General features: G+C 66.0%; 108 protein-coding genes, 1 tRNA gene and 1 pseudogene (1 of these 110 running past the window's edge). 36 read left to right on the top strand and 74 right to left on the bottom strand.

Going from position 1 to position 113,369, the window contains the following annotated elements; all coding sequences use genetic code 11:
* The 4 genes from VNM24_07330 to VNM24_07345 form a co-directional block, all read right to left on the bottom strand.
* On the bottom strand, window positions 1-4,223 hold a 4,223-nt coding region (locus VNM24_07330), incomplete at its 3' end, for a calcium-binding protein (protein ID HWQ38410.1).
* Window positions 4,224-5,109: 886 nt separating this feature from the next.
* Window positions 5,110-6,951: a peptidase domain-containing ABC transporter gene (locus VNM24_07335; protein ID HWQ38411.1), complete on the bottom strand. Its 1,842-nt coding sequence runs from the start codon at window positions 6,949-6,951 to the stop codon at window positions 5,110-5,112.
* A 50-nt stretch (window positions 6,952-7,001) separates the two neighbouring features.
* Window positions 7,002-7,289 (bottom strand): hypothetical protein, encoded by a 288-nt coding sequence (locus VNM24_07340; protein ID HWQ38412.1) that lies wholly within the window; start codon window positions 7,287-7,289, stop codon window positions 7,002-7,004.
* 863 nt (window positions 7,290-8,152) lie between these two features.
* Window positions 8,153-8,362 (bottom strand): hypothetical protein, encoded by a 210-nt coding sequence (locus VNM24_07345; protein ID HWQ38413.1) that lies wholly within the window; start codon window positions 8,360-8,362, stop codon window positions 8,153-8,155.
* Window positions 8,363-8,648: 286 nt separating this feature from the next.
* Between VNM24_07345 and VNM24_07350 the strand changes: the two genes are divergently transcribed.
* From VNM24_07350 to VNM24_07360, 3 genes are all read left to right on the top strand, one after another.
* Entirely contained in the window at window positions 8,649-9,002 is a 354-nt protein-coding gene (locus tag VNM24_07350; protein HWQ38414.1) for a helicase-related protein, read from the top strand.
* A 77-nt stretch (window positions 9,003-9,079) separates the two neighbouring features.
* Window positions 9,080-9,379 carry a type II toxin-antitoxin system Phd/YefM family antitoxin gene (locus tag VNM24_07355; GenBank protein ID HWQ38415.1) on the top strand — a complete coding sequence of 100 codons (300 nt, stop codon included), beginning with the start codon at window positions 9,080-9,082 and terminating at the stop codon, window positions 9,377-9,379.
* The gene (locus VNM24_07360) at window positions 9,376-9,858 is read left to right on the top strand and encodes a putative toxin-antitoxin system toxin component, PIN family (GenBank protein HWQ38416.1); all 483 of its coding nucleotides are present in this window, start codon (window positions 9,376-9,378) and stop codon (window positions 9,856-9,858) included. The genes VNM24_07355 and VNM24_07360 overlap by 4 nt, the downstream gene beginning before the upstream one ends.
* Before the next feature lie 12 nt (window positions 9,859-9,870).
* Here the strand turns inward: VNM24_07360 and VNM24_07365 are convergent, their stop codons facing one another.
* Window positions 9,871-10,188 (bottom strand): hypothetical protein, encoded by a 318-nt coding sequence (locus tag VNM24_07365; protein ID HWQ38417.1) that lies wholly within the window; start codon window positions 10,186-10,188, stop codon window positions 9,871-9,873.
* A gap of 230 nt (window positions 10,189-10,418) precedes the next feature.
* Here VNM24_07365 and mutS point away from each other — a divergent pair, with 230 nt between their 5' ends.
* Window positions 10,419-12,941, top strand: a complete 2,523-nt coding sequence (gene mutS, locus VNM24_07370; GenBank protein ID HWQ38418.1) for a DNA mismatch repair protein MutS — start codon at window positions 10,419-10,421, stop codon at window positions 12,939-12,941.
* A gap of 35 nt (window positions 12,942-12,976) precedes the next feature.
* Here the strand turns inward: mutS and mltB are convergent, their stop codons facing one another.
* From mltB to ccmA, 10 genes are all read right to left on the bottom strand, one after another.
* Entirely contained in the window at window positions 12,977-14,014 is a 1,038-nt protein-coding gene (gene mltB / locus VNM24_07375; GenBank protein ID HWQ38419.1) for a lytic murein transglycosylase B, read from the bottom strand.
* Window positions 14,011-15,198 (bottom strand): c-type cytochrome biogenesis protein CcmI, encoded by a 1,188-nt coding sequence (gene ccmI / locus VNM24_07380; protein HWQ38420.1) that lies wholly within the window; start codon window positions 15,196-15,198, stop codon window positions 14,011-14,013. The genes mltB and ccmI overlap by 4 nt, the downstream gene beginning before the upstream one ends.
* Window positions 15,195-15,656, bottom strand: coding sequence for a cytochrome c-type biogenesis protein (locus VNM24_07385; protein HWQ38421.1), 462 nt, complete (start codon window positions 15,654-15,656; stop codon window positions 15,195-15,197). Before VNM24_07385 ends, ccmI begins: the two co-directional genes overlap by 4 nt.
* Window positions 15,653-16,177: a DsbE family thiol:disulfide interchange protein gene (locus VNM24_07390; GenBank protein ID HWQ38422.1), complete on the bottom strand. Its 525-nt coding sequence runs from the start codon at window positions 16,175-16,177 to the stop codon at window positions 15,653-15,655. The genes VNM24_07385 and VNM24_07390 overlap by 4 nt, the downstream gene beginning before the upstream one ends.
* 88 nt (window positions 16,178-16,265) lie before the next feature.
* Window positions 16,266-18,254, bottom strand: coding sequence for a heme lyase CcmF/NrfE family subunit (locus VNM24_07395; protein ID HWQ38423.1), 1,989 nt, complete (start codon window positions 18,252-18,254; stop codon window positions 16,266-16,268).
* Between the two features lie 28 nt (window positions 18,255-18,282).
* Window positions 18,283-18,747: a cytochrome c maturation protein CcmE gene (gene ccmE, locus VNM24_07400; GenBank protein HWQ38424.1), complete on the bottom strand. Its 465-nt coding sequence runs from the start codon at window positions 18,745-18,747 to the stop codon at window positions 18,283-18,285.
* Window positions 18,744-18,923 (bottom strand): heme exporter protein CcmD, encoded by a 180-nt coding sequence (gene ccmD / locus VNM24_07405; protein HWQ38425.1) that lies wholly within the window; start codon window positions 18,921-18,923, stop codon window positions 18,744-18,746. Before ccmD ends, ccmE begins: the two co-directional genes overlap by 4 nt.
* A 197-nt stretch (window positions 18,924-19,120) precedes the next feature.
* Entirely contained in the window at window positions 19,121-19,840 is a 720-nt protein-coding gene (locus VNM24_07410; GenBank protein HWQ38426.1) for a heme ABC transporter permease, read from the bottom strand.
* A 153-nt stretch (window positions 19,841-19,993) separates the two neighbouring features.
* Complete coding sequence (ccmB, locus tag VNM24_07415) at window positions 19,994-20,674, bottom strand: heme exporter protein CcmB (GenBank protein HWQ38427.1); 681 nt, start codon at window positions 20,672-20,674, stop codon at window positions 19,994-19,996.
* Window positions 20,671-21,312 carry a cytochrome c biogenesis heme-transporting ATPase CcmA gene (gene ccmA, locus VNM24_07420; GenBank protein HWQ38428.1) on the bottom strand — a complete coding sequence of 214 codons (642 nt, stop codon included), beginning with the start codon at window positions 21,310-21,312 and terminating at the stop codon, window positions 20,671-20,673. Before ccmA ends, ccmB begins: the two co-directional genes overlap by 4 nt.
* 198 nt (window positions 21,313-21,510) lie before the next feature.
* Between ccmA and VNM24_07425 the strand changes: the two genes are divergently transcribed.
* Complete coding sequence (locus tag VNM24_07425; protein HWQ38429.1) at window positions 21,511-22,572, top strand: DNA topoisomerase IB; 1,062 nt, start codon at window positions 21,511-21,513, stop codon at window positions 22,570-22,572.
* Between the two features lie 526 nt (window positions 22,573-23,098).
* On the opposite strand, the gene VNM24_07430 is transcribed toward VNM24_07425, so the two are convergent.
* A tRNA-Ser gene (locus tag VNM24_07430) sits at window positions 23,099-23,191 on the bottom strand.
* A gap of 63 nt (window positions 23,192-23,254) precedes the next feature.
* On the opposite strand from VNM24_07430, the gene mltF reads away from it, so the two are divergent.
* Window positions 23,255-24,715, top strand: a complete 1,461-nt coding sequence (gene mltF / locus VNM24_07435; GenBank protein ID HWQ38430.1) for a membrane-bound lytic murein transglycosylase MltF — start codon at window positions 23,255-23,257, stop codon at window positions 24,713-24,715.
* A 3-nt stretch (window positions 24,716-24,718) separates the two neighbouring features.
* Here mltF and serS read toward each other — a convergent pair whose 3' ends face one another.
* The 5 genes from serS to VNM24_07460 form a co-directional block, all read right to left on the bottom strand.
* Window positions 24,719-26,002: a serine--tRNA ligase gene (gene serS, locus VNM24_07440; GenBank protein ID HWQ38431.1), complete on the bottom strand. Its 1,284-nt coding sequence runs from the start codon at window positions 26,000-26,002 to the stop codon at window positions 24,719-24,721.
* 25 nt (window positions 26,003-26,027) lie between these two features.
* Window positions 26,028-27,344 (bottom strand): replication-associated recombination protein A, encoded by a 1,317-nt coding sequence (locus VNM24_07445; protein HWQ38432.1) that lies wholly within the window; start codon window positions 27,342-27,344, stop codon window positions 26,028-26,030.
* A gap of 139 nt (window positions 27,345-27,483) precedes the next feature.
* Entirely contained in the window at window positions 27,484-28,095 is a 612-nt protein-coding gene (gene lolA, locus VNM24_07450) for an outer membrane lipoprotein chaperone LolA (protein ID HWQ38433.1), read from the bottom strand.
* A complete protein-coding gene (locus tag VNM24_07455) occupies window positions 28,096-28,485 on the bottom strand; it encodes a hypothetical protein (protein ID HWQ38434.1) in 390 nt (129 codons plus the stop codon).
* A gap of 43 nt (window positions 28,486-28,528) precedes the next feature.
* The gene (locus VNM24_07460) at window positions 28,529-30,793 is read right to left on the bottom strand and encodes a DNA translocase FtsK 4TM domain-containing protein (GenBank protein ID HWQ38435.1); all 2,265 of its coding nucleotides are present in this window, start codon (window positions 30,791-30,793) and stop codon (window positions 28,529-28,531) included.
* A gap of 166 nt (window positions 30,794-30,959) precedes the next feature.
* Here VNM24_07460 and trxB point away from each other — a divergent pair, with 166 nt between their 5' ends.
* Together trxB and VNM24_07470 are read left to right on the top strand one after the other, a co-directional pair.
* Complete coding sequence (gene trxB, locus VNM24_07465; protein ID HWQ38436.1) at window positions 30,960-31,919, top strand: thioredoxin-disulfide reductase; 960 nt, start codon at window positions 30,960-30,962, stop codon at window positions 31,917-31,919.
* A 139-nt stretch (window positions 31,920-32,058) separates the two neighbouring features.
* Window positions 32,059-32,625, top strand: a complete 567-nt coding sequence (locus VNM24_07470; protein ID HWQ38437.1) for a Smr/MutS family protein — start codon at window positions 32,059-32,061, stop codon at window positions 32,623-32,625.
* 143 nt (window positions 32,626-32,768) lie between these two features.
* Here the strand turns inward: VNM24_07470 and VNM24_07475 are convergent, their stop codons facing one another.
* Entirely contained in the window at window positions 32,769-33,107 is a 339-nt protein-coding gene (locus VNM24_07475; GenBank protein HWQ38438.1) for a P-II family nitrogen regulator, read from the bottom strand.
* 284 nt (window positions 33,108-33,391) lie between these two features.
* Complete coding sequence (locus tag VNM24_07480) at window positions 33,392-35,047, bottom strand: NAD+ synthase (GenBank protein ID HWQ38439.1); 1,656 nt, start codon at window positions 35,045-35,047, stop codon at window positions 33,392-33,394.
* A 31-nt stretch (window positions 35,048-35,078) separates the two neighbouring features.
* Here VNM24_07480 and VNM24_07485 point away from each other — a divergent pair, with 31 nt between their 5' ends.
* The 4 genes from VNM24_07485 to VNM24_07500 all read left to right on the top strand — a co-directional run bounded on the left by VNM24_07485 (window position 35,079) and on the right by VNM24_07500 (window position 38,310).
* Window positions 35,079-36,224 (top strand): GNAT family N-acetyltransferase, encoded by a 1,146-nt coding sequence (locus VNM24_07485; protein ID HWQ38440.1) that lies wholly within the window; start codon window positions 35,079-35,081, stop codon window positions 36,222-36,224.
* An 83-nt stretch (window positions 36,225-36,307) separates the two neighbouring features.
* Window positions 36,308-36,991, top strand: coding sequence for an RraA family protein (locus tag VNM24_07490; protein ID HWQ38441.1), 684 nt, complete (start codon window positions 36,308-36,310; stop codon window positions 36,989-36,991).
* 173 nt (window positions 36,992-37,164) lie between these two features.
* On the top strand, window positions 37,165-37,704 hold the full coding sequence (locus VNM24_07495) for a Wss1p-related putative metallopeptidase (GenBank protein HWQ38442.1): 540 nt from the start codon (window positions 37,165-37,167) through the stop codon (window positions 37,702-37,704).
* A 3-nt stretch (window positions 37,705-37,707) separates the two neighbouring features.
* Window positions 37,708-38,310, top strand: a complete 603-nt coding sequence (locus VNM24_07500; GenBank protein ID HWQ38443.1) for a hypothetical protein — start codon at window positions 37,708-37,710, stop codon at window positions 38,308-38,310.
* 16 nt (window positions 38,311-38,326) lie between these two features.
* Here the strand turns inward: VNM24_07500 and VNM24_07505 are convergent, their stop codons facing one another.
* Complete coding sequence (locus VNM24_07505; GenBank protein ID HWQ38444.1) at window positions 38,327-39,193, bottom strand: aldo/keto reductase; 867 nt, start codon at window positions 39,191-39,193, stop codon at window positions 38,327-38,329.
* 11 nt (window positions 39,194-39,204) lie between these two features.
* On the bottom strand, window positions 39,205-39,408 hold the full coding sequence (locus VNM24_07510) for a GDCCVxC domain-containing (seleno)protein (protein ID HWQ38445.1): 204 nt from the start codon (window positions 39,406-39,408) through the stop codon (window positions 39,205-39,207).
* Window positions 39,409-39,846: 438 nt separating this feature from the next.
* Here VNM24_07510 and VNM24_07515 point away from each other — a divergent pair, with 438 nt between their 5' ends.
* A complete protein-coding gene (locus VNM24_07515) occupies window positions 39,847-40,824 on the top strand; it encodes a TAXI family TRAP transporter solute-binding subunit (GenBank protein ID HWQ38446.1) in 978 nt (325 codons plus the stop codon).
* A gap of 26 nt (window positions 40,825-40,850) precedes the next feature.
* Here VNM24_07515 and VNM24_07520 read toward each other — a convergent pair whose 3' ends face one another.
* The 18 genes from VNM24_07520 to VNM24_07605 all read right to left on the bottom strand — a co-directional run bounded on the left by VNM24_07520 (window position 40,851) and on the right by VNM24_07605 (window position 56,913).
* Entirely contained in the window at window positions 40,851-41,450 is a 600-nt protein-coding gene (locus VNM24_07520) for a pyridoxamine 5'-phosphate oxidase family protein (GenBank protein HWQ38447.1), read from the bottom strand.
* Window positions 41,451-41,625: 175 nt separating this feature from the next.
* The gene (locus VNM24_07525) at window positions 41,626-42,666 is read right to left on the bottom strand and encodes an MBL fold metallo-hydrolase (protein HWQ38448.1); all 1,041 of its coding nucleotides are present in this window, start codon (window positions 42,664-42,666) and stop codon (window positions 41,626-41,628) included.
* 116 nt (window positions 42,667-42,782) lie between these two features.
* A complete protein-coding gene (locus tag VNM24_07530; protein ID HWQ38449.1) occupies window positions 42,783-43,058 on the bottom strand; it encodes a cupin domain-containing protein in 276 nt (91 codons plus the stop codon).
* A 439-nt stretch (window positions 43,059-43,497) separates the two neighbouring features.
* On the bottom strand, window positions 43,498-44,043 hold the full coding sequence (locus VNM24_07535; protein HWQ38450.1) for a hypothetical protein: 546 nt from the start codon (window positions 44,041-44,043) through the stop codon (window positions 43,498-43,500).
* A 177-nt stretch (window positions 44,044-44,220) separates the two neighbouring features.
* Window positions 44,221-45,051, bottom strand: a complete 831-nt coding sequence (locus tag VNM24_07540) for a hypothetical protein (protein ID HWQ38451.1) — start codon at window positions 45,049-45,051, stop codon at window positions 44,221-44,223.
* A complete protein-coding gene (locus VNM24_07545; GenBank protein HWQ38452.1) occupies window positions 45,048-45,395 on the bottom strand; it encodes a hypothetical protein in 348 nt (115 codons plus the stop codon). The genes VNM24_07540 and VNM24_07545 overlap by 4 nt, the downstream gene beginning before the upstream one ends.
* A gap of 89 nt (window positions 45,396-45,484) precedes the next feature.
* Entirely contained in the window at window positions 45,485-46,123 is a 639-nt protein-coding gene (gene maiA, locus VNM24_07550; GenBank protein HWQ38453.1) for a maleylacetoacetate isomerase, read from the bottom strand.
* Window positions 46,124-46,147: 24 nt separating this feature from the next.
* Complete coding sequence (locus VNM24_07555) at window positions 46,148-47,536, bottom strand: CoA-binding protein (GenBank protein HWQ38454.1); 1,389 nt, start codon at window positions 47,534-47,536, stop codon at window positions 46,148-46,150.
* Window positions 47,537-47,609: 73 nt separating this feature from the next.
* Window positions 47,610-48,479 (bottom strand): glycine betaine ABC transporter substrate-binding protein, encoded by an 870-nt coding sequence (locus VNM24_07560; GenBank protein ID HWQ38455.1) that lies wholly within the window; start codon window positions 48,477-48,479, stop codon window positions 47,610-47,612.
* Window positions 48,476-49,678, bottom strand: coding sequence for a four-carbon acid sugar kinase family protein (locus VNM24_07565; protein HWQ38456.1), 1,203 nt, complete (start codon window positions 49,676-49,678; stop codon window positions 48,476-48,478). The genes VNM24_07560 and VNM24_07565 overlap by 4 nt, the downstream gene beginning before the upstream one ends.
* A gap of 192 nt (window positions 49,679-49,870) precedes the next feature.
* Entirely contained in the window at window positions 49,871-50,851 is a 981-nt protein-coding gene (gene pdxA / locus VNM24_07570) for a 4-hydroxythreonine-4-phosphate dehydrogenase PdxA (GenBank protein ID HWQ38457.1), read from the bottom strand.
* Window positions 50,852-50,885: 34 nt separating this feature from the next.
* Window positions 50,886-51,788, bottom strand: coding sequence for a 3-keto-5-aminohexanoate cleavage protein (locus VNM24_07575; GenBank protein HWQ38458.1), 903 nt, complete (start codon window positions 51,786-51,788; stop codon window positions 50,886-50,888).
* A gap of 7 nt (window positions 51,789-51,795) precedes the next feature.
* Window positions 51,796-52,491 (bottom strand): fumarylacetoacetate hydrolase family protein, encoded by a 696-nt coding sequence (locus VNM24_07580; protein HWQ38459.1) that lies wholly within the window; start codon window positions 52,489-52,491, stop codon window positions 51,796-51,798.
* Between the two features lie 8 nt (window positions 52,492-52,499).
* Entirely contained in the window at window positions 52,500-53,006 is a 507-nt protein-coding gene (locus tag VNM24_07585) for a hypothetical protein (GenBank protein ID HWQ38460.1), read from the bottom strand.
* Window positions 53,007-53,008: 2 nt separating this feature from the next.
* Window positions 53,009-54,049, bottom strand: coding sequence for a gentisate 1,2-dioxygenase (gene gtdA, locus VNM24_07590; GenBank protein ID HWQ38461.1), 1,041 nt, complete (start codon window positions 54,047-54,049; stop codon window positions 53,009-53,011).
* A 187-nt stretch (window positions 54,050-54,236) separates the two neighbouring features.
* Complete coding sequence (locus VNM24_07595) at window positions 54,237-54,941, bottom strand: Phenylacetic acid catabolic protein (GenBank protein ID HWQ38462.1); 705 nt, start codon at window positions 54,939-54,941, stop codon at window positions 54,237-54,239.
* A gap of 8 nt (window positions 54,942-54,949) precedes the next feature.
* Window positions 54,950-55,867, bottom strand: a complete 918-nt coding sequence (locus VNM24_07600) for an SDR family NAD(P)-dependent oxidoreductase (protein HWQ38463.1) — start codon at window positions 55,865-55,867, stop codon at window positions 54,950-54,952.
* A complete protein-coding gene (locus VNM24_07605; protein HWQ38464.1) occupies window positions 55,864-56,913 on the bottom strand; it encodes a 2Fe-2S iron-sulfur cluster-binding protein in 1,050 nt (349 codons plus the stop codon). Before VNM24_07605 ends, VNM24_07600 begins: the two co-directional genes overlap by 4 nt.
* Window positions 56,914-56,979: 66 nt before the next feature.
* Between VNM24_07605 and VNM24_07610 the strand changes: the two genes are divergently transcribed.
* Both VNM24_07610 and corA read left to right on the top strand, forming a co-directional pair.
* Window positions 56,980-57,450, top strand: coding sequence for a MarR family transcriptional regulator (locus tag VNM24_07610; GenBank protein HWQ38465.1), 471 nt, complete (start codon window positions 56,980-56,982; stop codon window positions 57,448-57,450).
* A gap of 29 nt (window positions 57,451-57,479) precedes the next feature.
* Complete coding sequence (corA, locus tag VNM24_07615) at window positions 57,480-58,547, top strand: magnesium/cobalt transporter CorA (protein ID HWQ38466.1); 1,068 nt, start codon at window positions 57,480-57,482, stop codon at window positions 58,545-58,547.
* Between the two features lie 128 nt (window positions 58,548-58,675).
* On the opposite strand, the gene arfB is transcribed toward corA, so the two are convergent.
* Window positions 58,676-59,092 carry an alternative ribosome rescue aminoacyl-tRNA hydrolase ArfB gene (gene arfB, locus VNM24_07620; protein HWQ38467.1) on the bottom strand — a complete coding sequence of 139 codons (417 nt, stop codon included), beginning with the start codon at window positions 59,090-59,092 and terminating at the stop codon, window positions 58,676-58,678.
* Between the two features lie 5 nt (window positions 59,093-59,097).
* Window positions 59,098-59,280, bottom strand: coding sequence for a hypothetical protein (locus VNM24_07625; GenBank protein ID HWQ38468.1), 183 nt, complete (start codon window positions 59,278-59,280; stop codon window positions 59,098-59,100).
* Here VNM24_07625 and VNM24_07630 point away from each other — a divergent pair.
* Window positions 59,279-59,800: pseudogene (locus VNM24_07630) on the top strand (NUDIX hydrolase). The gene VNM24_07625 and the pseudogene VNM24_07630 sit on opposite strands and share 2 nt — an antisense overlap.
* Window positions 59,801-60,003: 203 nt before the next feature.
* On the opposite strand, the gene VNM24_07635 reads toward VNM24_07630, so the two are convergent.
* Window positions 60,004-61,470, bottom strand: coding sequence for an ammonium transporter (locus tag VNM24_07635; protein ID HWQ38469.1), 1,467 nt, complete (start codon window positions 61,468-61,470; stop codon window positions 60,004-60,006).
* A gap of 285 nt (window positions 61,471-61,755) precedes the next feature.
* On the opposite strand from VNM24_07635, the gene VNM24_07640 reads away from it, so the two are divergent.
* The 3 genes from VNM24_07640 (at window position 61,756) to VNM24_07650 (ending at window position 68,468) form a co-directional block, all read left to right on the top strand.
* Window positions 61,756-63,603 carry a GspE/PulE family protein gene (locus VNM24_07640; GenBank protein HWQ38470.1) on the top strand — a complete coding sequence of 616 codons (1,848 nt, stop codon included), beginning with the start codon at window positions 61,756-61,758 and terminating at the stop codon, window positions 63,601-63,603.
* A gap of 77 nt (window positions 63,604-63,680) precedes the next feature.
* Window positions 63,681-64,115: a thioesterase family protein gene (locus VNM24_07645; GenBank protein ID HWQ38471.1), complete on the top strand. Its 435-nt coding sequence runs from the start codon at window positions 63,681-63,683 to the stop codon at window positions 64,113-64,115.
* A 60-nt stretch (window positions 64,116-64,175) separates the two neighbouring features.
* Window positions 64,176-68,468, top strand: a complete 4,293-nt coding sequence (locus VNM24_07650) for an EAL domain-containing protein (protein ID HWQ38472.1) — start codon at window positions 64,176-64,178, stop codon at window positions 68,466-68,468.
* Window positions 68,469-68,643: 175 nt separating this feature from the next.
* Here the strand turns inward: VNM24_07650 and VNM24_07655 are convergent, their stop codons facing one another.
* Both VNM24_07655 and VNM24_07660 read right to left on the bottom strand, forming a co-directional pair.
* Window positions 68,644-69,822, bottom strand: a complete 1,179-nt coding sequence (locus VNM24_07655; protein HWQ38473.1) for a VWA domain-containing protein — start codon at window positions 69,820-69,822, stop codon at window positions 68,644-68,646.
* 36 nt (window positions 69,823-69,858) lie between these two features.
* Window positions 69,859-70,701 (bottom strand): MoxR family ATPase, encoded by an 843-nt coding sequence (locus VNM24_07660; protein ID HWQ38474.1) that lies wholly within the window; start codon window positions 70,699-70,701, stop codon window positions 69,859-69,861.
* Between the two features lie 374 nt (window positions 70,702-71,075).
* Here VNM24_07660 and otnI point away from each other — a divergent pair, with 374 nt between their 5' ends.
* The 9 genes from otnI to VNM24_07705 all read left to right on the top strand — a co-directional run bounded on the left by otnI (window position 71,076) and on the right by VNM24_07705 (window position 80,925).
* Window positions 71,076-71,852 (top strand): 2-oxo-tetronate isomerase, encoded by a 777-nt coding sequence (otnI, locus tag VNM24_07665; GenBank protein HWQ38475.1) that lies wholly within the window; start codon window positions 71,076-71,078, stop codon window positions 71,850-71,852.
* A 205-nt stretch (window positions 71,853-72,057) separates the two neighbouring features.
* Window positions 72,058-72,939 (top strand): 2-hydroxy-3-oxopropionate reductase, encoded by an 882-nt coding sequence (locus VNM24_07670; protein ID HWQ38476.1) that lies wholly within the window; start codon window positions 72,058-72,060, stop codon window positions 72,937-72,939.
* A gap of 185 nt (window positions 72,940-73,124) precedes the next feature.
* A complete protein-coding gene (locus tag VNM24_07675; GenBank protein ID HWQ38477.1) occupies window positions 73,125-74,396 on the top strand; it encodes a glycerate kinase in 1,272 nt (423 codons plus the stop codon).
* A gap of 8 nt (window positions 74,397-74,404) precedes the next feature.
* Complete coding sequence (locus VNM24_07680; GenBank protein ID HWQ38478.1) at window positions 74,405-75,904, top strand: FAD-linked oxidase C-terminal domain-containing protein; 1,500 nt, start codon at window positions 74,405-74,407, stop codon at window positions 75,902-75,904.
* Between the two features lie 171 nt (window positions 75,905-76,075).
* On the top strand, window positions 76,076-77,128 hold the full coding sequence (glcE, locus tag VNM24_07685; GenBank protein HWQ38479.1) for a glycolate oxidase subunit GlcE: 1,053 nt from the start codon (window positions 76,076-76,078) through the stop codon (window positions 77,126-77,128).
* Window positions 77,129-77,305: 177 nt separating this feature from the next.
* Complete coding sequence (gene glcF, locus VNM24_07690; GenBank protein HWQ38480.1) at window positions 77,306-78,547, top strand: glycolate oxidase subunit GlcF; 1,242 nt, start codon at window positions 77,306-77,308, stop codon at window positions 78,545-78,547.
* An 83-nt stretch (window positions 78,548-78,630) separates the two neighbouring features.
* Window positions 78,631-78,954: an NIPSNAP family protein gene (locus tag VNM24_07695; protein HWQ38481.1), complete on the top strand. Its 324-nt coding sequence runs from the start codon at window positions 78,631-78,633 to the stop codon at window positions 78,952-78,954.
* Window positions 78,955-78,962: 8 nt separating this feature from the next.
* Entirely contained in the window at window positions 78,963-80,126 is a 1,164-nt protein-coding gene (locus VNM24_07700; protein ID HWQ38482.1) for an alpha/beta hydrolase, read from the top strand.
* 52 nt (window positions 80,127-80,178) lie between these two features.
* On the top strand, window positions 80,179-80,925 hold the full coding sequence (locus tag VNM24_07705) for a glucose 1-dehydrogenase (protein ID HWQ38483.1): 747 nt from the start codon (window positions 80,179-80,181) through the stop codon (window positions 80,923-80,925).
* 24 nt (window positions 80,926-80,949) lie between these two features.
* Here the strand turns inward: VNM24_07705 and VNM24_07710 are convergent, their stop codons facing one another.
* The 10 genes from VNM24_07710 to VNM24_07755 all read right to left on the bottom strand — a co-directional run bounded on the left by VNM24_07710 (window position 80,950) and on the right by VNM24_07755 (window position 92,380).
* On the bottom strand, window positions 80,950-81,612 hold the full coding sequence (locus VNM24_07710) for an RraA family protein (GenBank protein ID HWQ38484.1): 663 nt from the start codon (window positions 81,610-81,612) through the stop codon (window positions 80,950-80,952).
* 72 nt (window positions 81,613-81,684) lie between these two features.
* A complete protein-coding gene (locus tag VNM24_07715) occupies window positions 81,685-82,452 on the bottom strand; it encodes an SDR family NAD(P)-dependent oxidoreductase (GenBank protein ID HWQ38485.1) in 768 nt (255 codons plus the stop codon).
* An 85-nt stretch (window positions 82,453-82,537) separates the two neighbouring features.
* The gene (locus VNM24_07720; protein HWQ38486.1) at window positions 82,538-83,578 is read right to left on the bottom strand and encodes a 3-keto-5-aminohexanoate cleavage protein; all 1,041 of its coding nucleotides are present in this window, start codon (window positions 83,576-83,578) and stop codon (window positions 82,538-82,540) included.
* 31 nt (window positions 83,579-83,609) lie between these two features.
* Window positions 83,610-84,701: a TRAP transporter substrate-binding protein gene (locus tag VNM24_07725; protein ID HWQ38487.1), complete on the bottom strand. Its 1,092-nt coding sequence runs from the start codon at window positions 84,699-84,701 to the stop codon at window positions 83,610-83,612.
* Window positions 84,698-86,584, bottom strand: coding sequence for a TRAP transporter large permease subunit (locus tag VNM24_07730; protein ID HWQ38488.1), 1,887 nt, complete (start codon window positions 86,582-86,584; stop codon window positions 84,698-84,700). Before VNM24_07730 ends, VNM24_07725 begins: the two co-directional genes overlap by 4 nt.
* Window positions 86,585-86,624: 40 nt before the next feature.
* Window positions 86,625-88,322: a dihydroxy-acid dehydratase gene (gene ilvD, locus VNM24_07735; GenBank protein HWQ38489.1), complete on the bottom strand. Its 1,698-nt coding sequence runs from the start codon at window positions 88,320-88,322 to the stop codon at window positions 86,625-86,627.
* 16 nt (window positions 88,323-88,338) lie between these two features.
* Complete coding sequence (locus VNM24_07740) at window positions 88,339-88,734, bottom strand: hypothetical protein (protein ID HWQ38490.1); 396 nt, start codon at window positions 88,732-88,734, stop codon at window positions 88,339-88,341.
* A 98-nt stretch (window positions 88,735-88,832) separates the two neighbouring features.
* Window positions 88,833-89,669, bottom strand: a complete 837-nt coding sequence (locus VNM24_07745; GenBank protein HWQ38491.1) for a phosphogluconate dehydrogenase C-terminal domain-containing protein — start codon at window positions 89,667-89,669, stop codon at window positions 88,833-88,835.
* A gap of 69 nt (window positions 89,670-89,738) precedes the next feature.
* Window positions 89,739-91,112, bottom strand: a complete 1,374-nt coding sequence (locus VNM24_07750) for a four-carbon acid sugar kinase family protein (GenBank protein ID HWQ38492.1) — start codon at window positions 91,110-91,112, stop codon at window positions 89,739-89,741.
* On the bottom strand, window positions 91,112-92,380 hold the full coding sequence (locus VNM24_07755) for a ribulose-bisphosphate carboxylase large subunit family protein (protein ID HWQ38493.1): 1,269 nt from the start codon (window positions 92,378-92,380) through the stop codon (window positions 91,112-91,114). The genes VNM24_07750 and VNM24_07755 overlap by 1 nt, the downstream gene beginning before the upstream one ends.
* Before the next feature lie 135 nt (window positions 92,381-92,515).
* On the opposite strand from VNM24_07755, the gene VNM24_07760 reads away from it, so the two are divergent.
* Complete coding sequence (locus tag VNM24_07760) at window positions 92,516-93,487, top strand: LysR family transcriptional regulator (GenBank protein HWQ38494.1); 972 nt, start codon at window positions 92,516-92,518, stop codon at window positions 93,485-93,487.
* Window positions 93,488-93,500: 13 nt separating this feature from the next.
* On the opposite strand, the gene ftsH is transcribed toward VNM24_07760, so the two are convergent.
* Window positions 93,501-95,348 (bottom strand): ATP-dependent zinc metalloprotease FtsH, encoded by a 1,848-nt coding sequence (gene ftsH, locus VNM24_07765; protein ID HWQ38495.1) that lies wholly within the window; start codon window positions 95,346-95,348, stop codon window positions 93,501-93,503.
* Between the two features lie 111 nt (window positions 95,349-95,459).
* On the opposite strand from ftsH, the gene VNM24_07770 reads away from it, so the two are divergent.
* The gene (locus VNM24_07770) at window positions 95,460-96,413 is read left to right on the top strand and encodes a DnaJ C-terminal domain-containing protein (GenBank protein HWQ38496.1); all 954 of its coding nucleotides are present in this window, start codon (window positions 95,460-95,462) and stop codon (window positions 96,411-96,413) included.
* Complete coding sequence (locus VNM24_07775) at window positions 96,406-96,714, top strand: chaperone modulator CbpM (GenBank protein ID HWQ38497.1); 309 nt, start codon at window positions 96,406-96,408, stop codon at window positions 96,712-96,714. Before VNM24_07770 ends, VNM24_07775 begins: the two co-directional genes overlap by 8 nt.
* Here VNM24_07775 and VNM24_07780 read toward each other — a convergent pair.
* A complete protein-coding gene (locus VNM24_07780; protein HWQ38498.1) occupies window positions 96,711-97,751 on the bottom strand; it encodes a nitronate monooxygenase in 1,041 nt (346 codons plus the stop codon). The genes VNM24_07775 and VNM24_07780 overlap by 4 nt on opposite strands.
* 142 nt (window positions 97,752-97,893) lie before the next feature.
* Here VNM24_07780 and VNM24_07785 point away from each other — a divergent pair, with 142 nt between their 5' ends.
* Window positions 97,894-99,102, top strand: a complete 1,209-nt coding sequence (locus VNM24_07785) for a mandelate racemase/muconate lactonizing enzyme family protein (protein ID HWQ38499.1) — start codon at window positions 97,894-97,896, stop codon at window positions 99,100-99,102.
* A gap of 20 nt (window positions 99,103-99,122) precedes the next feature.
* On the top strand, window positions 99,123-99,509 hold the full coding sequence (locus VNM24_07790; protein HWQ38500.1) for a GFA family protein: 387 nt from the start codon (window positions 99,123-99,125) through the stop codon (window positions 99,507-99,509).
* 58 nt (window positions 99,510-99,567) lie between these two features.
* Here the strand turns inward: VNM24_07790 and VNM24_07795 are convergent, their stop codons facing one another.
* Together VNM24_07795 and VNM24_07800 are read right to left on the bottom strand one after the other, a co-directional pair.
* Entirely contained in the window at window positions 99,568-99,915 is a 348-nt protein-coding gene (locus VNM24_07795; GenBank protein HWQ38501.1) for a YnfA family protein, read from the bottom strand.
* 257 nt (window positions 99,916-100,172) lie between these two features.
* The gene (locus tag VNM24_07800; protein HWQ38502.1) at window positions 100,173-100,889 is read right to left on the bottom strand and encodes a DUF72 domain-containing protein; all 717 of its coding nucleotides are present in this window, start codon (window positions 100,887-100,889) and stop codon (window positions 100,173-100,175) included.
* Between the two features lie 198 nt (window positions 100,890-101,087).
* Here VNM24_07800 and ligD point away from each other — a divergent pair, with 198 nt between their 5' ends.
* From ligD to VNM24_07815, 3 genes are read left to right on the top strand one after another with little or no spacing between them, the layout of a single operon-like run.
* Window positions 101,088-103,796: a DNA ligase D gene (gene ligD / locus VNM24_07805; protein ID HWQ38503.1), complete on the top strand. Its 2,709-nt coding sequence runs from the start codon at window positions 101,088-101,090 to the stop codon at window positions 103,794-103,796.
* 18 nt (window positions 103,797-103,814) lie between these two features.
* On the top strand, window positions 103,815-104,705 hold the full coding sequence (locus tag VNM24_07810) for a Ku protein (GenBank protein ID HWQ38504.1): 891 nt from the start codon (window positions 103,815-103,817) through the stop codon (window positions 104,703-104,705).
* A gap of 21 nt (window positions 104,706-104,726) precedes the next feature.
* Complete coding sequence (locus tag VNM24_07815) at window positions 104,727-105,548, top strand: tetratricopeptide repeat protein (protein HWQ38505.1); 822 nt, start codon at window positions 104,727-104,729, stop codon at window positions 105,546-105,548.
* 48 nt (window positions 105,549-105,596) lie between these two features.
* On the opposite strand, the gene VNM24_07820 is transcribed toward VNM24_07815, so the two are convergent.
* From VNM24_07820 to VNM24_07875, 12 genes are all read right to left on the bottom strand, one after another.
* A complete protein-coding gene (locus VNM24_07820) occupies window positions 105,597-106,088 on the bottom strand; it encodes an AraC family transcriptional regulator (GenBank protein HWQ38506.1) in 492 nt (163 codons plus the stop codon).
* Window positions 106,089-106,154: 66 nt separating this feature from the next.
* Window positions 106,155-106,754 carry a YceI family protein gene (locus VNM24_07825; GenBank protein HWQ38507.1) on the bottom strand — a complete coding sequence of 200 codons (600 nt, stop codon included), beginning with the start codon at window positions 106,752-106,754 and terminating at the stop codon, window positions 106,155-106,157.
* Window positions 106,755-106,860: 106 nt separating this feature from the next.
* Window positions 106,861-107,118, bottom strand: coding sequence for a MoaD/ThiS family protein (locus tag VNM24_07830; GenBank protein ID HWQ38508.1), 258 nt, complete (start codon window positions 107,116-107,118; stop codon window positions 106,861-106,863).
* A gap of 95 nt (window positions 107,119-107,213) precedes the next feature.
* Window positions 107,214-108,395 carry a glycosyl hydrolase gene (locus VNM24_07835; GenBank protein HWQ38509.1) on the bottom strand — a complete coding sequence of 394 codons (1,182 nt, stop codon included), beginning with the start codon at window positions 108,393-108,395 and terminating at the stop codon, window positions 107,214-107,216.
* An 11-nt stretch (window positions 108,396-108,406) separates the two neighbouring features.
* Window positions 108,407-108,772, bottom strand: coding sequence for a YciI family protein (locus VNM24_07840; GenBank protein HWQ38510.1), 366 nt, complete (start codon window positions 108,770-108,772; stop codon window positions 108,407-108,409).
* 30 nt (window positions 108,773-108,802) lie between these two features.
* Window positions 108,803-109,186, bottom strand: a complete 384-nt coding sequence (locus VNM24_07845; GenBank protein HWQ38511.1) for a YciI family protein — start codon at window positions 109,184-109,186, stop codon at window positions 108,803-108,805.
* A 43-nt stretch (window positions 109,187-109,229) separates the two neighbouring features.
* Window positions 109,230-109,721, bottom strand: a complete 492-nt coding sequence (locus tag VNM24_07850) for a VOC family protein (protein HWQ38512.1) — start codon at window positions 109,719-109,721, stop codon at window positions 109,230-109,232.
* A 180-nt stretch (window positions 109,722-109,901) separates the two neighbouring features.
* Window positions 109,902-110,315, bottom strand: a complete 414-nt coding sequence (locus VNM24_07855) for a VOC family protein (GenBank protein ID HWQ38513.1) — start codon at window positions 110,313-110,315, stop codon at window positions 109,902-109,904.
* A gap of 146 nt (window positions 110,316-110,461) precedes the next feature.
* A complete protein-coding gene (locus VNM24_07860) occupies window positions 110,462-111,712 on the bottom strand; it encodes an RNA polymerase sigma factor (protein ID HWQ38514.1) in 1,251 nt (416 codons plus the stop codon).
* Window positions 111,713-111,719: 7 nt separating this feature from the next.
* Window positions 111,720-112,091, bottom strand: coding sequence for a YciI family protein (locus VNM24_07865; GenBank protein ID HWQ38515.1), 372 nt, complete (start codon window positions 112,089-112,091; stop codon window positions 111,720-111,722).
* 442 nt (window positions 112,092-112,533) lie between these two features.
* Window positions 112,534-112,815 carry a hypothetical protein gene (locus VNM24_07870; GenBank protein ID HWQ38516.1) on the bottom strand — a complete coding sequence of 94 codons (282 nt, stop codon included), beginning with the start codon at window positions 112,813-112,815 and terminating at the stop codon, window positions 112,534-112,536.
* A gap of 94 nt (window positions 112,816-112,909) precedes the next feature.
* On the bottom strand, window positions 112,910-113,369 hold the 3' portion of the coding sequence (locus VNM24_07875; GenBank protein HWQ38517.1) for a DNA-3-methyladenine glycosylase. It continues 152 nt past the right edge of the window; the window shows 460 of its 612 coding nt (coding positions 153-612); the start codon falls outside the window, past its right edge; the stop codon is at window positions 112,910-112,912.

A 113,369-nucleotide genomic window follows, 5' to 3' on the forward strand; every position in this document is an offset into this window, starting at 1 on the left:
AACCGCAACGCGTCGATCGTGGTGGCGGCATCGGTTTCCAGCGAGGAGTTGCCGTTCAGGTTGTTGTAGACATAGTTCTCGATCCGGTCCTGCCCGCCGCCGACGCCGAAGCGATACTCGTCCTGCCCGGTGCCGCCGTCGAGCGTGTCGTTGCCCGCCTCGCCATCCAGCACATCGTTGCCGGCATGGCCGTTGAGCGAGTCGGCGCCGTTGCCGCCGTAAAGGGTGTCGTTGTCCTCTTCGCCGAGCAGGGTGTCGTTGTCGTCGCCTCCGATCAGTATGTCGTTGCCCAGCCCGCCGTAGAGGATGTCGTTGCCGGCGCCGCCGTCGATCACATCGTCATCCACCAGTCCGGTGATCGTGTCGGCTCCGGAGGTTCCGGCCAGGGCCAGTTGGCTGAGGTCGGCGCGGGTCCAGATCGTGCCGTCCTCGAAGCGCACCTCGTCGATGCCGTACTCCGAGTAGGCGCTGTCGCCGGTGAAATGGCCGCTGACGGTGAGCGTCTCGCCGGTGGCGGTGATCGTCAGCACCAGATCGTTGCTGTTGCGCCGGGCGCTCACGTCGCCCGGGAGCACGCCCGCCTTGAAGCGCACCGCATCGACGGTCGTCGCCGCATCCGACTCGAGCGACCAGTTGCCGTTCATCGGATTGCGGACGTAGTTCTCGACCCTGTCCTGGCCGTCGCCGACACCGAACAGATAGACGTCGTTGCCCGTCCCGCCCACCAGCGTGTCGCCGCCCGCTCCGCCGTCGAGGACATCGTTGCCGGCATGGCCGTGCAGACTGTCGTTGCCTTCGCCGCCCTGCAAGGTGTCGTTGCCACCCTGGCCCAACAGCAAGTCCGCCCCCGCCAGGCCGTCGATGACGTCGTCGCGGTCGGTAAAGCCGTAGACCGTGTCGGCAGCCGCGCCTGCGGCGAGCGTCGCCGCGGCAAGCGCGTCCTGGTTCCAGACGGTGCCGTCGGCGAAGCGCACTTCGTCGATCGCGTAGGGGCCGAAGGCGAGGTCGGAGCTGAACTGGTTCTTCACCGTCACCGAGTCTGTGCCTCCCGCGACCGACAAGACGAGATCATCACCGCTGCGGCTTGCAGTCACATCTGCCGGCAGAATGCCTGAACTGAAGCTCAGCACGTCGATGGCGGTGGCGGCATCGCTCTCCGCGATCGGGCCGTAGTAGCCGCTGACGTAGTTCTCGATCGCATCCTGCCCGTCGCCCGCGGCGAAGACATAGGTGTCGTTGCCGGTGCCGCCGCTCAATGTGTCGTTGCCGGCGCCGCCCGTGATGGTGTCGTTGCCGCCGCCGCCGTAGAGCGTGTCGTTGCTTCCCAGTCCGAGAACATCGTCCGCGGTGCCGTCGAAGCCGGTCAGGGTGTCGTCCGCGGGCGTGCCGGTCAGCACCGCCACGCGGATCGCCTCCTGGTTCCAGACCGTGCCGTCGGCAAAGCGCACTTCGTCGATGCCGTGCTGGGTGTAGGCCTGCCCTGACCAGAACTGCTCGTTGATGGTAAGGCTCTCGCCGGTGTCGGCGATGGTGAGCACCAGGTCCGCGCCCACGCGCCTGGCCACAATGTCGGCAGGCAGCACGCCCGCCTTGAACTCGACCGCGTCGGTGGTCGTGGCGGCATCGGTGAGCGCCGAGCCGTCCCACAGGTCGTAGTTGTCAATTTCGTCCTGGCCGTCACCGCGGCCGAAGAGAAAGGTGTCGTTGCCGGCGTCGCCGCGGGCGTAGTCGTCGCCCGCGCCGCCGTCGATCCGGTCGTCGCCTTCGTCGTCCCGCAGAGTGTCGTTGCCGGCGCCGCCGAGCAGGGTGTCGTCGCCGTCGCCGCCTTCGAGCACGTCGTTGCCGTCAAAACCCTCGATGGTGTCGTCGGTGTCGTCCAGCCCGAGCAGGGTGTCGGCGCCGGCAGTGCCGCTCATGACCATCTGGCGGACGATCTCGGGGGTCCACACCGTGCCGTCGGCAAAACGGATGTCGTCGATGCGGAACATGTTGTCCAGCGCATTGCCGCCGAAGTAGGCTAGGATCGTGACCGTGTCGGTCGTACCTGCGACGCTCAACACAAGGTCGCTCCCGACCCGGCGGGCGCTGACATCGTTAGGAGAAATATCGGACTTGAAGAGCAGATCGTCCTGGGAGGCAACCGCTTCTTCCATCGACCAGCCGCCCAGGCCGTTGTAGTTGCGGATCAGGTCCTGGCCGTAGCCCGCACCGAAGATGTAGAGGTCGTGCCCGGCCCCGCCTTCCAGGTAGTCGTTGCCCGCGCCGCCGTCCAGGATGTCGTTGCCGTGCTCGCCGTACAGGCCCCCGCCGTTGTTCTGGTAGTCGGACCAGTGGGCGGTGCCGTCGTCGCCCGCGCCGCCGTAGATGCGATCGTTGCCCATGCCGCCGTGCACGCGGTCGATTCCGGCGCCGGCGAAGATCGTGTCGTCGCCCTCGCCCCCGCCCTGGTTGTTGTTGTCGGCGGCGAGCACCAGCACGTCGTTGCCGTCGGTGCTCTGGATCGAAGGACCCGCGGCGGCCTGGAAGCTAACGTTCATCTCGTCGTAGACCGCCTGAAGTTCCGGCGTGACGGTCAGGGTACGGAGATTTGTTTCAAGCAACTCATCGCCGAACCAGCCGGCGGCAGGCAGAAACCCGGCCGTGTAGCGGTTGAACTCGATGAGATCGATCATGCCGTTGGCGGCGTTCTGGGTGATGCGATCCTGGAACGCTGTATATACAGCGGAGAAGTCGAGCGAGGTGCCATCGACCGCGAGTTCGATAGAGTCGAGCAGCGGCTTGAAGCGGGTTTGCAGAATCAGGCCCTCGTAGATCGATTCCTTGAGCGCCGGGTAGCTCTGGTCGAGCAGGTCGATCTGGCCCTGGGACAGATTGAGGATGATGCCGCCGGGTTCCAGGTAGGCGCCGGTGTTCGGATCGGTGTCGGCTTCATCGACTCGCATGCCCTCGATGGCTGCCGCACCTTCGGCGGTTTCCCACGGGAAGGTGAAGAAGTAGCGGCCGTTGAAGGCTTCGAGGATGTAGAGCTTGCGCTCGAACTCTTCGACCAGCGCGTTCCATTGCGCATCGTAGATCGGCTCGCCGCCCGAGCCGGTGCCTGTAACGTGATCGACGGCGCGCTCGCGTCCGATCGACTCCCACTTGAGCCCATAGCCGTACGGGTTCTGCCCGGTGGCAAGCGCGTTGGTGGCGCGCTCTTCCATCGTCTCCATGCCCGCGGTGGCGGACCACTGTCCGAGCAGCGAATCGAGCAGCGCCAGTTGTGCCGCCCGCGTGGTTGCGGCGCTGTAGTCCTCCAGCGCGCTCTTGAGCGAAGTCGACTGGCTTGCCGCCTCCCACAGGTCGCGCACCTTGCCCGAGGCCTGCATGTTGGGGAGCGCGGTCACGCCTTCAGCGAGAGGAATCTGGTCGGTGAACTCGCGGTGGAAGGTGTCGACCGACAAATCGATGTCGGCCATCTGTCCGACATCGCCCAGGGTTCCGGAGGAGCCGTCGGTCCTAGTGTAGGTCCCCAGATCGGCGATGCGGTTGCCGTCGGAAAGAACCTGCGAGTGCTCCGTGACCTGCACGTTGATCGAGGCGATGCCGAGCGAGTCGAGCGTGAACAGCTCGCCCGACTGAGAAACCCCGTCCTGGTTCAGATCGCGCCAGATGCGCAGATCGTTCCAGCGGGCGTCTGCACTGTCTACGACGCCGTCCGAGTTGGTGTCTTCCTGGGCGAGAGCGGCAAAGCCGTCCGCGGCGGTGCCGCCACCGGAAAGCGGCGTGGAGTCGCCGAAGAGTTCGGCGCCGGTGTCGATGGTGCCGTTGCCGTTGCGATCGAGAACGAGGAAGCCGTCATCCGACTGCACCCAGCCGGTGCCTTCCTGAATGCCGTCGCCGTTGTGGTCGAACACGATACCGGACTGTGCAGCACCGACTGTTTCGAGGCCGTCCCCATCGAGGTCAAAGGTAAGGGGATCCGCTAACGCCACAACTCGTTGAGCCTGTTGCCAGAACCACTCCACAGCCTGATCGACAGTCATTCTAAAGTAGTCGAACCCGTCAAACTTTCGCGGGTCAGAGGTTGGGTCAGTGATGAGTTTCCCTTGCATTAGCGCCTCGTGCGCAAGGCGTGCTGCTTCATCCTTGAGGTCTTGCGTAGTTGCCCATGGATGACCCTCGTAATAGTCGCGCAACCCCTGCGCAATCTGGCGCCCGACCTGATTGTTGTACTGGTCCATGTTGTACTGCTCAGGTGTGCCTGGATGACTCGCTTCTCTGTAATCCCCAGCGAGTTGGGCGAAGTTGTCGCCATACCGGAAGGCCATCCATGCACTAGCATATGCGTGACGAAACGCATCAACCGAATCATCGTTTCCGTTGCCAGGAATGTTGTACTGAGACGCGTACTGGAAGGCCTCCGCAGTTAGCTCATTGGCCTTCTGTTCAAAATAGCTCATCTGTTGCTCTCCTAGTTTCTCTAAACGTCAGTTGCTTTTCTCTCCAACAATACTCATGAGTCTCTTCTGCAGATCGATCTGGTATCGCGCGCCTTCGCGTCGTATGCATGTGGGTGGATCGCTAGAATGCCGAAAACCAATGTCAGATCTCAAAACACGGATTGGTGTGAACTCACCTTCGTCAACTAGAAGAAGAGTCCACGCGCGCTCATCGTTTATCCACGGAATAGCCTCAGGCGCGTTGAACTTCACGCTCAGAGCCTCTTGTATCCAAAGGCCGTACGGATTTACTAAGCACGCTGCTTTCCATTCAAAGGGGACAAGACTCGCTAACTCCCCCGAAGTTAGTTTGCGATCCATCGCTCCTATAAGTCGCTCTCTAAACGCGGCGCTTCTCTCGTTGATTAGTTTGCTGTTCACAACCTGAACTGAAGTACTTGGGGTACCGGACATAGCCTGTCCTTTCTCCGCAGAAAGGCAGTTTACGGTAACAAAGAAAGCGCCGACGAGAGCGAAAACACTCCTCCAAAGAGGGGCACCCTTCATCGGCTTCAGTTCGGTATTGCGTCCAACTTCATTCCAGATCCAATGAGACTCGAGCAACTTGTGAACGCTCTTAGCTTCTCTCATGATTCCTCCAGCGTGACGAACCATCTTAAAACCGCTGCTACCCAAGAAACCGATGCCCCACATTCTCTTTTTTTAAAAAAGAAAACGTCTCCACGTTCTCGATACCACCCTTTAGTTCATGCGTAATGAGCAGGATGGTCACATTTCCTCGAAGAGAATTGATCGTCCGACCGATGGCGTTCGCCGTTTCTTTGTCGAGGTTGCTGGTCGCTTCGTCGAGGATCAGGATCGGCGGGCGCTTGAGCAGCGCTCTCGCGATGGCGATGCGCTGCTTCTGCCCGCCCGAGAGTCCCGCGCCGTGCTCGCCGATCTCGCTCTGGTAGCCCTGCGGCAGAGCTTCGATGACTTCGTGGATTCCCGCCGCTTTGCAGGCGAGCACGATGTCCTCGAAGCTCGCGTGCGGGTTGCCCATGACGATGTTGTCGTAGATTGTTCCAGAGAAGAGCACGGTTTCTTGCGGCACCACGCCGAAGTGGCTCCGAAGTTCATTGGCTGAAAGGTGCTGGATGTCGCGGCCGTCGATCCTGATCGCGCCTTCCGTCGGCTGGTAGAAGCCCTGCAACAGTTTGGCAAGCGTGCTCTTGCCGCAGCCCGAGGGACCCATGATCGCGAGGCATTGGCCGGGCTCGACTGTCATATCCAGGTTCCGGTAGAGCCACGGCAGCTTGTCGGAGTAGCGGAAGCCCAGGCCCCGGATCTCGATCCTGCCCCGCCGTACATTCTCACGGCTGGGAATAACCGAATAGGGTTCTTTCGGCGCATTCATCAGGTCGCCCAGCCTTTTGACCGCGATGCCCGCCTGCTGGAATTCTTGCCACAGGCCGACGAGCCGTAGCATCGGTTGGGAGAGCCTTCCGGCGAACATCTGAAAGGCGACCAGCATGCCGATGGTAAAGCCGATTTCCTGCATGACCATCCAGGCGCCTACGCACAGGATCGAGAGGGTGAGAAGCTGTTCGAGCGCCTGCGCCGCCACTTGATACGTGTTGCCGAGCTGGCGGGCCCGGAAGGTGGCCTTGAGATACGAGCCGAGATAGTCCCCGAAGCGGCTGTCGAGCTGGGGTTCCATCTGCAGCGACTTCACCGTCTCCAGCCCGCCGATGTATTCGGTGAGAAAGGCCTGGTTGCGGGCCCCGAGCAGGAACTGCTCGTTCAGACGGCTGCGGATCATGGGTGCCACCGCCAGGCTCAGGCCCACGATGAGCGCGAGGATCGCCACGGCGAGCAGGCTCAACTGCCAACTGTAATAGAACATGATGGCAATGAAGATCGCCATGAAGGGGAGATCCAGCATCAGCGTCACCGCCGCGCTGGCGAGAAACTCCCGGATGGTCTCCACCCCCTGGATGCGGGCCACGAGGATGCCGGTGGGCCTTCGCTCGAAGAACTGCGGCGGCAGCCGGAACAGGTGTTGGAAGACCTGGGTGGCGAGCACAGCGTCGATCCGGTTGCCGGTGTGCAGGATCAGGTACTGCCTGACCCAGCTCATCACAGCGGTGAAGACCAGAAAGACTCCAAGGGCCAGTCCGATCACGGTCAGGGTGTTCAGCGTGTGATGCGTTATCACCTTGTCGATGACCACTTGGGTAAAGAGCGGGGTGGCCAAGGCCATCAGCTGGATGGCGAGCGAGGCAACCAGCACGTCGCGGAAGATCCTGCGGTGCTTGAGCAGTTCGGGGATGAACCAGCGGAAGCCGAATGCCCGGGCGGCAGCCGGCGAATCGGGGTCTTCGACCGGCTTCTCTTTGGGCGCGGCGCGAAGCACGTGCCCGGCAAAGCGCGCTGCGAACTCGCCCAGGGGCAGGATCTTATGTCCCGGCTGGCCCTGCTCCAGGAACGCAACCCGCCCTTCTTCCAGCCGGAGCACGAAGGCGAACACGAACCGCCGCGTCGGCTCGGCGTCGAGTTGCGGCTCGCGTCCCGAAGCCGTCAGCAGCGCCGCGAAAGGCGCGCCAAGCTTTGCCAGCGCAGAGGCAGCGCGGCTTCAAACCGGGCCTTGAGTCCCAGCGCACCAGCCGCGCGCAACAACGTCTTGTCAGCCAAAGGCGGCAGCAACTCCTTGGAGAGCAGCGCGGGATCGAATGGAATCCTGTGGTACTGGCAGAAGGCCGATAGCACCCAGAGAGCCGATTCTCGCGTGAATTCAGAGTTCTGGCTCTGATATGCGGTTGGCGCGAACCGCTGATTCTCGCTGCGCTGTGCTGCCTCGATGGTCACTTATTGGTCTGGGCTAGATTTTCAAAGCGGGTCCGAAATGCAACTTACATGCCGACGAGAAACATTCCCGGCCCTGCCTCCTGGCATTGTTTCAACACAGAATCGTAAGGTCCTGACGTGAATCCGTTGTTAAAGATTCGACCGCTTCATGTCGTCCGAGAACGACAAGGCCTTGCGTCGTCAGCGCAACCGAATTTCGGCAACACTAAGCGCAAGAGCGTCGCATCAACGAGCGCCGACTTTGCGCGCTCGTTGGATGAACATTCAATGGGGTTTCGCCTGAAGTGCGCTCAGGAAATTCCTGATTGACCACCTGCGACACTCTTGTCCAATCTTTTCCAGTAGGCGACCTTCCGTTACAACCGCTCTTTCAAGTCGCCTAACTGGCGGATGCGCAAGGCACCTCTGGCGCGGGCTGCGCGGGAAGACTTCTTCTCCGGCGCGAATCGGACCCGGCGCACCGTCGGTGACGACGAGCACTGGATCGGCCAGGTTGCGCCTTGGAATCTCTCGGGAAGTCGCGGCAGCTCGCCGTGTCCTCTTTGGTGCCCGGCGCCAAGCCGAGGAACACTTTGTGCCCCGTCTCGGTGAGCCCTCAGGCCGCGAGCACTGCCTCGCGGGCTGGCCCAAGTGCAGCTTCTCGGCAATGCCGTCGACGAACAGGTAGAGCACCTTAGAATTTGGCAAGATCCCGGCTCGCAAAGGCCTGGTACTCAGCCCACTACCGCTCGGTCATGTCGCTCAGCCGGCATGGCTCCGAAGCTCGCTGCCCGCGCCGACGATAAGTGCGAGACATGACGAAGCCTCCTTTTCGGAATAGCTACGTCACGCGTTCGTTCCTTTCTCGCCGAACTCGTTAAGCGTTATGCCGCCTTAAGCACGAAGTCGACGTGCACCGCATCGAACGGAAATTCGGTCTCCCCGTCCGCGGTCTTCCTCAGCACGCCGGCAGCGAGCAAGGCGTGCACGTCACCGTGGACGGCTCTTACGTCCCGCCCGACTCGACCTGCTGCCTCGCGAAGCGTCACCGAGCCGCCGCCGGCCATGGCCTTGAGCAGGTCCCAACGCTTCATCTCGCTTCGCTCTTACGCTGCATTTCGCCCGTGCAATCGATCGCTTCGGGCGCGACAGGATCCGCTATGTGTGGCTAAAGGTCGACACATGTTTGGAACTGCAGACTGTTTTCGACGTGCCAGCTACGCCCCCACGGCCGAGCGGATGCGTCTTCTGAACTCCGACGCCTTGTGCGCTGTCACGCACGCCCGGGCGCCTCTCGCGACGCATCGAGCCCGCCGAATTGCACGGGCGGACGCGCATTAACCTGGTCCGTGATGTCACCCGCAGCGGCTGGCGGGCAGGGTGCCTTCGACCTCGCTGTTGCACGGCCGGATGTCGAAGAAGCGGCGCGCTGCGGTAATCGAAGCTCTTGACGCGCTCGCCCCGGAGACACCTCGCGTGCTGCTTGCCACCGGCAAGCTCATCGGCGAAGGCTTCGATCATCCGCCGCTGGATACCTTGATCCTGGCCATACCAACCTCTTGGAAAGGAACGCTGCAGCAATATGCCGGGCGCCTCCATCGGGAACACGCGGCCAAGGATCGTGTGCGCATCTACGACTACGTCGATGCCGGGCACCCGGCCCTGCTGAGGACGTGGGGCAAACGCCAGCGCGGGTATCGCGCGATGGAATACACGATCAACGCTGAAACGTAGAACGAGCACGGTTCGGACACTCGGGCGGTCGCGCGGCCCGGTGACAAATGTCACCCCAGCGCCTACAATTCGTTCTTATGAAAACCGTCACCATCCGAGATTTCCGTACCCGCCCGAGGCAGGTTCGCGATGCGCTCAGGCGCGAGCGCGAAGCCGTGTTGACGGCGAACGGGAGTCCGGTCGCCGTTATGATCCCGGTCGACGCCGGCTCGATCGACCAGACGCTCGAAATCTTGCGCCGCGCCCGCGCCCTCGAGGCCGTTCGGGCGATCCGGCAGGAAAGCCGACGGCGAGGCCTCGCCGGAATGTCGCTGAAAAACATCGACGCCATCATTGCGAAAGCTCGTAAGGCACGATCCCGCCGCGCCGCGGGATGAGGGTCGTCATCGATACGAACGTGCTGGTCGCCGGGCTCCTGTCGGCTGTCGGACCGCCTGGCTGGATGGTCGAAGCGGTTCTCGCCGGCGAATTGGAGCCCGCGTTCGACGGCACAATCCGGCAGGAATATGAGGAAGTCCTAAGGCGACCGGAGTTTGGCTTCACCCCGGCGCGCATCGACGATGTCCTCGCGGCGCTCGATCAATTCGGTTTCGTCGTCGCCGCTGCTGCGCCGTGGCCGATCCGCCTGCCCGATGCCGACGACGAGCCGTTCTTGGCAGTCGCCGAGGCAAGCGCGAGCGTGCTCGTGACTGGAAATCTTCGTCACTTTCCCCTCAAGGCTAGACGTGACGTGGTGGTACTATCGCCCCGCGAGCTCATGGACCGCCTTGGGCGAAAGCGCGCGCCGCGCGGCGCTCCTTATGGGAGTGCCCGACTCTTGATTCCGGCGCTTGATCTTCTTCATGCTCTCCTCTGATCGACTACCCTTTTACCACCACGCCCAATTGGCGCAATGGCGGTGTCGGGCTTCGAATACCGGATCATAACCCGGGTCGTTTAGCCACCGGCGAAGCTGCCTGGCGTTAACGGTGCGAAGACGATGATCGAGGATGCTTCGGTACCAGCGCGGCGCAGTGCTCTTCAGCGTGCAGTACGCGTCCGAGTGAAAGCGCGCAATCGCGCGTCGTGCTTCCTTTGAACGCGGATCGATGAAGTAGGGAACCAGGACGCCGTCGACCCAGCGGTACTCGCGCAGCACCCAGTCATAGTCGTGCCGCTGCCCGCGCCGGCGATAAGTGCGAGACATGACGAAGCCTCCTTCTTTGGGATAGCTACGTCATCGGTCCGCCTCCTTGCTTTTCTCCGGATATTCGCGTGTGTGCAATGCCGCCATTCTCGCAGAACCTGCGCTAACATGGCGACCCCAGCGCCCAGCAAGTACTAGTGAGTCAGATGGATCGGCCGAATCTCCCAACCTCAGAGAACAGCAACGAAAACGCGCGGCCATCGGCTGATCTTCCGGGCACCTCGCGCCTGATGCAGCAGTACCTGCGCATCAAGGCGCAGCATCCGGACAAGTTGCTGTTCTACCGGATGGGCGATTTCTACGAGCTGTTCTACGAGGACGCCGAGCGCGCCGCGAAGCTCCTCGACATCACCCTCACCACGCGTGGCGTGTCGGCCGGGGCACCGGTCAAGATGGCGGGAGTGCCGTGCCACTCGGTCGATCAGTACCTGGCCAGGCTCGTCAAGCTCGGCGAAGCGGTCGCTATCTGCGAACAAATCGGCGATCCCGGCGCTTCCAGGGGTCCGGTCGAACGGCGGGTCACGCGCATCGTCACTCCGGGCACGCTGACCGACGCCGCGCTGCTGGAAGAAAAACGCGACAACTATCTCGCGTCACTCAATCCCGGCCGCGACCTGCTCGGCCTCGCCTGGCTGAGCTTGGCCAGCGGGCGCTTCGCCGTCGCGGAGGTCGCACCCGCGCAGCTCGGTGCCGAACTGCAGCGCCTGCAACCGGCGGAGCTCCTCGTTCCAGAGGATTTCGCGCACCAGGCGCTGACCGATCTGGACCGCTTCATCAGACGGCTGCCCGCCTGGCAATTCGACATCGATGCCGCCACCCGTTCGCTCACGCGCCAGTTCGACACGCGCGATCTCTCGGGTTTCGGCTGTGATGGCCTGACGGCGGCGATCGGAGCAGCCGGAGCGCTGCTCGACTACGCGCGCGCCACCCAAGGAGTAGCCATTGCCCACGTCAGGTCGCTGCGGGTAGAGCATCCTGCTCGATTCGTACGCATGGACGCCGCCACGCGGCGCAATCTCGAGATCTCCGAGACCCTGCGCGGCGAATCTGCACCGACGTTGTTCTCGCTCCTCGACACCTGCGCCACCGGCATGGGAAGCCGTTGGCTGCGCCACGCGCTGCATCATCCGCTGCGCGAGCGCCAGTGCGTCGAAGAGCGCCTGTCGACGGTCGAAGCGCTGGCGGAGGTCCGCCAGCGCCTGAGCTCGGTGCTCTCACGATTCGCGGACATCGAACGAATCACGGCGCGTATTGCGCTCAAGAATGCAAGACCCAGGGATCTGTCCGGGCTGCGCGACTCGCTGGCGCAGCTCCCGGAACTCGCCTCCATTCTGAGCGCGGTGCGCGGCGGGCGCGCGCAGTTGCTGGCCAGCGGTCTGCAGCCCCAACCGCAGCTCTTCGAGCTGCTCTCGCGGGCGCTGCTTCCGGAGCCGGGACCGGCCATTCGCGAAGGCGGCGTGATCAACGACGGCTACGACGCGGAGCTCGACGAGCTGCGCGGCATCCGCGACAACGCCGCCCGGTTTCTGCTCGACCTGGAGTCACGGGAACGCGCCAGGACCGGCATCCAGAATCTGCGGGTGGAATACAACCGCATCCACGGGTTCTACATCGAAGTCACGCGCGCGCAGTCCGACAAGGTGCCGGACGACTATCGCCGGCGGCAAACCTTGAAGAACGCGGAGCGCTACATCACGCCGGAGCTAAAGGCCTTCGAAGACAAGGCGCTGTCCGCGCAGGAGCGGGCGCTGGCACGGGAGAAGGCGCTCTATGACGCACTGCTCGACTCTTTGTTGCAATGGCTGGCGCCGCTGCAACACATGGCCGCCGCCGTGGCCGAGCTGGATGCGCTCAACACTTTGAGCGAGCGCGCCGCCACCCTTGGCTACGTGCGGCCGCAATTCACCGCCGAGGAAAGGATCGAGATCGACGCCGGCCGCCATCCGGTGGTCGAGCAGCAGATCGACGAATTCATCGCCAACGACACGCGGCTGGCCCCCAACCGCCGGCTGCTGCTGATCACCGGCCCGAACATGGGTGGCAAGTCCACCTACATGCGCCAGGTCGCGCTCATCGTCCTGCTGGCCTATGCGGGCTCGTTCGTCCCGGCCCGGCGGGCGCTGATCGGACCGGTGGACCAGATCTTCACCCGCATCGGTGCGTCGGACGATCTGGCGGGCGGCCGTTCCACCTTCATGGTGGAGATGACCGAGGCGGCCGCCATCCTGCACAACGCCACGCGCCAGTCGCTGGTTCTGATGGACGAAGTCGGACGCGGAACCTCGACGTTCGACGGCATGGCGCTCGCGATTGCCATCGCCCGCTATCTGCTGGAGCAGAGCCAGAGCTATACGCTGTTCGCCACCCATTACTTCGAGCTGACCCGGCTGGCGGAGGAGTACCGGGACGTTGCGAACATCCACGTGTCCGCAGTGGAGCACAAGGACAGGATCGTGTTTCTGCACGCGGTCGAGGAAGGCCCCGCCTCGCAAAGCTACGGCATTCAGGTGGCTCAGCTCGCCGGCATCCCGACTTCGGTCGTGCGCGCCGCGAAAAGGCATCTCGCAAAGCTCGAGGAGGATGCCGCGGCGCGCAATCCCCAGGGCGATCTTTTCTCAGCGCCCCCGCAAGCGCCCGTCCCGGAGGATCACGCCGCGCTGGCGCTGCTGCGCAAGACCGATCCCGACTCGCTCACGCCGAAGGAAGCACTGGATCTGCTGTACCGGTTGCGCAAGCTCGCCGACGGCGCATAGGCTGCGCCGGTGCCTGCCATGGCCACCCAGAAACGCTACTTGGGTGTGGCGACCGTTTCGATGGCTTGTGGCTGTCCTTGCCGCGCCTGTGCGATTGCAACGGCCAGTTGATGCACGGCCATCGCGTAGTTCTTGCTGCGGTTGTAACGGGTAATGACGTAGAAATTGTTGAGCGACAACCAGTGCTCGTTGCCCTGCGCGTTCTCCAGCGTGAACACGCCGGCCGGCAGATCGGGCGGCAGTGCTTCCAGCGCCTCGACGCCCCGCATCTTCATCTCCGACACCGTCAGATGCGGCTTGACGCCCAGATCGACCAGGTGCTGCACGTCGTTCACCAGAAGCCGCGCCGGCACCGCCACGGCCTGGTCCTGCGCCCAGCCATGGTTTTTCAGGTAGTTGGCCACGCTGCCGACCACGTCCGCCACGTCGTTCCACAGATCGATGCGTCCGTCCGCGTTGAAGTCCACCGCGTAGCGCCGATAGCTGGAAGCGATGAACTGGGGCATGCCCATCGCTCCGGCGAACGATCCTTTGACCTGTAGCGGATCGAGGCTGTTCTCGCGAGAGAGCAGGAGAAATTCCTCGAGTTCCGAAAGAAAGAATTCATTGCGCCGCGGCCCATGAAAGCCCAGCGTGTACAGCGAATCGATCACGCGGAAATTTCCCAGGTGCCGCCCGTAAATGGTCTCGACGCCGAGAATGGCAACGATCACCTCCTCGGGCACGCCGTACGCCGCCCGCGCCTGCGCGAGTACCGCGTGATGGTCGCGCCAGAAAGCGACCCCGCCCTCGATGCGCAGCGGCGTAACGAAAAGGCTGCGGAACTGGTGCCAAGGCCGGCTGGTGGCCGGTGCGGTGAACGCTCTGATGACTCCGTCCTGCGGCTTGATCTGGCGAAAGGTCTCGCGCAGGCGTTCGGCGTCGAGTCCGTGCCGTTCCCGCAGCCGTTCGATGAAGGCTTCGACCGCCGGCGTGAGCGATACCCGGTCGGGCGCCTGGGCCGGTGCCGCGGTGATCAGCCCTGCACCCATGCCGGCCAGCAGCAGGACATTCATCGCAATGCGTCGATTCATTCCACCTCGCGATCGATGACCACGCGAACGCCTCGCGCGCCAGGCCTGATCTCGGCGCTGTAGCCCTCCAGATCGCCGCTCGAAGTCTGCGCCTCGCCGCTCTTCGACACTCTGGCACCGACCACCACGCGCGAAGCCGAGGAGAGATTCGCCCCCGGCGTCATGGCCATCGTGTCATCCAGGGTGAAATCATACGGAAGGTTCTTTACCTGCAGACGAAGGACGGCAAGCGGCGCGCGTGCTCCATCGGCCGAACGCGCAAAGACGAATACCGTGTCGTCGGGTCCGGCGCGCGCGGCAAGTTCGGGGGCAAGGCTGACCGTGCCGGAGACCTTGCTTCCCGCGACCGCGCCGCCCATCCTGGATCTGGCCTGCGCAATGGCCGATCGCAGCGCCGGGCCGAGCTCCGGCTCTGCGTCGGAGATGGCGAGCAGACGCTCCCAGTAGGCGATCGCCGCCTTGTAGTCCCCGCGGGTGAACGCCGCGCCGCCGGCCAGCGCCAGCGCCTTTTGGTGGCGCGGGTCGAGCTGCAGCGCGCGTTCGAGAATCCGGGTCGGCTCACCGGAGAGCTTGCCGCCCTTGACGATGGCCAGCGCTTCCGCGTAATCGGTCAGCGTGTTCGCATCCTGCGGCCGCAGCCGCGCCGCTTCTCCCCAGGCCCGCGCCGAATCCTCATAGCGTTCCAGCGCCTTGTAGGCGCGCCCGAGCATGACCCATCCCTCCCAGTCGTCGGGTTGTTCCTTCAGCCGGGCGGCGAGCTGTTCGGTCATGCTCTGGAACTGCTCCGGCGTCACCGGGGAGACGGCCGCGCTGGATGAAGTCTCGATCGCCTCGTGAGCTCCCAGCGCCAGATAAAGCAGCGCGGCGGCCAGCGGCATTCCCAGTCCGACCGCGCCGGCCACGACGATCCTGCGATGACCGGATTCTTGGGGCGAAGTCGCTACGTCGGTCTCTTCGAGCACGCGCCGCTCCAGGTCGGTCCTGGCCCGATCGTACTGGTCACGGTCGATGAGACCCATCCTGCGGTCGGATTCGAGTTCGGCGAGCGCGTCGCGCAACACCTCCAGGTTGGATCGGCCCGGTGCGATCAACGGTCTGGCAGGACGCCTGAGAAGCGGCCACAGCACCGAGGCAAGAGCCACCAGCAGCAACGCGGCCGCCGAGACCAGAAACTGCCAGCTCACTTCGACGTTTCCCGCTCGGCGGAGAGCAGCGCTCGAGCCCGTGCGCGCTCTTGCTCGCTCAATTCGCCTTCGTCCTCCATCCGGCGGGCGCGGCGGCGCAGGTAGAGCGCAGCGGCTGCCGCGCCCAGGACGAGCAGCACGAAGGGGCCAGCCCACAGCAACAGCGTGGTGTTCTTGAGCGGAGGCTTGTAGAGAACAAAATCGCCATAGCGCTGCACCATGAACGCGCGGATCTCCTCGTCGCTGCGTCCGGCCTTGATCATTTCCCGCACCTGGTTTCTCAGGTCCACCGCGAGATCCGCGTTGGACTCGGCCAGCGACTGGTTCTGGCAGACCAGACAGCGCAACTCGGAAGCCACGCGGGCCAGGCGCCTTTCAAGCTGTGGGTCGAGCGCGGAAGGCGGCTCGCCGGCAACCGCGACACTGCACACAACCCACAAGGCGGCCAGCCACTTCATGATTGGAGCCTTTGCACCAGCGGAAGAATCGTGGCTTCCAGCACCTTGGGCGTCAACGGCCCGATGTGCTTGTAGCGGATGATGCCCTGCTTGTCGATGACGAAAGTCTCCGGCACACCGTAGACGCCGTAGTCGATCCCGACCCGGCCGTCGGGATCCACGACGATCTGCGTGTACGGATCGCCGTGCCGGGCCAGCCACTTGAGGGCGGCGTCGGTCTGGTCCTTGTAGTTGAAGCCCACGATTGGCACCGTTTTCCTGCGGGCCAGATCGACCAGATGCGGATGCTCCTCCAGACAGGGCGCACACCAGGAGGCCCATACGTTCAGCAGCCAGACCTGGCCGCGCAGATCCTCCGGCGCGAGCGTCTTTCCGGGCTCGCGCAACTTCGGCAGAGTGAACTGCGGCGCCGGCTTGTCGATCAGCGGAGAGGGTACTTCGCGCGGATTGAGCGACAGGCCGATCGCGAGAAAAACCACCAGCAGCAGAAAAACCGCGAGCGGAATGAGGAATCGGGTCATGCGATGGGAAGAAGCCGCAAAGCGCTAGACGCCGTGGGAGCACGGATCGGGGAAGCGGCCATCGTCACGCTCGCAGCCTTCACGGTAGTCACGCCGCCGCAGCGCTCGCGCCCGCCGGCGCGCTGCGCTCCGCACGTCGCGCCAGACGGTAGCGCCGGTCCGTCACCGCCAGAATCCCTCCCAGCGCCATCAGGAAGGCACCGCCCCAGATCCAGTCCACGAACGGCTTGTGATAGACGCGCACGACCCAGGCGCCGGCGCCCAGCGGCTCTCCCAGCGACACGTAGAGATCGCGCGTGAATCCGGTATCGATCGCCGCTTCTGTCATCGGCATCTGCTGCACATGGTAGATGCGCTTCTCGGGCTGCAGTGTCGTCACGCGCTTCTCGCCTCTGTGGACCGAGAAGATGCCTCTCGTGGCGTCGTAGTTCGGGCCCTTGACGCCGATCAGGCCGTCGAGGCGGAAGGAGTAGCCGCCCGCCTCGACAGCATCGCCCACCTGCATGCGCACGTCCTTTTCGGTTTCGTACCCCTTGACCAAGGTGACGCCCACGATGAACACGGCGACTCCGAAATGCGCCAGCAGCATTCCGTAGTACCCCCGGGGCAAGTGCTTCAGGTAAGCGGCCCGAGCGGCCCCGCCGGTGTAGGCGAGCTGGGAGAGTCGCTCCCACAGGTTTGCGACGCCGGTAGCCGTGATCCACACCGCAAGCAGCAGTCCGAATGCGATCATCGGCGTCCACTTGCCCAACGTGAACGGCAGAAGCGCTGCGGTAACCAGAGCCACCGCACCGGCCCACTTCAGGCGTAGCGCCAGATCCGGAAGTTCAGCGCGCTTCCACTTGGCCAGCGGGCCCACACCCATCAGGAACAAGGCCGGCGCCATCAACGGCAGGAACACGGCCTCGAAATACGGCGGACCAACGGAGATCTTGCCCAGTCCGAGCGCATCGAGGAACAGCGGATAGAGCGTGCCGAGCATCACGGAAGCCGCGGCCACCATGAGCAGAACGTTGTTCGCCAGCAGCGCCGACTCGCGCGACATCGCGCTGAACTGCCCGCCGAGACCCACGCGCGGCGCGCGCCATGCGAACAGGGCGAGCGAGGCTCCGATCACCAGCACCAGGAACGCCAGGATGAAGACGCCCCGCGCCGGATCGGTGGCGAACGCATGCACCGAGGTGAGCACGCCCGAGCGAACCAGGAACGTGCCAAGCAGAGAGAGCGAGAACGTGATGATGGCGAGCAGCACGGTCCACGCCTTGAAGCTACCGCGCTTCTCGGTCACCGCCAGCGAATGCATGAGCGCCGTACCGGTCAGCCACGGCATGAAAGAGGCGTTCTCCACCGGGTCCCAGAACCACCACCCGCCCCAACCCAGTTCGTAATACGCCCACCAGCTTCCGAGCGCGATGCCGACCGTCAGGAACACCCATGCCATGGTGGTCCACGGCCGCGACCAGCGCGCCCAGGTAGCGTCGAGCTGACCGCCGAGCAGCGCGGCTATGGAAAAGGCAAAGACCACCGAGAAGCCGACGTAACCCATGTACAGCATCGGCGGATGAATCACCATCCCCGGGTCCTGCAGCAGCGGGTTGAGGTCGCGCCCGTCCGGCGCCGGCGGCAGCAGTCGCTCGAACGGATTGGACGTCAGGAGCATGAAGAGCAGGAAGCCGATCGAGATAAGTGCCATGACGGCCAGGATCCGCGCCACCATCTGCAGCGGCAGGTGCCGGCTCGCGATGGAGACGCCGAACATCCATCCGGAGAGCATCAGGACCCACAACAGCAGCGAGCCCTCGTGGCTCCCCCATGTGGCTGCGAGGCGGTAGTACCAGGGCAGGCTGGAGTTGGAATTCGATGCGACGTTGAGCACCGAGAAATCGTTCGACAGGAAAGAATACGCCAGGCAGCCGAAGGCGAACGCGACCAGGAAGAATTGCGCGCGCGCCGCGGGACGGGCCACGCCCATCCAGGCCACCGTGCCGCGGGCCGCGCCGGCCAGTGGCAGCGTCGCCTGCACACAGGCGACGGTCAGAGCGACGATCAGCGAGAAATGGCCGAGCTCCGGAATCATCGATAGGGTACCCGTCACGCCCTGCGCCTCACTTGCTTTCCACCAGCGTCTTCTGCGATTCGCGCACGGCCTTGTGCGCGCGCTCCACGGCATCCGCGGCTTCCGGCGGCATGTAATTTTCGTCGTGCTTGGCCAACACCTGGTCGGCGTGGAACACGCCGTCGGAGCGCAGCTTGCCCTGCGCGACGACGCCCTTGCCCTCCTTGAACAGATCGGGAAGGATGCCGCTATAGACCACCGGGATTGCCTTGGCCGTATCCGTCACCACGAAGCGCACTGTCAATCCGTCCGGCTGACGCTGCAGGCTGCCGACCTCGACCAGCCCGCCGATGCGGAAACTGCGGCCCACCGGTGCTTCGTTGGCCGCGACCTGCGTGGGCGTGAAGAAGAAGACCAGGTTGCTGCGAAAGGCGTTCAGGACCAGCCCGGCGGCTACGGCCAGCGCGGCCAGACCGGCGCAGATCAGCGCAAGGCGTTTATGCCGCGGCTTCATGCTTCGCTTCCTTCGGATTCCACCTTACGACCCGTCAGGGCGCGCAGAGTTCGGCTGCGCCGCCTGAGCTGCCACACCTCGACCCCGAGCACGACCGCCGTCACCAGATAGGAGCCCCAGACATAGAGGGCGTATCCGCCCATCGCGAAGAACTCCGACACGCTATCCCACTGCATCGCTTCACCTTATCGTTTGCTTCAAGAGCAATGCTCTCTGCGCAAGACCCAGCGCACCGAGCAAACACGAGTCCGGAGGCAACCCGGCGACCTGTGCCGGCAGCCGGCGCACACAATCACGGTTCCACTCATTGGCTCACTGTCGTTGTGCTTCTCCTCGGCGTCGCCTGCATCATCCGCGGTGGGCGCTTGTTCCTTCATGGTTCGCGCAACCAGGCGGCGCCGCGTTCGCGCTCGAGGATGATGAGGCGCACGCGCATCAGCGACACCGCGATCGAATACATCCAGAAGGCGAACGCCATGACCAGCATTCCGGCCAGCATGGCCGCCGCCATGCTCGGCGCCCGTGTCAGGCTCACCGACGCGCCCTGGTGCAGCGTATTCCACCATTGGACCGAAAAATAGATGATGGGTACGTTCACCACGCCGACCAGGGCCAGCACGGCCGACGCCTTGTCGCCGCGCCGCGGATCGTCGATCGCCGCCACAAGGGACAGATAGCCGATGTACAGGAACAACAGGATCAACTCCGAGGTGAGCCGCGCGTCCCATACCCACCAGGTGCCCCAGGTCGGCCTGCCCCACAGCGACCCGGTCCACAGCGCAATGAAGGTCATGAGCGCACCGGTGGGCGCCAGCGCGTGGGCCATCATGGAGGACAGGCGCGTGTTGAAGACCAGGCCGATGCCGGCCCAGAACGCCATCACGACGTAGATGAACATCGACATCCACGCTGCCGGCACGTGAATGAAGATGATCCGGTAGGCCTCCCCTTGCTGAAAATCCGTCGGCGCCACGAAGAACCCGATGTAGAGCCCGGCCGCCGTCGATACCACCGCCAGCGTGGCGAACCACGGCACCATCTTCCCCGCGAGCGGGTAGAAGGTCTGCGGCGAGGAGTATTTCCAGATGTTCACGTCAAGACACCGAACGAAATGACCACGGTGGACCCAGAGAAAAAAACAGCCTCGGCTCGAATCCGCAAGCCAGGTTCCTGGGCTCGCCGGGCTCTTGGCGCGCGCTTTGTCCTTGGCAGTGCATCTCTCTTCGCGCGCTTGCTCCGTGCTTCGTCACTCCAGCGCGATGCGGATCGCCGTCGCGGTTGCCCAAGGCGCAACCACCAGCGCGATCAGCAACATCGCGCCCAGCAGCGAGAGCTGTCCGCCGATTGGCATTGCGGCAGCGGCCGCGACCACCGCAGACGCCCCGAAGATCAGCGTCGGAACGTACAGCGGCAGAACCAGCAGTGCAATCAGCGCTCCGCCACCGCGCACGCCGAGGGTCAGCGCCGCGCCGACCGCACCGAGCAGCGAGAGCACAGGCGTGCCGATCAGCAGCGACCAGAGCAGCGCGAGCAGCGCCTGCCTCGGCAGATCGAACTGCAGACCGATCAGCGGCGCAACCACGACTAGCGGAAAGCCCGTCGTCAGCCAATGCCCGGCCACCTTCGCCAGAACCAGCACGGACAGCGGTTGCGGCGCCAGAGCCATCTGCTCCAGTGTGCCGTCCGCGAAGTCGGACGCGAACAGTCTGCCCAGCGCCAGCATTGAAGCCAGCAGCGCGGCGACCCAGACCACTCCAGGTCCGATCTCGCGCAGTCGCTCCGGCTCCGGCCCCGCCCCGAGTGGGAACAGGCTGGCGGCAATGACAAAGAAGAACAGCGTTGTCAGCACATCGGCGCGTCGCCGCACCGCTACCCGCAGATCCCGTCCGACGATAGCAAGGCAGGCGCTGCCCAGCGAGCCACTCACCGCAGCTCCAGCGATCGGGACTGCACGCTGAGTTCGACATCCTGGTGGGTCGTGAAGACGACAACGCCTCCTTGCGCCGCGTGGGCCTCGATCCGGCGGCACACCCGTTGGACAGCCGTCTGGTCGAGCGCACTGAAGGGTTCATCGAGAATCCACAGCGGTTGCCCGCGCGACAGCGCCAGCCGGGTGAGCGCCACGCGCCGTCGCTGTCCCTGCGACAGCCACTGCACGGGCAGATCGGCCACGTCGTTCAGGCCTTCCGCAGACAGGCCAGCGCGCACGGCTTCTGCGTCGCAGGCAACGCCGGCCAGCGCCGACGCCGCGCGCAAGTTTTCCACGGCGGAGAGGTCTTCCTTCAACGCGTTGGCATGGCCGATGAATACCAGCTGCGCGGCGTACGCCTCTCTGCAACGCGCGATCGGCGCGTCCCGCCAGCGCACCTCGCCGGTCGCAGGCTGCGACAACCCGGCCAGAATGCGCAACAGGCTGGTCTTGCCTGCGCCGTTTTCGCCTCGCACGCACAGCGCCTCGCCGGCAGAAATCGAAAATCCCAAACACTGGAAAAGCCGGCGGGTGCCGCGGATGCAGCTCAGATCAACGGCCTGGAGCATGGACGGTGGGTTGAAGGCGCGCGGCATTATAGCCGACCGAAACACGCGCACCCACCGCGCCGCATCTGCGGCTTCGTGGTCACCGAGCGACGCTGTCCGGGCGCTGGGCCACCCGTGCCCCGGCCGCGGGTCTCAACGCCTGCGGGCAGGCGCCCCATGGAGGCCTTTGCCGTCCATGCTCGGAAAGTGCTAAAAACACGTCCGGCTCACCGAGGGGAGGCTTGGGTGTTATCGCCGCGGATCGAGGAGCATCGTCAGGCAGCCGCGCATGCCGGGTTGAAATACGTCACGGACGGGGTGCCCGGAATTCGCCGCCGCCGCGCGGGCAAAGGCTGGATCTATTTCGGTCCGGACGGGCAGCGCATCACCGATCCCCAGGTACGCAGGCGCATCGCGAGCCTTGCCATCCCGCCGGCATGGACCGAAGTCTGGATCTGCCCCGATCCCGAGGGCCACATCCAGGCCACAGCGCGCGATGCCCGCGGTCGCAAGCAGTACCGCTACCACCCGCTGTATCGCGAGGCGCGCGATCGATCGAAGTTCCGTCGAGTGCTGGAGTTCAGCGAGATACTTCCCGGCATCCGCGACCGGGTCGAACGCGATCTGCGCGCTGCGAACCTCAGCCGCAGACAAGTTCTTGCCACCGTCGTCAGCCTGCTCGACAAGACGCTCATCCGAGTAGGCAACGACGAATACACGCGGGAAAACAACTCGTTCGGCTTGACCACCCTGCGCCGGCGGCACGTGGAGATTCAGGGTTCGCGGTTGCGCTTCAGCTTTCGCGGCAAGAGCGGCGTGCAGCACGAGGTGGCGATCAGCGACCGGCGCCTCGCGCGGCTCGTCCAGCAGTGCCAGGACCTTCCCGGCCAGGAGTTGTTTCAATATCTGGATGCATCGGGGCGGCGCCAGTCGGTTTCGTCCGATGACGTGAACGAGTACCTGCGCCAGGTCAGCGGACGCGACATCACCGCCAAGGACTTCCGGACTTGGGCAGGTACGATGCTCGCCGCGAAGGAGCTGTGGTCTGCCGGACCCGCACCGAGCATGCGTCAAGCCAACCGCAACGTGATCCGAGCTATCGATGCGGTGGCAAAGCGGCTCGGCAACACCCGCGCGGTCTGTCGCAAGTACTACGTTCATCCGGTTCTGATCGAGGCCTATCTCGCAGGACGCACTGGTGTGCTCGCGAGCGACAGCGCAGTCAACGGCGCCCGACGCAGAGGTAAGGCGGCTTTACGTCGCGACGAAGTGGCGGTGCTGCAGTTCCTCCAGAGCCAGAGCCCGTAGCCGGCCAGCGCGGACTTCCTGGTTGCCTTCACGCACGCGCTCGCCGTCGGGTGAGAATCGCAAGCACTAGCCCTGCAAACGGTTTTTGGTGGATACTTGGAGCGAATCCATCGGCGTGCGGGAACTTCCAAGTTGTTCTCAGGTCAGGAAATGGATTCGAATAACACCATAAGCTTTTGATTAGTTAAGTAGCGAATAACAACAGCCAATCTCGGACGGACGGGGACGCCACGAGATTGCGCACGGGCAAGGAGTACATGGAGACCGAGAGGCGCCGCGGCGCGACGGGGCGCGTTTCCTTGTGCCGCAGCGCCCACATTCAATGACTCGAACTTCGCCAAGGGAGGCGTTGCTTGATGTCACGGGCAATGAAGGCAAGTGTTCGGAGTCACCGACACACAGTGCCGGCAACGACTGCGAACCTGTATCCGAATAGGCTTGCGTCGATGGCGGACAGAAACGGGCTGTTTCGTCGCGTCCTCGCTCGCCCACGAGTCGAGCGGGTCAGCGAGGGAGATGTTTTATCTGGCGGAGAGGGTGGGATTCGAACCCACGTGCCGGGTTACCCCGACCATCTGATTTCGAGTCAGCGCCGTTATGACCGCTTCGGTACCTCTCCGGCGAAGGTGTCATTCTACCAGCCCGCCTCTGGCGCGCCCATGCCTCATCGCTTGAGGGCCCCGTGAGCACCCCGGCGCGCAAACGCTTGAAGCGGGCTCTCGCCGCCGCCGGCGAGGCGCTGTCCATGTCCAAAGTGACCACGGCAGCGCTGCTTGTCGCTCTGCCGTCGGTCGATCTCGGGCCGCTGATCGAACGTCCCGTCGCCCCGGTCGAAAAGGCAGCCGAACTGGTCGTGGTAACGCGGAATTCTCCGACCACGCGCTACATCGGTCCGGATGGCGACTACATCGGGTTCGAGCAGGATCTCGTGGAACTCTTCGCCAAGGAACTCGGAACCAGCGTGCGCATGGTCGTGCGAGAACGCTTCTCCGACATCGTTTCCACGATCGCCAACGGCTATGCCCATCTGGCCGCGGCCGGACTGAGCGCTACTCAGGAGCGGGAGCCTGCGCTGACCTTCGGTCCCGCCTATCTCACCGCGCGCAAGGCGGTGGTGTACAACACCGACAAGCCCAGACCGCGCAGCCTGAAGGAACTCGTGGGGAAAAAGATCGCCGTGCTCGCCGGCTCGAGCAGCGCCGACAAACTGAAGCTCGAGGCGGGCCAGATTCCCGGTCTGCGCTGGGAGGAAACTCCGGCGGCGAGCGTCGATCCGCTGCTGGACAGGCTGGCAGCCGGAAAGCTCGATTACGTGGTCACCGATTCGCACGCCGCGGAGCTGGCGCGCAATTTCTACCCGAACATCGCCACCGCGTTCACTTTCGGCACGCCCGAGCCGCTGGCCTGGGCCATGCCGAAGAATGCCGATCCGCATCTGGTCAGAAGCGTGCACCAGTTCTTCGGCCGCATCCGGGCCAACGGTACCTTGCGCATGCTGGTCGACCGGCACTTCGGCCACATCCATCGTCTCACCCAAGGCGACATCGTGGCCTTCCTCGCCAGACGGCAGACGGTTCTGCCGCGCTACGCCGATGCTTTCAAGGAAGCGCAGGAAATCACCGGGATCGACTGGCGGCTCATCGCCGCGCTCGGATTCCAGGAGTCGCATTGGAACCCCATTGCCACGAGCCCGACCGGGGTACGCGGGCTGATGATGCTGACGGCCAGCACCGCCGATCGCCTGGGAGTGACCGACCGGCTCGACCCGTATCAGAACATCCTGGCCGGTGCACGCTATCTGCAGTTGCTGCGGCAAGCGCTGCCCGAGCGGATTCCCGAACCGGATCGCACTTGGATCGCCCTTGCCGCTTACAACGTCGGCTACGGGCACGTGGAAGATGCCCGCGTGCTCGCACAGCGTCAGGGACTCAATCCGGATTCGTGGATCGACCTGAAGAAGACGCTACCGCTGCTTGCCCGCTCGGATTACTACACCACCGTCAGATACGGCTTCGCGCGCGGCGCCGAAGCGGTGATCCTCACCGAGAACGTGCGCAACTACTACGACATCCTGCAGCGTTTCGAGGAACCGCACCGACCGCTGCTCGCGCCTTCGTTGACCGCCAGCGCGGCGCTGCGCTGAAGGCTATGCGGTGCGGATCTCCGCCGCGCCCGCCATGTACGGACGGAGCACGGCCGGGATTTCGACGCTGCCGTCCGCGCGCTGGTAGTTCTCCAGGACTGCAATCAGCGTCCGGCCGACCGCCAGACCGGAACCGTTCAGGGTGTGCACCAGCTCCGGTTTGCCTTTCTCGTTTCGGAACCGGGCCTGCATGCGCCGCGCCTGGAACGTCTCGAAGTTCGAGCACGAAGAAATCTCGCGATACGCTCGCTGGCCAGGAAGCCAGACCTCGATGTCGTAGGTCTTGGCGGCCGCGAAGCCCATGTCGCCGGTGCACAGCGTGACCACCCGGTAGGGCAGTTCCAGCTTCTTCAGGATGGCCTCCGCGTGTCCGGTCAACGCTTCCAGCGATTCGTAGGACCGTTCCGGGTGAACGATCTGGACCAGCTCGACTTTGTCGAACTGGTGCTGGCGGATCATTCCGCGCGTATCCTTGCCGTAGGAGCCAGCCTCGGAGCGAAAGCACGGGCTGTGGCAGACGAACTTCAGGGGCAGTTGCTCCAGGGGCACGATTTCATCGCGCACGATGTTGGTCACCGGCACTTCCGCGGTCGGGATCAGATAGAACTTGCCGCCGTCCGCCCGGGGAACCGAGAACAGGTCCACTTCGAACTTGGGCAGCTGACCGGTTCCGCGCATGGAATCGGCGTTGACCAGGTACGGTGCATAGACTTCGGTGTAACCGTGTTCGCGCGTGTGTACGTCGAGCATGAACTGGGCGATCGCGCGATGCAGGCGTGCGATCGCGCCAGTCATCAGTACGAAGCGCGCGCCAGCGATCTTCGCCGCGCGCTCGAAGTCGAGCATGCCGAGGGCCGCGCCGAGATCCACATGGTCCCTCGGCCGGAAATCGAACGCGCGCGGCTCGCCGGACCGCCGCACCTCGACGTTGTCTTCCGGGGATTTCCCAACCGGAACGCTGGCATGGGGGACATTCGGAACGCCCAGCAGATACTGCTCGAGCCGCGCCTGGATATCGGCCAGCTCGCTTTCCAGCTGCTTCAGCTCGTCGCCGACTCTCGCCATCTCCGCCATGAGCGCGCAGGCATCCCGGCCGGCCTTCTTCATCTCGCCGATCTTCTTCGACGCTGCGTTGCGCAGCGCTTGCAGCTCCTGCGTGCGGGTCTGTACCTTCTTGCGGGCGTCTTCCAGCTCGCGAAACGTCTGCACGTCGAGCGCGATGCCGCGCGTGGCCAGTCGCGCCGCTACGGCCTGCAAATCGCTTCTGAGCAGGTGTACGTCGAGCATCGCTCTTTTCTCGGCGTCTGTGCGGTCAATCTTCCTTTTTCGCCTTGCGGTCGAGTTCGCGCAGGTGTTCGAGCCTTTCCGCGATCCTCGCTTCCAGCCCGCGCGGCGTGGGGCGATAGAACTGCCGCGCTTGCATGTCGTCCGGAAAGTAGTTCTCACCGGCCGCGTAGGCCTCCGGTTCGTCGTGGGCATAGCGATAGCGTTTGCCGTAGCCCAGCTCTCTCATCAGCCGCGTCGGTGCATTTCGCAGACGCTGTGGTACCGGCCGCGATCGATCCGACTCCACCGTCGCGCGCGCCTCATTATAGGCGAGGTACACCGCGTTGCTCTTCGGCGCGCAGGCCAGGTAGATGACGGCCTGCGCGAGCGCCAGCTCGCCTTCCGGCGAGCCGAGCCGCTCATAGGTTTCGCAGGCATCGAGCGCAACCGACAGTGCCCGCGGGTCGGCGAGCCCCACGTCCTCCACTGCCATGCGGATCATTCTGCGGCCAACGTACAGTGGATCGGCGCCCCCATCGAGCATGCGCACCAGCCAGTAGAGCGCGGCGTCCGGAGAAGAACCCCGCACCGACTTGTGCAGGGCCGAGATCTGGTCATAGAAGGCGTCACCGCCCTTGTCGAAGCGGCGTAGATTGCGCCCCAGCGTGCGCTGCGCGAACTGCTCGTCCACCTCGCGGCTCTTCTCGCTGCGCGCGGCGTTGGCGATGGCCTCCAGCATGTTGAACAGCCTGCGCGCATCGCCGTCCGCCGCGCCGACGATCATGTCCTTCGCCCCTTCGGTGAATCCCAGCTCCGGGAAGGCGCGCGCATGCGCGCGCTCGAACAGCTCGGCCAGTTCACGGTCGCCCAGCGCGGTAAGCACATAGACCGTCGCGCGCGACAGCAGCGCCGAATTGACCTCGAACGAAGGATTCTCCGTGGTGGCGCCGATGAAAGTCAGCAGACCCTGTTCGACATAGGGGAGAAACGCGTCCTGCTGCGCCTTGTTGAAGCGGTGTACTTCGTCGACGAACAGAATGGTGCGCCGGCCGCTCGCCTGCAGAACGGCCTCGGCGCGGGCCACCGCCTCGCGGATATCCTTGACGCCCGAAAGCACCGCGGAGATCTGGATGAACTGCGCATCGAAGGCTTGCGCCATGAGGCGCGCGAGTGTCGTCTTGCCGGTGCCCGGCGGACCCCAGAGGATCATCGAGTGGGGCGCGCCCGACTCGAAGGCCACGCGCAGCGGCTTGCCCGGACCGAGCAGATGCTCCTGACCGACCACTTCCTCCAGCCGCCGCGGCCGCATCGACTCCGCAAGCGGGGCTGGGGGCTGACGCGGTTCGAAGAGGTCAGTCGGCATGAGAGTATTTCACCACGGATGCGCAGCACCCCGACAAAAGGCGCAAAGAGAGGATCACTGCGCGAAAGCCGCGAAGAAAAGCGTGAATCGTTCGGGGCCTTTGTGCTGCGCGCTAGATCCTGCGTCCCGGCGGTCGATGCTAGTCCGTGACCACGTCGGCGCCCGGCGGCGGGGTAAAGCTGAAGGTGCCGGGCGCAAAACCGGGATTGCGCTCCAGCCGGGAGAAGCGGATCACGGTCTTCTGGCCGAAGTGGTCATACAGCTCCATCGTAGCCAGGGTGTTCTTCGCGAATCCCATCCGCACGCGTTCGAACAGGCTGTCCTCCTCGTACGGCCGGGCCTGCAGCCAATCCAGTCCACCCTTTCTGCCCTGCGCCTCCAGCGAGAAGAAGCGTTCGATCTCGTCCGTGCCCGCCAGCAGCGCGGCCGGGCTCGAGCCCAGCGCCTTGTCGAGCTTGCGGATGGTGACCTGGTTGAGGTCCTTGTCGTAGATCCAGAGCCGCTCGCCGTCGGCAACGATCAGCTGCACGAAGGGTTTCTTGTACTCCCAGCGGAACCTGCCCGGACGGAAGAATTCCACGGTCCCGCTCGATTGCTGGACATCCTTGCCTTCCGGGCCCGTGACCGTCTGGGTGAAATCGGCCCGGGCGGCGCGGGTCGTCTGAATGAATGCTTCCAGCTGCTCGATCGGGCCGGCAGCCGCCGGCAGTGCGAACGCCCACAGCAAAGGGAGCAGTCTCGCCGTGTGCATTCAGAACTTCTTCTTGCGCTCGATCTGAGAGATCCTGCCGCCGGTGAGCCTTACCGTGGTGGTAAACGGATCGGCTACGGTCGGCAGGTAGTACCAAGTCTTGACGGTCTGGCTCAATTCCCCGCGCAGGACATGGCGCTGCGGGATTCTGCGGCCGCTGACCGGATCGATCAGCACCGAATCCTGGACGATGGCGTGGGAGCGCGTGTCCAGCCCGTCGGTCGATTCATAGTCCGGCGGCCCGGCGCGCTGAAGCAGCTCGGCTTCGCTCATGCCGATTTCGAGCCGGATGTAGACGTCGAAGGCCATCCCGCGCACACGTTCCTCGCCGGAGGCGGCGCTCCCGGCGAGCGCAAGCGCCGCCAGCAGGAATTTGACCGAGCCCCTCATGGTCTTGTGTACGCCCCTTAGCCAGAAACATCCGACAACCGGATCAGGCCTCGGTTCTCGACGGCGCGATGACTTCGCGATTGCCGTTCGAGGACATCGGCGAGACCAGGCCGGCACGTTCCATCTGCTCGATGAGCCGGGCGGCACGGTTGTAACCGATGCGCAGGTGGCGCTGCACCAGCGAGATCGACGCCCTGCGCGATTTCAGGACGATTTCGACCGCCTGGTCGTAAAGCGGATCGCTCTCGCCGCCGCCCATCGGTCCGCCCGTGCCATTGTCGAGCTCGGCTTCCAACGGCTCGAGCACCTCATCGATGTATTGAGGCTGGGCGCGCGCCTTGAGGTAGTCGACCACCTTGTGCACTTCCTGGTCCGCCACGAAAGCGCCATGCACGCGCTGCGGATAGCCGGTGCCGGGCGGGAGAAAGAGCATGTCGCCCTGCCCCAGCAGCTGCTCGGCGCCCATCTGGTCCAGGATCGTGCGCGAATCCACCCGGCTGGAAACCTGGAACGCGATCCGCGTCGGAATGTTCGCCTTGATGAGCCCGGTGATCACGTCCACCGAGGGACGCTGCGTGGCCAGAATCAGGTGGATGCCGGCCGCGCGCGCCTTTTGCGCCAGCCGCGCAATCAGTTCCTCCACCTTCTTTCCCACGACCATCATGAGGTCCGCCAGCTCGTCGATCACGACCACCACGAGCGGCAACTCCTGGAGCGGCTCCGGATTCTCCGGCGTGATGGTGAAGGGATTGGTCAGCGGCCTGCCGGCTTTGGCCGCTTCCCTGACCTTCTGGTTGAACCCGGACAGGTTGCGCACACCCAGAGCCGACAGCAGCCGATAGCGCCGGTCCATTTCGCCCACGCACCAGTTCAATGCCTGCGCCGCCTGCTTCATGTCGGTGACCACCGGAGCCAGCAGGTGCGGGATACCCTCGTAGGCCGACAGCTCGAGCATCTTCGGATCGACCAGGATCAGGCGCACCTCGTTCGCGGTCGCCTTGTACAGCAGCGACAGAATCATCGCGTTGATCGCGACCGATTTCCCCGAGCCCGTGGTGCCGGCCACCAAGAGGTGGGGCATTCGCGCCAGATCGGCGACCACGGGGTGGCCGGCAATGTCCTTGCCCAAGGCCAGCGTCAGCGGCGAAGGCGGATCGGCGTAGATCTGCGAGGACAGGATTTCGGAGAGCCGCACGACCTGGCGCCTCGGATTGGGAATCTCCAGCCCCATGCAGCTCTTGCCCGGAATCGTTTCCACCACGCGCACGCTGACCACCGACAGCGCGCGCGCCAGATCCTTGACGAGGTTGATGATCTGCGCGCCTTTGACGCCCACCGCTGGCTCGATCTCGTAGCGCGTGATCACCGGTCCGGGCTGGGCCGCCACAACCTTCACCTCGATGCCGAAGTCCATCAGCTTCTTCTCGATCAGCCGCGAGGTGAACTCCAGCGTCTCGGTGGAGAGAACTTCCACGTCGTGCGGCGGCTCGTCGAGCAGATGCAGCGGCGGCAGTTCGGAGTCGGGAAGATCCTCGAACAGCGGCTTCTGCTTCTCCTTGATGACACGGTCGGACTTGCGGATCTCGAGCGCCGGGGATTCGATGCGCACCGGCTCGTGTTCGATCTTTTCCTTCACTTCCTCCACGTGCGCTTCGCGCTGCTCCGCGGCGATTGCGCCGGCCTTGCGGTCGCGCCACGCTTCCCATTGGTCAGCCGCAGCGAGCCACGCGCCTTCAACCCCGGCGCCGATGCGCTCGATCATCGCGATCCAAGACAGCCCCGTGAGCAGCGACAGGCCGATGGCCCACAGCACCAGGAAGAGCAGCGTGCCGCCGGTGAATCCGAATGCGTGATGCGCCAGCTCCGAGAGCGCTGCCCCGACCACACCGCCGGCTCCATGCGGCAGCTCCACACCGAGCGAATGCAGGCGCAGCGCCTCGAAGGCACAGCTTGCCGCCAGCAGGATCACGAAACCGATGCACGCCACGGCGAGCGGGCGGCGATCCGCGTCCCCGGGGGTATGAATGCGGCGATAACTCCGGACGATGCCGACCGCGAACGCGAACAACCACCACCACGCGGAAACGCCGAACAGATACAGGAGAACATCGGCGATCCAGGCGCCGACCTCTCCGCCGGCGTTGGCCACTTGCGAGTCGGTCGCCTGACGCGACCAGCCCGGGTCGAGCGAACTGTAGGTCGCGAGGATCAAGAGGAGATAGAGCGCCGCGCCTACCAGCAGCAGCCACCAGGACTCCCGCAGCAGCGCCGCGATGCGCGGCGGCAGGGGCTTGCGCGGTTCGCGCAGCGCGTTCTTGCTACCCGCAGGGGCAGATCGCAATCGACTTTCCTTTCGGTTTGCAAGATTTTATCTCACGATCGGGACCCACGGCGCGGGTCCGCGCTTTCTGGAACCCGCTTCTGCCTGCTGCTAAAGTTGCGCTGTTTGCGACAACGCTCCACCTTGCGTCCCCATGGCCCAAACCACCAGACACTCCCGCCTGCTGATCCTTGGCTCCGGTCCCGCAGGCTACACTGCCGCGGTCTACGCGGCGCGGGCGAACCTCAAGCCGGTGCTCATCACCGGGCTCGCGCAGGGCGGGCAGTTGATGACCACCACCGACGTGGACAACTGGCCGGCGGACGCCATGGGCGTTCAGGGGCCGGAACTGATGGAGCGCTTTCACAAGCACGCGGAGCGCTTCGGCACGCAGATCATCTTCGACCACATTCATACCGCGAAGCTCCTCGAACGGCCTTTCCGTCTGGCCGGCGATCAGGCCGAATACACCTGCGACGCGCTCATCATCGCGACCGGCGCTTCCGCCAAGTACCTCGGCCTGCCGTCCGAACAGGCGTACATCGGCAAAGGCGTCTCGGCTTGCGCCACCTGCGACGGATTCTTCTACAAGGGCCAGGACGTCGCGGTGGTGGGCGGCGGCAACACGGCGGTGGAAGAGGCGCTGTACCTGTCGAACATCGCCAGGAACGTGACCTTGGTGCACCGGCGGGACAAACTGCGCGCCGAGGCGATCATGGTGGACCGACTCATGGAGAAGACCCGCAACGGCAACATCCGCATCGAGTGGAACCACACCGTGGACGAGGTACTCGGAGACAACAAGGGTGTCACTGGATTGCGGGTGCGCTCCACACGGGGCGAAGGCACCAAGGAGCTGCCGTTGTCCGGCGTGTTCATCGCCATCGGGCACACGCCGAATACCCAGCTCTTCCAGGGCCAGCTCGAAATGAGCAACGGCTACATCATCACCAAGGGCGGACGCGACGGTAACGCGACCGCGACCAGCATTGCCGGCGTGTTTGCCGCGGGCGACGTGCAGGATTACGTCTATCGGCAGGCAGTCACCAGCGCCGGCAGCGGCTGCATGGCCGCGCTCGACGCCGAGCGCTACCTCGGTGGTCTGGATCATTGACGTGGCAGCCACCGCAAAGGCACAGGCAACTTCAACGTCGGATCGACCACCGGAAACGCCAAGGCACGAAGAGCGTGAAGAAAAATCCCGAGTCTCTCGGCGGTGAAATTGGCAATCGATCCTCAGTGTGTCTCCAGCCATGCCCAAGAGACCGATACTGCCGGAAGAACCCGACGACGCCGCGCTGTTGCGCGAAGCACTGAAGGATGTCGCACCGCTACCCGACCCCGGGCGGGTGCTGCATCCGCCCGCGCGCCGTGACCCGGTCGCGGCGCAGACGCGGCGCGACGAGCAGCAGGTCCTGCAGGAAAGCCTGTCGGGAGAGATGTCGATTGAAGCGATGCTCGAGGCGGGCGAGGCGCTCGCCTACTTGCGCGAGGGTATCGACCGCCAGGTACTGCGCAAGCTGCGGCGCGCCCACTGGGTGGTGCAGGACGAGATCGATCTGCACGGGCTGCGGGTCGTCGAGGCGCGCGAGCTGCTGGTGGCATTTCTCAACGAGGCATTGAGAAGCGGGCGGCGCTGCGTACGCATCGTGCATGGCAAGGGACTTCGCTCCGCCGAGCGCACACCGGTGCTGAAGAAGAAGGTCGCCGGCTGGCTGCGGCAACGCGATGAAGTGCTGGCCTACTGCCAGGCGCCGCCGCCCGATGGTGGCAGTGGCGCCCTGCTGGTTCTGCTCAAGGCCAGGCGCGCGACCGGTTGAGTAGGCCGGGTAGTGGAGTTGCGCGTCCGGCGGGGGTGGCGATTGGCTCGCCGCGCACCCTTCAAACTCGAACGCCCCAAAATGGGGCGTCCGGCACGGCTCGTGGCTGCGGCGCCCAGATCGCCCGCAGCCACGAGCAATCCTTAAATCGCCGCCTCGTCCGTTTCCCCCGTTCGGATGCGGATGACCTGCTCCACCGAGGTGACGAAGATCTTGCCGTCGCCGATCTTGCCGGTGCGGGCCGATTTCACAATGGCTTCGATCGCCTGCTCCACCATTCGGTCGGTCACGACCACTTCCACCTTGACCTTGGGCAGGAAGTCCACCACGTACTCGGCGCCCCGGTAGAGCTCCGTGTGACCCTTTTGCCGGCCGAAACCCTTGACCTCGGTGACCGTAAGGCCGGTGACGCCGATCTCGGAAAGCGCTTCGCGCACCTCGTCAAGCTTGAAGGGTTTCACCACGGCTTCGATCTTCTTCATGATCGCTCCCTGAAACGCATTGCGGCCGTCTCATACGCGGCCCCGCGCAGAGTATAGACGCGTTCCGCCAGCCCCGGAAAGCGGCTTTCCGCTGCACTGCTGCCCCGGCGGATCAAGGCACTCGCCCGCCCGCGAGTTACAGACGCACAGGCAAGCCCCGAAAGCGAACCACGAGGCAGGACGCACTCAGCCGCGACTTTCATGAATAATGCAGGCTCGTGCCTTGGGGGCGAGAATCGCTTGTGTCTTTGCGCCGCGCCTGCGCGATCGTGCGGTGAGCGGCGCTAGAGCCCGCCGCGGAATTTGTTGGTGATCGGGAAGCGCCAGTCCTTGCCGAAACCACGCGGGGTGATGCGGATTCCGACCGGCGCCTGGCGCCGCTTGTATTCGCTGACGTGCAGCAGCTTCACCACGCGCTCCACATCCGCGCGGGGGAAGCCTTCGCGCACGATCTCGTCGATGCTGCGGTCTTGCTCGACGTAGCGTTGGACGATCGCATCGAGCACGTCGTAGGGGGGCAGGCTGTCCTGGTCAGTCTGGTTCGGGCGCAGCTCCGCCGACGGCGGCCGGGCGATGACCCGTTCGGGAATCACCTCGCAGACCGTGTTTCGATACCGCGCCAGCCGATACACCATTCCCTTGGTGATGTCCTTCAACACGTCGAAGCCGCCGGCCATGTCGCCGTAGAGCGTCGCATACCCGGTGCTCATTTCGCTCTTGTTGCCGGTGGTGAGCACGATCGACCCGAACTTGTTCGACAGTGCCATCAGCAGCGTCCCCCGGATGCGCGACTGAATATTCTCCTCCGTGGTATCGAAAGGCCGGTCCTTGAACTCGGGCGCGAGCGCGGCCAGAAAGCTGTCGAACACGGGGCGGATGGCGATCTCGCTGTAGCGCACGCCCAGCCGCGCGACAATGACGCGCGCGTCTTCCAGGCTGATGCTGGCGGTGAACTGCGACGGCATCATCACTGCATGCACCCGCTCCGGCCCCAGCGCGTCGGCCGCCACGCAGACGGTGAGTGCGGAGTCGATTCCGCCCGACAGCCCGATCAGCGCGCCGGGAAAGCCGTTCTTGCCGACATAGTCGCGCACGCCGAGCGTCAGGGCCTTGTACACTGCCGCCTCCACGGACAGCTCCGGCGCGACAGGACCGGGCACGGGCTCGGCGCCGCGGAACTCGACCACGGCCAGATCTTCCTCGAACGCGCGCAACTGCTGCGTCACGGCGCCGCGCACGTCCATGACGAAGGACTGGCCGTCGAACACCAGCTCATCCTGTCCGCCAACCCAGTTGCAGAACACCACCGGCATCCCGGCCTCCAGCACGCAGCCGCGCACCACTTCGTGGCGCGTGCGCTGCTTGCCCAGGTGATAGGGCGAAGCATTCAGCACGACCAGCACCTGGGCGCCTGCTGCGCGCGCCGCCTTCGGCGCCTGGCGCTCTCCGGGCGAGGCGCGCAGAGGCTTGCCGGTGGCGAACGCGCGCTCCGGACCCCAGACGTCCTGGCAGATGTTGACCCCGACCATCGTGCCCGCGACGTCGAACACGAGCGCGCCGCTTCCCGACTCGAAATAGCGTTCCTCGTCGAACACTTCCGAGTTGGGCAGGTCGCGCTTGTGGTAGGTGCCGGCCAGGCGCCCGCCCCGCAACAGCGAAGCGGCGTTATAGCGGCGGCCTTCCTGTACGTGGGGATGTCCCACCAGGACGTCGATGCCCTGGACTCTTGCCGCCAGCCGCTCGACCTCGCGCTGGCAGGCCGCGCAGAAGTCGTCCCGCAGCAGCAGATCTTCCGGCGGATAGCCGCAGATGGACAGTTCGGGTGTAAGGAGAAGATCGGCGCCGAGCGCTCTGGCGCGCTCGGCAAACTCCAGGATCCTGAGCGCGTTGCCGGACAGGTCGCCCACCGTGCAGTTGATCTGGGCGATCGCGATTCTCATGGTCGTACTATAGCATTCGCCTGTTTGCACCATGAACGCGCGCCATGAAGTCGAAATCGTCGAGTCGCTCGAAAGCATCAGCGCCGTCGAGTGGGACGCGCTGAGCGGTAACGAGCCGTTTTGCTCCCACGCCTTTCTGAGTGCCCTGGAGAACAGCGGGTGCGTGGGCGCCCGCTCGGGCTGGTCGCCGTGTCACCTGGTGATCCGCCGCTCGGGGCGCATCACCGGTGCGATGCCGCTGTACCGGAAGAGCCACTCGTATGGCGAATACGTCTTCGACTGGGCCTGGGCCGAAGCCTATCGCCGCCATGGGCTGCGCTACTACCCGAAACTGGTCAGCGCCGTACCCTTCACACCGGTCACCGGCAGCCGTTTGCTCGCCAGCGATGCGGAAACAAAGGCTGCTCTGATCGCGGCGGCGCTTCGCTTCGCGGCCGAGCAGCGCATGTCTTCACTGCACTGCCTGTTCCCGATCGCGCCGGAAGCGCAACTGATGCAACAGGCCGGGATGCTGATCCGGCAAACCGTGCAGTTCCACTGGCGAAACGACGGCTATTCGAGCTTCGACGATTTCCTGGGCCGCATGAACCACGACAAGCGCAAGAAGATCCGGCAGGAGCGGACAAAGCTGCGCGCGAGCGGCATCCGCCTGGAACGGCTGAGCGGGACCGAGGCCGGCGAGGCTCACTGGAAGTTCTTCTTCGATTGTTACCGCCGCACCTATCGGGCCCACCAGTCCACGCCCTATCTCAATCTGGAGTTCTTCCTGCGGCTGGCGCACCTCATGCCGCAGCGCTTGTTGCTCTCGGTGGCAGTGCGCGACGGGCGCCCGATCGCATCGTCGTTGTGCGTGAGAGGCGAGAGCGCGCTGTACGGACGCTACTGGGGAGCTGTCGAATACCATCCCGGCCTGCACTTCGAGTGCTGCTACTACCAGCCCATCGAGCACTGCATCGAACAGGGCATCGCCTGCTTCGAGGGCGGGGCGCAGGGCGAGCACAAGCTCGCGCGCGGGCTGTTGCCGATCCGCACGCTCTCGGCACACTGGTTGGCACACCCACGATTCTTCGACGCGGTTGCCGATTTCCTGCGCCGCGAGCGGCGCGACGTCGAGCAGTATGTGGACGAACTCGGCGAGCACTCTCCGTTCAAGACGCCGGCCGGGGCGCGCGATTGACTCCGCTATACTCGCCGCACCTTCGCCTGCCGCACTTCATGCGGCGACAGGACAGACAGCAATCAACCGGAGGAGCACACCCGATGATCGGAGAGCCCGTCGCTTTGACCGTGCGCAGGCACATCGACCGCCCCTCGAAGACGTTGCTCAGGGCTTTTGCCGGCCGGCCGACGGGCTACGTCACCGACGCTCGCGATGGCGCGGGTTGCCTGGACGCCGCCATCAAGCCGCTCAAGCCCGACATGCGTTTCTGCGGCCCGGCCGTCACCGCCTTCTGCGGCCCGATGGACAATCTCGCGGCCATGGCGATTCTCGACTTCGCCAGGAAAGGCGACGTCATCGTGATCGCGACCACCGGCGATGAGACCGCGGCGACGATCGGGGATCTGTGGGCCTTGTGGGCCAGGCGTATCGGCGTCGCGGCCATCGTCTGCGATGGATTGGTGCGCGATGTGCCCGGACTGCTCAAGGCGGGTATCCCGGTGTTTGCACGCGGCGTGAAACCCAACTCGAGCTTCAAGCACGGGCCGGGGGAAATCAACATGGGTGTGTGCTGCGGGGGCGTCACGATCCATCCCGGCGACATCGTCAGCGGCGATCAGGACGGCGTAGTCGTTGTGCCGCTGGCGCGCGCGGCAGAAGTCGCCCGGCAGCTCGAGGAAGTGGAACGCAAGGAGGCCGAGGCCGAAGCGAAGGTCAAGCGCGGCGAGAAACTCAAGTTCTGGGATCCGGTCGCGCTGCAGGGACGGATTCGGTATGTGGACTGAGAGCGAGACACAAGGCGCGAGGCACGGCATGCGGGGAATCGGCTCGCGGCCTGCGGCCGCACTGACGGACGGGCTCACGGCCGAGCGCCGGCCATTGCCTGCGCCAACCGCATCGGAGTGCCGTTGTGGTCGAGCGCCTCGCGCCTCGCATATCGCAACTCGCGCCTAGCGCAATGGTCTTCGACTACTACAAACGGCTTTCCCCCGCGCGCCAGAGCGTCTACCGCCAGAGCGACGCGATCACCTTCCTGCGGTTGCCGGATCCCGAGCCGCTGAGGCCGGCCGCGGCGCAGATCGAAGCGGCGCTCAGGAGCGAACAGCCCCGCATCGTGGAGGCGCTCTCGCAGCGCATCGCCGACGGCATCACCAATCAGCTCAAGGCACCAGGACTGCGCGTGCAGGTGCTGGCCGTGCGTCCCTCGAACGACAGGGGAGAGCTGCACGGTCTCTACCTGCCCGAGGAAGGGGGGAAGCCGGCCAAGATCCAACTATGGATGCGCACCGCGAAGCACAAGCGCGTGGTGGCCTATCGCAGCTTCCTGCGCACGCTGCTGCATGAAATTTGCCATCATCTCGACTACGAGCATTTCCATTTTCCGGAGACCTTCCATACCGAAGGCTTCTACAATCGCGAGTCGAGCCTGTTCCGGCAGCTCGTGCCGGACGCGCCGGGCGGGCGAAGCCCCGCGGGATCGCAGCGCCAGGGGGATTGAACCATGAGCATGTTTATGGGGTTTCTCGGCGTCGTCCTGCTCGCCGCGGTGATCTTCGGCTGGTACTGGCTTTACCGCAGAGTCCGCGGCGAAGAAGGTCCGCTCGCCCAGCTCTCGAAGAAGACCGGACGTACCGACGCGGCCGCAGAGCTGGAGGCCTTCATCGCAGCCTACCGCAGCGGCAAGGTCAGCGTGGCCGATGTGCGGGGTGCTGGCACAGGTGGCCAGAAGAGCGTCGTTGCGGCCGCTGCGCCAGTGCCCCGCGCGCCGCCGTCAGCCGCGAGCGAGCCGCCCGCCGCCGCGCTGCTGCGGCCGGAAGTCAAGCTCGCCTATCTGACGCTGCGCGCCGCCTTGCGTGATCACCACGTCTTTCCCAACGTCAGGCTTTCCGATCTCGGACGCGGCACAGCGCAAGGCAAGGTCGACCTGCTGGTCTGCGACCCGAAGTTCGCGATGATCGCCGCAGTCGATGTGATCGGTGGCGGCGCCCAGCCCGACTCCGCCAAGGCCGCGTTCCTGCGCGAGTCCGGCATTCGCTACCTCAGATTTTCGACGGCTTCGATGCCCAAGCCCGCCGATATCCACACGCTGATCTACCGCGCCTAGAAATCCTCTTGCGGGATCACAGCATCTCGAGGGGGCGGCGCCTGCTCGGCGGCGGAAACGCCGCGTCGAGTTCGGCGAAATCCTGCCGGGTCAGGCGCACGTCGAGCGCGCCGCGATTCTCGCGCAGGTGATCTAACGTCCCTGCCTTCGGAATCGCCACCACGCCCGCCTCGCGCAGCACCCATGCCAGCGCAACCTGCGCGGGCGTCGCGCCGTGCCGCTCGGCCACGCGCCTTAAAGTGCGGTTGTCGAGCACACGGCCCTGCTCGATCGGCGAGTAGGCCATGATGGGGATGCGGCGCCTGCGGCACCACGGCAGCAGGTCGTATTCGATGCCGCGCCGCGTGAGGTTGTACAGAACCTGGTCGACCACGCAGGCCTTGCCGCCAGGTACGGCCAGGAGCTCTTCCATCTCATCGACGTCGAGGTTGCTCACGCCCCAGTGACGGATCTTGCCGGCGGCAAGCAGGTCCTCGAAGCCGCGCACCGTCTCTTCCAGCGGATGGCTCGACGACCAGTGCAAGAGATACAGATCGAGCCGATCGGTCTTCAGGCGCTCGAGACTCGCATCGCAGGCACGGACAACGCCTTTGCGGCTGGCGTTGGACGGCAGCACCTTGCTAACCAGGAACACCTGGTCACGCAGGCCGGCGATCGCTTCGCCGACCAGGGTCTCGCAACGGCCATCGCCGTACATTTCCGCGGTATCGATCAGCGTCAGGCCGAGTTCGACGCCCAGCCGCAGCGCCGCGATCTCATCGCGGCGTCTGGCGCGGTCTTCGCCCATGAACCAGGTACCCTGCCCCAGGACCGGTATGGTTTCTCCTCCGGGCAGCGCGATCCGAGGCACGGCTCTGGATGGGCTTTGCAGCTTGCGCGGCATCGTCTGGAGCTTCAGCCCTCGCCGCAGCAGGCCGCCTGCTGCACGGGCGGGCATCTCGCCGAACCGTAGGAGCAGAACACGCAACAGTCACCGGCTTTTGGCCGCAGCAGCCCGTGACAACCCGGGCACTCGAAGACTACGACGCAGGCGTCGAGCGGCATCTGCTCCTCGCTGGCAAGGCCGCACCGCGGGCAGACGAGGGTGGATCGCAACATCGGCGAAGCGCTCACGCAAGTCGCGGTTTCCGGAGAGATTCCGTCCCGATTGTATGCAAAACCGGCCGGGTCGACCGGCCGTCAGTCAATCCAGCGGGATGGGGCTCCTGTTCTCCGCCAGTCAGGCGTCGAAACGCTGCAGCGCAGGATGGAGCGCGCGATTGCTCGACGCTGCGCGCCGCGCAGAAAATGTCCTTGAAGTCGCGCTGGAACTGGAACATGGTTCGAGGTCTTCCGCCCGGGAAAACCGAGTCGCATCCGGCAAGCACGGCCGCCGGCGGGCGGGAAACAGGACCTTTTCCGAAAACACGCCGAGGCGCTGCGCGCCGCAACCACTCATACGGGAATCAGGAACGGACTGCGATGAAACGGACCGAAGGCCCGGCATTCGAAGCGTGCGGGCGAGACCCGAGCCGGCACGCGGACGAGCTACACGGAATGATTTTGCGGATCGGGGTTCGCGCGCTCGAGGCGATGGCGCTATGCAGCCTGTTCGCCCTCGCGCCAGGCGGCCTTGACAGGGCTCAGGGCGCAGAGCCGGTCGTGCTGGTCCTCGGCACCGCAACACCCGGAGGCGGATTCACCGCCTACGGCGAGGCGCTCGTCGAAACCCTGAGCACGATCGACTCATCGCTTGCGATCCGGCTGCGAAGCACCGCGGGTAGCCAAGAGAACATCCCCTTGCTCGAGTCCGGCGCGATCGATCTCGGACTGGTCGAGGGCACGGCGGCGCACGAGGCGCTGAGCGGCATCGGACGCACGCCCGCGCGGCTCTCCGTGGTGGCGGCAATGTACCCCACGCCGGCGCTGTTCGCGGTGCGCGCCGATTCTCCGCACCGGACGATCGGGGATCTGAGAGGGCAGCGCGTGGTGTTCGGCGCGGCCGGCTCCGGGTTCGTGCTGGCGGCGCGCTACGTGCTGGATGGCCTTCGCCTCGACCTGGCAAAGGACTTCGACGCGGTGCTGCTGCAGAGCGCGAAGGACGGCCCGCCGATGGTGCTGAACGGCGAAGCCGCTGCGATGTGGGGAGGCGGCAGCGGCTGGCCGCCGTTCCAGCAGATCGCCGACGCCCCGAAAGGCGCGCGCTTCATCGCCCCGACCGCGGAGGAGATTGCGCGGATCCGCGCCCGGCACCCGTTCCTCAAACCCATGACGCTTCCCGCCGGCTCGTATCGTGGCCAGGATCGCGACATTGCCACAATCGGCACCTGGAGCCTGATCCTCGCCCGGCCGGATCTGCCGGAAGAAGTGGTCTACCGTTTCGTCCGGGCATTGCACCGCTCGCAGCCGGCGTTGGGCGAGCGTCTCGCGCAAGCAGAAGCCACCACGCCCGCCGCCACGCTGGTCGCCGTGCCGCTCGCGCGGCTTCACTCTGGGACGGCGCGCTATCTCAGGGAGGTCGGCCTGACGCGCTGAGGCCGCCGGGCAACGATCCTGCCGCACTACCGCGCGGCAGGGTCGTCGGGCGGTAGCACTTCGCGAAACACCGGCCGCTGCTTCCACGCCGGAATCGGGGGGACGTAGCCCGCGCAGGGCGTATAGACCGATTCCTCCACGATCTGCATGCGGTGGATATAGCGCGGGCAGTTGGGAAAGATGGCCTCGGCGCGGACCCTCACGACCAGTTGCGCGCCGGCGAACTCCGGCAACAGCGCATCCTCGCCGCTGACGGTGGCCCGTCCGTTCACCCGCAACCGGCGCGGGCTTTCGAAGTCGATGAAAAGCAGGCCCACGGCCGGATTGACGAGCACGTTACCCAAGCTCTTGAACATGCCGTTGCCGTCGTAGCTGGGGAAAACCAGGGTGTGGTGGTCGACCACCCGCACGAATCCCGGCTTGCCGCCTTTGTACGAGCACTCGGGCCGCCCTTGCGCATCCGCCGTGGCCAGGAAGAAGAGCGGCCGGCTTTCGATGAAGGCCCGGTCTTCGTCGGTAAAGGCGTCGCGCGCAAGCACCTCCACCAGCCGGTCGGCCAGCCTGCGGGTGGAATAGCGATCCTGCAGCCGGCGCGATCCCTCGTGATACATCGGAATGTCAGCCATGACTTCCTCCCGCGGTAGACACTGCTGTCTCAAGATTAGCTGGCGGCCGCCGCAGCCGCCATACGCGTTGCAGCGTAGTCCCGGCCCGACCGCCTGCATGATGCAGGGCGCATGCCGCGATGCAGGAAGCGCCCCTCGCCGCTGCGGGGGGAGCGGGCGAAGGCGTAGGCCGACGTCAGGGCTGAGCGCCGGTCCTGACCGGATAGCCGGCTTCGCGCCAGGCCTTCATCCCGCCGTCGAGTGCGACCGCGTGCTGGAACCCCATCGCGCGCAAGGTTGCGGCAGCAAGCGTAGAAATCTTGCCGAAGTCGCAGTAAGTCAGGATGCGCCGCGTGGGATCGGGCAGATCCTGGTTGACGCGCAGCTCCAGTTGACCGCGCGGCAACAGCCGCGATCCCGGAATGTGTCCGCTCTCGTACGCGTCGCGCTCGCGCACGTCGAGCACGATGAGATCATCGGAACCCGCCTCGATGCGCGCTTTCAGTTCCGCCAGCGACATGAACGGCACCGCCGCGGCCGCCTCGGCCAGGAGCTGGGCGATGGTCTTGCCGCCGCTCATGTTAGTGCGCAGCGCCTCCGTGATGTGCGTGGGCATGGTGAGGTTGAGGTTGCGCATCATCTCGACGAACGCGGCACGGTCGCGTTGCTGCAGACGCGGATTCGCGGCGAGCTCCTGGCCGATGGTCGAGTGCCCGGCCCCCTTGTAGTCGTGCGCGGGGAAGACTTTCAGCGCGGGATCGAGCCGCAGAATGCCGTTGAACAGACTGTCGTGGAGTGCTTCGGGATCCCCGCTCGGCAGGTCGGTGCGGCCTGTGCCACCGATCAGCAACGTATCGCCGGTGAACAGCCGGTCCTCCACCCGCAGGCACATCGAATCGCGCGTATGGCCGGGCGTATGCATGACATGCAGGCGCAGCTTGCCCAGCACCACCATCTCGCCGTCGCCCAGGCGCATGTCGACAAAAGGCGCCGGACTCGCCTGATGCATGACGACCGGCACGTTCAACTGCCGCGCGAGCTCACGCGTAGCGGAAAAATGGTCGGCGTGGGTGTGGGTGTCGATCACGTAACGGATGCGCAGCGCGTCGCGGGCGGCAAGCGCCAGGTAGTGGTCGATCTGGCTGATTTCCGGGTCGATCAGCGCGGCCACGCAACTCTCCGGGCAGCCGATGAGATAGGACTGGCAGCCGCCGGTTGCGATCTGCTCGAAGATCATCGTTCCCTCCTCCACGGCTCGGGCGCCGCAACAGGTTGGGGATCCTTCCTGGAATCATTGTGGCAAGCCCGGCTTGCCGTCTCGCGGTGGCACCGGGCTGAACTTCCGCCGGCCGGTTACTTCAGGTGGCGGCGGCCGGCTACGTAGCGTACACCCGCCGATCCGACCCGCTCCTCGTGCCTGCAGCCGGCCGGCATGACGAACACTTCGCCTTCGCGGTAGGCGCGCGCCCTGCCCTCGACCGTGAGCGTGATCTCTCCCGACAGCACCAGCGCACGCACGTCGAAGGGATGGGCATGCTCTGCCGCCCGGTACTCCGCGGGCAGTTCCTTGTCGACGATCTCGTCGAAACCCTCGGCCCGCAGCGTCGATTCGAATTCGGCGGCATTCATGGCGATCCTCCCTTTGACGTCCGGCGATATGTTAGCAGCGTGGCGTCGGGGACAGTGCCTGCGGGCGCGCATGAGCCACCAAAGGAGCATGAGCGAGGACACGCCGGCCGTGAGCGGCGCACCGCGCGCGGCGCGTCCGCCGCGAGGGCTGGCGGCGATGCTCATGTCTACCAGTGTTCCACCGAGCCGGCATCGAAGACCATACCGGAACGCGCCTGCCGGTGATTGATGAAGATGTTGTTTCGCGGAATGCCAGTACGCCTCGCGAGACTCGATGCCACGCACGCGAGCATGGTCTCAACGGTCCGGGCTCCCTGCGTCGCGGTTCGCTGCAGCGTGCAGGCCGGTTCCTGTCGGCGCTCGTTCTTCTTCGTGCCTTCGTGTCTCGCTCGCCGGCTTTCTTCTGCGCCCTTCGCCTCCCCTGCGGCGAGCGGCTCTCTCAGGTTTTCGGCTCGGGCGCGGGCTGCGGGCACATGGTCTGCAGCGCTTCGTCGTAGCACCAGTGGGTGCCGAAGCCGTTGTTGCGCTTGACGCACTCATAGACGAACTTGCCCATTTCGTCCGTCCACTTGCAGTCCTTGTACTTGAGCATCGTGCGCTCGCGCTCCATCGTGCCGCGCAGGTTTTCCTCGCCCTGACGGGCGGCGCGCTTCTTCGCCTCCTCGTTGTCGGGGGCGGTCTGGCCGCTGTCGGCAACCCGTTTCGCCTCTTCCTTTTCCTTCGCCGCCGGCGCGGCGAGCGAATCATCGGGAGTGCAGAACACGTCCAGCGCCTCGTTGTGACACCAGTGCGCGTTGAAGCCGTGATTGGCCTTGATGCACTCGTAGATGTACCGGCCCATCTCGTCGGTCCAGTGGCAGTTCTGGCGCTTCAGAAAAAAACGCTCGCGTGCGTTGCTCGCGCCTTCGGCCAGGGCTGCGCTCGCCGACAGCACCGATGCGATGCCCAAGACCGCCACAAGCAGCCGCTTAATGGTCTGATTCATCAAGGTTTCCTTGTAGGTTGCCGGGGAGCCGCCTCGGCGAACGACCGTCTCCGGAAAGGCAGCGCGAAGGCGTTGAGGTGCGTCAAAGGCTCGAACGCTGCGATTGTAGGTCAAGTCCCAGCGGCGAGGAACCGCGCTCGACGCGCATCCCCGGCCGGGCGCGCGAGCGCTCAATGCTCACAGCATGATCTCCCGTGCCAGCGCACGCGCCTCGAGCTCGACCTCCAGCCCGACCACCGGAGGACGGCCATGGTGGTGACGGATGCCGCGGCGCAGGGCCGCACCGAGCGCCGGCTCCATCAGCACGCCCAGCGCGTTGCCGAAATCGTGCGCCGAGTAGATGTCGATATGCGTCGCATCGGCCCAGCCGACTCCCAGTTCTTCCAGCCGGCGCGTGACCAGGGTGAGCACCTGGGTCAGCTTGCGGCGCATTCCCTCCCCGCTCACGTCCCCGCCAGCGACGACACCGGACGGACCGGCTTCGGTCATGCCCGACATGACGAAACCGCGCGCGGCGCCCGCAAGCGGAACGCTGTAGCAGAACGCGTGCAGGCTCGGTGCCTCGGGCTCGAAAGCCGCCGGCACGACGTTGGTGCGCGAGACCGGATTGAACCCCTCGATCAGCAGATCCCAATCCCTCAGGCGCTCCACATACGGGTGGTTGAATTCCGCGAACTCCTCCTGGGAAAGCTGCCGCGGCATGCGCAACTCGATGCCGGCCAGCGCGCGCAGCGGACGATCCTCCGCCAGCAGGTGGCGGCGAATGGCATCGAACCCCGCCTCCAGCGGAAGCCATCTCCGCAGCCAGGCTCGCACGAACGCATGGCCGGGCTCGGCCACCGCGCCGGCGGCGAACACGGGATTGCCCGGCAGGAAGCGATAGCCGCCTTCCGGATTCGCGAAGGACAGGCGCTCGCCCGGCGCGCCCGCGGCAGGCAAGGCTGCCGCTGCGGCCAGGCCGAACGCGGACCGCAGCCACTGCCTTCTGGAAACGCCCGACGCGCTCATCGGCGCCTTGTCCGCTGGCTGCCCTTGCGAGCGCGTGGCGCGCGCCTTTTCCGCATCCTGGCCGCTGGCGCCTTGCCGGTCGCCCGCCGTTTGCGCTTGTTGGCTTTCTTCACCTTCTTCAGCATGCGTTCAGCGGTAAACAGCTCGCCGTCGATGATGCCCGCCGCCTTCGCCACGGCGATCTTCGCCCGGGCCTTGTCCACGTCCGGATTGGCAAGGATCAACTCGCTGATCGCTTCGGACAGCGCCCGGCGCGCGTTGCGCCGCAGGCGCGCCTCGCGCGCCTGCCCCAGCGCACGCATCAGCGCATCGATGACCGGCTTTGCCAGCGCTTCGATCGGCATTCTCGGCACCCTCCGATTAAAGGGCACTCACCGCGAAGCGGGCGCAGCGAAATCGACCGGCGCCTGTCGCTTTCCGCCTCATGTCTGACTCACTCCGCATCCGGCTGATTCTCCGGCATCGCCTTGCGAAACGCCTCCAGTTTCAGGCATTCGTCGTTGATGCGGCGGATGGTCGGAAAGGCGCCGAGGTCCACCTTGAACCGGTTGGCGTTGGCGACCTGAGGAACCAGCGCGATGTCGGCGAGCCCCGGCTGGTCGCCGTGGCAGAAACGCCCGGTCGCCTTCTCGGTTGCGAGGCGCTTCTCCAGGGCGCTAAAACCGGTGACGACCCAGTGCGCATACCAGGCTTGCCGCTGTGCGTCGCTCACTTGCAGTGTCCTGGTGAGATAGTTCAGCACGCGCACGTTGTTGAGCGGATGAATCTCGGCGGCGATCAGCAACGCGAGCGAGCGCACGCGGGCGCGCTCGAAAGGCTCTTTCGGCAGCAGCGGTGGATCGGGACAGGTCTCGTCCAGGAATTCGCAGATGGCCAGCGACTGATAGAGCAGCCGCCCCTCGTGTTCGAGCACCGGCACCAGGTTCTGCGGGCTGATGGCGGCGAACTGCGGCTCGTACTGCCGACCCTTGGCCAGGTGCACGCTGATCTGCTCGCAGGTCAGCCCCTTGAGGTTCAAGGCGATGCGCACCCGATAGGACGCCGAGCTTCTGAAGTAGCCGTAGAGCCTCATCCCGTCTCCTTCCCGCTCGCCCCGTCAGTTCGAGCGCGCGTTGAGTTCCCGATGGCGCGCCAGCAGCGCGGCGGCGACACACATTTCCTCCGAGTCGTCGAACATCGGCACGCCGGCCGCTTCCATCTGCGCGAACCAGCGCGCCTTGTCCTGCAGCGTTCCCATCATCGAGTGCATCAGCGGGACCCTGGTGGACTTCGCCAGCCGGGCAAGTTCCGCGACCACCGGCTCGGCGTCCACCATGAACGGCACGACATGAATCATCAGGATGGCGTCGAAGTGCCTGGCGCCCTGCTCCAGCGCGACGCTCAGCGTCAGGCCGAAGCGCTCCTCGCGCGCGTCGGCCAGGAGGTCGAGTGGATTGGCCACGGTGGCTTCCGGCGGAAGCTGGGCGCGCAGCCGCTGCGCCATCGCCTCGGGAAGCTGTGGCAGCAACAACCCTTCCTCGACGGCCTGATCGGCCGCGAGCACGCCCGGGCCGCCGGAATTGGAAAGCAGCAGAACGCGCTTGCCGATGCCCTGCGGGTAGGCCCCGAAAGCTTTCCCGGCGAGCAGCAGGCGCCGCAGGCTCTTCACGCGCACCACGCCGGCCTGGCGGCAGAACCCCTCGACCGTCTCGTCGTCTGCGGGACGCGAACCCGTATGGCGCAACGCCGCCTCGCGGCCCGGCGCGGTGCGCCCGCCGATCAGCGCGACGACGGGTTTCCTGGTGGTGACTTCACGTGCCACGCGCGCAAACCGCGCGGCGTCTGCGAAAGACTCCAGGTACACCAGGACCGCGCTGCAGCGCGGATCGCGCCCGAATTCGGCCAGGTACTCGGTTATCCCGAAATCGAAACTGTTGCCCACCGAGACTACCGCACCCAGCGCCATGTTGAGCGAATGGCTGGACGCGATCGCTTCCTCGATGAGCGCCCCGGATTGCGACACGAAGGCCACGCCGCCGCCGCGCGGCAGATCGCGGAAGAAGGTCACCGCAAACGGCGCGGCCTTGTCGAGCAGATTGATGTTGCCGGCGCAATTCGGGCCGCCGATCCGCAGACCGTGCTGCCGCGCCAGCTCCCGCAGCCGCCGATCGCGTTCCCGGCCCGGCTCGCCGGCTTCGGCAAACCCTCCGGGAAGGATCAGCACATTGCGATGGCCGGTCTGCGCGGCTTCGCGCACGACGTCCACAATGGACTCCGGCCGCACCAGAACGGCGACCAGTTCCGCGGGCGCCGGCAGCGCTGCCAGCGAGGAGTACGCAGGCAATCCCTGGATCTCGCCGCCCTTCGGGTTGACCGGATAGATCGCACCCCGGTATCCAGAGCGTTTGAGATTGGCCAGCACCGCTCCGCCGGAGCTCGTGGGGCGCTCGCCCGCGCCGACGATGGCCACACTCTCGGGGTTGAGGAACGGTCGCAGATCACTCATCGCAGGCTTTCACCACGCAGCCCCGGGGCCAATGGTGCCATGGTGCTTCGTTTCGGCGTCTACTACTTCTGGGTCATCGATCCGCAAACCACGCCTCGACGCGCGAGGCGTTGCGGGCCATCCATTCGCGCGCAGCCTCCCGCGGGCTCTTGCCTTCGATGCGCACGCCATAGTCCATTTCAGCCACCGCTTCCAGATCGAGACTGATTCTTCTCAGCGTCGCCACGGTGCGCGCCCGCACGCGGTCGATGAAGTTGCGGTGGGCGACCAGCACGCCGTTGTTTTCCCCACCCAGCAGCTCGAACGGTTCGTTCAGCATGCGCATGTCGGCCATGCGGTTGAGGTAATTGGGACGGAAATACGGCATCACGAACCAGCGCTTGTGCTTGTAGTTGTCCTCGAAGTAGGCATGCCACTCCTCGTGCTTGCCGGGCAGCAGTTCGTAGCCGGCCGCCTCCAGCTCGTAGGCCTGCATGATCCGGCGCGAACCGATCATCAGCCCGGAATCCGGACCGGTGCCGCGGATCGTCTTGACCATGCGCTCGGCCACCTGCGGCTTCTTGAGGTCTTCGACGCTGGCCACTTCCTCTTCGGGAACATAGGCGGGAACGGCCCAGAACAGGCGCGCGCCGCGGTACAACGTCGCCAGCTCGACCGCCTCTTTGCCGTGCTGCTCCCAGTACACCGCGTGCGCGCTTGGCAGCCAGGCCGCGACCAGCAGGTCGACGCCGCCCTTGCCCAGCTCGGGAAAGATCTGCGCGTGGCTGCCGGTTCTGAGTTCCACCGTATGACCGAGCCGTTCGAGGACCGCCTGGACCACTTGCCCGGTCACGGCATAGAAGGAGATGCCGATCTGGCCGAGCACCACCTTGTCCTGCGCCCGCGCGCTCGCCACAGCAAGCAACAACACGGCCGCGACCAACAGATTTCTTCCAGGTCTCATCGCGAGGTCTCCACCGAATGAGGACCGCCGCGCAACCTCAGCGCGATCTCGTAGAGCGTGTCGCGCCCGCCGAAGCCGCCCGCCTTGGTCACCAGCCAGAGCGGCTTGCCGTCCAGGTTCAGCCGGGCGTAAGGCAGGCCGGGCATCAGGTCGCCCAGCACTTCCAGGGCGATGCAGCCCGAGCGCAGCAGCAGCGCGATGGCGGTGTCTCCGCCGGTGGCGACCAGCCCCTGGCTGCGCGTGCTTCGCACGATACGCAGCGCCCCCGCGGCCAGATCGTCGGCCACCTTGTCGGCATCCGCGCGAGCGCGCGCCGCGCCGGGCACCGCCAGGATGACGATCTGCAGCGCAGCGCCGGTCTGCACCTGCTCTGGCACCATCCCGTTCGGCGCTTCGATCACCACGGTGCCCGCCAGCGCGCGCAGGCGCTCGACCTGCTCGTGACTTTGCACCGCGCGCGAGCCGACCACGAATACGACAGGGCCGCTGACATTGAGTTCGGGCCGGGTCGCTTTGCCCGCTTCCAGGCTGCGGGCCAGCGCGTTGCCCAGGCCCGCCGAGCCGACCAGCAGCATGCGGCCGAATTGCGGCTTTGCCGTCTCCAGCACCGCGCGCAGGTCGGCATCGCTCTCGCCGTCGGCGATCACGATCGAGCGCCCGACCGCGCCCTTCTTCACGGTCGGCGACCAGATGCCGACCTTCGTCGTCCCCACCGCCTCGCCGAACACTTCGGTGAGCGGGCGCCGCAAGGCCGGCGACAAGGCGTCGCGCGCAAAGCCGGTTTCCGGCAGCGGCACTCCGTTGACATAGACCATGCCTTCGCGAACGGTGCGCCCCTGCGCCGGGAAAGCCGGCGCCACCAGCGCCGCATCGCGCCCGCAGGCGCGCATCAGTCCGAGCGTCTCGGCGACCACGTTGCCGCGCAGCGTGGAGTCGATCTTCTTGAACACGATATCGAAGGACTGCGTGCCGAAGCGGCTCACGCATTGCGCCACGCGCTTTGCGGCCTCGGCCGGCGGCAGATGGCGTGAACCGGTGTCGAGCGATATCACCTGGGACGTGGCAAGCGAAGCCGGATCGCAAGCCAGCGGTTGCGGCACCACGCTGGTCTTCAGGCCGCGCTGCGCGAACGGACCGGCGGTATCCATCGCCCCTGTCAGGTCGTCGGCGACGATCAGAACGCGAAGCCCGTCGGACATTTCAACTCACCGAAACTCCGTGAGACCAAAGAGCAGAACACGAAGAACCAGAAGAACTTCCGTACCGGAAGCACACCGCAGCGAAACGGCGATGCTCGACCGGGGAACTGCAGGCCCTCGCACCCCTTCTCGCACGATGCGCAACCGCCACCCCCGGATTGCTTCTCGCCTTCGTATTTCGGACTCGATCGCTCAGTGCGCGACGCGGTCGGCCATCATCCGCGCATAGGCGATCGCCGCCTTCATGTTGACGTTGCTCGCCTTGCCTTTCCACGCGATGTCGAACGCCGTGCCGTGATCGACCGAGGTGCGCCGGATCGGCAGCCCGAGCGTGACGTTGACCGTCGTATCGAAGGCGACCAGCTTGGTCGGAATGTGGCCCTGGTCGTGGTACTGGGCGACAACCAGATCGAACTCTCCCTTCAACGCCCGGTAGAACACGGTGTCGCCCGAGATCGGGCCCTTGACGTCGATGCCCTCCTTGCGCGCCGCCTCGACCGCCGGCTCGATGCGCTCGATCTCCTCGCGGCCGAAGATTCCTCCCTCGCCGCAGTGCGGGTTCAAGCCGGCCACCGCGATGCGCGGCCGGGCGTAGCCCAGCTCCTTGAAATGCCGGTCTCCCGCGCGGATCGTGGCCAGCACCCGTTCCATGGTGGGCCTCTCCGCGGCGGCCTTGAGCGAGGTGTGGGTGGTGACGTGAATCGCGTTGAGCTGGTCTCCCGCGAGCAGCATGAACGACTCCTTCGCGCCGGTCAGATGGGCAAGCAGCTCCGTATGACCGTCGAAGTGATGTCCCGCCGCGTGCATCGCCGCCTTGTTGAGCGGCGCCGTGACGATCACGCCGATGCGCCTCGCCAGCGCCAGCTCGACCGCTTTTTCGACGTAGCGGTAGGCCGCTTCGCCGCCGGCGGCGGTCGCTTCGCCGTCGCGGATCCTGTCCTGATCCTTGGTCGCGACGTGAACGACCGGCACCTCGCCCGGCCGGGCGTCCAGGCCTGCGACCAGCTTGAGCCCGCTGCCCAGCAGCTTGTCCGCGCGCCGCAGCACATCGATGTTGCCGATCACGGCCGACACCGCGCGTGTCTCCGGCGGCATTTCCGCCAGCGTGGCGACGATGATTTCGGGCCCGATTCCGGAGGGATCGCCCATCGTGATTCCGATTCTCGCGGTCATCTGCCGAGCGTCCGAGCAAAAGTCACTGAGGAGATCACGCCGGCTCGTGCTCTTCGGGGCTGATCGCGATGCGGACCTCGGCCGCGCTGGCAAGTTCGGACCCGCAGTTCGTGATGATCCGCGCCGCCTCCTCGACCCATTGCACGTTGCTTCTGTCCGAACCGAACGGCGCGTCCTCCAGCCCCACGCGCACGTGCCCACCTTCCATGACCGTGCGCGGGATCATCGGAGTGATGTCGACGTCCAGTCCACCCACCATCCACTGCGCGCCGGGCGCCACCTGGTCGAGCAGCTTCAGATAAGCGGTCAGGCCGTAGTCTTCCGGCGGGAAACCGAAAGTGAAGCCGCGCGAGAACATGAACCGGTACACCGGGTTCGGCGTGCTCTCGCGCCAGCGCAACGCAGCGCCAAGGCGCAGGAAGCCCGGTTCGTAGATCGCGCAGGCCGGATGAAACCGGTGGCGCATCGCGAGCTTCAATCCGTAGCGGATGTCTTCTTCGGCGTTCAGATACACGAAGCCGGGCTTGTCTTCCCGCAGCTCGTCGTAGTGCGCGATGTTGGTGGATCCCGGATCGACCACGGCGAACTCGAGCAGCCCGCGGCGGGCCAGTTCCTCGATGTGGGCGAAGCGCTCGCGCGGGCTGCGTGCGCCGGGGCCTGTGCCCAGCCCCGCGCCGGGGACCGTGGGGTAGACGATGGCGTCGACCTTGCTGCGGATCCCCTCGATCAGCCGCGCGTAGACCTCGGGATCCTCGGTCTGGCGGCCAGTCGCTTCCTCGTAAGCGTGCAGGTGAACGATCGCGGCACCGGCCTTCACACAGGCGATGCCCTGCTCGACGATGTCCTTGACCGCAATTGGAATACCGGGCTGGCGGCTGCGCGTCCACGGCCCGTTCAATGCGACTTCCAGCCAGGTTTTGCCACTCGATTCGTTCATGGCCGCGTCAGACGATCTCGACCTGCAATTCCGCCAGCCCCTCGATCCTGCCGGTCAGCCGGTCGCCACGCACTACCGCTCCGACCCCGGCCGGAGTGCCGGTGAAGATCAGGTCGCCCGGCTGGATAAGGTAGTAGCGCGAAAGGAAAGCGATCGTCTCCGGCACGCTCCAGATCAGGTCGGCGAGATCTCCCTCCTGGCGCAGTTTGCCGTTCACTTCGAGCGTGATGCGGCCCTTGGAAAAATGACCATGGCGGGCCGCAGGGTAGATCTCCGTGACGGGCGCGGACTCGTCGAAGGCTTTGCCGAAATCCCAAGGCCGGCCCATGTCGCGGGCGGCAAGCTGCAGGTCGCGTCGCGTCATGTCCAGTCCGACCGCGTAACCGAACACGTGATCCAGCGCGCGATCGGCCTCGATGTCCCGCCCGCCTTTGCCGATCGCAACCACCAGCTCGATCTCGTGATGCAGATTGCTGGTGCCGGGCGGATAGGGCACCTTGCCCCCGCCCGGCACGATGGCATCGGCCGGCTTGAGAAAGAAGAACGGCGGTTCGCGCTCGGGATCCTTGCCCATTTCGCGCGCGTGCGCGGCGTAATTGCGGCCTACGCAATAAATGCGATGCACCGGGAACTGGCTGCGCTCGCCCATGACCGGAACGGTGGGGCGGGGTTGCGGTTCGAACAGCAAGGCAACGGTGGTCATTTCTTTTTCTAGAAGAGATGCAGAGCGCCGCCGGCGACGCCGAGCGGCCAGCGGCCGAGCGAAAAGAGCGCGTATTTTCGCATAAAGAGGTGCGATTCCTCGCAGCCGCCGAGGCGGGCGAGCGCCTGACCGTGCAAAGCCATCAGCAGCGCGCCCGCGGCGGCCCGCGCCAGCGCCTCGCCACCCGGCGCGAGAGCCGGAGCCGCCATCGCCTGGCGGAAACTGTTCTCGGTGTGCCCCTCGGTGGCGGCGCTCAACGCCTCCAGCGTGGCCCGCAGCCCGTGGGTGCGCGACACCCGCCCGGTCAGGCGCTTGCGCTCGGCCTCTTCACGCACCCACCAGCGCGTGTCCCAGCCGGGATCGCGCATGATCGCCTCGGCGCTCGCCGCGTCGGCGGCAAGGCGCACTTCGAGCTCCGGCTGGCCGAGCGCAACAAGATAGGCCCGGGCCGCGCGATGGTCTTCCCCGGTGAGGGTTGTGCCGAGACGGCAAAACCAGCGGGCCCGGTCGGCCACCGCTATGAGCACTGCTCGCGCCACAGGCCGAGCGCCTTCTGCACCGGACGGTCCGAGAACGAGAAGAGCACGCTCTGTTCACGGGCTGCGAGCGTGCACGCGCACCACGACGGCACCACGAACACGTCGCGTGCCCGGAAAGAAAAGATGCGGCCGGCTATGCTCACCTGCCCGCTGCCATCGATCACGGAGAACACGGTGCCGTCGGTGCCGCGGTAAGGCCGGCCGGCGAATCCGGCGGGCAGCAACTGGATGAATGCCGACATCGTCGGCAGCGCCGGTCCTCCGCTGACGGGATTGATGAATTCCATCTTGTAGCCGTGCGCCGGATGCGGCGCGTCCCCGCGCGCCAACTGCTCCAGGCTTTCGCGGGAACGCTCATAGGGATAGGCGAAGACGGGAGAGGCTGCGCCGCGCGGCCGGTACTCGACCGGCAGCAGGTTGTTGCCGTAGCGCAGCCGCGCGTCGCCTTCCGGCCGCACCACCTCCTGCGCTTCGCGCGGATAGTCTTCCGAGAACCCGGCGTCCAGGAAGCGCACCAGCGGGATGTCCAGCCCGTCGAGCCAGACCACCGGCTCGTCGGCGGGATTGCCGTGGTCGTGCCAGGTCCAGGAGGGCGTGATGATGAAGTCGCCGCGGCGCATCGTCACGCGCTCGCCGTCCACGGCGGTGTAAGCGCCCTCGCCCTCGACGATCAGGCGCAGCGCGGTCTGCGTGTGCCGGTGGCTCGGCGCCACTTCGCCCGGCAGGATCAACTGCCAGCCCGCATACAGGGTGTGGGTGATCGAGGACTGGCCAGGAAGCCCGGGATTCTCCAGCACCAGCACGCGCCGCACGGCTTCTTTCGCGCTGATCAGCCGGCCGGACTCCATGAGCCACGGGCGCACTTCCTCGTAACTCCAGAGCGCCGGGACGCACGGCGACTGCGGCTCCTTCGGCACCAGTGCGCTCATCAGCTCCCACAACGGCGTGATGTGCTTCTCGCCGATGCGGCGGTAGAACGCTTCGCGCTCGGCCCGTGAATCCTTCATCGCCTGTCCCATGCCGCCCTCCTTACCGCTGAATCAATACCCGATGCGAGCGCAATGAACCACGGAGGAAAACCGCGAAACAACGAGCGCCAGACGTTTCTGAGGAGGCCCGTGCCGAAGGCTCAAGGCCAGTGGCCTGCGGTTTGCATTCAGCCCGTTTCTCGCTTTTGCCCTTCCCGCGCGCCCTCCGCGGTTCGAATCAGACCTTCGGCAGCCTCAAGCCCAGGTCGCCCTCGACGAGTTCGGTGACGCGGCTCAGGAAATCGGCGCGCATCTCGTCGTTGGTGCGGTTCTTCAGCCCCCATTTCAGATAGATCTCGTTGTTCTTCGAGCGGCTCGCCCCGAAGAACGCCGGGGTGATCGGGAAATAGCGGTTGATGCCGTCCTGTACCGCCCTGCGGCCTTCCTCGGTCTGGCACAGCTCGGCGCAGAAGTCTTTGCCGAACTTGGCGTGGAACTTCTCCTCCGGCATGGTGATGCGCGCCAGATTGCGCAGCGGATGGAAAGAGCAGTGCAACAGGTCCTCCACCTGCAGGATCTCGGCATAGTCCGCGATCAGCTTGATCACGCAGAACTCCGGCCAGGTGCGCAGCTCGAACTGAAAAATCGACAACGGCTTCTTGTTCCTCGGATCCATGCGCTCCGGGGCGACCCCGATCTCGTCCGCGAGCGCCTTGAAGCGTACGTGATGATGGTACTCCTCCATCGCCACGCGACAGGTGAGCCACTTGGCGTAAGGCGTGGGCGCCAGCGCGATCGCGGGCTCATCGAAGACCTGCGCGCCGTACAGCTCGTTCACGGCATGGCTGATCACGATCTTCTCGACGGCCGTGCGGTATTCCTCCGGGGCCTGTTTCAGCTCGGCCGCCGTCTTGACTTCGATCTTCGCCGCGGTTGCAGTCATGCTCGTCCTCAAATCAGAGGTTCGGTGTTGAACAGTTCCAGATCGGTTCTGAGGTCCGCGAACGCCCGCGCCAAGTCTCGCTCGATGATACGCCCGAGCACGCGGCCATCCCAGGGATTCGCGTCGGCGACTTCGGCCCGCGCCGCCGGGCGCGGCTGCGAGAACACAAACAGCTCCCGCGCGCGCACCCCGAAGAGCTGGCCGCTCACCTCGTGCGCGTTGGAAGCCAGAAACGCCACGACTCGCGCCACGTGCCCGGCTGGAACGCGCAGCGCGCGCGACTTGTACCGGGCCTGCTCTTCGTTCGCCGGCTGGATCGACTCGGTCACGCGCGTCGCGGCGAACGGCGCGATGGCGTTGCAGGCGACCTTCGAGCGCGCCATGTCCATCGCCACCACGCGGGTGAGCCCGAACAAACCGGCCTTGGACGCCGCATAGGCCGACTGGCCGAAGTTGCCGATCAGGCCCGCGCTGGACACGATGTTGACGATGCGCCCCGGTGCCCGCCCCTGCTTTGCCTGCTCGCGCATCGCCGGGGTCGCCGCGGCGAGCAGCGCAAACGGCGCGGTCAGATTGACGGCGATGACGCGCTCGAAGTCCTCACGGCGCGCCTTGAAGATGAAGGCATCGCGCAGGATCGCGGCGTTGTTGACGACGATGTCGAGCGCGCCGAAGCGCTCGAGCGCGAGCCGCGTCAGCCGTTGCGCCGCGCCGGGCGCGGCGACGTCCTCGGTGAAGGCGACCGCCCCGAGCGCAGCCGCGACCGACTCCACCGCTGCTTCCTCGGTCGTTTCCCCGGAAATCGAGGCGCCGTTGTCGGCCAGAACCACCCGCGCGCCCTCGCGCAGGAACTCTTCCACGATCGCGCGCCCGATCCCGCGCGCGCCGCCGGTCACGATCGCCACCCGGCCCTCCAGCAGCCTCATGCCACGCCCCGCAGTTTGGGTTCGGCGGCTGCCGGATAGAACGCATCGGCATGGACGTCGCGCAGGCGCGCGCCGCGCGCCTGCGCGAGCGCGAGCACGGCGTCCACCATCGGCGGCGGTCCGGCGACATAGACGCTGAAGCCCGCGAGATCGGCGAAGTCGTCGGCCAGCGCATCGGTCACCAGGCCGGTCCTGCGCGCAAGCGGTCCGCCAGCCGCAGAACCGTCGGGTTCGGAAAGGACGACGTGCGCCTTGAAGTTCGGATGACGAGCCTGCCATTGCGCCAGTTCGTCCTCGCAGTACACGTCACGCTCGGCGCGCACGCCGAAGTAAAGGAGGACGGGCTGTGTGGCGCCACCGGCGAGCGCGGCAGCCAGGATGGAACGGATGGGCGCCAATCCGGTGCCGCCGGCCACCGCGAGGATCGGACCCGGATGCTGTGCGCGCAGGTAGGCGGTGCCCAAGGGACCGCAGACGCGGACCTCGTCTCCCGGCCTGAGCTGCTGCGCCACGCGCTTGCTGACCACGCCCTGGGGCATGACGCGGATATGAAACTCCAGAATCTCATCGCCCGGCATGCTGGCCATCGAATAGTCGCGTTCGTTGCCGCGAGCCACGGCGAATTCCAGCCGCGCGAACTGGCCGGCCGAAAACGTGAACGGTCCGCCGGCCAGGATCTCGAGCCGCAGGCGCAGCACATCGTGCGTGGCGGGGACGATTTCCTTTACCCGGCAGCGCAGGACGCGCGAGGGGTGCACCACGAAGTCCTCCGCGTCCAGCCGGCGCACGACCACGTCGCTCCACACCTGCGCCCGGCAGGCCAGCACGATGTTGCGCAGCCGCTCGGCGCTGGAGAGCGCATGCTCCGAATACTCCAGCTCCAGAATGTCGCCCGAGATCAGCTCGCACTTGCACGTCCCGCAGTTGCCGGCCTGACAGCTGTATGCGAAGCCGATGCCGTGGTTGAGCAGCGCGGAAAGCACGGTATCGCCCGGCTCGGCGGGCGCCGACTGATCGAGATCGGCAACGGTGACCGTGAAGCTCATCGCGCGGCGACTGGAAGCCGGCCAGGGGATGTTCTAGGATGCGGCCGGAGTATGGGAGGCAAACTGTTGGATGTCAAACAATCCGGCCGCGCGCGGCGGCGCCGCGCCGTGCCGGCCGATCTGGGTCTTCTGCCCGGCCTGATCGGATACCAGGTGCGCCTCGCGCAGCGCGCGATCTTCGCCGACTTCGCCGCAACGGTCGGCGCCGAGGGAATCTCGCCGGGGCTCTTCGGCGTGCTGGTCATCATCGAAGCCAATCCGGGACTGAATCAGCGGCGGCTCGCGGAAGCCGCCCACCTGGACCGTTCGTCGCTGGTACCGGTGATCGACAAGCTGGAAGCCCGAGGCCTGGTCGAGCGGCGCGCTGCCGACCTGCGCAGCAACGGCGTATTCCTCACCGCTGCAGGCGCTGCGCTGCTGCGCAAACTCAAGCGCAAGGTCCAGCAGCACGAGCAGCGGGTCGGCCGGAATCTTTCCGTCCGCGAACAGCGCGAACTCGTGCGCCTTCTGGGCCGCATCCTGCCGGACCGGCGCTAGGTTCGCCGCTCGAGAAAGGAGCTTCAATCATGGCCAGGAAGAAGCTGTTCCGTTCCCGGGGCAAGAAGCTGGGCCTGCCGCCCGGCACGCTGGTCTACCCCGCCGCCGCGCAGCAGACCACTCGCATGACCATGCTCGCCTACGACGAGAACCGGGTGGTCGAGAAGGCGCTCGAGCGGGTAGAGGACTGCCTGCCCTTCAAGGACCGCAATACGGTCACCTGGATCAACGTCGACGAAATTGCCCAGCCCGGAGCGCTGGAAGCTTTCGGGCGGGTGATGGATTTCCACGCGCTGATGCTCGAAGACATCCTCAACACCGATCAGCGCCCCAAGATCGAAGACTTCGGCGACTACCTGTTCATTGTCGCGAAGATGCTGGAGTACGACGCGCTGCGCCAGGAAGTGGTCATCGAACAGCTTTCTCTGGTGGTCGGACCCAACTACGTCATCTCCTTCCAGGAGCGTCCAGGAGACTTCTTCGACCCGATCCGCAACCGCATTCGCAACGCACTGGGCCGCATTCGCAAGCTCAAGGCAGACTATCTCGCTTACACGCTGCTCGACGTCATCGTCGACAACTATTTCCTCGTGCTCGACAAGCTGGGTGAAAAGATCGAACGTCTCGAGGAGATCGTCCTCACCAACCCAAGGCCCGGGACCGAGCAGCAGATTTTCCACTTGAAGCGCGAGCTGATCTTTCTGCGCAAGGCGGCCGGGCCGCTGCGCGACGTCGTCTCGGAGATCCAGAGGCTGGAATCGCCACTGCTCGGCGAGAGCACCGCACCCTTCTGGCGCGATCTGTACGATCATGTCGTGCGGGTCACCGACAGCATCGATGCGTTCCGCGACCTGTTGGGCGGCATGATGGACTCCTACTGGACGACGGTCAGCACCCGTACCGGCAGCGTAATGAAAGTGTTGGCCCTGTTCTCCACCATCTTCATGCCGCTGACCTTCATCACCGGCGTCTTCGGGATGAACTTCAGGAACTTCCCCCAGTTGGAGTGGCCGCACGGTTTCGAATGGTCGCTCGGCCTCATGGCGCTGACCACCGTGGTCATGGTCGCGATCTTCAGGTGGAAGAGATGGCTGTGAGAAACGATGATACGAAGGCGCGAGGCGTGAGCAGCGGCTAGACGCGAGCCGCCCAACGACGCGCCAAGTCCGCCTGCGGCTCTGCGTGCGCCTTCCCTGTTGGCCTGACGCGCGTTGCTCGTCGCCCGTCACTGGTCACCGATCTTCCCCCGGAGGCGCTTTGCGGCCGAGCGCCGCCGCTTTTGCTCCAGGCGTTTCTCGCGCGAAGCGGGTGTGGGCGCGGTCGCAATCCGCGGCTTCGGCCGCCTCGCTGCCTGTTCCAGGAGCGCGTGAAGGCGCTCGAGCGCATCCTGCCGGTTGCGTGCCTGCGAACGGAAACGCTGTGCCTGGATCACCAGGACGCCCTGCGCGTTGATGCGCCTGCCGGCGATCCGCCGCAGCCTCTCCTTCAGGTGCTGAGGGATCGAGCGCGCATGCACGACGTCCACCCGCAGCTCGACCGCGGTGGCCACCTTGTTGACGTTCTGTCCCCCGGGTCCGGAAGCGCGGACGAACTGCCATTGCAGGTCGCCCTCGTCGAGGAGAAAGCGGTCTGGCTTCTTCAAGGGCCTCACTCTCGCCGCTGCAGCTCGAACTTTAGCGCAAACCCTTCGTAGCGGGCCGAGCCGCGCAGCACCGTACCGGCCGCAATCAGCTCGGCGCGGGCAAAGAATTCGACTCCGCGTCGCCGCCCGCAGCGTGCCGTGCGCGCGGATCCGCGGGTCGTATAATCGGGCGCCGGAAAGCCGTCCATGAACTTCTGCAGCAACTGTGGCGCGCCAGTCGTGCAGCGCATCCCCCCCGGAGACACTCTGCCGCGTTTTGTCTGCGAGCGCTGCGGCGCGATTCACTATCAGAACCCGAAAATGGTGGTCGGTTGCATCCCGGAGTGGGAGGACCGCATCCTGCTGTGCCGGCGCGCGATCGAACCCCGCTACGGGTTGTGGACGGTGCCCGCCGGATTCATGGAGAACGGAGAGACGACCGCGCAGGGCGCACAGCGCGAGACGCTGGAAGAGGCCAACGCGCGCGTGGACATCGTGGGGCTCTATGCGCTCTACAACATCCCCCACATCAACCAGGTCTACATCCTGTTCCGCGCCCGTCTGGCGGACCTGAATTTCAGTCCGGGCGCGGAAACGCTCGACGTACGCCTGTTCCGGGAACAAGAACTCCCGTGGAACGAGATCGCCTTCGCCAGCGTGCGCAACACGCTGACCCATTACTTCGCGGATCGGCGGCGCGGCGAATTCCGCTTCCACATGGGAACGATCGAGCCGATGAAGGCGGTCCGCGGCCCTCTTGCCCCCGCCCTCTGGCCTGGCGGCACGCAGGCAGACGACCCCCAGGAGGCCCCGGCCGCCGGTGACAGTGCTGGCTCCGCGCGCGGAGCGGAAGGTGGGCGGTGACGTTGCCTCCGCTCACCGCAGTCTGCGCTTCACCGGAGCGCCGTAGGTCGAAAGATCCGCGTGCGCCGTCAGAGGTTGTAGCCCTTCTCGTTGTGCAGCACGTGGTCGAGCCCCTCGGTCTCCTCGTCCGGCTGCACACGCAGTCCCGTGATCGCATCGCTCACCTTGAGCAGGATCCAGGTGACCACTCCGGACCACGCGGCGGTCGCCGCCACGCCGATGAGCTGCACCAGCACCTGAGTGCCCATCGCCACGTTCTCCGGGTAACCCACGCCGCCGAGGGCGGAGGCCGCGAACACGCCGGTCAGAAGGGTGCCCAGAAGCCCGCCCACGCCGTGCACCGGGAACACGTCCAGGGAATCGTCCACCCCCAGCGAACGCTTCATGAAGTTGGTCGCGAAGAAGCAAGCCACGCCCGCGGCGGCTCCGATCGCGAGCGCGCCGAGCGGTCCGACGAAACCCGACGCAGGGGTGATCGTGCCGAGCCCCGCGACCATCCCGGTCACGATGCCGAGCACCGAGGGTTTGCCGTAGCGCGCCCACTCGCAGAACATCCACGCGAGCGACCCGGTGGCCGCGCCGATATGCGTGACCAGCATCGCCATGCCGGCGGCGCCGTCGGCCGCGAGCGCACTACCGGCGTTGAACCCGAACCACCCCACCCACAGCATGCACGCGCCGGTGACGGACATGGTCAGGTTGTGCGGCGGCATGGGGGTTTCCGGAAAGCCCTTGCGCCTTCCAAGCACCAGCGCGCACACCAGCGCGGCCACGCCCGCGTTCAGGTGAACGACCGTGCCGCCCGCGAAGTCCATGACGCCCATCTGCTGCAGCCAGCCGCCGCCCCACACCCAGTGCGCGACCGGGACGTAGACGAGCAGCAGCCACAGCAGGCTGAACAGCAGCATCCCGGAGAATTTCACGCGCTCCGCATAGGCGCCAATCACCAGCGCAGGGGTGATGATGGCGAACGTGAGCTGGAACATCGCGAACACGGTCTCCGGAATGCTGCCCTTGACCGTCTTGACTTCCACGCCGGCCAGGAAGGACTTGGCGAAACCGCCGTACCACGCGTTGGCGGCACCCCCATCCCCGAAGGCCATGCTGTAGGCCACCGCAACCCAGGCGATCGACACCACGCAGGCGATCGAGAAACACTGCATGAGCACCGAGAGCACGTTGCTCGAGCGCACCAGCCCGGCGTAGAACAGCGCCAGGCCCGGCAGCGTCATGAAGAGGACCAGCACCGATGAGGTGAGCATCCAGGCGGTATTGGCCGCATCGATTTCGGCGGGCTCGGCCGCCCCTGCGAGCGGCGAGTGAAACGCGAGCGGCAACAGCAGAAGAAGGGCTAGAAGCGGAAAAGTGCAGCGACACCTCTTGACAGCGGAAAGGCACTGAAGCAAAGCGTCGCTGCGCTTGTTCTCGCGCGCGGCGCCGACTTTCACGCAGGCGGATTGCGCGCGCATTGCCGGAGCCGTGATCGCGCCCAGCGGGATGAACAATACCTCCGACGGCGTCTTGAGCTTTTTCATGATTCCTCCCAGCGATCTTTTTTGAGCGTCCAAATCCAACGGCGCAAAGCAATTGCCGTTCCGAAATGTCATATACTTGTTTTATATGACGTTTTGCTTTCTGCCAGACACTCGCGCGCTCTATTGTGAGGCATGCGCTCGAAACCGCGCACTGCTTTCGTGCGTCGACTCCGCCCCTGTTCCGGCGCGATGGGAACGGTTCGCGAGCCTTGGACCCAGCGGCAGCGCGCGCTATAGTGCGGCCAGCGCAAGTCTGCGTCTGCGGCGGGCCGCCGCCATCCTCCGATGAGTTCCAGCGCAACGCTGCACAAGGCCGGTTCGACGCAACGCCACACCGACAGGAAGCTCACTCTGGAGCAGGTGCTGTCGGAGCTTGTGGGCGACAAGCTGGTCGGCCGCGAAGAGGCGGATCGCCTGCTGGAGATCCGCAAGCGGCTGCGCTCCGATACCCATCCATTGATCCTGGTCGCGGACCAGAAGTGGAAGGATCCCCGCAATCCGCGCAAGCTGCTGCACCTGGAGAGCCTCACCGAGTGGCTGGCGGGCAAGGTCGGGCTGCCCTACCTGCACATCGATCCGTTCAAGATCGACTTCGCGGCCGTGACCAAGGTCATGTCCAGCGCCTACGCCGCGCGCTTCAAGATTCTGCCGGTGGGCGTGACCAGCAGCGAAGCGGTCATCGCCACCTGCGAACCCTACGTCCGGGAATGGGAAGAGGAGCTGGCGAAGATTCTGCGGCTGCAGATTCGCCGCGTGATCGCAAACCCCCAGGACATCAACGCCTACCTCGTCGAGTTCTACAGCCTCGCGCGGTCGGTCAAGAGTGCAAGCCAGCAGCAGGCGGGCGGTCTTTCGGAAATCACCAATTTCGAGCAGCTGGTTCAGCTCGGCCGCACCGGAAACCTGGACGCGAACGACCAGCACATCGTCAGGCTGGTCGACTGGCTGCTGCAGTACGCTTTCGAACAACGGGCGAGCGACATCCACGTCGAGCCGCGCCGCGAAGTGGCGAACGTGCGCTTTCGCATCGACGGCGTGCTGCATCAGGTCTACCAGATTCCGATGCCGGTGGTGGCCGCGATGACCAGCCGCATCAAGATCCTGGGGCGCATGGACGTCGTCGAGAAGCGGCGTCCGCAGGACGGACGGATCAAGACGCGTACGCCGGACAACGAGGAAGTGGAGCTGCGGCTTTCGACCATGCCCACCGCCTTCGGCGAGAAGCTGGTCATGCGCATCTTCAACCCCGAGGTACTGGTGAAGGATTTCCGCGACCTGGGCTTCTCGGAGGAAGACGGCGCCCGCTGGCAGGAGATCATTTCCCGCCCCAACGGCATCGTTCTGGTGACCGGCCCCACCGGCTCGGGCAAGACCACCACGCTCTATTCCACGCTCAAGCACCTGGCCCGGCCCGACGTGAACGTGTGCACGATCGAGGACCCGATCGAGATGGTGGAGCCCGCCTTCAACCAGATGCAGGTGCAGCACGGCATCGGGCTGGACTTCGCCTCGGGCGTGCGCACCCTGCTGCGCCAGGACCCCGACATCATCATGGTGGGCGAGATCCGCGACCTGGAAACCGCGGAGCAGGCGATTCAGGCGGCTCTCACCGGACATCTGGTCTTTTCCACGTTGCACACCAACGACGCACCCTCGGCCATCACCCGTCTGCTCGACATTGGCGTGCCTCCCTATCTGCTGCCTTCGACCCTGATCGCCGTGATGGCACAACGCCTGGTACGCACCCTCTGCCCGCATTGCGCCGAGCCCTCCGAGCTGAGCGACGAGGCCTGGGAGGCATTGATCGCGCCCTGGCAGGCGGAGAAGCCGAAGCAGGCACGCATCGCCCGCGGATGCCTCGAGTGCCGCATGACCGGCTACCTCGGGCGCGTCGGCATCTATGAAATCATGGCGATGAGCGATCGAATCCGTCCGCTGATTCACGAGCGCGCGGACATGACTGCGATCCGCGAGCAGGCCTATCGCGACGGCATGAAACCGCTGCGCATCAGCGGAGCGCGCAAGGTGGCCGCTGGAATCACCACCGCGGAGGAAGTCATGAGCGTGGCACCCCCGGCGGCAAGCGAGCGCAAGACACCCGCCTCGCCCGGGCGCGCCGAGGCGCCGCGCTGAGGTGCTCGAGTGCCGCGCACCCAGTCGTCCGCTCTCGCCCAGACGCCGAATCACCCGGTTTACGCCTCCCTCACAAGATGAAAAGCACGCTACGCCCCGGGCTCACGTACCGACACCAGTTCAAGATCCCGGAAAGCAAGACCGTCCCGCACCTGTATCCGGAATCGGACATGTTCAGGCAAATGCCGCCGGTGCTCGCCACAGGCTTCCTGGTCGGCTTGCTGGAATGGGCCTGCATCGAGCTGCTGCGACCGCATCTGGACTGGCCGGCCGAGCAGACGCTCGGCACCCACGTGAATTTCTCTCACCTGGCTCCCACGCCCCCGGGCCTGACAGTCACCGTGGACGTCAGGCTGGAAGAAGTCGACGGCCGCCGGCTCGTCTTTTCCCTCGTGGCGCACGATGGCGTGGACACGATCTCCGAGGGCCGCCACGAGCGCCATGTCATCGACGCCGCCAGGTTCCGAGCGAAAGTCGCACAGAAGGCCGAGAAAGCGGGCGTTTCCGGGTGATCGCGCCGCGCCGGGGGGTGGTCGCCCCCTGCCTGGCATCGACCATGCTCTGATCGGGCCATGGCCCTGACTGAGCGATTCGCGCGCGTGCCGGAAAACTTCGCTTGGCGGGATATCGCCTTCAATGCCGTGCTGGCGGCGGTGTATTTCGCCGCGGGCGCGGGCGGACTGAGTCTCGCGCTGTTCCACCCGCAGATCACGACGATCTGGCCGCCCTCCGGGATCGCGCTCGCCGCCCTGCTGCTGTACGGGGTCCGACTCGTGCCCGGCGTGTGGCTTGGCGCATTGGCCGTGAACGTCTGGTCGTCTGCTGACTTCGCCGGCGCGCTGGGCGTGGCCAGCGGCAACACGCTGGCAGCGATGACCGGCGCGATGCTCCTCAGGCGCGTCGGCTTCGACGGGCGCTTGCCGCGACTGCGCGACGCCACGCATCTGCTGGTCTACGGCGTGATGCTCGACCCGCTCGTGGCCGCTTTGCTCGGCCCGGCAAGCCTGTTCCTCTCGGGTTCCCTGCCGGCCGCCGACCTGGCGCAGGCCGTGCCGATCTGGTGGGTGGGGGACGCGCTGGGCGTCCTGCTCGTCGTGCCGCTCATCTTCGCGGTCCCGGCGCTGTGGCGGGAACGCCAGCCCATCGGCCGGCGCGTCGAGGGCGCCTTCCTCGTCGCCGTGCAATCCATGATCGCCGCCATGATTTTCAGCGGCTCGGTGGAACGAATCCTGAACGTCGGCCGGCTCGAATATGTGCTCCTGCCGGTGGCCATCCTGCTCGCCCTGCGCCATCGTCCCGCGTTCACCGCACTGTCCAACGCGATCGTGTTCGCGTTGGCCGCCTGGGGCTCGATGGCCGGACTGGGTCCTTTCGCGTTCGGCGTGGTGGCGGACGGGCCCTTGATCTTTCACCTGGCGGTGGTCACCTTCTTCGCCACGACGCTGCTGGTGAGCGCGGTGGGCGGAGAGCTGGCCCACGCGCTCGCGCACGCGCGCCAGAGCGCGGACCGATTCCAGCGCCTCACCGAGCTGTCTTCCGACTGGTACTGGGAACAGGACGAGCACTATCGCGTTACCTACATGTCGCCGCGCTACAGCTCGAAGAGCGGCCTGCGCATGAAGCCCACACTCGGGCAGACGCGTTTCGAGACCGACAATATCTGGGAGTCTGAGGAGCAGAAGCGAAAACATCGCGAGGACCTCGACGCGCGGCGGCCGTTCCGTGACTTGCGGCTGGCGCGCTACGACGAGGACGGCGAGCTGCACCATCTCTCGATCAGCGGTGATCCGGTGTTCGATTCGAGCGGGCGATTCGTCGGCTACCGCGGCATCGGGCGCGATATCACGGCGGAAAAGCGTGCCGAGGCCGCGCTGCGAGCGAGCGAAGAGCGCTTTCGCAGCCTCACCGAGCTGTCCTCCGACTGGTACTGGGAGCAGGACGAGAACCTGCGCTTCACGTTCCTCTCCGGTGGCAGAGAAGACCGCGCCGGGTTCGGCGGCAACGCCTCGCTCGGCAAGACGCGTTTCGAACTGCCCAATATCTTCGAATCCGAGAAAGCGCGACGCGCGCACGAAGAAGACCTGCGCGCCCGCCGACCCTTCCGCGACCTCGTCCTGAAACGCCTCACCCCCGAAGGCGAGGCCCGCTTCGCGCTGATCAGCGGCAAGCCGCTGTTCGACGCCACCGGCCGGTTCCTGGGCTACCGCGGCGTTGGCCGCGACATCACTGCGCTCAAGCGCACCGAGCAGCGCCTGGCGCGGCTGCGCGACTTCTACGCGGCACTGTCCGAGGTCAACGAAGCGATCATCCGCATCCGCGAGCGCGACACCCTGTTCCGCGAAGCCTGCAAGGTGGTGGTCCGGCACGGCGCGCTCGAATTCGCCCGCATCGCGATGCTGGACCCGCGCACCAAGCGCGTATCGACCGTGGCGTTCGGCGGCGACGACCACGGTCTGGCCGGCAAGCTGTATTTCTCGCTCGATCCTGGCGCCGAGGGCGGCAGGGCGCCGTCGGCCGAAGCTTTGCGCAGCGGGCAGCATTACGTGTGCAACGACGTGCGCAGCGACGAGCGCATTTTCTCCCGGCAGTTGCTGATCGACGCCGGCTTGCTGTCGGTGGGCACCTTTCCGCTCGTGGTGGGCGACGAGCCCCGCGGGGCACTGCATCTGTACGCCCGGGAACCGGGGTTCTTCGACGAAGAGCTGATCGCCCTGCTCGACCGTTTGGCGCTGAACTTGTCGTTCGCCCTGGAGAACATCGACCGCGAAGCTGCGCGCGAGCAGGCCGAGCGCGCGGCCGCGGAGCAGCGCCGCTTCTTCGAAAGCATCCTCAATGCGATCGCCAGCCCGATCGTGGTCAAGGGCGAGGATCACCGGTTCGTGGCGTTCAACGATGCCGCAGTGGCCTTTCTCGGCCGACCGCGCGAATGGCTGATCGGCAAGACCGACTTCGACCTGTTCTCCGAAGAGCGGGCGCGCTATTTTCAGCACACGGATGATCTGGCGCTCGCATCGGCCGAGCCGGTCGAGTACGAAAGCGCGTACACGGTCGCCGGCAAGCGGCGCACGATGTTCGTACGCAAGTCCGCTCTGGCCCGCCCTGACGGCAGCCGCGTGTTGGTGTTGGTGATGACCGACGTCACCGAGCGCAGGGCGACCGAAGACGCGCTGCGCGCGAGCGAACGGCGCTTCCGTGACGTGGCCGAAGTCGCCAGCGAGTTTGTCTGGGAGAACGACCGGGAGGGCCGTTTCACCTATCTCTCTCCCAAGGTCGTGGAAGTGCTCGGCTACAGCGCCGAGGAACTGCTCGGTCGCACCCCGGCCGAGCTGATGCCGCCGGGCGAAGAGGAACGGGTGCGCGCCTGGCTTGCTGAGCACATGGATGCGGAGCGGCGCTTCCGCAATCTCGAGCATCAGATCGTCGCCAGGTCGGGCGAGATCCTGTGGATCCAGGTCAGCGGCGTCCCCATGCACGATGAGCAGGGACGCCTTGCCGGCCATCGCGGCACGACCCGCGACATCACGCAACTGAAACGCTCGGAAGCGCGGATCAGTTATCTCGCCACGCGCGATCCGCTCACCGAGCTGCCCAACCGCCTGCTGTTCAACGACCGCCTGGAGCAGGGGCTGATCGGCGCGCGGCGCTCCGGAGACTCGCTTGCCGTGCTGTTCATCGACCTGGACCGGTTCAAGACCATCAACGACTCGCTCGGCCACCACATCGGCGACCTTCTGCTCAAGGAGGTCGCACAGCGCATGGCGGCCTGCATCCGGCGCGGCGACACGCTGGCGCGGCTCGGAGGCGACGAGTTCGTCATCGCGCTGGAGCACCTCAGGCGCGCCGAGGATGCCGCCCAGGTGGCATCGAAGATCGTGCGTTCCCTGTCGCGACCGGTGGAGGTTGGCGGGCACACGCTGAACACTTCGTGCTCGATCGGCATCAGCATCTACCCGATAGACGCCGACGACGCGGTGACGTTGATGAAGAACGCCGACACCGCGATGTACTTCGCCAAGGAGAAGGGGCGCAACAATTTCCAGTTCTTCTCGCCGGATATGAACGTGCGCGCCGTCGAGCGCCACAAGCTCGAAGTGGCGCTGCGCCGCGCGCTCGACCAGGGTGACTTCCTGTTGCTCTATCAACCCCAGGTCGCGATCGAGACCGGCCAGGTGATCGGCGCCGAGGCGCTCATCCGCTGGAAGCATCCCGAGCGCGGCCTGATCGCGCCGAGCGGCTTCGTCGGCGTGGCCGAGGAGTCTGGCCTGATCGAACCGATGGGCCGCTGGGTGCTCAAGGAAGCGTGCAGCCAGGCGCGACGCTGGCGCGAGCAGGGCCTGCCCGCGGTGCGCCTGGCGGTCAACATTTCCGCCCGGCAACTGCTCGATCCCAGGGAGTTCCTGTCCTACGTCAACCGCGTGCTGGACGAGACCGGTCTGGAGCCGCGTCTGCTGGAGCTGGAAATGACCGAGTCCCTGCTGCTCGCCAATGTCGAGGAGAACGCCGCGGTCCTGCACAAGCTGGGCAAGCTCGGCGTGCGCATCGCGGTGGACGACTTCGGAACCGGCTACTCCTCGCTCGCCTATCTGAAGCAGTTGCCGATCGACTCGCTCAAGATCGACAGGACCTTCGTCCGCGACATCGAATCCGACCCGGAAGATGTGGCGATCATCAAGGCCATCATCGCGATGGCCCACGAACTGAAGCTGAAGGTAACCGCGGAGGGCGTCGAGACCCGGGGACAGCTCGAAGCCCTGCGCAAGCTGGGCTGCGACGAGTACCAGGGTTACCTGCTCTCGAAACCCGTGCCCGGCGAAGAGTTCGCGGCTCGCTTCCTGTCGCAGAAGGGGCTCGACGTCGCTACCTAGCTCGAGAAGCGCCCACCGCGGAGGACAAAGAACCTTCCCGTCGGATAATTCGTCGCCAGGAAAACCAGTGGTTCGCTGACATGGGCGAGATGCCAGCCGTCCGTCAGCGCCTTCTCCCGTCGTCCTTTGCGTTACTCCGCGTCCTCTGCGTCCTCCGCGGTGAGAGTTTGTCTTTCTAGCGGACCAAGGCGCGCATGGCGCGTTCGAGACCCTCGAGCGTGAGTGGGTACATGCGCCCGTCCATCAGCTTCTTCACCATTCCGATCGACTCGTAATAGTCCCAGCGCTCCTCGGGCACGGGATTGAGCCAGGCGGCCCTCTGGTAGACGTCGAGCAGCCGGCACAGCCACACCGACCCGGGCTCTTCGTTGTGATGCTCGATGCTGCCGCCCGGATGGGCGATCTCGTAGGGGCTCATCGCCGCGTCGCCCACGAACACCAGGCGGTAGTCGTGGCCGTACTTGTGCAGCACGCTCATCGTCGGGATGCGCTCGGTGTGCCGGCGGCGATTGTCCCTCCAGACTGTTTCGTACAGGAAGTTGTGGAAGTAGAAATATTCCAGGTGCTTGAACTCGGCGCGCGCGGCGGAAAACAGTTCTTCGCACACTCGCACGTGGTCCTCCATCGACCCGCCGACGTCCAGAAACAGCAGCACCTTCACCGCGTTGTGTCGCTCGGGAATCATCTTCAGGTCCAGGTAGCCGGCGTTCTTCGCCGTTGAGCGGATCGTCGCGTCGAGGTCGAGTTCCTCCGCCGCGCCCTCGCGGGCAAAGCGGCGCAGCCGCCGCAGCGCGACCTTGATGTTGCGCGTGCCCAGCTCGACCGCGTCGTCCAGATTGCGAAACTCGCGACGGTCCCAGACTTTCACCGCCCTGCGGTTGCGCGAGCTTTCCTGTCCGATGCGGATGCCCTCCGGGTTGTATCCGTACGCGCCGAACGGCGAGGTGCCGGCCGTGCCGATCCACTTCGAACCGCCCTGGTGCGGGTCTTTCTGCTCTTCCAGCCGCTTGCGCAGCGCCTCCATGAGCTTTTCCCAGCCGCCCATGGACTCGACGAGCTTCTTGTCTTCTGCGGACAGCACCAGTTCCGCCTGACGGCGCAGCCACTGCGCCGGGATCTCCACCAGCCATTGCGCGGGTATGGACTCCACGCCCCGAAAATACTCGGCGAAGGCCCGGTCGAACTTGTCGTAGTTGGCTTCGTCCTTCACCAGCGAGGTGCGCGCAAGGTGGTAGAACTCGTCCAGGCTGTTGAAGGCCAGGTGCGCCGCCATTCCCTCCAGCAGGGTCAGGTACTCCCTGACCGACACTGGCAGGTTGCGCTGCTTCAGCAGCAGGAAGAAATCGGCAAGCAAAGGCTGTTCTTTCGACCCAAGGGCCGCGAGGGCACGCTAGCGCGCGTGACGCGAGAGAAACACCAGCCGTTCGAACAGGTGCACGTCCTGCTCGTTCTTGAGCAGCGCGCCGGCCAGCGGCGGCAGCGTCTTGCGCTCGTCCTTCGAGCGCAGTGCCTCGGGCGGAATGTCTTCCGCCAGAAGAAGCTTCAGCCAGTCCAGCAGTTCGGAGGTCGAAGGCTTCTTCTTCAGTCCTGGAACCTCGCGCAGGTCGAAGAACGCCTCCAGCGCCTCGCGCAGCAGGGTTCGCTTCAACCCGGGGAAGTGGACTTCGACGATCCTCTGCATCGTCTCCCGGTCGGGAAAGCGGATGTAGTGGAAGAAGCAGCGACGCAGGAAGGCATCCGGCAGCTCCTTCTCGTTGTTGCTGGTAATGATGACCGTGGGGCGATGCTTCGCGCGGATGAGCCGGCGCGTCTCGTAGACATAGAATTCCATCCGGTCGAGTTCGCGCAACAGATCGTTCGGGAATTCGATGTCGGCCTTGTCGATTTCGTCGATCAGGACGACCGCCGGAACCTCCGAATCGAACGCTTCCCAGAGCGGGCCGCGCACGATGTAGTTGGCGATGTCGTGCACCTTCTCTTCGCCCAGCTGCGAGTCGCGCAGCCGCGACACAGCGTCGTACTCGTACAGGCCCTGCTGCGCCTTGGAGGTGGACTTGATGTGCCACTGGATCAGCGGCCGCCCGAGCGCCTTCGCCACTTCGATCGCCAGCATGGTCTTGCCCGTGCCCGGTTCGCCTTTGATGAGCAGCGGGCGCTGGAGGGCGATCGCGGCGTTCACCGCCATCTTCAGATCGTCGGTAGCAACGTAGGTATCGGTTCCGCTGAATCTCATGGGCTCGCCGGGTCAGTGGACGGACCGCGATTATACGAGGCGGGCGCGGGTCGCCTGCGCCTTTGTCGCCAATCGAGCCCGCGCCGTGTCAGCGGCCCGGGAGATCTCTTTTTCGGTCGGTCATAATGTATCGGGAGGTGTCGGACCGGGGCCGGAAAAGCGGGAGGAGACCGCCGGAAGGGCGCCGCGCGCGCTGAACAGGGAAGATCCTCGGGCCGTCGACCGCCAGCGGGCCGCTGGAGGGATTCGCTCCGGCTCGGCGTCATCCGTCGACGATGCCCGGCGAAGCGCCTCCGCCAGCACCCTGACGTCGCCCTGCGGGTCGCGCTAGACTGCGCCGGAACTTCGTCTCGCCGCGCCTGGAGAGCTTCCACATGCCAAGACTGAACGCGAACCTGTCGATGATGTTCACAGAGGTCGGTTTTCTGGACCGCTTCGGCGCGGCTGCGCGCGCCGGATTCAAGGGCGTGGAATTCCTGTTCCCCTACGAATTCCCGGCTGCCCAGATCCGCGAGCAGCTCGACCGGCACCGGCTGCAAATGGTGCTGTTCAACATGCCGCCGGGCGACTGGAACGCCGGTGACCGGGGTCTGGCCTGCGACCCGGGGAAAGTCGCGCAATTTCAGGACGGCGTGGCTCAAGCGCTGGAATACGCGCGCGCGCTGGGCTGCCGGCGGCTCCACTGCATGGCCGGTCTGAAGCCGCGTGGCGTCTCCGAGGAGAAGATGCGCGAGACCTACATCGCGAACCTGCAGTTCGCCGGCCGCGAACTCGCGAAGCACGACATCACGCTCCTGATCGAGGCGATCAACACCCGCGACATCCCCGGCTTCTATCTGAACTACTCGCGCCAGGCCTTCGACATCATGCATTACGCCGGCGTGCCGAACCTGAAGTTCCAATACGACATCTATCACATGCAGATCATGGAGGGCGATCTCGCGCCCACCATCGAGAAACACCTGGACAAGATCGGGCACATGCAACTGGCCGACACGCCGGGACGGCACGAGCCGGGCACCGGCGAGATCAACTACGGCTTCCTGCTGCCATTCATCGATCGCGTCGGATACCAGGGCTGGATCGGCTGCGAGTATCGGCCCGCGGGCAGGACCGAGGAGGGTCTCGCCTGGACCCGGCCTTATCTATAAGAACGGCAACTCTCACCGCGAAGGACGCAGAGGACGCAGGGGAAAGACGAGTTATGCAATGAGACGTCAGATTACGCAAGCGTCCTTGGACGCGAAAAGATCAGGAGACGTCAGTTCATTTCGTGCTTGCACATTTCAGAGTCTGGTTGTCTCCTCCGCGTCCTCTGCGTCGTTCGCGGTGAGAGCCTAGTCAAGGAGAAGACAAATGAACGTGGGATTCGTGGGATTGGGCATCATGGGCAAGCCCATGGCAGGTCATCTGATCCAGGGCGGCCATACGCTGTACCTGTATTCGCGCAGCGGTGTTCCCCAGGAGCTCACCGCCGCCGGCGGCAAGGCGTGCGCCTCGGCAAAAGAGGTGGCGCAGAAATCCGAAGTGGTGATCACGATGGTGCCGGACACGCCGGACGTCGAGAAGGCGCTCTTCGGCAAGGACGGCGTGGCGGAGGGACTGGCCGCCGGAAAGATCGTGGTGGACATGAGTTCCATCTCGCCCATCGCCACCCAGGATTTCGCCGCGCGCGTGCGCAAGCTGGGCGCGGACTACGTGGATGCACCCGTGTCCGGCGGGGAAGTCGGCGCCAGAAACGCATCCCTGACCATCATGGTCGGAGCCGCCGAGAAGACTTTCCAGAAGGTCAAGCCGCTGTTCGAACGGATGGGCAAGAACATCACGCTGGTGGGCGAGGTCGGCGCCGGCCAGGTATGCAAGGTCGCCAACCAGATCATCGTCGCGCTCAATATCGAAGCGGTCGCCGAGGCGCTGCTGCTCGCCTCGAAGGCCGGGGTGGACCCGGCGAAGGTGCGGCAGGCCCTGATGGGCGGCTTCGCCTCTTCCCGCGTGCTGGAGGTGCATGGCGAGCGCATGATCAAGCGCACCTTCGAGCCGGGTTTTCGCATCGAACTGCACCAGAAGGATCTCAACCTCGCCCTGTCCTCGGCGCGCGCGCTCGGCATGAGCCTGCCCAATACCGCGACGGCACAGGAACTGTTCAACGCCTGCCTGGGAATGGGCGGCGGCAAATGGGACCACTCCGCGATGGTCAAAGCCCTCGAGGCGCTGGCCAGCCATCCCGTTTCGAAATAGCGACACTCACCGCAGAGCACGCAGAAGGCGCGGTGAAAAAGACAATGCTTGTATGCAAGTCAGCATGTGACGGAGCCCGCAAGCGCGCGCGACTTCGGAAGGACCTTGCGCACTCCTTCGTGCCCTCGTGGTCCGCTCTCGAGGTCTTCCTCTGCGTCCCCCGCGCGGGCGCTTGAATCAGCCGAATGATCAGCGATCCGAGACAACTGCTGAGGCAGATGTTCGAGGCGGCGATCGCGGCGGCGCTGCCGGAGAAGTCGCTGCCGAAGTACCTGCCCAAACCGCCCAGGGGCCGCACGATCGTGGTCGGTTGCGGCAAGGCGGCAGCCTCGATGGCCAGGGCGGTCGAAGACCACTGGCCCGGCGAACTGCAGGGACTGGTCGTCACCCGTTACGGCCACCGCGTGCCGACCCACCGCATCGAGGTCGTGGAAGCCGCGCACCCCGTGCCCGACCTCGCGGGCGTCGAGGCAGCGGAGCGCATTCTCGCGATGGTGCGTGGATTGACAGAGCACGACCTGGTGCTGTTCCTGGTCTCGGGCGGCGGTTCCGCCCTGCTCTCGCTCCCCGCCCCCGGCATCACGCTGGTCGACAAGCAGGCGATCAACAAGGCACTGCTGAAAAGCGGCGCGAACATCGCCGAGATGAACTGCGTGCGCAAGCATCTGTCCGCGGTCAAAGGGGGAAGGCTGGCCGCGGCCGCACACCCCGCACGGGTGCTGACGCTGGCGATTTCCGACATTCCGGGCGACGATCCGGCGGTGATCGCGTCCGGTCCGACCGTGGCCGATCCAAGCACGTTCGCCGATGCGCTGGCCATCCTGGAGAAGTACGGCATCCGCGAGCCGCTGAGCGTGATCAACCATCTGCGCGCCGCACAAGACGAGACGCCCAAACCCGGCGACCCGCGGCTGGCGCGCACGCAGCTGCACATGATCGCCACGCCGCAGATGTCGCTCGAGGCGGCCGCGGCGGTGGCGCGCAAGGCCGGCGTCGCGCCGGTGATCCTCGGCGACGCCATCGAGGGCGAAGCGCGCGAAGTGGCGCTGGTTCACGCCGGCATCGCGCGGCAGGTCAGGCGCCACGGCCAGCCCGCCGCACCGCCGTGCGTGCTGCTCTCTGGGGGCGAAACCACGGTAACCGTGCGTGGCAACGGCCGCGGCGGCCGCAACGTGGAATTCCTCCTCGCGCTGGCGATCGCTCTCGACGCAGAGGAGGGCATCTGGGCCCTGGCGGGGGATACCGACGGCATCGACGGCACCGAGGACAGCGCCGGCGCCATCGTGGCGCCGGACTCGTTGCGGCGCGCCGCCGCGCTCGGGATGGACGCCAAGGCGATGCTGGCGAATAATGACGGCTACGGCTTCTTCTCCCGGCTCGGCGATCTGGTGATCACCGGTCCGACGCTGACCAACGTCAACGACTTCCGCGCCATCCTGATCGATCGCGCTCGCTGAGCACTTCGATGGGCAAGCCCGAATTGTTCCCTTCCGAGATCGTCACACCTGCCATCTCCAAGGACGAGCTGGTGCAGCGCCTGCTCGGCATGCTGCCCCAAGAATGCGTGCTGCACGAGGAGGAGGAGCTGAAACCCTACGAGTGCGACGGCCTCTCGGCGTACCGGCGCGTACCTCTGGCCGTGGCGCTGCCGGAGAACGAGGCGCAGGTTCGAGCGGTGCTGCGCATCTGCTTCGAAGGCCGCGTGCCGGTCGTGTTCCGTGGCGCCGGGACCGGGCTGTCCGGCGGTGCCCTGCCCTACGAGCACGGCCTGCTGCTCGGACTGTCGAAGCTGAAGCACATCCTGGAAATCGATCCGCTCGCCCGCATCGCTCGGGTGCAGCCGGGCGTGCGCAACGCGGCCATTTCGGAAGCGGCCGCACCTTTCGGACTGTACTACGCGCCCGACCCCTCCAGCCAGATCGCCTGTTCGATCGGCGGCAACGTCGCGGAAAACTCCGGTGGCGTGCACTGCCTGAAGTACGGCCTCACGGTACACAACATTCTCAAGCTGCGTTTCCTCACGATCGAAGGCGAATTGCTGGAAATCGGCTGCGACGGGCTGGACTCGCCCGGCTATGATCTGCTGGCGCTCGTCACCGGATCCGAAGGGATGCTCGGCGTGATCACCGAAATCACCGTGAAGCTCCTGCCCAAGCCGGTCAAGGCCCAGGTCGTGCTGGCCGCTTTCGACGACATCGCCAAGGCGGGCCAGGCGGTCGCCGATATCGTCGGCGCCGGCATCGTGCCGGCGGGACTGGAAATGATGGACCAGCCGGCCACCCGTGCGGTCGAGGAATACGTTCACGCCGGCTATCCGCTGGACGCGCAGGCGATCCTGCTGTGCGAATCGGACGGCACCGAGGAAGAGGTCGCCGCCGAGATCGCGCGCGTGACCGAGGTGATGAAGAAGGCTGGCGCCACCGATGTCCGCGTCTCGCGCGACGAGGCCGAGCGCCTGAGGTTCTGGGCCGGGCGCAAGGCGGCCTTCCCGGCCGTCGGCCGCATCCTGCCCGACTACTTCTGCATGGACGGGACCATTCCCCGCAGGCAGCTCGCGCGGGTGCTCCAGCGTATCGCCGAGCTGTCGGCACAGTTCCGCCTGCAGTGCGCGAACGTGTTCCACGCCGGCGACGGCAACCTCCACCCGCTCATCATGTTCGACGCCAACGACGACGATCAACTGCGCCGCGCGGAGCAGTTCGGCGCGGCGATTCTCGAACTGTGCGTCGAGGTGGGCGGCACCATCACCGGCGAGCACGGGGTCGGGATCGAAAAGATCAACCAGATGTGCGTGCAGTTCCGTCCACCCGAGTTGAAGACCTTCCACGCCGTGAAGCGCGCGTTCGACGCGTTCGGCCTGCTCAATCCCGGCAAGGCCGTGCCCACGCTGCAGCGCTGCGCCGAGTTCGGGGCGATGCACGTGCGCCGCGGGCAGGAGAAATTCCCCGACCTGCCTCGGTTCTGAAGGCGGAATCTTGAACCACGGAATGCACGCAGGGCACGGAGGGAAAGCGAGAGAGGCGAAACGAAGGCGTGTCAAGAGCGAGTGCTCAGCGGTGAATCATCTCTCTCGCCCGGATTGTCACTCGCGAGTCGACCGTTCCTGTTTTCTCCTCCGTGGTTCATTTCTTGTCAGATGGAACATTCGATTGAACAGTTTTCGGCCACCATCCGCGAGGCGGCGGCGCAGCGCAGGGCGTTACGCATCCGGGGCGGCGGCACCAAGGATTTCTACGGCGTAAGGCTGGAAGGCGAGCCGCTCGACACGCGCCGCTATTCCGGCGTTGTCGAGTACGAGCCGACGGAGCTGGTGCTCACCGCGCGCGCCGGCACGCCGCTGTCCGAAATCGAGTCCATACTCGCCGCGCAAGGCCAGATGCTGGCCTTCGAGCCGCCCCATTTCGGACCGCATGCCACGTTCGGCGGGTGCATCGCGGCGGGCTTCTCCGGTCCGCGACGCGCCTATGCGGGCGCGGCCCGCGATTTCGTGCTCGGCGTGCGCATGCTCAACGCCGATGGCGAGGATCTGCGCTTCGGCGGGCAGGTCATGAAGAATGTCGCCGGCTACGACCTGTCGCGTCTGCTCGCCGGCTCGTTCGGGACGCTCGGCCTGATCCTCGAGATTTCCATCAAGGTGCTGCCACGTCCGCAGACCGAGCACACGCGGGTCTTCGAGATGAGCGAGGCCCGCGCCATCGAGAGCATGAACCGCTGGGCCGGCCAGCCGCTGCCGGTTTCGGCGACCTGCTTCGTGGACGGCGCTCTGTACCTGCGGCTTTCGGGCGCGGCGAGCGCCGTCGCAGCCGCCCAGCGCCGGCTCGGCGGCAACGAAGTTCCAGCCGATGCGCAGTTCTGGCGTTCGATCCGCGAGCACAGCCATCCGTTCTTTCGTCGCTCGCCCATGCTCTGGCGCCTGTCGCTCAAATCGACCACGGCGCCACTCGATCTCGGCCCGACGCTGCTGGAATGGAACGGGAGCCTGCGCTGGATTGCGGCCGCGCTCGATCCCGCACCGGTACACGCTGCCGCACGGAAGGCCGGCGGCTATGCCACGCTGTTCCGCGCCCCGGAGAGGTCGGCCGGGGCCGTGTACCTGCCGGAGTCTTTGCTCGCGATCACCCGGCAACTGAAGCGCGCCATGGATCCGCACGGCATTTTCGGCCCCGGCCGCCTCCACCCGGAATTTTGACCGGCTCTTCCAACCACGCAGACACAGAGGCACAGAGAGAAGCCACATGGATGAAAGACACGAGAACGAGGTGTTGCGCCGCGGAGCCCCCGATTTGGATTCGTGTCCTCGTGTTTCGCTCTTCCAGATCATTTGGACTTCTCCGTGTCTCTGTGCCTCTGTGATTAGATCGGACGCATGAAAACCAACCTGGCGGAGCCCATCCGCGGCACTCCGGAAGGACGGGAAGCGGATCGCATCCTGCGGACCTGCGTGCACTGCGGGTTCTGCACCGCGACCTGCCCGACCTACCAGTTGCTCGGCGACGAGCTGGACGGACCGCGCGGGCGGATCTATCTGATCAAGGAACTGCTCGAAGGCAAGCAGTTCACGCGCAAGACCCAGTTGCACCTGGACCGCTGCCTCACCTGCCGCGCCTGTGAGACCACCTGCCCCTCGGGCGTGGAGTACGGTCACCTGGTCGATATCGGGCGCAACATCGTCGAACAGCAGCTCGGCCGGCCGCTGGTGGAGTCGGTGAAACGCGCGGCTCTGCGCGCGATCGTTCCCAATCCGGCTCTGTTCACGCCGCTGTTGCGGCTCGGCCAACTGGTGCGCCCGCTGCTGCCCGGCGGGCTGCGCCGCAAGGTGCCCGCGCCACAAGCGCGTGCCGCGTGGCCGGCGCCGCGCCATGCGCGGCGCATGCTCGTGCTGGACGGGTGCGTGCAGCCGGCGATTGCGCCGAACATCAACGCCGCCACCGCACGCGTGCTCGACGCGATCGGCATCTCGCTCCTCAAGGCGGAGAACGCGGGTTGCTGCGGCGCCGTGACCTTTCACCTCGACCGGCAGCGGGAGGCCGCCGCCTACATGCGCCGCAACATCGACGCGTGGTGGCCGTATGTCGAAGCCGGCGTGGAAACCATCGTGACGACCGCTAGCGGCTGTGCCGTCATGGTGAAGGATTACGGCCATGCGCTGGCGCACGATCCCGCCTATGCCGACAAAGGGCGCAGGATCGCCGAGCTGACCAGGGACATCGGCGAGGTCCTGTTCGACGAGCGGGAGAAGGTGAAGGATCGCCTCACCCTTCACCCCTCGCGTCTGACGCGCCAACGCGTGGCCTTCCATTCCCCGTGCACGCTGCAGCACGGATTGAAGATCCGCGAAAAGGTCGAAGTCCTGCTGCGCGAAGCCGCCTTCGAGCTGACCTTCGTGCCAGACTCGCATCTTTGCTGCGGCTCGGCGGGCACCTACTCGATTCTTCAGCCGCAACTGTCGCGACAGCTTCTCAAGAACAAGATCGAAGCACTGCAATCGGGAGATCCCGCGCTCATCGCCACCGCCAATATCGGCTGCCTGACCCATATCCAGAGCGGCGCCGCCGTGCCCGTAAGGCACTGGGTCGAATTGCTGGCCGAAAGACTCGTGGAATCCTGACCGGTGCTTCGGGCAACCGGTGCAGAGCTGCATGCCCGGTTCATCCCGAGCAGAAAAAAACAGATCAACCCGAGGAGGAAGCAATGCTGTTCGACGTACGCATCTACACCTGCCGTCCCGGCACGATCAGGAAGCATCTCGCCCTCTACGAGCGCATGGGCAAGGGTCCCCAGACGCGTCATCTGGGCGAGCCGTTCGCCTACTTCGTGACCGAGACCGGCAACGTCAACCAGTACATGCACATCTGGGCCTACGAGAACGCCGCCGACCGCGAGCGCCGGCGCGCGGCGATGCTGGCGGATCCGGAATGGCAGGCGTTTCTCGAAGAGAGCGCGAAGCTGGGCGCGCTGGAGCATCAGGAGAACCGCCTGATGACGCCGGTGCCGTTCTTTCCGGTCAGGCGCTGAGCGTACGCATGATCATGCCCGGCGGCTATGACGCGGCCGTGCTTCCCGCGGGCGTTCGCGCTCGTTTCGTCGAAGGCGTCAACGGCCTGAGGATGCACATACTCGAAGCCGGATTCGAGCAGCCGGGCCGGCCGTGCCTGCTCCTGCTCCACGGTTTTCCGGAGCTGGCTTACAGCTGGCGCAAGCTCATGCCACGGCTGGCGCAGGCCGGTTATCACGTGATCGCGCCCGACCAGCGCGGGTATGGTCGCACCACCGGTTGGGACCGGCGCTACGACGGCGAGGTGGCGTCCTTCCGCATGCTCAATCTGGTCAAGGACGCGCTGGCGCTGGTGTTCGCCTGCGGACATCGCTCGGTGACCGCGGTCATCGGCCACGACTTCGGCTCTCCGGTGGCGGCGTGGTGCGCGCTGATCCGGCCTGAAGTGTTCCGCTCGGTGGTGCTGATGAGCGCGCCCTTCGCCGGTCCGCCTTCCTTGTCCGCCGGGGCAGCGGGCGAGCCTGGCAGCGCATCCGGGGCCGCGACCATCCATGATCAGCTCGCGGCCTTGCCCCGACCCCGCAAGCATTACCAGTGGTATTACTCCACGCCCGAAGCCAACGCGAACATGTGGCATTGCCCTCAGGGCGTGCACGCCTTCCTGCGCGCCTATTACCACATGAAGAGCGCGGACTGGAGCGCGAACAAACCCTTCAGGCTGCAATCCTGGTCCGCAGGCGAGCTGGCGAAGATGCCCACCTACTACATCATGGACTTGAACAAGGGCATGGCCGAGACCGTCGCGCCGGAAACGCCCTCCCCGGCACAAGTCGCGGCGTGCAAGTGGCTGACGGAAGAAGAGCTGCGCGTCTACAGCGCCGAGTACGAGCGCAACGGCTTCCAGGGCGGGCTGCAGTGGTACCGCTGCGCGACCGATCCGGGGCACGCGGCCGATCTTCAGGTGTTCTGTGGCCGCACCATCGACGTGCCCTCGCTGTTCATCGCCGGCCGCAGCGACTGGGGCATCTATCAGAGACCCGGGGAGTTCGAGCGCATGCAGCAGCAGGCCTGCACCCGCATGCTCGGCTGCCACCTGGTCGAAGGCGCCGGCCACTGGGTTCAGCAGGAACGGCCCGAAGAGGTCGGACGCCTGCTGCTCGATTTTCTCCGGCGCGGCGGGGCGAGCGCCTAGCGAGCACATCATCCCTCGGCCATTGAAGAACAAACCGCATGGAACACCGAAAATGAGCGTCGCAATCGTTACCGGTAGCGCGGGTGGAATCGGCGAGGCGGCTGCCCGGGCCATCGCGCAGCGCGGTACCCGCGTTGCGGTAGCCGACCTCAGAGCGGATGCCGCCGCGCAGGCGGCGCAGCGGCTGCGGGCCGAAGGGCTCGCCGCCGAGCCCGTAGCGGTGGACGTGGGCGAGCAGGCCAGCGTCGCCGCCATGGTCGAGGCGGTGCTGGGCCGATGGGGCCGCATCGACATCCTGGTCAACAATGCGGGCATCGAAAGCTCCAAGCCCTTCCTGGACATCGGCCTGGAGGAGTACGAGCGCGTCATGCGCGTGAACCTGACGGGGGTGTGGCTCTGCTGCCGGGCCGTCATCCCCGTCATGCTGCGCCAGCAGGCGGGTTGCATTCTCAACGTCAGCTCGGTGGCGGGCCAGCGCGGCGGCGGCCTGCTCGGCACGGCCGCTTACTCGACTTCCAAAGGCGCCGTGATCGCGCTCACCAAGGCGCTGGCGCGGGAGTTCGCCCGGTCCGGCATCCGCGTCAATGCGGTGGCACCGAGCCTGACGATGACCGACCTCGCCCGGCGCCAGCTCGAAAAGCTCGACCCCTCCACGCTGGATCGCGTCGTCGCGATGACCCCGCTCGGCCGCGTCGCCCAGCCGCACGAAATTGCAGCCGTCATCGCGTTCCTGACTTCGGACGAAGCGTCGTTTGTGACCGGCCACGTGTACAACGTGGATGGCGGCACCGCGATGTGACGGGCGCCGGCAGGTACCCGACTGCTAGATCGGCAGGAAAACGAGTTTGCTGTCCACCTGCCTGGTCACCGCCGCCCAGTGCTCATCGAAGTTGAGCAGAGCGGGCAGCTTCTCGCCGCGTCGCATGCGGGCGAGCGCAGCCAGCTCCTTGCTCTGGATTTCTTCGGCGATCGGCAGAATGCGTTCGAGCTCGGTGATCGAAGCGACGACCAGTCCGTCGTCATCGCCGAAGACGACATCGCCCGGATTGACGGCGACTCCGCCGCACTGAACCGCGACCTGCGTCTCGCACGCGGTGCGCGTCGTGCCCGACATGGGCGTGACGAAGCGCGCATAGACCGGCAGCGGCAGGGTCCGCAGCGTGGCCGTATCGCGTACCGCTCCGTCCACCACGATGCCGCCGAGCTTGCGGTTCAGGGCCTCGGTCGCGAACAGTTCACCCGCCACCGCGCGTCGTCCGCCGCGCGTGTCGATGACGAGAACGTCGCCGGGTCTCGCATCGACCAGCGCCCGCAACACGGTGAGATGGTCGTCCGGGCACACCAGTGTGAATGCGGTGCCGACAAGTTTGACGCCGGGGTTGACGAGGCGTAGCGCCGGATCCATCACGCGCAGCCGCTTGTCGGCATCGCACAGCGCCGCCGGGTCCAGCTTGAGAAGTCGGGCACGAAGTGTCGTCAGATCCATCGGTGTCTTTCCTTGACTCGTGTTGCGGTTGCGCCCGACAGGCGCGGGCTTGAAATCTCCTGTGCGCCAGGCTCAGCGTGCACCGGAAGCGAGGAAGCCTCCGTCGACCGGGATCACGATGCCGGTCACGTAGGCGGCGCTGTCGGACACCAGGTAGGCGACCGCCGCGGCGATCTCTTCGGGCGTTCCGTAGCGCCGCATGGGGATCGCGTCGGTATAGCTCTGCCGGAACTGCGGGCTGTGCAGCACCCGCGTCATCGGCGTGTCCACCGGCCCGGGCGCCACCGCGTTCGCCGTGATGCCGTGCTCGGCGAGTTCCACCGCCATCTGGCGCGTCAGGCCGATGACGGCGGCCTTGGACGTGCCGTAGCCCGTGCGCCCGACCCCGACCGCGCGCAGGCCGGCCACCGACGCGATGTTGACGATGCGCCCCCAGCCCTGTTGCTTCATCCGCCGCGCGCCGTGCTGCGCGCACAGCAGCACGCCGGTCAGGTTGATGTTCAAGTGCGCCTGCCAGGCATCCAGCGGGAACTCGAGGAAAGGAAAAGTCTTGGCGATACCGGCGTTGTTGACCACGATGTCGCAGCGGCCGTGGTCGCGATCGATGGCGGCAAACGCCTCGCCGATCGAGGCAGGGTCGCCCACGTCGAGCCGCAGCGCCGACGCCCTGAATCCGGCACGCTGGAGCGACTCGGCTTTCTCGCGCGCCTGCGCCCCGTCGATGTCGCCGATCAGCACATGCAGGTTCTGCGCCGCGAGCACATCCGCGATGGCGGCGCCGATGCCCTTGGCGGCTCCGGTGACCAGCGCAATGCGCTGCGGCGAGTGTGTGGATGCCATCAATGCTCTCTGCTAACAGCGCGACCGGATCGGGTGCTGCGGGCGGGCTGTGCGCCGGCATGCCCGCCGAACGCGGCGCAAGGCGTCACGCGCGCCCGAGCGCCTGCCGGATCTCCCGGATCGTCGCGGGCTCCTTGCCCACCGATCGGATCAGGCCCACGGCTTGCTCGACCAGTTGTACGTTGGTCTTCGTTGTGCCGAAGGGCGCATCCTCGAGGCCGACCCGGATGTGACCGCCGCGTTCGGCCGCGTAGACGATCAACGGCGTGATGTCCACGTCCAGGCCGGCGATCATCCAGGGCGCGTGCGGTGCTTCTTCCGCCAGCAGTTGCAGGAAAGCATCCAGCCCGTAGCGCCTGGGCGGAAAACCGAAGCTCAGGCCATCCGAGAACATGAAACGGTAGATGCACTGCGGCACCTGCGGATAGGCGCGCTCGAGCGCCGCCCCCAGGCGCACGAATCCCGGCTCGTAGAGCGCGTAGCCCGGGTGGTAGCGATAGCGAACGGCGAGTTCCAGGCCGAGCCGGATATGGGATTCAGGGTTGGCATAGACAAAGCCCTCCGTGCCCTTGGGAATGTCGGCCAGCCGCGTGATGTTGGTGGAACCCGGGTCCACGACCGACCATTCCAGCAGCCCGCGCTTGCACAGCGTTTCGGTGTGCGCATAGCGCTGCTGCGGCGTCATCATCTGCGGGGCATCGACGCTGCCGGCAAAAGGCAGTGTGGGATACACGACCACGTCTTCTTTCTCGCGGATCCCTTCGATGATGGCGGTGTACAGGTCGGCGTCGTCCTTCTGCCGCCCGGTTTTCTCGTCGTAGGCGTGCACATGGACGATCGCCGCCCCGGCCCGTGCGCAGGCGATCCCCTCTGCCACGATGTCCCGGACGGAGATCGGGATCCCGGGCTGCCGGTCGCGAGACCAGGGCCCGTTCAAGGACACTTCGATCCAGGTCTTGCCGGGTGTTTCCACCCGTCTTCCGGCTCGCTGCGCGACGGCAGCGGCCGGAAGAGCGCCCAGTGCCGCCATCAGCAGCGGTGCGCATGCAGACTTCAGAAAGCGCCGGCGATCTGCGGCGCGCTGTTCACCCAGCGTCGCGGTGCCTGCTTCGCATCGGTTCTTCATTGTCGGTTCTCCTGCCACGAAGGAACTGCGCTCAGACCAGAGGGCCCGAGTATTTCTCGAGCACGCTCCAGGCCTCCTGGCCGAAGGCCTCTCTCCACTTCTTGTAGTAGCCGGACTTCGACACGGCCGCTCGAAACGCCGCCTGGTCGGTCTGGTGGAACTGCAGGCCCAGCTTTTTCAGTTCGCCCTCGACGTTCTGATTGATCTTTACCAGGTCTTCGCGCTCCCTCAGCGCCGCCTCGTTGAAGTTGCGCGCCAGGATTTCCTGCAAGTCCTCGGGAAGCGAGTTCCAGACGCGGCCGTTGACCAGCGTGAACTGGCCGTCCCACATGTGGTTGGTGATCGAGACGTGCTTCTGCACTTCGTAGAGCCTGGAGATCAGGATCAGCGAGAGCGGGTTCTCCTGGCCGTCGACGATGCGCGTTTGCAGCGCCGAGTAAACCTCGCTGAAGTTGATCGAGGTGGGCGCCGCGCCCAGATGCTGGAAAAGGGATGTCCACAGCGGACTGACCGGCACCCGGATCTTGAAGCCCTTCAGGTCTTCTGGCGTCAGGATGGGTCTGGTGCTGCTCGTGATCTGGCGAAAGCCGATGTCCCACAGCTTCTCGAAAGCATGCAGCTTGATCTTCGCGATCACCCCGCGCAGGAACGCGCCCAGCTCGCCGTCGAGCGCCGCCCACACCTGGGAGTAGTTCTTGAAGGCGAAGCCCACGCCGTACAGCGAGGTCTGCCTGGCCAGGGTCGACAGCACGTTGGTGCCCGACAGCACGAACATCTCCAGCGCGCCGCTGCGCAACTGCGACAGCATGTCGGAGTCTCCGCCGAGCTGGTTGTTCGGGAACATGCGCACTTCCAGCCTGCCGCCGGATTCTTCGAGAATCTTCGGCAGGATCTCGTGCACGCGCTGGTTGATCGGGTGCGTCATGGGCAGGTTGCCGGCGAACTTGAACCGGTATTTCGGCCGCGCCGCCGAAGCCCGGCTGGCGATGATCCCGAACAGCGGCAACGCGGCGCCGGCGCTCAGCACGCGGCGCCGGGTTACCGCACCAGGTTGGAGGGCGGGTTGAGGTGCGACGTTCTCGATTCCCATTTCCATCACTCCGATTGTCGGCTTTCCGGTCATTTCAGGAAGCCGATCGAGATCCACGGCACCGCCGCCACTACGATCAGCCCGATGACCAGCGCCAGCAAGTAGCCCTGGATGGGGCGAATGCCTTCGTTCGGGTTGACCCGGCCGATGGCGCAGGCGGCGTAATAGCCGACGCCGAAGGGCGGCGCGAACAGCCCGATGCCCATGGCCAGGATCACGACCATCGCGTAGTGCACTTCGTGCACGCCCACTTGGTGCGCGATCGGAAACAGCAGCGGTCCGAACAGCACGATCGCCGGAATGCCCTCGAGCAGGCTGCCCAGGACGATGAAGACCACGATCGACACGGCGATGAAGCCCAGGGCTCCGCCCGGCAGATTGGTCATCGCCTCGGCCAGCTGCTGGGAAAAACCCGACTGGGTGAGCGACCACGCCATCGCCGTGGCCGCGCCGATGATGAGCAGGATCGCCCCCGAAAGGGAGGCCGTCTCCACCAGCATGGGCAGCAGCCGTCGCCACTCGAATTGCCGGTAGATGAGCAGCCCGGCAATCACCGAGTAGGCGATGCCGATGGTGGACACCTCGGTGGCGGTGGCCACGCCTTCCACGACCGCGGCGCGGATCACGAAGGGCAGCGCGATCGCCGGCGCGGCGATGACCAGCGCGCGCACGATCTGCGCGCGGCTTGCACGCTTGACGTGCGACAGGTCCTCCTTGCGATAACGCCACCAGACGAGGGCACACAACGCCAGGCCCATCACGACCGCGGGCAGCATGCCGCCGGTGAACAAGGCCGCGATGGAGACGCCGGTCACCGAACCGATGGTGAGCAGGACCAGGCTGGGCGGAATGGTCTCCGTCTGAGCGCCGGTGGCGGAAAGCAGGGCCACCAGGTCGCCCTTCTTCGCGCCGCGGCGCTGCATCTCCGGAAACAGCACCGGGGCCACCGCCGCCATGTCCGCGGCCTTGGAGCCCGAGATGCCCGACACCAGATACATCGAGCCGACCAGCACGTAGTGCAGGCCGCCGCGCACGTGACCCAGCAGGTTGCCGAGGAACGCGACCATCGCCCGGGCCATGCCGGTCATCTCGATCAGCAGGCCGAGAAAGACGAATAAGGGAACGCTGAGCAGGATCAGGTGCGACATGCCTTCGTCCATGCGTCCCACGACCGCAGTCATCGGGACCGTGGTGGTGAGCGCCAGGTAGCCGTAGGTCGCGAGCCCGAAGGCAAAGGCGATCGGCACCCCGGCGAACACGTTCAAAGCGACGATGCCGACGAAGAAGATCAGCAGATTCACGTTCTCCAGCTCGAAGAGAACCGGCTGCAGCAGCAGCAACCCGCCGATGCCCAGTCCGATCAGCGCAGCCGCGCCGGCGATGAGACGCCAGTTGCCCGCTTCCAGCAGCCGCATGAGAGCGAACAGGAGCATCAGCGCGCTGCCAGCGGGCAGCGCGGCGGCGCGCCAGGCGTTCGGAATTTCCAGCGCCGGCGTGATGATCACCAGCTCGTCATGGGCGAATTCGTAAGCGGGATAGAGCACGAGCGCCAGAAACGCGAGGGCGGCAGCGATGGCGAGCACTTCGAGAAAGACGCGAGCCCGCGGCGATACCCTGCCTACGACGGCCGTCATGCGCATGTGCTCGCCGCGGCGCAAGGCCACCACCGCCCCCAGCATCGCCAGCCACAGGAAGAGCATCGAGGCCAGCTCGTCGGACCACAGCAGCGGCTGATGGAAGACATACCGGGAGAGCACGCCCGCGAACAGGATGATCACTTCGGCCATCACCAGCAGCGCGGCGATCGCTTCGACCGCCGATCCCGCCGCCTTCTCGACCGATACCAGCCATTGCGGGGCGCCCACCGGGGGTGCGGAGGTGGCGGACGGATCGGCGTACTCGGAGTGCGTGCTCATCTTTTTTCCGTGGCAGGGGGCGCAATCGAGGAAATGCGCTTCAGAGGTCGGTCACCGCACCGTGCGAGGCGTCGGCCACCAGCCGCGCATACTTGGCCAGGACTCCGCCGGTGTAACGCGCAGCCGGCGCCTTCCACTGCGCGAGGCGCTCGCGCAACTGCACTTCGCTCAGGTCCAGGTCCAGCCGGCGATTGTCCACGTCGATGACGACGACGTCGTCGTCGCGCAGGACCGCGATCGGTCCGCCTTCCGCGGCTTCCGGCACGATATGGCCGATGACAAAACCGCGCGTGGCACCGGAGAAACGCCCGTCGGTCATCAGCGCCACCGTCTCGCCCAGTCCCGCGCCCTGCAACGCGCCCGTGACCAGTTGCATCTCGCGCATGCCCGGCCCGCCGCGGGGCCCCTCGTTGCGCAGAACCATCACGTCGTTCGGCCGGATGCGGCCGTCCTTGATCGCCTGGAACGCATCTTCCTCGCACTCGAAGACCCGCGCCGGCCCGCGGTGCAGGGCCTTCTTCTGCCCCGAGAGCTTGATCACGCAACCGCCCGGGGCGAGATTGCCGCGCAGGATGGCGAGCCCGCCCTCCATCTTCAGCGCCCGCGACAGCGGCCGGATGACGTTCTGCCCAGCAGGCTCGGAAGCGTGCTCGACCTCCTCTCCCAGCGTGCGCCCGCTCACGGTCAACTCGCCGGGATGCAACAGACCGGCCTCGAGCAGCCGCCTGCCCACCAGCCGCATGCCGCCCGCTTCGTACATCTCGGGCGCGGTGTAGGTGCCCCAGGGTCGCAGATCGGCCAGCACCGGCGTGCGCCGCGAAATGCGGTCGAAGTCCTCGAGCGCGAGCGGCACGCCGAAGTCGTGCGCGGTGGCGAGGAGGTGCAGCACCGCGTTGGTCGAGCCGCCGGTCGCCATCACGCCGCTGATCGCGTTCTCGAAGCTGCGACGCGTGACCAGCGAGCGCGGCCTCGCCCCCTTGCGCAGCAGTTCCATCACCAACTTGCCGCACTCGAAGGCGACATCCATCTTGGCCGGGTCCGTGGCCGGAACGTCGTTCCATCCCATGGGCGAGATGCCCAGCATCTCGTATGCGGTGGCCATGGTGTTGGCGGTGAACTGCCCGCCGCACGCGCCGGCTCCGGGGCAGGCGTGATCCTCCACGTCCTTGAACTCCTCCTCGGAAATCCGGCCGGCGTTGAACGCGCCCAGCGCTTCGTAGGCATCCTGGATCGTCAGCCTGCGGCCGCCGAACAGCGCGTTGGGACGCGCGCAGGCGCCGGATCGGATCGAGCCGCCATAGAGCGTGAGGCCGGGAATGTCCAGACGCCCCAGCACCATGCCCATGGCGGGAATGGTCTTGTCGCAGCCCGAAATGGTGACGATCGCATCGAACATGTGCCCGCGCGCCACGAGCTCCACGGAATCGGCGATGATCTCGCGGCTCACCAGCGAGGTCTTCATTCCCTCGGTGCCGGTGGTGATGGCGTCGTTGATCGCGACGGTATTGACCTCGATCGGCGTTCCGCCGGCCACGCGGACGCCCTCCATCACACGCTGCGCCAGTTGCCTGTGGTTCCAGTTGCACGGCATGGTTCCGATCCAGCAGTGCGCCACCCCGACCTGCGGCCGCGCGAGATCGGCGTCGGTAAAGCCCACGGCCTTCATCATCGAGCGCGCCACCGCCCGGTCGGGCCCGTCGAGCAGCCGGCGGCTCCTGTGTCTCGGATCGAAGGCCATGGAGGCTGCCGTGCGCCTAGCGCGAGACCAGTGCGGTCAGTGCTTCGCGCAACTTCGCCCCCGCCTCCAGGCCGATCTTGCGCGCGGCGGCGTTGACATGGGAGAGCACGCCGTTCTGCCACATGTCCATCGAGTCTCCGATGCGCCCGCTGGTGTGCGCCACGGTTGCCGCGGGGATGCCCCGCTTCTGCAGCATCTCCAGCGCGGCGATGCCGGCGTTGTCCTTGCCCACGCCGGCGTCATTGAAGATCACCGCCTTGAGTGGAACTTCGAGGGCGAACTCGCCCGAGCTCGTGCCGCCATGCGATGCGCAGACGACGATCGCGCCCTCATCCTCGGATTCGACCTTGGTGATCGAGTCCATGAGAATCACCCGGCCGCCTTTGCCCCTCGCCACTTCCTGCTTCAGCATTCCAGTCCTCCATCGGGCGCGGGCGCCATGCGCCGCCGCCAGTTGTTCATCGTGCCGCTCACCGGCCGTCGCCGGCCCACCACCGCGCGCGCCGGCGTTCAGACCGAGGTGATCATGCGGATGTTTTCGGCAATCGCGTCGCGCTCGAATACCTTCTTCCAGTCGGGGGCGAAGATCTCCTTCTTGGCGCGCTCCACCGCCTTGTTGGCCGCATCCGACATTCTTACCCCCGGGAGCTGGTCGAACAGGATCGCCAGCTCGACGTTCAGATGCCCGAGGATGAAATCGCGCGCGGCGGCTTCCGGCACGCCCCGGCGCACGGCCTCGTCGGTGGCTTCGCGGATGACGGTCAGGCAGGTGGCGCACACGGTCTCGGACAGCACCGGCTCGAGGATCGCCATCTGCTCCACCGTCGCGCGGTGCGAACGGGTGACCGGCGCATACATGCGCTTGGCGACGTCCTCGGCCAGGGCGAAGTTGGCTTCGTCGCCGCGGAGCAGCGCGCACACGATGGCCTGCTTGGCCTTGATTCCGCCGAAGTAGTCGCGCCTCGCCTCGGGATCGGTCTCGTCGTTGAAGATCGGCGGATGGCACGGATGCGCGACGAAGATCGTCAGATCCTCGCGCTCGGGGAGATGGCCGGCGAACGGCGCGGCCGCGTCCAGGGCGATGAGCGTCGCCCCTTTCTTGAATTTCCCGGTGAGCTGGCGGGTCACCTTTTCGATCAGGTTGTCCGGGATCGCCAGGATCACCACGTCCGCGTCGCGCAACGCCGTGTCGGCGTCGACGCAAGTGATGCCGAGGTCCTTCCTGAGCCGTTCGCGCCCCGCTTCGCTCACCTCGACATGGCTGACCTGATAGGGCGCGTTCCTAAGGTTGGCGGACACGCGGTAGCCCATCTTCCCGCCCGCCCCGATAATGGCCACTTTCTTCATCGTCGCAACTCCTCAGCTAGAAAAGACCCTGTTCCCTGCCCGCCTGCGCACGGCCCGTACGGCGCAGCGTCAGCCTCTTGCCATTCCGAAATAGTCGGGCCCGCCCATCTGGCCCCCCTTGAGCGCGATCTCCAGTGCGTCGAACTTCGGATCGTTCGAATAGCCGCGGCAGAGCGGCGCGCCCGGCGTGAGCTCGGCGAGCATTTCCAGTCCGTACAACCCGAGTTCCTGCGTGGCGTAGCTGGACGTGTCTCCCCCCGCGATCACCACGCGCCGCAGACCGGTTCGTTCCAGCAGCTCGCGCGCGGCCCGGCCGAGCTGAGTGCCGAGCACTCTGGCCGCGTAGCCCGGTCCAGCGTTGCCCGCCTCGGCCGCCAGTCGTTCGCGCGTCGCCCGGATGCTCGGGTCGTCGGGTCCGGCCGCCGAGTAGAGCAGCACGCTCTTGCCCGCGCCGAGACACCGAAGGCCGCTCTCGACCAGCCGGCGGCGCGCCTCATCCGCCGCTTGCGGGCTGACCAGCTCTTCGGTCGGCATGCGAATGCAGTCGAAGCCGTGCTGCGCGGCCCACGCGATTTGCTGCGCGGTCATCGGCGAAGCGCTGCCGGAAACGACGAGCAACTGCCCGACCGGCTTCACCGGCGCGAAGCTGACGCGCTGCCTGGAGATCAGGCCGCTCTGCCTCCAGTGCGCGGCCAGCGCGTACTCGACGCCCGAGGAACCGAGCGCGAAGTGCTGCTGGCGCTGCGCCTCCTGCCAGATCAGCCGCCCCACCGTGCGCAGACTCTCGTCGTCCAGCACGTCGTAGAGCAGCAGGTCGGGCCGATCGCGCAGTTTGCCGGCATGCCGCGCGTCCACCTGCGCCGGATCGCCGGCAAGTTCCGGCAGGCTCATCAGCGCGATGCGGGCCTTGGTCTGCTGCGCCAGGTGCAACCTCAGATCCGCCTCGTGCATGGGCGTGACCGGATGGCGTGACATGGTCGGATGCCGGTCCAGGCGATACACCTCCTCCCCGGCGGCGGCGAAATGATTTCCGAACACCGTGTAGCGCCGCAGCGGCGGCGCGCCGGCCAGGACCGAAATGGTCTGGCCGGAGAGCAGCGAACGGCGCGCAAGGTCGGCGACGTGTCCGATGCTGCCCACTTCCGGCGAAGAATCGAACGTCGAGCACACCTTGTAATGGGTGAGCGGGGCACGCAGCGACCAGAGCTTGGCCAGGACCGGCTCGAGCTCTGCGTCCATCTCCGCGGGGGACATCGCGCGGCTGGTGCCAGCCACGCCCAGGCAGCGCAGATCGGAGAACTTCTCGCGCAGCAGGGCCGCCGACGGGGGCGCGAAGAACAGCACGGTGCGCAGGCCCGACAAGGCCAGCGCTTCCATGGCGTCGGTGGAACCCGTGAAGTCGTCGCCGTAGAACGCGAGCAGCAGTTGCGGCGCGTCCGCCATCAGTCTCGCCCTCCGAACTTCTCGATCGCAGCGCGCAACTCCGGACGGCTGGCCGCATACTCTTCCAGCGATACCCGGGCAAGCGCCGCCTCCCAGCCCTGTTGCATGCTGCGCACGCCGGCCGCGGTGCCTCCGGGATGCGCGATGATCCCGCCGCCGGCGAGGTGAATGACATCGATGGTCTGAGTGGCCGCATGAATCGCGACCGCCGAACCCGCCCACTGCGCCGAGGAGATCGCGGGCATGACGCGATAGTCGCCGAACATCGGGGTCAGACAATCGATGATCGATCTGCCGACTTCCTCGTTGGTTTCATAGAACTTGCTGTTGAAGCCGCCCACGTGCAGATGGTCCACACCCGCCAGGCGGCAGATCTTCTGATAGGCGCAGAAGCTGATTCCGAGCAGCGGGTGCCGGGACATGGCGCCGAAGTTGGCGCGGTGGCCGTGGATCGGAAGTTCACAATGCCGCCGCAGGTGCGCGACCGCGGCGATTCCGACGTTGTTGATGTTCACCATCACGCAGGTGCCACCGTGTTTCCTGACCAGGTCATGGCTTCGCAGCATGTGATCCACGTCGCCGGTGATGTTGAACGCGTACATGGCCTTGCGGCCGGTCTTGTCGGCGACCCGCTCGATCTGCGGCATGACCGCGGCCACGCGCCGGGCAAACGGCGCATAGGGCGGGTCTGCCTGCAACTCGTCGTCCTTGATGAAGTCGAGCCCGGCCATGGCCAGGTCGTGCACGAGTTTCGCGATCGCTTCGATCGACAGCCCGATGCTGGGCTTGATGATGGTGCCGATGAGGGGACGCCCGTGCACCTGTGCGAGCCCGCGCGTGCCGTGGATCCCGAAGGCCGGCCCCGGATAGCGCGCCGCAAACGACGGCGGCAGCTCGAGATCCTCGAGCCGGATGCCGGACAGTTCCTGCAGTTCGTAGAGATTGCCTGCCACGGCAGCCAGCAGCGCCGGCAGCGACGGGCCGAAGTTGTGAAACGGAAAGGAGACGACGATGCGTCCGCGCCGATACACCGGGCGCGCACCCTGCGAGCGGGGCGGCTTGCTGCCCGGCAGGCTGGGCACCTCGACGGTGTCCAGCGGCTCGATGCTCTGCACCTGCGCCCCGAAGCGCTCCTTCAACTCGTTGGTCTCCCCGGGCACCGAGACAAAGGTGCCGCTCGACTGCTCTCCCGCGATGACCGCCGCCGCGTGTGCGAGGGAGTGCGGCGTCTCGATCAGATAAGTCGCTCTGACGCGCTCTTCGCTCATGGGAGTGTCATCCTCGCCAACGCTGTGACTTTTGAGCAGGAATGGATGACGCGAATCCTAAGAGGGGTCATAGAGCGCGGCAAACGATTTAAAATCTCCCGCCTGTGAAAAAACCTCACAAGATCACCGTTCGCCATGCCAACGCCGAGACCTTCCCTGAATGCGCTGCGGGCGTTTGAAGCCACGGTGCGGCTGCGGAGCATGAGCGCCGCCGCGAAGGAGCTGTCGGTCACTCACGGCGCCGTCAGCCGCCACATCAGATCGCTGGAGGACGCGTTCGGAGTGACCTTGCTGAACCGCAGTGCGCACTCGACCGATCCCACGCCGGAGGGTGCGCGTCTGGCGGAGGGTCTGGCGGCGGCGTTCAACACGATTGCGGCCAGCATCGAGCAGATCAAGCCCGGGCCGCTGACACTGTCCTGCTCGACGTCGATCATGATGTACTGGCTCATCCCCAGAATCGCGCGCTTCCATGAGAAGCACCCGGATGTCGAGCTGCAGTTCAACATGAACTACGGCCGGATCGATGTGGTGCGCGACAAGATCGGCGTCGCAATCCGCAATTCGATGATCGAGCCGCCTCCGGACGTCGTCGTGCGCGAGCTCACGGTGGAACGGGTGGGACCGGTGTGCTCGCCGGAATACCTGCGGTCGGCGCGCATCCGATCGTTCGAAGATCTGGCCGCCGCCCGCCGGCTGGCGCCCAGGACCAGGCCGAAAGCATGGGCGGAGTGGGCGGCGGCATTGGGCCATGACGGTTCCGGCTTGGTTGCCCACGAACAGTACGACCACTTCTACTTGATGATTCAGGCGGCGATCTGCGGATTGGGCATCGCGCCGGTGCCCCGCATGCTGGTGCTCGACGATTTGCGCTCCGGCAAGCTGGTCGCGCCCTTTGGCTTCGTGGAAGGCCCCCACAAGCTGGTCCTGTGGCTGGCGCCGCATGTGATCTCGCGCTCGGACGTGCGAGCGCTCAGCAAATGGCTGACCGACGAGCTGAACGAGAGCGAGCGTGACGCGCCCACGGAGCCCGCGCGCGCCAATCGGCGCGCCGCGCTCCGGCGGGCAAAGAAGAGCTCGGCGGCGCCGGAACGAGGAAAGGTTTAAGCTTCGCCCCGCGCTAGCGCACCGCCACCACGGGTGCAGGCACCTCCGCGCGCTGCAGGTCGCGGGTCAGCTCGCGGATCGCGGCCTCGTCCAGGGTCTCGCGCTCGAGCAGCGCGCGCGCGCAGCGCTCGAGTAGTGCGCGGTTGTTGGAGAGGATGCGCAGCGTGCGTTCGAACACACCCATCACGATGGCGCGGATCGCCTCGTCGATGCGGTTCTGGGTGGATTCGCTCACCCGGCAGCCGCCCTGGGTCATGCCCGGCACGTCCAGAAAGCGTGGCGGCTGCGCCTCGTAGGAGATGTAGCCCAGCGACTCCTCCATCCCGTAGCGCGTCACCATGTCGCGGGCGATGTCGGTCGCCTTGGCCAGATCGTCCGCCGCCCCGGTGGACAGCCGGCCGAAGACCAGTTTTTCCGCCGCGCGCCCGCCCAGCAGCACGGCGATCTTGTTCTCCAGCTCTTCGCGCGTCATGAGATAGCGATCCTCGGTCGGGCGCTGGATGGTGTAACCGAGCGCGCCGATGCCGCGCGGAATGATGGACACCTTGTGTACCGGATCGGTCCCGGGCAGCGCGAGCGCCACCAGCGCGTGGCCCATCTCGTGATAGGCGACCACTTCGCGCTCGCGCGGATTGAGCACGCGGTTCTTCTTCTCCAGCCCGGCGACGATGCGCTCGATCGCGTGCGTGAAATCCTCCAATGCCACCGCCTGCGCGCCGCGGCGCGTGGCGGCGAGCGCCGCTTCGTTGACCAGGTTGGCGAGATCGGCGCCGGAGAAACCGGTGGTGAGCGCAGCCACTTGCTCCAGGTCCACGTCGGGGGCGAGCTTGATTCTGCGCGCGTGCACCTTGAGGATCTGCACGCGGCCGGTCTTGTCCGGGCGGTCCACCAGGACCTGGCGGTCGAAACGTCCCGCGCGCAGCAGCGCCGGATCCAGGATCTCGGGCCGGTTGGTGGCGGCCAGCAGAATCAGCCCGCTGGAGGAATCGAAGCCGTCCATTTCCACCAGCAACTGATTCAGCGTCTGCTCGCGCTCGTCGTGGCCGCCGATCGGCCCCGCCGCGCCGCGCGCGCGTCCCAGCGCATCCAGCTCGTCGATGAATATGATGGCCGGCGCTTTGGCGCGCGCCTGTTCGAACAGATCGCGCACGCGCGCCGCCCCCACCCCGACGAACATCTCCACGAACTCCGAACCGGAAATGGAGAAGAACGGCACGCCGGCTTCGCCCGCCACCGCCTTGGCGAGCAGGGTCTTGCCGGTGCCCGGGGGCCCGACCAGCAGCACGCCCTTGGGAATGCGCGCGCCGAGGCGTCCGTACTCCTGCGGATTCTTCAGAAAGGAGACGACTTCCTTCAGCTCCTCCTTGGCTTCGTCCACCCCTGCCACGTCGGCGAACGTCACGCCGGTGTTCTTCTCGACATAGACCTTCGCCCGGCTCTTGCCGATGCTCATGAAGCCGCCCATGCCCTGCTTTTCCGCGAAACGCCGGAACAGGAAGTACCACACCGCGAAGAAGGCCAACGCCGGCACGATCCAGGAAAGCAGGTCGCGCAACAACGTGCTTTCGATGACCCGGGTATAAGGCACGCCGTATTGCGACAGCCGCTCGGCGAGATCGGGTTCGACCCGCGTGGCCACGATGACCGTCTTGCCCTTCTCGTCCGGCGACTTGAGTTTCCCGGTCAGGGTCCTGTCGGAGACCAGTACCTCCGCTACGCGTCCTTCGGACAGCGCGCGCTCGAATTCGCTGTAGGGCACCGGCTCGACCTGACGGCTGGTCTGCCACAGGTTCTGCAGCATGAGGAACATGAACAGCGCGAGAATCCAGTAGCCGACGTTCCAACGGGTTTGTTCCTGCATCGGACGCTCCTGATCGAGAGCTGCGTTGCCTGTTCGCCGCCGCTCGGGCGAGCATAGCGCGATCGAAGGCCGTAAACTAGGGGCGCATTTCTCGATTCTGGTGGCAACAACGTGGAATTCAAAGACTACTACCAGGCGCTCGGGGTTTCACGCGAAGCCACCGCGGAGGAGATCAAGAAGGCCTACCGCAAGCTCGCGCGCAAGTACCATCCCGACGTCTCCAAGGAGCCGGACGCCGAGCGCCGGATGAAGGAAATCAACGAGGCGTACGCGGTGCTCTCGGACCCCGAAAAGCGCGCCGCCTACGACCAGCTCGGCCGCGGCTACCGTCCGGGAGAGGAGTTCCGGCCGCCGCCCGACTGGGACGTGGGATTCGAGTTCTCCGGACCCGGGTTCTCGCAGGCCGAGGCTGCCGACTTCAGCGACTTCTTCGCCGAGCTGTTCGGCCGCATGGGTGGCCGTCGCGCCCGTCATGGCTTTCAGGCGCGCGGCGAAGATCACCATGCCAAGGTGCTGCTCGACATCGAAGACGCCTTTCGCGGTGCGACCCGCGAGATCCAGTTGCGCGTGCCGGCCACCGACGAGCACGGCCGCGTCACGGTCACGACCCGCACGCTCAACGTCAAGATTCCCAAGGGCGTGCGCGAAGGACAGATGATCCGCCTCGCCGGCCAGGGCTCATCCGGGTTCGGTGGCGGGGCGCCCGGCGACCTGCTGCTGGAAGTCCACTTCAGGCCGCACCCGCGTTTCCGCGTCGAGGGGCGCGACCTGCACGTCGCCCTTCCGGTCGCGCCGTGGGAAGCCGCGCTCGGCGCCGTGGTGCCCGTCGCACTGCCCGATGGCAGCAACCTCAAGGTCCGCATCCCGCCCGGCGCGCAGAGCGGACGCGCCTTGCGCGTGCGCGGACACGGCATACCGAGCTCGCCGCCGGGCGACCTGCTGCTCGAACTCCAGGTCGTGCTCCCGCCCGCCGACACGCCGAAGGCAAGGGCGATCTACGAAGCGATGGCCCGCGATCTCGCCTTCGATCCGCGCGCCGAGCACAGCGCTCAGGACCATGTCTGACGACGAGATCCTCGCCGGTCGCCTGCTCGAAGAGGCCTGTCTCACGCTCGATGAGGTGGCCCGTGTCGCGGCGGTGAGCCGCGAATGGCTGCTCACCCGCATCCAGGAAGGCCTGATCCCGGTTCCAGGGCCGAGCGAGGAAGAATGGCGCTTCTCCACCGCCGAGCTGCGCCGCGTGCGCCGCATGCACGCGATCGAACGCGACTTCGAGGCCGTGCCGGAACTGGCTGCCCTGGTAGCCGACCTGCTGGAAGAAGTGGACAGCCTGCGCGCGCGGCTGCGGCGCGCAGGACTGCTCTAGAGCGCGCCGGCCAGCTCCCGCACGAGCCGGTCCGCGGGCACCTCCTTGCACGCGCTCGCGTTCTGGCCGGACCACAGCGGCGAGAAATCGGCGGAGCCCGCGGCTTCGGCCTTGGCCCGCAGCGGCGCAATGGCCGAAACGGCGAGCGGAAACTCCGGCGCCGCGCTGTTGATCGGCCCCAGCTCCCTCATGATCCGGTTCATGATTCCGCGCGCCGGCCGGCCGGTGAACAGATTGGTCAGCGCGGTGTGGCGTGCCGCGTCGCTCCTGAGCGCCGCCCGATGCACGCGGCTGGTGGTCGCCTCCGGGCACAACAGGAACGCGGTGCCGACCTGCACGCCCGCGGCACCGAGCGCGAGCGCCGCGGCCACGCCCCTGGCGTCCGCGATTCCTCCGGCCGCGATCACCGGGCACCTCACCGCCCGCACGATCTGCGGCACCAGCGCGAACGTGCCGGCCTGCGTGGTCAGGTCGTCGGTCAGGAAAATGCCGCGATGCCCGCCGGCTTCCAGGCCCTGCGCAATGACCGCGTCCACGCCGTGCGCTTCCAGCCAGCGCGCTTCGTCCACGGTGGTCGCCGAGCCCAGGACCTTCGAACCCCAGCGCTTCACGCGTGCGACCAGTTCCGGGGCCGGAAGTCCGAAATGGAAACTGACCACCGCCGGCCGAAACGGATCGAGCGCATCCGCCAGCTCGGTGCCGAAGGGCGTGCGACCCGGGCCGGCCGGCGGCACCGACTCGGGGGCGATGCCGAATTCGCGGCAATAGGGCGCCAGCGTCCGCCGCCACAGCGCCTCGCGTTCGGGATCGATGCCGGGCGGCGAGTGGCAGAAGAAGTTCACGTTGAACGGCCGCGAGGTCTGCGCCGCCAGCGTCGTCAATTCCGCGCGCATGCCCTCGACGTCGAGCATCGCGCAGGGAAGCGAACCCAGCGCGCCGGCATTGGACACCGCCACCGCCAGTGCGCAGCCCTGCACCCCGGCCATCGGCGCCTGGATGATCGGCAATTCCGTGCCCAGGAGTTCGGTCAGTTTCATCGCATCCTCGCAGGGTGGTCGGATAATCCGTCTTGCGGGCTCGCGCCCCTTGCGCTCTGCGATCCGGGAAAGGCGGTATTCTGCGCGAGCTTATCCCGGCGTCTTGCGATTGTCGCGCGGGTTCGAGAGGAGGAGAAGAACCATGAAGGTAAAAAGCATCGAGACCCTGTCCTGCGATGCCGGCTGGCGCAACTACTACTTCGTGAAGCTCACCACCGAGGGCGGTCCGGTGGGCTGGAGCGAGTTCGACGAGGGATTCGGCGCCCCGGGCGTGAGCACGGCCATCCAGCGCCTCGCCGCGCGCGTGGTCGGCCAGGAGGTCGGCAACCACGAACGCATCTTCGCCGACCTCCATTGTGCGACCCGCCCGGCCTCTGGAGGCGTCATCGCGCTGGCGATGGGTGCGATCGAGAACGCGCTGCTCGACGCCAAGGCCAAGGCGCTGGGTGTTCCGGTCTACGAACTGCTGGGCGGCAAGATCCGCGACCGCATTCGCGTGTACTGGTCGCACTGCGCGACCTGGCGCATTAACCACCCGGAGTACTACAAGCCCGCCGTCAGCGATCTGGATGGCGTCAAGGCTCTGGGACGCGAAGTGCGCGAGAAAGGCTTCAGCGCGCTCAAGACCAACATCTTCACCTACGACGCCGATGGCAGAAGCGCGAGCGGCTGGCGGCCGGGTTTCGGCGTGCCATTCGCTCCGGAACTCAATGTCGAGCGCAACGTGCTGCGCAACCTGGTGATGCATCTGGAGGCGTTGCGCGATGGCGCGGGGCCGGACATGGACATCCTGCTCGACTTCAACTTCAACGCCAAGACCGAAGGCTTCCTCAAGATCCTGCGCGCCACCGCCCATCTGGATCTCTTCTGGGTCGAGATCGACAGTTTCAGCCCCGAGGCACTGGGTTACATCCGCCGTCAGAGCCCGCACCCCATCAGTTCCTGCGAGACCCTGCTCGGCCTGCGCGAGTTCCTGCCCTATTTCCGTGAGCAGGCGATGGATGTGGCCATCGTGGATGCGCCCTGGAACGGCGTGTGGCAATCGATGAAGATCGCCGCTGCCGCGGAGGCGCACGAAGTCAACGTCGCACCCCACAACTTCTACGGCCATCTGTGCACGATGATGAATGCCCACTTCGCGGCCGCCGTACCCAACCTGCGCATCCTGGAGACCGACATCGACCGCATCGCCTGGGACCATGAGCTCTACACCCATGTGCCGGAGATCGTGGACGGCTGTCTGGTCCTGCCCGACCGCCCGGGCTGGGGTACGGAACCCAGGGAAGAGGCGATCCGCGCGCATCCGCCGAAAGCCACCGCCGGGCTTCTCGACTACGGGCGCAAGGCCTGAATTCACGAGGTATCGCAATCATGAAGACCCACCGGGGCGGCTGCCACTGCGGCGCGGTGCGCTACGAGGTGGACACGCCCGAACCGATCGAAGCGCTCGAATGCAACTGCTCGATGTGCATCCGCACCGGCTTCCTGCATCTGATCGTGCCGAAGTCGCGCTTCCGGCTGCTGTCGGGGGAAGGCGTCTTGCAGACCTACACCTTCAATACCGGTGTTGCCCGGCATCTGTTCTGCCGGGTCTGCGGCGTGAAGTCCTTCTACGTGCCGCGCTCCAACCCGGACGGCTACAGCGTCAACGTGCGCTGCCTCGACGGCTACCCGGATCTGGCGCTGAACGTCGCACCCTTCGACGGACGCAACTGGGAGCGGACGGGTTCGTCCTTGCGCGGCCTGTCGGCGGAGTAGGCAACCTCAAACGCCGGCGCCTCCACGATTGGAGGCTCACCCCTGACCAGTCGAACGATCAGTCATGCCGGCCGCCAAGCATGATCACCAGCATGCCGGCGATGCAGATGCCCACCCCGATGAAGTCGGACATCGTGGGCCGTACAGACTCTACTGCCCAAAGCCACAGGATGGCGACGGAAACGTAGATGCCTCCGTAGGCGGCGTATACACGGCCCGCCGCATGGGGATGCAGTGTGAGCAGCCAGACAAACAGCGCAAGGCTCCCGGCGGCAGGCAGCAGAAGCCAGGCGCTCTTGCCTTGCTTGAGCCAGAGGTAAGGGAGGTAACAGCCGACGATCTCCGCAACGGCGGTGATCGCGAACAATCCGATCAGTCTGACGCTCGTGATAACGTCGAATTGCATGGCTGCGATGTTACCCTGAGCGGCGCCGATCTTCCGTTACAACAAGAAAACGGTCACGGTCGTCACCGGAGGCGGGAGCGCTGGAACGTCGCACCTCATTTGCTGCAGCGGCTGATCGAAGCCGAAGAGGATTTCATCGCAAGTCTTCGGTCTGCACAATGGAGACAGCGACATCGGCGAGCAGCCCGAGGGCGACAAGACGCAGCCTCCTCGTGTCCGACCCGTCGTGAAAGCACTCCGGCCACACGCCCCGCCGGCTAGCGGCCTGACTCCACCATCCCCATCAGGGTCTGCGCGTAGGCCGGCGCGGTGGGTTCGTGCATGAAGTAGACGTAGATCTCGCGCCACGCAGTGGCGCAGAGTTTGCGCGCCCACTGTTCGAGATCGGCATCGGAATAGGTTTCCAGGCGAAGGCGGACATAGCCCCATGGAGCGGTCTGCACCAGCGGTGGGGGCGTGCTGTCTTCGCGCTCGGAGAGGCAGAGCACCGCTCCGGCCTGCTTGAGCGCGTCGTACACATCGTCCGAGAACCAGCTGTCGTTGCGAAACTCGAACACTGCCCGATGCCCCTCCGGCAACAGTTCGAGAAACTCGCTCAGGCGCGGCAGGTCCTTCTTCAGGAAGGGCGGAAGCTGGAACAGCACCGGCCCACGCCTGGCCCCGAGGGCCGCGAGATTGCCGTAGAGATAGACGACCGAATCGGCGGCGCTGTCGGCCTTGAGCCGTGAAACGTGCGTGATGCGCTGGGGCGCCTTGATCGCGAAACGGAAGCTCTCGGGCGTGGCTCGCGCCCAGGTCTCGAGCACTTCCGTCCTGGGCATGCGGTAGAAGGTGTTGTTGATTTCGACCGTCGGCAGGCGCTGTGCGTAGTACGCGAGCATGGCGTCCGGCTTGATGTCCCGAGGATAGAAGCCGCCCTTCCACTCCTTGTACGAGTAGCCGCTGGCCCCGGCGAGGAGTCTCGACTGTTCCATTGGGGGATTACCCCGCCAAGCAAGAAAGGGATGCATTGTGCATTTTTGCCTCGGCGAACGAGGGCCACTTTCCGGGAATCTCCCACAGTTCCGGCCTCCATTCCGGCTTCCCCGCGTTGCCCTGTGTCTCGGTGTCCTCCGCGTCGGGCGCCTGGTGCCGGCCGGAGGGCGGCTCAACGACCGGTCTAGAATTCCGCCATGGCGAAGCACGCCCTCACCGAATACTCCGCCAAACGGAGCTTCACCGCCACCCCCGAGCCGGCGCCCGCGGTGGTGCACAAGCACAGCGGGCCGCTGCTTTTCGTCGTCCAGCAACATTCGGCCACGCGGCTGCACCACGACTTCCGGCTGGAGTGCGACGGCGTCCTGAAATCCTGGGCGGTGCCGAAGGGGCCGTCGCTCGATCCGAACGAGAAGCGCCTCGCGGTGCGGACCGAGGACCATCCCTACGACTATGCCTCCTTCGAGGGCGTGATCCCGCCGGGACAGTACGGCGCGGGAGAAGTGATCGTCTGGGATTGCGGCGTCTACTCGCCGGACGAAGGCGGCGCGACCTGGTTCCACGATCCGGAAACGGCGCAGCGGCTGGTCCGCCAGGGCCTCGAAAAGGGCAAGCTGAGCTTTCTTCTGCGCGGCGAGAAGCTCAAGGGCTCGTTCGCCCTGGTGCGCACCAGGGATGCGAAGAGCTGGCTTCTGATCAAACACAAGGACCGCTTCACATCGGCCGCCGACCTGACCGCGCAGAACCGGTCCGTGCTCTCGGGCTTGACGGTCGAAGACCTCAAGAGCGTGCCGGTTCAGCGCATTCCCGCCGCGCAACTGATCCCCACGGGCGAGCGCGAGACGATGCCGGAGACGCTCGCGCCGATGCTCGCCGAAACGGGTGATGCGCCGTTCAATCGTCCGGACTGGCTGTGGGAGCCGAAGCTCGACGGCTACCGCGCGCTCGCCTTCATCGGCGAGCAGGGCGTGAAATTGCGTTCGCGCAGAGGGCTGGACCTGGCCGCCACTTTCCCGCGGCTGGCCGCCGAGTTCGGCAGACAGGCCGTGCACGGCATGATCCTCGACGGCGAGATCGTCGCGTTCGACGCGAGCGGCAAACCGTCCTTCAACGCGTTGCAGAACCGCGTGCAGTTGAAAACCGGGCACGAGATCGCCGCGGCCGACCGAAACGTGCCCGTGGTGTTCTACTGCTTCGATCTGCTGCATTTCGCCGGCATCGATCTGCGCAAGGCCGTGTACCGGGACCGGCGGCGCTATCTCGCCCAGTGCCTCCTGCCCTCGCCCATCGTGCAGCTCGTCCACGCCGCGGAAGACGGAGTGGCCATGCACGAAGCCGCGCTCGCCAGCGGCTTCGAAGGCGTGATCGGCAAGCGCAAGGACAGCCGCTACGAACCCGGACGCCGCTCGGCTTCGTGGATCAAGATCAAGCCCACGCGCAGCGCCGACTTCGTGATCGGCGGCTACACCCGCGGGAACAATTCGCGCGCCGCGCTCGGCGCACTGCTCGTCGGCTACTGGGAAAAGGGCAAGCTGCGCTTCGCCTCGCACGTGGGATCCGGCTTCGACGAGCCGACCATCGCCCGGCTCAAGGCGCGGTTGCAGCCGCTCGAACGCAAGAACTGCCCCTTCGCCGAGAAGCCGGAGCTGAACGCGCCTGTCACCTGGGTCGAGCCCGGGCTCGTGGCCGAGGTCGGCTTCCAGAACTGGACGGAAGACGCATCGCTGCGCGCTCCGGTGTTCCTGCGCCTGCGCGAGGACGTCGATCCGGGGACCGTGCGGCGCACGGAAGACGGGCGCGCCCGCCGCGCGCCGCGCGCCGCGCACGGCTTCGGCAAGGAGATCGACGATGTCCTCGCACAACTGGAGAACCGCAGGAAGGACTTTCCGCTGCTGGTGGGCGCACACCGTATCCGTTTGACGCATCTCGACCGCGTCTACTGGCCGGCCGATCCTGCGCTCAAGCAGCCCGCGATCACCAAGCGGGACCTGCTGCGCTACTTCGCCCGGGTCTCGCCGTTCATCCTGCCGCATCTGGCAGATCGCCCGCTCACGATGATCCGAATGCCGGACGGCATCCACGGCCAGCGCTTCTTCCAGAAGCACTGGAACCAGGAGCGCCCGGCCTTCGTGGAAACCCTCCAGGTGTTCTCGGACCACAAGGACGAGAGCCACGAAATGCTCCTGTGCAACAACCTGCCCACCCTGCTCTGGCTGGCGCAGTCCGGCACGCTGGAATTTCACGTCTGGCACTCGCGCACCAGAGCCGGAGCCGACTGTGTATCGAAGAGTACCGACTTCGCCTCGTCCGAGGCGGCGCTCGAAGCTTCGGTACTGAACTACCCCGACTACATCGTGTTCGACATCGATCCCTACATCTATTCCGGCAGGGAAGCGCCGGGTGCGGAGCCGGAGCTGAACACCGTGGCCTTCGAGAAGGGCAAGGAAGTGGCGTTGCGGTTGCGCGAGGTGCTGCAGAGCATGTCTCTGGAGCCCATCGTCAAGACTTCGGGCAAGACCGGCCTGCACGTGTTCGTGCCGATCCGCCGCACGCTCGATTTCGAAGCCGCCCGCCATGTTTCGGAGCTGGTGGGCCGGCATCTCCTGCGCAAATACCCGCAGGACATCACCCTGGACTGGAGCGTGCCCAAGCGCACCGGCAGGATTTTCATGGACTACAATATGAACGTCCGCGGCAAGACCTTGAACGTGGCCTACTCGCCCAGAGGCGAACTTGGCGCGCCGGTGTCGATGCCGCTCACGTGGGAAGAGCTTGCCGGGGCGCATCCCCTCGACTTCAGAATCCCCAACGTGCCGCAGCGCCTGCTCGAGACCGGCGACCGCTGGCACGATGCCCTCAAACGCAAGCAGAGCCTGGAGCGCGCGCTGGACCGCGCCCGGGCGTGACCAAGCCGGAGGCAAGACATGGCCGCACGATCGATTGCATCGCTGACGCTCTCATTCGGGCTGGTGTCGATCCCGGTGAAGCTGTACTCCGCCACCGAGGCGAGTCGCGCGATCTCCTTCAACCTCCTGCACAAGGGCTGCGGGTCGCGGCTCAAACAGCAGTACATCTGCATCAAGGAAGAGATTCCGGTCGAGCGCGAAGACATGGTCAAAGGCTATGAATTCGCCAAGGACCAGTACGTCATCTTCACCCCCGAGGAGCTCAAAGCGCTCGAAGAGGCGGGCACGCACAGCGCCGAGATCACCGAGTTCGTGCCGATCGATTCGATCGATCCGGTGTACTTCGACAAGGCCTACTACCTGGCGCCGGACAGGGGCGGCGCCAAGCCCTATGCGCTTTTCGCCCGGGCCTTGCGGGACTCCAACCGCTGCGCGCTTGGGCGCTGGGCGGCGCGCGGCAAGCAGTACATCGTGATGATCCGCCCGGTGGAAGACGGCCTGGTCATGCAGCAGCTTCTGTACGCGCACGAGGTCAGGTCGATCAAGGACATCGAAATCCCCAAGACCGAGGTCAGGGAGGCCGAGCTGAAGCTGGCGCAGCAACTGATCGAGCAGCAGGCCTCCGAGAGTTTCGATCCGGGCGCCTACGCCGACGAGGTGCACGCGCGCATCGAGGCGGCGATCCAGAAAAAGATCCAAGGCCAGGAAATCACCACAACCGAGGCGCCGGAAGGCGGCGCGCAGATCGTCGATCTCATGGAGGCTCTGCGCGCCAGCCTGGAGAGAAAGGCCGCGCCCCCCGCGAAAGCCGGCGCGGCGCAGGCCGAGGCTGCGGCGGCCGAGCGCAAGCCGCCGCGGCGCGCCCAGCAGTCAGCCGAGCCGGCTGCGCGCAAGAGCGCCAAGAAGTAGCGGCAGCCGGGCCACAGCGCCATGCATCCGTACGGCGTGCGCGACGTCGAGCGGCTGCTGCGCCTGCCACGCAGTACGATCCGCGCTTTCGTCGCCGCCGGCTTCGTCACGCCGGCGCGCGGGCCGCGCCGGGCCTGGCGCTTTTCCTTTCGGGATCTGATCGTGCTGCGCACCGTGCAGGCGCTGGTGGCCGCGAAGGTGCCGCAGCGGCGCATCACGCGCTCGGTCAAGGAACTTCGCCGCTACCTGCCCGAAGCCATGCCGCTGTCGGGGCTGAGCATCTGCGCCGTGGGCGATCGGGTCGTGGTCCGCGAAGGCGGCCGCCGCTGGCAGGCCGAATCGGGGCAATATCTCCTTGCCTTCGACGGCGATCCGACCGACGGCTCCTTGAGCGTGATCGAACGTCCGCAGCCGCCACCGCCGGCGCTCGATGCACGGCAGTGGTTCGAACGCGGTACGGCGCTCGAGCGACAGGACCCGGTGGCGGCACGGCACGCCTACGAGCAGGCGATCGCCGCGGAGCCCTCACTGCTCGAGGCGCGCATCAATCTCGGGCGGCTGCTGCACGAAGCGGGGCAACTCGCGCAAGCGGAGCGCTCGTACCGCGACGCGATCGGGATCTGCGGTTACGATCCGGTGCTGCTCTTCAACCTCGGCGTTCTTCTGCACGACATGGACCGCAAAGCGGAGGCGAGGCAGGCGTACGAGACCGCGCTGCGCCGCGATCCCGATTTCGCCGACTGCCATTACAACCTCGCGCTCCTGTACGAACAGCTCGGCAGACCGAAGGACGCGATCCGCCACATGTCGCAGTACCGAAGGCTGACCCGAAGCAGGTCGTGATGGCCGAGCTCCCTGCGGGGCGCCGAAGCAGCCGCGAACTCCACCGATCTATCGCTCCGCGAGCGCCTTCGACGCTTGCGCCCTCGCCGCATCCAACACTGCGGCCGTCCGGCAGCCAATCGCCGGTAGCCGGGGCTGGCCGGGAACCGCGGTTGCGGCTTCCCTGAACGCCCGCGGCGTCATGCCCGTCCAGCGCCTGAAGGCGCGGCTCATGTGGCTTTGATCCGAAAAACCGCATTCGCTCGCAATCTCGCTCAGCATCCGTTCTCGCGTCGACAGCAACTGCCCGGCTTTCTCCACCCGGGCCCTCGTCAGGAAGCGATGGGGTGTCAGCCCGGTCGTTCGCTTGAACAGGCGCGCGAAGTGGAAGGCGCTCAGATTGGCGGCGGCCGCGAGATCCTCGACGCGAATGCGCTCCGAGAGGTGCGCGTGCATGTACTCCACCGCGCGTTGCAGCCTCGCGCCGGACAGGCGGCCGGTTCGCGCGATCCGCGCATCCGCGCAAAGGACAGCCGTCAGGAAGGGATCGGTTGCGCCCATGTTTCGGTTCCGAGACAGTGAATGTCGCCCATGAAATGCTATTGCCAGGTCGCGCCAGCAACGGCCTTACTCTCGTTTGAGCGCCTCGACCTGGATGCGCAGCCGTACGCGGCCCGCTTGGCCCTCGCCCCACTTGCTCATCTTCATCCCGTACTCCGACCAGTTGAGCTCACCTTCCGCGTCGGCACCGCATACTTCCGTCTTGAGCACCGGATGCGCGATGCACTTGAACAGATGGATGGCGAGCCGCACCGGCCGGCTCACACCCATGATCGTCACTGCGCCATCGACTGCCACCGGCTGCCCGCCGGAAAACTCGAGCTTGCCGCGGTAACTCGCGGCCGGATACCTGGCGACGTCGAAGAAATCTTCCGAGCGCGCCTTCTCGTCCATGGCGTCCAGACCGAAGTTGATGCTGGCCGTGTCGATCACGACCTGCACCGTACCGCTCCCGGCGTTCCGGTCGATCGTGATCATCCCTCGCGTCCTGTTGAATTTCCCGCGCCAGACCGAGATTCCCATGTGAGAGAACTCGATGCTCGGATACGTATGCGCCGGGTCGATTTCGTAAGTATCGACCGCCGCGAAGGCGGCTGCCGATATTGCGGCAGCGAACGCGGCGCCCGCCAGGCCTGCCCTCGACATCGAATGTGCCTTCACTCCCATTGGGATCTCCCGCGTTGTGGATCCCGCTCCCGGAAAGGGGCGGAAGAAAAGCCAATTTCAACATTAGTCGTTCAGCGACGCCCGAATTCGACACGGGCGCGCCGTCTCAGCCGCCGGAGAGCGCCTGAACGATGACGACCTCGTCGGCCGGATGCAAAGGCTGCGCGAGGTCGCGCACCTGCTCGCCGTTGACGAAGATGCGGATGTGCGGGCGGATACGGTCCTGCTCGTCGATCATGCGGAAGCGAATGCCGGGATAGGCGCGCTCCAGCTCGGCGAGGACGGCGCCCAGCGTGGCGCCGCTCGCTTCGGCCTCCGCGCGCTCCGTGTAGGAGCGCAGCGCGCTGGGGATCAGGACTTTCATGGAACGCGGCGAGTGGCGCGTGCCGGCTGACGGGTCTTTCGCGCTGCGGCGCGGGCGAATGCCTCGTCCCTCATCTTTCAGCCCTCATTCCTGCTTCAAAGTTGCGCCGTTTCCACCGCGTAGATCTCGGGGAGATGGCGCGCGATGCAGGACCAGCGCTGCCCTTCGTCGCGGCTCATCCACAGCTCGCCGCTGGTGGTGCCGAAGTAGAGGCCGACCGGACTGCGCGTATCCGCGCACATCCCCTGGCGCTTCACGGTCCACCACGCCTGCCGTTTCGGCAGGCCCGCGTCCAGACGCTGCCATGTCTTGCCGGCATCGCGCGTTGCGTACACGGCCGGTTTGCCGCCCGGACTGGTGCGCGGCCACACCGTCTGGCCGTCCATCGGGAAGACCCACGCGACATCCGCGTCGCGCGGGTGCACCACCATCGGAAACCCGATGTCGCCGACGTCCGCGGGCATGCTCCTGCCCACGCGCACCCATACGGTTGCGGGCCGGTCGATGCGGTAGATGCCGCAGTGGTTCTGCTGGTACAGGCGATCGGGATTGGACGGGCACAACCGCACGCAGTGCGGATCGTGAAAGGTGGGCGCCGATTGGTCGAATCCTTCGACCACCTCGAGCCCGTCCAGGAGCGGTTTGAAAGTCTTTCCGCCATCCGTGGATTCGTGCACGCCACCGCCCGACATCGCGAAGTACAGATGCGCGGGGTCGCGCGGGTCGACGATGATCGAGTGCAGCTTCGGCCCGTCCGGTGTGCCGTCCTGGACCGTGCCCATCCACTCGCGGTAGAGCGGATCGTCGTTGACGGCCGAGAACGGCTGCCAGGTGACGCCACCGTCTTGCGAGCGGAACAGTCCCTGCGGCGAGGTGCCCGCGTACCACACGTCCGGCTCGGATGCGCTCGACGGCGTCAGCCAGAAAGTGTGGTCCACGGCACGTCCGTTCTCGCCGGCGGGCGCCTTTGCGAAGGCGGGCGGCCGCGCGGCCTCCTTCCAGGTCCTGCCGAAATCGGTCGAACGGAAGACGGTCGGACCCAAGTGACCGGTCTTCGCCGCGGCAAGCAGTGTGCATCCGTCGCGCGGATCGAGCACCACGTGGTTGACGATGTGACCCAGAAAGTGCGGGCCGTCCGCTTGCCACCTCCTACGCGCTGCGTCGCCGCGAAAGAGCCACGCGCCCTTGCGCGTGGCGACCAGCACGAGAACGCGTTGCTGCGCCGAGGCGCGTGCACCCCGGGATCGTATTTGGGCAGACTTGCTCGTGGGTGCCATTCTTTGCCCCTTCAGCGGATGTTCTTCTGTCGCTCAACCTGAACCGTTTCGCGGATCGGCCGGATCGGCCGCACCTCGATGCAGCCGACCCGTGCCGGCGGGATCTTGGCGGCGAGCGCGATCGCCTCGTCGAGATTCTTCGCCTCGATCATGTAGAAGCCGGCGAGCTGCTCCTTGGTCTCGGCGAACGGACCGTCGGTGACCGAAACCCTGCCGCCGCGTACACGGACGGTGGTCGCCGTGTGCACCGATTCGAGCGCTTCGGAAGCGATGCAGTGACCGCTCTTGCGGATCGCCTCGTCATAGGCCACGCACTCCTCGTCGGGCAGCTCGTCGAGCCTCTTCTCGTCAAGGTAAACCAGGCACAGATACTTCATCGTCCGCTCCCGCGTGTTGGAATTCCGGAATCAGCCCGCAGCCGCGAATCCGAGCACGCGCAGCGTCCGCTCGTCTTCCGCGATCGGGTGCACTTCCACGCTGCCCAGCCGCGCGCCGGGGATGCGGGCAGCCACCGCGATCGCCTCGTTGAGGTCCCTGGCTTCGATCACGTAGTAGCCGCCGAGTTGTTCCTTGGTCTCCGCGTAGGGCCCGTCGGTCGTGAAGATTCTGCCTCTGCGCACGCGAACCGTGGCGGCGGCGCGTGGCGGCAGCAGGCGATTGCCGTCGACGAAATGGCCGCTGCTGCGGATCGCTGTGGTGAACTCGCCGTATTCCCGGAGCCGTTTCTCGGCTTCCGCGTGCGGCATCTGCTCCATCACCTTCTCGGCAAAGATCAGGCAGAGATACTTCATGGCGTTTCCCCTTTCCTGCTTCCAGACCCGTCCGTGCGAGCGGCTACCCCTGCTCGTAAGCCTGCCTCAGCTTCGCGATGTCGAGCTTCTTCATCGGCAGCAACGCCTTCATGACGCGCCCCGTCCTTCCGGCATCCGGGTCCTGCAGCATCGTGATCAGGGCCGTGGGAACGACCTGCCAGGACAGGCCATACCGGTCTTTGAGCCATCCGCACTGCTGTGCCTGCGGGTCGCCCCCTTCCGAGAGCCTGCTCCAGAAGTAGTCCACTTCGTCCTGCGTCTCGCAGTGCACCTGGAGTGAAACGGCTTCGTTGAACCTGAAGAGCGGTCCGCCGTTCAGGGCCGTGAATCGCTGGCCGTTGAGCTCGAATTCGACGGTCATGACGGACCCTTCCGGCCTGCCGTGGATCTCCTGGCCCTCGTTTCCATAGCGGCTGATTCTCCCGATCCTGGAGTTGCGGAAGATCGACGTATAGAACTTCGCGGCTTCTTCGGCCTGATGGTCGAACCACAGGCAGGGGATGATTCCTTGCATGGTGTCAGGCTCCTCTTCGTCCGCAACGGCGAATACTGAATCGGCCTGCGGCCTAGCTTTGCGCGCCGACTTCCCTGTGGCACCAGTGCTCGACCGCGGCCGATCTCCCGCCGAGGGCGGTCTCGAAATCCTCGATGATGGTGAATCGCCTGTTGCCGTGCTTGCCTTGTCCGGCCGGGATCAGGACGCGGTGTTGATCATCCAGCTCACGCCGAAACGGTCGGTGACCATGCCGAAGCCGGGCGACCAGAAGGTCTTGCCGAACGGCATCGTGACCTTGCCGCCATCGGCGAGCGCGTTGAACAGACATTCGCCCTGGACCACGTCGGGCACCGCGATCGACAGCGAGAAGCCGTTGAACGCCGGCGGCCCCGGACTTTTGCCGTCGGACGCCATGACCCGCGTTTCGCCGACGAGAAAGCTCGCGTGCATCACCTTGTCGTCCCAGCCGGGAGGCACCATGCCGGGCGGCGGTGTCTCGGGCGCCTCCTTGTAGCGCATGATCGTTTCGACCTCGGCGCCGAGCGTTCTGCGGTAGAAGTCGATCGCCTGCCGGCACGTGCCTTCGAAAAACAGATAGGGTTCGACCCGCATGGGCTTGTCTCCGCTCGGTTGATGAAACATCGTACGCATCTGCCGTACGCATCCATAGTCGTTCGGCCAGGCCGGAAATCGACAACCGAACTTGCTGCCCGGCCAAGCGCAGACGAACGGCCGGCCACCCCGCGGCCGGCGAACGCTCAGCCCGGCAACTGCGCCAGCCTGCGCTCCAGAAACCGCCGCTCCGGTTCCTGCCGGGTGAGCGCCAGCGCCTGCTGGTAGGAGGCGCGCGCTTGCGCGTGCCGCCCCAGCCGCCGGCACAGATCGGCCCGAGCCGCATGCGCGAGCCGGTAGTCGGCGAGGTCGCCGCGCGCCAGTATCGCGTCGATCAGGTCGAGACCGGCCTGCGGGCCGTCGCGCATCGCCACCGCCACGGCGCGGTTCAGCTCGATCACCGGCGAGGGCTCGACCCGCAGCAGCAGGTCGTACAGACCGACGAGCTGCACCCAGTCGGTCGCCTTCGCCTCGGTTGCTTCGGCGTGCACCGCCGCGATGGCCGCCTGCAGCGTGTAGGGACCGAATCTTCTGGAGGACAGGGCGCGCTCCACCAAGGCGAGGCCCTCGGCGATGTATTCCCGGTTCCACAGCGAACGGTCCTGATCCTCGAGGAGGATCAGGTCGCCGCTCGCCGAGGTGCGCGCCGCGCGCCGCGATTCGTGCAGCAGCATCAGCGCGAGCAGTCCCAGCGCCTCCGGCTCGGGCAGCAGATCGACCAGCAGCCGTCCCAGACGGATCGCCTCGGCCGACAGGTCGGGGCGCGTGAGCGAGGCGCCCGAAGACGCCGCGTAACCTTCGTTGAAGACCAGATAGATCACGCGCAGTACCGAGTCGAGCCGCTCCGGCAACTCGTGGTGGGTGGGTACCTGGTAGGGAATGCGCGCCTCGCGGATCTTTGCCTTCGCGCGGACGATCCGTTGCGCCAGCGTGGATGCAGGCGTCAGGAACGCATGGGCGATCTGCTCGGTGGTCAACCCGCACACCTCGCGCAGCGTCAGAGCCACCTGCGCGTCGGACGACAACGCCGGGTGGCAACAGGTGAAGATCAGCCGCAGCCGGTCGTCCTCGACGGTCTCGCCGGCCCACTCCGGCGCATCCGCGGCGAGCGCTTCGACCTGTTCGGCGACGTCGTCGAGCGCCTCGAAGCGCGCGCGCCGGCGAATCGCGTCGATCGCCTTGAACCGTCCGGCCGAGACCAGCCACGCCCGCGGATTGTCGGGCACGCCGTCGCGCGGCCATTGCTCGAGCGCCACACGGAAGGCATCGTGCAGCGCCTCCTCCGCGAGGTCGAAGTCGCCGAGCAGGCGGATCAGGGTGGCGAGCACGCGGCGCGACTCGGCGCGGTAGACCGCGTCCACCGTCTTCCTCGCCCGCTCGGCCGCCTCCGCGTTCATCGGCCGATCACTGTTGCTCGAAGGTCTCGATCGGCCGCAGTTCGATGCCCCAGCCCACCTGTTCGCCCAGGTGCGCCGCCGGATGTTTCGAGGCCGCGCGGATCGCTTCGTTGAGGTCGCGCGCTTCGATGATGAAGAACCCGCCGACCTGCTCCTTGGTCTCGGCGAACGGGCCGTCGGTCACCGAAGGCTTGCCGTTTCGCGGCCGGATGCTCACAGACGAGCGCGCCTCCCCGAGCGAAGCCTGGACCACGAGATGGCCGCTTGTGCGCAGCGCGTGGTCGTGCGGCGGGCATTGGCTCACCAGCGCTTGCAGCTCGGCCCCGGGCAACGCTTCGAATTTCCTTTCGTCGTAGTAGGCAAGGCAAAGATATTTCATGCTTTCCTCCCGTTCTTCGCCGACCGGCGATAGCGCCGCATAGTCGATCGGCAAAGGCCGCATTCGACATGGCCGCGCGCGGACCGGCGGCACGAGGCCGCCATGATACGACGCAGTCCCGGCACCGCTTCGCGGCTCGCGTCGTTTCAAGGCCGGGGAAGCCCTGGATCGCGCCACGCATCGAACACCGCGGCATCGACGAGATCTATCGATCTCGGAGCAGGCGCCGAAATCGATCAGCCGCAAGACCATTTTCGAACGCGACTGCGATCCGCGGTGCGAGCGCGAGGCGCGGTCCGAGGTGCTGGCGGCGTTCTGCGAACGGCTGAGCAGAGACCTGGCGCGCCAGGCTTACGCGGCGCGGACGATCGGCGTCGAGCTGCGTGACGCGGACTTGCGCACCGTCACGCGCGAGCTCACGCCCTGGAATGTCGGTGCACGCTCAGGGCGAGCCGTCTCTGCGGATGACTTCGCCTTCGATCACGCGCCCCCCGGGCGGGTTCTCCCGCATCCGCCGGCGCAGCTCCCGCGTCTTCCACCACAGATAGCCCGAGATCAGCAGCGCGACGGCGGCCGCGATCGCGAGCACCAGGACCGAGAACATCACCGCGGCCACCAGGAGCACCGCGCCGGCGGCAAGCGTCGCCAGACGGCCCAGCAACCCGCTTGCAGCAGCACCGGCGCGGCCGGCCGAGAGGCGCGGGCGTTGCTCGAAATCCTGCATGACGGCTTCCTCGCTTTCGATCTCTGCGCGTCGCGGCGCCTGGACGATGCCTCGTTGGACGCGCCCGCGTCGATTCGGTTCTCGCCGCGGAGCGCTACGATCGCTGCCGCGACGCGCGCAGCCGTTCGATCGCCCGCGCGGCGGTCTCGGCGTCGATCCAGAAGCGCCAGGGGCGTGCCGCCCAATAGGGTCCCGCGTAACCGACGCCGATGCGTGGCCCGCGCCGGATGGATCTCGCCGGAATGCGAATGCCGCGGTCCTCGAGCCAGATCCGTTTCGACCTGGTGGCGTCCGAGCGGTCGAGCTTCTTGTCGATCGCGAGATGCCGCGTCACCCGGCCCGGCCCGGCGAGATACCGGGGATGGCGCTCGGGATCGGCGAGCACGCCGCGAATCAGCACGCCCTCGGGCATGCCCTCGCCCGCGGTGCTGAAGTTGAGCATCCAATGCACGCCGTAGATGAAATAGACGTACAGTGTTCCGCCGTCGGCCCACAGCGGGGCCACTCTGGCCGTGCGCCGCCCGCCGTAGGAGTGCGCCGCGCGGTCTCGCGGA

The organism is Burkholderiales bacterium, assembly GCA_035560005.1.
Taxonomy (GTDB): domain Bacteria; phylum Pseudomonadota; class Gammaproteobacteria; order Burkholderiales; family Eutrophovitaceae; genus DASRFY01.

Bases quoted from the DNA above. Each gene is read 5' to 3' on its own strand.
- VNM24_07555 (HWQ38454.1), bottom strand. From the start codon at position 47,536: ATGAGTGATCTGCGACCGTTCCTCAACCCCGAGAGTGTGGCCATCGTC.
- VNM24_07720 (HWQ38486.1), bottom strand. From the start codon at position 83,578: ATGAAGAACCGATGCGAAGCAGGCACCGCGACGCTGGGTGAACAGCGC.
- VNM24_07485 (HWQ38440.1), top strand. From the start codon at position 35,079: ATGAACGCGCGCCATGAAGTCGAAATCGTCGAGTCGCTCGAAAGCATC.
- VNM24_07520 (HWQ38447.1), bottom strand. From the start codon at position 41,450: ATGGCTGACATTCCGATGTATCACGAGGGATCGCGCCGGCTGCAGGAT.
- VNM24_07675 (HWQ38477.1), top strand. From the start codon at position 73,125: ATGATCAGCGATCCGAGACAACTGCTGAGGCAGATGTTCGAGGCGGCG.
- VNM24_07490 (HWQ38441.1), top strand. From the start codon at position 36,308: ATGATCGGAGAGCCCGTCGCTTTGACCGTGCGCAGGCACATCGACCGC.
- VNM24_07865 (HWQ38515.1), bottom strand. From the start codon at position 112,091: ATGAAATATCTTTGCCTTGCCTACTACGACGAAAGGAAATTCGAAGCG.
- VNM24_07750 (HWQ38492.1), bottom strand. From the start codon at position 91,112: ATGGCGGACGCGCCGCAACTGCTGCTCGCGTTCTACGGCGACGACTTC.
- VNM24_07670 (HWQ38476.1), top strand. From the start codon at position 72,058: ATGAACGTGGGATTCGTGGGATTGGGCATCATGGGCAAGCCCATGGCA.
- VNM24_07825 (HWQ38507.1), bottom strand. From the start codon at position 106,754: ATGGGAGTGAAGGCACATTCGATGTCGAGGGCAGGCCTGGCGGGCGCC.
- VNM24_07500 (HWQ38443.1), top strand. From the start codon at position 37,708: ATGAGCATGTTTATGGGGTTTCTCGGCGTCGTCCTGCTCGCCGCGGTG.
- VNM24_07525 (HWQ38448.1), bottom strand. From the start codon at position 42,666: ATGATCTTCGAGCAGATCGCAACCGGCGGCTGCCAGTCCTATCTCATC.
- VNM24_07755 (HWQ38493.1), bottom strand. From the start codon at position 92,380: ATGAGCGAAGAGCGCGTCAGAGCGACTTATCTGATCGAGACGCCGCAC.
- VNM24_07725 (HWQ38487.1), bottom strand. From the start codon at position 84,701: ATGACCGGAAAGCCGACAATCGGAGTGATGGAAATGGGAATCGAGAAC.
- VNM24_07730 (HWQ38488.1), bottom strand. From the start codon at position 86,584: ATGAGCACGCACTCCGAGTACGCCGATCCGTCCGCCACCTCCGCACCC.
- VNM24_07595 (HWQ38462.1), bottom strand. From the start codon at position 54,941: ATGACTGCAACCGCGGCGAAGATCGAAGTCAAGACGGCGGCCGAGCTG.
- ccmD (HWQ38425.1), bottom strand. From the start codon at position 18,923: ATGCAGTGGGATAGCGTGTCGGAGTTCTTCGCGATGGGCGGATACGCC.
- VNM24_07445 (HWQ38432.1), bottom strand. From the start codon at position 27,344: ATGCCGACTGACCTCTTCGAACCGCGTCAGCCCCCAGCCCCGCTTGCG.
- ligD (HWQ38503.1), top strand. From the start codon at position 101,088: ATGGCGAAGCACGCCCTCACCGAATACTCCGCCAAACGGAGCTTCACC.
- VNM24_07745 (HWQ38491.1), bottom strand. From the start codon at position 89,669: ATGAAGAAAGTGGCCATTATCGGGGCGGGCGGGAAGATGGGCTACCGC.
- VNM24_07345 (HWQ38413.1), bottom strand. From the start codon at position 8,362: ATGAAGCGTTGGGACCTGCTCAAGGCCATGGCCGGCGGCGGCTCGGTG.
- VNM24_07760 (HWQ38494.1), top strand. From the start codon at position 92,516: ATGCCAACGCCGAGACCTTCCCTGAATGCGCTGCGGGCGTTTGAAGCC.
- VNM24_07535 (HWQ38450.1), bottom strand. From the start codon at position 44,043: ATGAATCAGACCATTAAGCGGCTGCTTGTGGCGGTCTTGGGCATCGCA.
- VNM24_07530 (HWQ38449.1), bottom strand. From the start codon at position 43,058: ATGAATGCCGCCGAATTCGAATCGACGCTGCGGGCCGAGGGTTTCGAC.
- VNM24_07360 (HWQ38416.1), top strand. From the start codon at position 9,376: ATGAGGGTCGTCATCGATACGAACGTGCTGGTCGCCGGGCTCCTGTCG.
- VNM24_07365 (HWQ38417.1), bottom strand. From the start codon at position 10,188: ATGTCTCGCACTTATCGCCGGCGCGGGCAGCGGCACGACTATGACTGG.
- VNM24_07850 (HWQ38512.1), bottom strand. From the start codon at position 109,721: ATGCAAGGAATCATCCCCTGCCTGTGGTTCGACCATCAGGCCGAAGAA.
- glcF (HWQ38480.1), top strand. From the start codon at position 77,306: ATGAAAACCAACCTGGCGGAGCCCATCCGCGGCACTCCGGAAGGACGG.
- VNM24_07640 (HWQ38470.1), top strand. From the start codon at position 61,756: ATGAGTTCCAGCGCAACGCTGCACAAGGCCGGTTCGACGCAACGCCAC.
- maiA (HWQ38453.1), bottom strand. From the start codon at position 46,123: ATGAGGCTCTACGGCTACTTCAGAAGCTCGGCGTCCTATCGGGTGCGC.
- ccmA (HWQ38428.1), bottom strand. From the start codon at position 21,312: ATGCCGCGCGCCTTCAACCCACCGTCCATGCTCCAGGCCGTTGATCTG.
- ilvD (HWQ38489.1), bottom strand. From the start codon at position 88,322: ATGGCCTTCGATCCGAGACACAGGAGCCGCCGGCTGCTCGACGGGCCC.
- VNM24_07860 (HWQ38514.1), bottom strand. From the start codon at position 111,712: ATGAACGCGGAGGCGGCCGAGCGGGCGAGGAAGACGGTGGACGCGGTC.
- VNM24_07845 (HWQ38511.1), bottom strand. From the start codon at position 109,186: ATGAAGTATCTCTGCCTGATCTTTGCCGAGAAGGTGATGGAGCAGATG.
- VNM24_07515 (HWQ38446.1), top strand. From the start codon at position 39,847: ATGATTTTGCGGATCGGGGTTCGCGCGCTCGAGGCGATGGCGCTATGC.
- lolA (HWQ38433.1), bottom strand. From the start codon at position 28,095: ATGCACACGGCGAGACTGCTCCCTTTGCTGTGGGCGTTCGCACTGCCG.
- pdxA (HWQ38457.1), bottom strand. From the start codon at position 50,851: ATGACCGCGAGAATCGGAATCACGATGGGCGATCCCTCCGGAATCGGG.
- VNM24_07545 (HWQ38452.1), bottom strand. From the start codon at position 45,395: ATGCCGATCGAAGCGCTGGCAAAGCCGGTCATCGATGCGCTGATGCGT.
- VNM24_07680 (HWQ38478.1), top strand. From the start codon at position 74,405: ATGGGCAAGCCCGAATTGTTCCCTTCCGAGATCGTCACACCTGCCATC.
- VNM24_07495 (HWQ38442.1), top strand. From the start codon at position 37,165: ATGGTCTTCGACTACTACAAACGGCTTTCCCCCGCGCGCCAGAGCGTC.
- VNM24_07695 (HWQ38481.1), top strand. From the start codon at position 78,631: ATGCTGTTCGACGTACGCATCTACACCTGCCGTCCCGGCACGATCAGG.
- VNM24_07800 (HWQ38502.1), bottom strand. From the start codon at position 100,889: ATGGAACAGTCGAGACTCCTCGCCGGGGCCAGCGGCTACTCGTACAAG.
- VNM24_07710 (HWQ38484.1), bottom strand. From the start codon at position 81,612: ATGGATCTGACGACACTTCGTGCCCGACTTCTCAAGCTGGACCCGGCG.
- VNM24_07840 (HWQ38510.1), bottom strand. From the start codon at position 108,772: ATGAAGTATCTGTGCCTGGTTTACCTTGACGAGAAGAGGCTCGACGAG.
- VNM24_07540 (HWQ38451.1), bottom strand. From the start codon at position 45,051: ATGAGCGCGTCGGGCGTTTCCAGAAGGCAGTGGCTGCGGTCCGCGTTC.
- VNM24_07705 (HWQ38483.1), top strand. From the start codon at position 80,179: ATGAGCGTCGCAATCGTTACCGGTAGCGCGGGTGGAATCGGCGAGGCG.
- mltB (HWQ38419.1), bottom strand. From the start codon at position 14,014: ATGAATCGACGCATTGCGATGAATGTCCTGCTGCTGGCCGGCATGGGT.
- ccmE (HWQ38424.1), bottom strand. From the start codon at position 18,747: ATGAAGCCGCGGCATAAACGCCTTGCGCTGATCTGCGCCGGTCTGGCC.
- VNM24_07810 (HWQ38504.1), top strand. From the start codon at position 103,815: ATGGCCGCACGATCGATTGCATCGCTGACGCTCTCATTCGGGCTGGTG.
- VNM24_07510 (HWQ38445.1), bottom strand. From the start codon at position 39,408: ATGTTGCGATCCACCCTCGTCTGCCCGCGGTGCGGCCTTGCCAGCGAG.
- VNM24_07645 (HWQ38471.1), top strand. From the start codon at position 63,681: ATGAAAAGCACGCTACGCCCCGGGCTCACGTACCGACACCAGTTCAAG.
- VNM24_07715 (HWQ38485.1), bottom strand. From the start codon at position 82,452: ATGGCATCCACACACTCGCCGCAGCGCATTGCGCTGGTCACCGGAGCC.
- VNM24_07575 (HWQ38458.1), bottom strand. From the start codon at position 51,788: ATGAACGAATCGAGTGGCAAAACCTGGCTGGAAGTCGCATTGAACGGG.
- VNM24_07775 (HWQ38497.1), top strand. From the start codon at position 96,406: ATGTCTGACGACGAGATCCTCGCCGGTCGCCTGCTCGAAGAGGCCTGT.
- VNM24_07780 (HWQ38498.1), bottom strand. From the start codon at position 97,751: ATGAAACTGACCGAACTCCTGGGCACGGAATTGCCGATCATCCAGGCG.
- VNM24_07605 (HWQ38464.1), bottom strand. From the start codon at position 56,913: ATGAGCTTCACGGTCACCGTTGCCGATCTCGATCAGTCGGCGCCCGCC.
- VNM24_07475 (HWQ38438.1), bottom strand. From the start codon at position 33,107: ATGAAGAAGATCGAAGCCGTGGTGAAACCCTTCAAGCTTGACGAGGTG.
- VNM24_07625 (HWQ38468.1), bottom strand. From the start codon at position 59,280: ATGGACGGCTTTCCGGCGCCCGATTATACGACCCGCGGATCCGCGCGC.
- VNM24_07470 (HWQ38437.1), top strand. From the start codon at position 32,059: ATGCCCAAGAGACCGATACTGCCGGAAGAACCCGACGACGCCGCGCTG.
- VNM24_07395 (HWQ38423.1), bottom strand. From the start codon at position 18,254: ATGATTCCGGAGCTCGGCCATTTCTCGCTGATCGTCGCTCTGACCGTC.
- ftsH (HWQ38495.1), bottom strand. From the start codon at position 95,348: ATGCAGGAACAAACCCGTTGGAACGTCGGCTACTGGATTCTCGCGCTG.
- VNM24_07565 (HWQ38456.1), bottom strand. From the start codon at position 49,678: ATGTCCGACGGGCTTCGCGTTCTGATCGTCGCCGACGACCTGACAGGG.
- VNM24_07700 (HWQ38482.1), top strand. From the start codon at position 78,963: ATGATCATGCCCGGCGGCTATGACGCGGCCGTGCTTCCCGCGGGCGTT.
- VNM24_07855 (HWQ38513.1), bottom strand. From the start codon at position 110,315: ATGCGGGTCGAACCCTATCTGTTTTTCGAAGGCACGTGCCGGCAGGCG.
- VNM24_07740 (HWQ38490.1), bottom strand. From the start codon at position 88,734: ATGCTGAAGCAGGAAGTGGCGAGGGGCAAAGGCGGCCGGGTGATTCTC.
- VNM24_07660 (HWQ38474.1), bottom strand. From the start codon at position 70,701: ATGAGATTCAGCGGAACCGATACCTACGTTGCTACCGACGATCTGAAG.
- otnI (HWQ38475.1), top strand. From the start codon at position 71,076: ATGCCAAGACTGAACGCGAACCTGTCGATGATGTTCACAGAGGTCGGT.
- VNM24_07815 (HWQ38505.1), top strand. From the start codon at position 104,727: ATGCATCCGTACGGCGTGCGCGACGTCGAGCGGCTGCTGCGCCTGCCA.
- VNM24_07830 (HWQ38508.1), bottom strand. From the start codon at position 107,118: ATGAAAGTCCTGATCCCCAGCGCGCTGCGCTCCTACACGGAGCGCGCG.
- glcE (HWQ38479.1), top strand. From the start codon at position 76,076: ATGGAACATTCGATTGAACAGTTTTCGGCCACCATCCGCGAGGCGGCG.
- mutS (HWQ38418.1), top strand. From the start codon at position 10,419: ATGCAGCAGTACCTGCGCATCAAGGCGCAGCATCCGGACAAGTTGCTG.
- VNM24_07820 (HWQ38506.1), bottom strand. From the start codon at position 106,088: ATGGGCGCAACCGATCCCTTCCTGACGGCTGTCCTTTGCGCGGATGCG.
- VNM24_07635 (HWQ38469.1), bottom strand. From the start codon at position 61,470: ATGAAAAAGCTCAAGACGCCGTCGGAGGTATTGTTCATCCCGCTGGGC.
- VNM24_07600 (HWQ38463.1), bottom strand. From the start codon at position 55,867: ATGAGGCTGCTGGAGGGCCGGGTGGCGATCGTGACCGGCGGCGCGCGC.
- VNM24_07870 (HWQ38516.1), bottom strand. From the start codon at position 112,815: ATGCAGGATTTCGAGCAACGCCCGCGCCTCTCGGCCGGCCGCGCCGGT.
- VNM24_07790 (HWQ38500.1), top strand. From the start codon at position 99,123: ATGAAGACCCACCGGGGCGGCTGCCACTGCGGCGCGGTGCGCTACGAG.
- VNM24_07390 (HWQ38422.1), bottom strand. From the start codon at position 16,177: ATGACCCGATTCCTCATTCCGCTCGCGGTTTTTCTGCTGCTGGTGGTT.
- VNM24_07795 (HWQ38501.1), bottom strand. From the start codon at position 99,915: ATGCAATTCGACGTTATCACGAGCGTCAGACTGATCGGATTGTTCGCG.
- trxB (HWQ38436.1), top strand. From the start codon at position 30,960: ATGGCCCAAACCACCAGACACTCCCGCCTGCTGATCCTTGGCTCCGGT.
- serS (HWQ38431.1), bottom strand. From the start codon at position 26,002: ATGCTCGACGTACACCTGCTCAGAAGCGATTTGCAGGCCGTAGCGGCG.
- VNM24_07835 (HWQ38509.1), bottom strand. From the start codon at position 108,395: ATGGCACCCACGAGCAAGTCTGCCCAAATACGATCCCGGGGTGCACGC.
- VNM24_07785 (HWQ38499.1), top strand. From the start codon at position 97,894: ATGAAGGTAAAAAGCATCGAGACCCTGTCCTGCGATGCCGGCTGGCGC.
- gtdA (HWQ38461.1), bottom strand. From the start codon at position 54,049: ATGGGACAGGCGATGAAGGATTCACGGGCCGAGCGCGAAGCGTTCTAC.
- VNM24_07480 (HWQ38439.1), bottom strand. From the start codon at position 35,047: ATGAGAATCGCGATCGCCCAGATCAACTGCACGGTGGGCGACCTGTCC.
- VNM24_07455 (HWQ38434.1), bottom strand. From the start codon at position 28,485: ATGAGGGGCTCGGTCAAATTCCTGCTGGCGGCGCTTGCGCTCGCCGGG.
- VNM24_07355 (HWQ38415.1), top strand. From the start codon at position 9,080: ATGAAAACCGTCACCATCCGAGATTTCCGTACCCGCCCGAGGCAGGTT.
- corA (HWQ38466.1), top strand. From the start codon at position 57,480: ATGGCCAGGAAGAAGCTGTTCCGTTCCCGGGGCAAGAAGCTGGGCCTG.
- VNM24_07580 (HWQ38459.1), bottom strand. From the start codon at position 52,491: ATGACCACCGTTGCCTTGCTGTTCGAACCGCAACCCCGCCCCACCGTT.
- VNM24_07560 (HWQ38455.1), bottom strand. From the start codon at position 48,479: ATGAGACCTGGAAGAAATCTGTTGGTCGCGGCCGTGTTGTTGCTTGCT.
- VNM24_07650 (HWQ38472.1), top strand. From the start codon at position 64,176: ATGGCCCTGACTGAGCGATTCGCGCGCGTGCCGGAAAACTTCGCTTGG.
- VNM24_07505 (HWQ38444.1), bottom strand. From the start codon at position 39,193: ATGCCGCGCAAGCTGCAAAGCCCATCCAGAGCCGTGCCTCGGATCGCG.
- VNM24_07385 (HWQ38421.1), bottom strand. From the start codon at position 15,656: ATGAAGTGGCTGGCCGCCTTGTGGGTTGTGTGCAGTGTCGCGGTTGCC.